This is a genomic window from Actinomadura spongiicola (genome assembly GCF_003432485.1).
Taxonomy (GTDB): Bacteria; Actinomycetota; Actinomycetes; order Streptosporangiales; family Streptosporangiaceae; genus Spirillospora; species Spirillospora spongiicola.
The window spans coordinates 683,186-798,228 of the sequence record NZ_QVNQ01000001.1 but is presented as its reverse complement, the minus strand read 5'-3'; the positions used below and the strand labels follow the sequence as shown (position 1 = coordinate 798,228).

Here is a 115,043-nt window from a genome sequence, read left to right as displayed (position 1 = left end):
ACGCTCGCGCCGCGCCAGGTCACCTACATCCGGCTCGACTACGAGCGGGCGACCGTCGAGGTCGACGGCGTGTACTGGTACGGCAACGACGACTGGCGCTTCACCCCGGCACCCGGCCGTGACGACGCGCCGGAGTGGCGGATCGACGGCGAGTCCGAGGCCACGCACACCGCCCAGATGACCGAGGTCCTGCGTGCGCGGGCGGAGGGGCGTCCGCCGGAGCCGGGCCCCCGGGACGTGCGGCCGACGCTGGAGCTGCTCGCCGCCCTGTACAAGTCCGCGGCGACCGGTCAGACCGTGCGGCGCGGGTCCATCACTCCGGACGACCCCTTCTACAACGGCGTGGCCGCCGGCATGAAGAGCCTCGCCTGAGCCGGGCCGCATCGCTTTCACGACGAATTTCTATAGGCAGGAGCCAAGCGTGACAATCGCTTCTTCGACCGTGAGCCCGGGGTCTCCGGCGGGTGCGCGCACGAGACGCACCGTCCGGATCGCCATGAACGGCGTCACGGGCCGGATGGGACGCAACCAGCACCTCATCCGATCGATCCTCGCCATCCGCGACCAGGGCGGCCTCGCCATCGACGACGGCACGGTGATCTGGCCCGAACCCGTCCTGATCGGACGCGACCCCGCGCGGCTCGGCGCCCTCGCCGAGGAGTTCGGGCTGAAGGAATGGTCAACCGATCTTCAGGACGTCCTCCGCGACCCCGAGGTCGAGATCTACTTCGACGCGCAGCTCACCTCGGTACGCGAACCCGCCGTCCGCGCGGCGATCGCCGCGGGCAAGCACGTGTACGCCGAGAAGCCGCTGACCGGCGACCTCCGGTCGACGCTGGATCTGGCGCGCGCCGCCCGGGACGCCGGGGTCAAGAACGGCATCGTGCAGGACAAGCTGTTTCTTCCCGGGCTGCGGAAACTGCGGCGGCTCGTGGAGAGCGGCTTCTTCGGACGCATCCTGTCCGTGCGCGGCGAGTTCGGATACTGGGTGTTTCCGGGGCCCGACCCCGCGCCGCAGCGCCCTTCCTGGAATTACCGGAGCGCGGACGGCGGCGGAATCATCTCCGACATGTTCTGCCATTGGGAGTACGTGCTCAACGGCCTTTTCGGTGCTCCCCGCGCGGTGTCCGTCCTCGGCGCCACGCACATACCCGAACGTATCGGTGAGGACGGGCGCCCCTACGACGCCGACGCCGAGGACGCGGCGTACGCGACCTTCGAGCTCGACGGCGGCGTCGTGGTCCAGCTGAACTCCTCGTGGTGCGTGCGCGTCCAGCGGGGCGAGGTGTTCGAGCTCCAGGTGGACGGTACGGAGGGCAGCGCGGTCGCCGGGTTGCAGAACTGCCTCGTCCAGCCGGCCGCGACCACACCGAGGTCGACCTGGAACCCCGACCTTCCGGACCCGATCGACCACCGCGCGGGCTGGCAGCCGCTGCCGGCGACCGAGACCTACGACAACGCCTTCAAGGTTCAGTGGGAGCGGTTCCTCCGTCACATCGTCCTGGACGAGCCGTTCCCGTGGGACTTCCTGGCGGCCGCGCGAGGTATCCAGCTCGCCGAACTGGCGGCGCGCTCCTGGCAGGAGCGGCGCTGGGTCACGCTTCCGGAGCTGTCGCTGTGACGGCGGTGGAGACGAGCCTCGTCCTTCCGGCCTCGGACGGGCGGCTGGTGACCCATCGCCTCGGCCGGCCGCGAGAGTTTCCCGTCCCGTCCTCGCCGCCGACGTCGCGTGTCGCGTTCGCCGCGGCGCACGTCGTGGGCGTCCCCGGCGACCGGACCGCGCTCGACTGGGACGCGACGCTCGCGTACCGCCGCCACCTGTGGACGCACGGCTTCCGGGTTGCGGAGGCCATGGACACGGCCCAGCGCGGCGCGGGACTCGACTGGGCGACGACACGCGAACTGATCCGCCGCTCGGTCGCCGAAGCGCACGCGGTCGGCGGCGGCATCGCCTGCGGCGCCGGAACCGACCATCTGCCGCCGGACGCGCCGGTCTCACTGGCCGACGTCCGGGCCGCGTATGAGGAGCAGGGCGCGTTCGTCGAAGGCGAGGGCGCGCAGACGATCGTGATGGCCAGCCGCGCCCTCGCGCGGCAGGCCCGCTCCGCCGACGACTACCGCGAGGTCTACGGGCAGGTTCTTCGCCAACTGACGCACCCGGCGATCCTGCATTGGCTCGGCGAACCGTTCGATCCCGCACTGCGCGGCTACTGGGGCAGTACCGACCTCGACGAAGCAACCGACCTCGTCCTGGAGCTCATCGACGAACACCGGGATCGGATCGACGGGATCAAAATCTCGTTGCTCGACGCCGATCGCGAGGTGGCCCTACGGCGGCGGTTGCCGGAGGGCGTCCGCCTATATACCGGCGACGACTTCAACTACGTCGAACTCATCCGCGGTGACGGCCACGGTCACAGCGACGCGCTGCTCGGCGTGTTCGACGCCATCGCACCTGCCGCCGGTGCGGCGCTCGCCGCTCTCGACGCGGGCGACGTCGCCCGCTACGAGGTCCTGCTGGCACCGACCGTCCCGCTCGCGCGGCACCTGTTCTCCGAGCCGACGTACAACTACAAGACGGGCATCGTGTTCCTCGCGTACCTCAACGGCCATCAGGAGAGCTTCTCGATGGTCGGCGGGCTCGAGACCGCGCGGTCGGCCGTCCACCTCGCCGAGACCGTCGTGCTCGCGGACCGCGCCGGGCTGCTGCACGACCCCGAACAGGCGGCGGCACGCGCGTCCGCCGTCTTCGCCGCCGCGGGGATCACCTGATGCGCCCTCCGGAACCGGCGCGTCTCAGCCTCAACCAGATCACCGTCCCCACCTTGACCCTGCCCGAGGCGGTCGAGGCCTGCGTCCGGCACGGGATCGGCGCCATCGCCCCCTGGCGTGACCGGGTCGCGGAGATCGGCGTCGACCGGGCGGCGCGTCTTCTGCGGGACGCGGGCCTCCGGGTGTCGAGTCTCTGCCGTGGCGGCTTCCTCACCGCGTCCTCGGCCCCGGCGCGCCGCGAGGCGCTCCGGAACAACCGCGCCGCGATCGAGGAGGCCGCCGCGCTCGGCGCCGCCTGCCTGGTCATGGTCTGCGGCCCACCGGAGGGACGCGACCTCGCGCGGGCCCGGGACGACATCGCCCGCGGACTGGAGGCCCTGGTGCCGCACGCGCGGGCGACCGGCGTCCGCCTGGCCGTCGAGCCACTGCACCCGATGATGATCGGCGAACGCTCCGCGATCGTGACGCTCGACGAGGCGACGGAGCTCGCCGAGCGCTTCGACGCCGACACCGTAGGCGTGATCGTGGACGCCTACCACGTCTGGTGGGACCCGAGGCTCGACGCGGCGGTCGACCGCGCGGCCGGGCGCATCGCGGGCTTCCATGTCTCGGACTGGCTCTCACCCACGACGAACCTCCTCGCCGGACGAGGACTGATGGGCGACGGACTGATCGACCTCCACGGCCTCCGCGACCGGGTCGAGCGCGCGGGATACACGGGCCTGATCGAGGTCGAGATCATCAGCGACGAGCACGCGAAGGACGATCCCGACGACCTCATCCGCCGCGTCGTCCAACGCTTCGCCGAGTTCGTGTGATGGCTTCGTCCAACGACTTCGCGGCCGAGACACTTCTCGCCGTTATCGCGCTTCGCACCTGAACAAACCTCATTCTATTAAAGTCGGCGCGGTTGAAGACTGATCATTGACTGTTTTCAACATGGCGGTTACGGTCCCTTTAGTTGGCGTTCAACGAAAGGGAATCCCATGCACGAAAGAATTGCCGGTGTCGTCGTGGCCGCCGCCGCGCTGACCGCGACCGCGGTGTCGGCCGCTCCGGTCGCCGCCGAGACGGGACCCGACCGTGGTCCGGACCCGCCCATCGTCTGGATCGACGAGGTCAGCGGCTCCGGTTGCCCGAAGGACACCGTTGGGGCGAACCTGTCACCCGACAGGGACGCGTTCTCGCTCGTCTACGCCGACTTCAAGGCCCAGGCGGGCGGTTCGTCGCAACCCGCCGACAACCGCAAGAACTGCAAGGTCCTCATGCGAATGGGCGGCCCGCAGGGCTACTCCTACGCCATCAGGAGGGCGGACCACCGAGGTACCGCCCTCCTGGAGAAGGGTGCGACCGGCAGGGTGACGGCCGACTTCGGCACCGAGAACCAGCCGTCAAGCGGGAAGGAGGAGCACACCTTCCGCGGCCCCTTCGACGACAACTGGCAGATCACTCTCACCAGACCGGCGGACCAGCTCGTCTTCACGCCGTGCGGCGCGACCCCCAGGTTCCTGATCAACAATGAGTTGCGGGTCGCCCCGGGGCCGGATCGAACGAAGCCCAGCTTCATCAGCATGGACACCTTCGACGGGTCCATCAAGTCGACCTACCACCTCACCCAGAAGCGCTGCCCGTAGCAGGACGACCCCGACGACCTCATCAGCCGTGCACCCTGGCGCGGGCTCTTCTTCCCGCCGTCCAGCTCAGGAGCGTTTCGAGCACTGCCTGTCCGTGGGCGCGCCCACGGACAGGCATTCCTCACCGAACAGCGAGCCCGCAATCGCTTCTCGTGAACGAAAATAGCTCGTTCCATTAAAGTTCGGCGCGGTTGAAGACTGACCATTGACTGCATTCTGAATGAGAGTTAAGTTCTAGGTTAATTCTCAGTCAGGGCAGGGAAAGCTCATGCGCGAAAGGACCGCCGGTCTCGTCGTGGCCGCCACGGGGACCGGCTGCTCGGACCGCACCGTCGTGGCGAGAGTGGCAGGCGACCGGGAGGCGCCCATGACGGACGTGGCCCCGGGCGAGGCTACTCCTACGCCATCGAGCGGACGGACCGGCGGGTTTTCGCCCACCTGGCACAGGGGGCGATGGGCAACGCGAAGATCAACTTCGCGTTCTAGAACCAGCGGCCCAGCGGGGAGGTCACGGTGTCTTCACGCCCTGCAACGAAGACCCCAGGCTTCTGATCAACAGCCGGTTGCGGGTCGACGTCAAGACGTCGGTTCCGACGAAGACCAGCTTGATTAAGGTGGGCTCCCCCGACGGGTCCACGTGGTCGACCTACCACCTCATCTGGAAGCGCTGCGCCCAGCGCGATGACGAACCCCGCGGGCTCGGCGGGCTCGGCGCGGGTCTCAGAGCTTCAGGAGCCGTGGGTACGGGGCAAGGATCCTGATTTTTCCGGTTCCGAAATCGACGAGGACAGCCCCTCCCGCCTCCACTTCCACGACGCGTCCCAGCCCGTATTTGTCGTGGGTGACCAGGTCCTGGAGCGCGAACTTCACGACGGGCGGGGCGGCGGGCGGCGGCGGGAAAGGGCTGGTGGGGAGGTGCCGCTGCCTGGAGGATCCGGAGTATCTCATTACCGCAGTATGCACCCCTTCCGTCCGGCGGACCATGTGGTACTGTGCGGGTAGTTGCGGTTCCCATAGACATGTGCATGCGCCTGTTGGATCTGACCTCAGGCGCATTTTTTGTTGTTTCGGATCTTCCGGATGGGCCATCGCGGCGTCCTCGGCCGTGCACGGTGTGCGGTCGGGACAGACCAGAAGGAGATGACATGGCCACCGGTACGGTCAAGTGGTTCAACGCGGAGAAGGGCTTCGGCTTCATCGAGCAGGACGGCGGCGGCGCCGACGTCTTCGCCCACTACTCCAACATCGCGGGCCAGGGCTTCCGTGAGCTCCAGGAAGGCCAGAAGGTGTCGTTCGACGTCACCCAGGGCCAGAAGGGCCCGCAGGCGGAGAACATCACCCCCGCCTGAGGCTTCGGCCACGCGGCGGGCGTCCCGTCAGGACCGCCCGCCGCGTTCGCTCAACCGGGTGGCGCGGGTGGCCAGTGCGTCCAGCACGTCGGTGTGTCGCTCGTCGACGCCGACCTCCAGGGTCAGCGCGCCTCCGGTGGCGGTCAGGGTGAAGGTGAAGAACGAGCAGCACCCCGTCTCCCGGACCGCCAACTCGGCGGCTCGCCCGGCCACACGAGGGTCGGGACGCAGCGCCAGGCGCACCCGTCCCCCCTCCGTGTGGACGGCGGTCACCCCCTCGGCGAACAACGCGTCGAACTCGGCCTCCCGTAGCGGCCGCTCGGCGGTCGGCAACGTGCACGCCCGCGGCGCCCACCCATGATCGTCCTGTACCTGCTGAAGTTCCATATTCCGGACGGTAAGCCCGTACCTAGGTACCGGATGCAACCCCGTGTGGTTGACCAGGCGTTCAACGTGCCGTTTCGGACGGCGTAGCAATCCCCGTGCCTGCGAGAGCGTTGCGGCGTCCCGCAGTAATCCGGGTTCACCGCTTCGCGGGCCGAAGGTCGCCCCGCATTCCGGGATCCGGCCGTAGCCGCCGCGCGCCGTCCTCCCCACGAGAATTGCCCCGCCATCCCCGCGCCGGCTTCACAGTTCGATCCCCGCGCAGCGAGGTCAACGATGCGGGAGCAGCCTCACGCGTCAACGGACAGCAAGTCGCGGGTGCGGCTTGTATCGAACGTCTCGCTGCCCATCGCCGTCATTCTCGTGGCGGCTTCTCCGCCCGCGTCCAACGTGCCGCTCGGACGACGTAGACGGTGACGCCAGGGCCGCCGTGCAGGTTCTACACGGACGTCGCCGTGGCCTCCTCAACCGGCACCAGCGCGGCGACCTTGTCGCTGAGGCCACGAATCGTGAGAACGCGCAGGAGCGAGCAAGCCACGCTCATGGCGGTCGGTCGGCCGGTGCCGACCATCGCGATCTTCTTCCCGCTGGTCGTCGGCCGCTACCGCAGGATGAGCGGGTGACGACGCCCTGCTCCGCCGCAGCCGCACGGCAGTGGTCGTCACGCGACGGTGGGCGCTGTCGCGAGCCGCTGTCGACGGCGACGGGTGCGCCGCTGAACGGCCGGGTCGAGGTCGCGGGGCCGGAGCGTTTCCGCCTGGACGAGTTCTTCCGTGACGCCCTGGCCTCCTGGAACGACCCGCGCGAGGTGGTCACCGACCCGCACGCGCCCTACTTCGGCGCGGAAGTGGAGGAGTTCAGCCTGGTGCCCGTCGGCGCCGCCGATACTCGGCACGATCACCTACGGCACCTGGCCTGACCGGGATGCGATTCCGAAATAGCCTTCGGGAAACATTTTGGTTTCGCGGGTGGGATGGTGATCTACCTGCTGTGGGTTGCTGGCGGGTGATTTCGGAGGCTGTTGTGAGCGGGCGGGCCGTAGCCACTCGTGGTGTTCGTGAGGTCGAACGGTTTCGCTGTGACGGGTGGGTGGCAATTTTCGTCGGCTCGCACACCGAAAGGGAGGCGTGGCGCGGCTGGATCAGGTGCAGGTCGGCGTGATTTCGATGTGCGATTCGTAGTGCTGTTGTTACCGCATGAAGGCTTGTCCGGAGAACGTGTACCGGCCTTTAGGTCTGCCATGTGGCCGATTGCGGACGTGGCGGGTGCCTTGCTGCAACGCTCCAAATGATCGATAAATCAAGCGACGGCGATCACGTCGTCGAAGTCGTTCCAAGGAGGATTGCATGAACTTACGGGGGTCTCATCGCCTCGCGGCCGTGACGGGGGCGGCGGTGCTGGTCACCGCCATGAGCGGAGCGGGAATCGCGTCCGCTCGGACCACGGACACCGTCTGCGGTCCGGAGCACAGCCTCGGATCCGTCGTGTACAAGAACTGTAGCGTCGTTCTCGGGTCCTGGGATCCCGAGTACGGCACCATGCCATTCCTGGAGCTGAAGAACCTGGGAATCGCAGAGACCACTGTGACCGTGACACACGAACGCTGGAACTACACCACGAACAGCTGGGAGTACAGCTCGGGCGGCTCGAAGACGATCTTCCCGTTCTTCGAAACCCAGTACTATTCCCTGTCGCACGGCTGGTCGTGCGGTCAGGACGCGAAGGAGCGCGCCCGAATCACAAGCACCGTCGGGACCGGGGACTGGTCGGAAGCGGTCACCACCTCGCCGTGCTGATCGAACGCCGCAACCGTCAATTCTGAACGCGACTCGCGGCGGGGCACGTCCGGTCCGATGTCATGTAGGCGCGGCATCCATGCGCGATGGTCGTGGATTTCGCTGAGTCGGTCGGAATGGGCGTCGCGGGGCGTGCCCGGAATTCGGATGACAGCGCGGTTTGAGCGGCGACGTCCACCTGGCGGGATCGGTGCTGCGGCGAGGCCGGATCCGCACCGAACCCGCCTGGTGGGCGCGTCAGGCGGCGGCCACGACTTCGATTTCCACCAACCAGTCGCTGACGAGTGTCTGCGCGACGATCGCCGTGGTGGGAACGATACGGCCGCCCAGTGCCTTCGTGCGGGCCGCCGCGTTCGCCTCGGCGTAGGCGGCGTCACGCAGGTAGCTGGTGAGCCGGACGATGTTGTCCACGGTCATTCCGGCCGAGGCGAGAATCGTCCGGAGGTTGTTCCAGATGAGGTCGAGTTGTTCGTCGAGGGTGGCTCCGGGTGTTCCGGTGGGGTCGAGTCCCATCGTTCCGGAGACGAAGAGCAGGCGTTGCGCGCCGCGGACCTCCAGGGCGTGCACATAGTCGTCCGTGCTGGCATAGACGCCGTCGGACGGATCATGTGTCACGGTCTCGAAGTTCGAGTTCTGGGTCATGGGGCCAGATCATGCCGGTGCTGATCACACGCCTACAAGCGAGATCTCACGAAAGTCCGGTTGCCCGGAAGCCACCCGGGCGGGCCCCGCCCTGACGGTGCTCCTCCGGCTTCCAAGCGGAGCTCAACCGTGGGATTAGTGCCGGCAGCGCGTTTCCGGGGGCGAGGCCCCGCGGGAACTCCGCTACGGGTGGTGATTCGTCCACCACATGCGGGGCCTTGCCCGCACACCGGCACTCGCAGCGTGGTCGGACTCAGCGCGGCTCGATGGGACGGCCGGTCGAGCGGCTGCGACCGCGCAGTTCCGCTACGACGACGGGGGATTCTCCGGACGTCCGGGTGACGGTCACGTCGTAGAGGCCGCTTCGGCCGCGTCGCGAACGCATCCACGCGTTCGCGACGAGCGTGTCGCCTTGGTGGACCGGTTCCAGGAACGTGATGTCGAATCCCGCCGCCACGGTCACTTCGCCGAAGGAGTTGCAGGCGAGGGCGAACGCCGAGTCGGCCAGGCTCGTCACCAGGCCGCCGTGGCAGATGCCCCAGCCGTTGATCATGACGGGGCGGACGTCCATGGTGACCGTCGCCGTGCCCGGACCGACGTGGACGATCCGCATGCCGAGGGAACGGCTCGCGGCGTCGTCCGCCCACATCCGTTCGGCACTGCGCCGCGCGATCTCTTCGGGCGTCACCATGGGCGGGACCCGTGGTCGCTCTCGCGGTTCAGACGTCCGGTCGTGCCCCTGTCGCGCGGTCCCGCCGGAGACGCGAAGCGCGGGACGGGCGGACGCCGCGGGCCGAGGATCGTCGCGGGGTCTAGGTCATCGGCGGATGTGACGCGCTCGTCCGACACGCGCGTCGCCTTCAGGGCCGGCGTCACACCGGGGCGGAGGAGAGTACGGCGCCGCGGCAGGTCTCGCGGGCGCATGCCCCTCCCACCAACCGGCCGGGACGGGGCGACCAGTCTGGCCGGTTCGTCACCGGGGAGCGGAAAACGGCGAGTCATTCGTCCGCCTCTCAGAGCATCAACGTCCGTCATATCGTTGCCTCTGAGGCCATCTGTGGTCCAGCGGCAGGACGAGTTCAGGAACATGTCCAAGGTTGGGCGGTCACCGACTGCCATTCGTCCAGCAGGACGCGCGCCCGGTCAAGGAGGCAGGACGAGTGGCCGAGTCGTTCCCGTGGGCGACGCGGCGGTGCCGCCCGGATTCCGGATCCGTTCGTGCGGTGGACGGGCCGCGTGTCGTACCCGGCTGGTACATCTCTCGGTATGCGCGTCGAGGAGTTCCTGCAGGTCGTGCTGGGCCTGCCAGAGGTGACCGAACGGGAGGCGTTCTCGGACCACACCGGCTTCCGGGTGCGCGACAAGGGGTTCTGCTACCTGAACGAGGCCGAAGGGATCGTCATGCTGAAGGCGACCCGCGAGGAGCAGGCCGCCCTCGTCGCCGAAGACCCGGACACCTTCTCCCCGTCCTGGGCCGGGGGTCGCTTCGCCTGGGTGGCGATCAAGCTGGCGAACGTCGAACCCGAGGAGCTGACCGAGCTGGTCACCGAAGGGTGGCGGCTCTCAGCCCCCAAACGTCTCGCCGCCTCCCTCGGCTTGTGACCGTTCCGCGTTCCAGCCGCCTCGGCACCTGCGCTGCAATTCAGGACGGTCCACGCGGGACGTCCATGTCCCGGCATGGATCGCCCCGGACTCGCTCGATCCGGCGAAACATCGTCCCGAGAACCAGGAAAGGTTCGGGGACGACCCTAATCGGCGATGGTCGACGATTCCGTTACAGCCCGCGACACACAGTCAGCGACCGGGTCTTCGGGAAACAACCCGAATCGTGGCCGGAAAGAACTATGGTGAGCGACATGATCACCCATCCCGCTCCAGAACTCCTCAGTTACGAGGACGCCGTCGCGCGTCTCGGCGACAGCCTGCGCTTCGAATGGGACTGGCTGTACGACACGATCCCTTTGTTGGACGGAGACGTCGTCGTCGAAGGAGATTTCCTCAAAGCCGTGACGGGGATCGTCGAGCAGGAATTCGACGGCGTCCACATCACCGGAAACCTCACGGTGAACGGGCCGATCGCCCTCTACGAGACCAGGCCCACGCTGTCCGTTCGGGGCACCACTCGCGCCGAGACCCTGGAGGGCGGCGACGCCGAGATCTACATCAACGGCGGCGTCTTCACCTACCTGGTCTACGGCTACTACAACGACGGCGTCCTGGACACCGGCGCGATCGACACCCCCTGGGTGATCAACTCCGACCACGACCTGCGCGTCACCGCGCCCGGCGCCCGCCACATCGACAACTTCCACTTCCGCGGCTACCTCAACGACGCCGACATCGACTTCACCACCGACGAGATCGCCGACGCTTTCGTCCCGGAGGTGGTCTCCCGCGAACGCGACGCGGTCGACGTCCATAAGTTCCTCGAACGGCTCCGCGCGGGACTCCCCGTCCTCAAATAGTCCACCCCGGCCCTGAGTCCATATCTGCGTCCCTCACTGCGATATTCAGCCGCTCCCTTTCGCGCTGACACGAAACCATCGCCGGTAGGCCGTGCCCTTGTCCGGGTACATCAGCACGCTAGTTCTCCTCACGATGAGGAACACCAGCCCTCGAAGTGGCCCGTCACCATCTGTGGTGGTCTGCTGAGCAGCACGGTCGCGCAATACTGAGTCCGGGTTGGCTCACGATGTCAACCGCTCGGACAAGGGAGGCGTCCGCACGCGCGACAGGAGAACGCCTCAGCCATCGACAGGTTGGATGACCTCAAATATCAAAAACGGTCAGCTTGCATCTTGTTCGGAGTGGGGCCGCGATGTGATGATCATCGCGACCAGACCGCGACACTCATGGGCAGGTTCTGATGCTCTCTGTGCCCGGCTCTTACCGGTTCACTCGCCGCATCCGCGCGTTCGTCATGCCGTCGCGATCGTGGCGCTCGGCGCCACGACCGCGCTCGGCGTGCCGTCGGCGGCGGCCGACACCGCGCCACCGGCGGGGGAACCGCCGACCGTGACCGCCGACCCGTTGCCCACCTGGCAGACCAACGGCACGGTCTGGACCGTGAAGGTGGTCGGTGACGCCGTCTATGTCGGCGGCACTTTCACCGCGATCCGTCCACCCGGTACGAGCCCCGGCGATCCGCGGGAGCTGCGCCGCAACAACGTGGCCGCCTTCAACGCCACCACCGGGGAGCCACTCCCCTTCAATCCCGACATTCAGGCTAAGAACGCCAAAGAGGACATCGTTCAGGACCTTGCGGTGACGCCCGATGGCCGCACCCTGTACGTGTCCGGGAAGTTCGCCACGGTCAATGGGCAGTCGCGGCCCCGGATCGCGTCCTTCGCCCTGCCCGGCGGGCAGCTCACGGGGTTGCGGCATGACATCGACGGGTCCGTGGAGACTCTCGCCGTGACCGCGACCACCGTGTACGCGGGAGGCACCTTCACCAGCGTGGACGGCACCGCCCGTCAGCTTCTGGCCGCCTTCGACACCGCTACCGGGGCCCTCACCGGCTGGGCTCCGATCGCCGACGCCCGTGTCATGTCCATGGTCGTCTCGCCTGACGGGTCCCAGGTCGTCATCGGCGGCAAGTTCGACACCCTCAACGGCAGGCCCCCGCACGGCCTGGGCTCCGTCCGCACCGACGCCACCGGCACCAGCGCCCCCTGGGAGACCGGTCTGGAGCGCATCGACGACACCCGCCACTCCTGGGCCACCGACCTCGTCGCCGACGCCGCCACCGACAGCGTCTATGTCAGCGCCGCGGGCACGGGAGCTTTTGACGGACGTATGGCCGTCGACCCGAACGGCGGAGTTCTGCGCTGGATCGACCGGTGCAGGGGTGGCAGCGAGGCCATCGGGCTGCTGGACGGCGTGCTCTACACCGGCTCCCACGCCCACGACTGCTCCAGCCAGCCCGACGGTTTCCCCGAACTGGACGACGACGGCCACCAACGTCTCCTCGCCGAGCCCGCCGTCCCGGACCCGGCGAAGCACGACACCCCGCCGATCCTGCACTGGTTCCCCGACACCAACGCCGCGGCCGATGGCGGCCAGGGCCCGCGCGCCATCGACAACAACAACCGCTACCTGTGGGTCGGCGGCGACTTCACCACCGTGAACCAGCGACCCCAGCAGGGGCTGACCCGCTTCGGGACCCTCGCCGCGGCCGAGGACGTCAACCCGCCCGAACCGATCGCCAAGCCCACGGTCACCAAGCCGGACGGCACCACCGGCACCTTGAGAATCACCTGGCGCCAGACCTGGGACCGCGACAACAGAAACCTGACCTACCAGGTCGTTCGCGACGGAACCACCGTCGTCCACACGCGCAACTCGGCCTCGCGGTTCTGGGATCTGAAGATGCTTGACCACACCGACAGCGGTCTGGCGTCCGGCAGCACCCATACCTACACCATTCGCGCTACCGACCATTTCGGGAACACCGTCCAGTCACCGGCGAGCGAGCCCGTCCGAAGTGATTGACCGCTGGTTCTGGGCTATCGCGCGAGCTTGCTCTCGATCCAGTTGACGCCGAAGCTGACGACGTCGGGCGCCTCGAACAGGTAGCTGGTCGAGGCGCCGACCCGTCCTTGTCGTCCGTGTCCGGCGGCGAGCATGTCGCGGGCGATGGCCTCGAAGGGGTCCTGGCCCTCGGGCACGACCGGGGTGTAGTCGAAGGCGCCGTTCTCGGAGTCGATGTCGTGGAAGCGTCGCCAGACGCGCTCGCCGTCCACGGTGATGGGCTGCTGGTAGTCGACGAACCGCTTTCCCGGCGCTTCGGCCAGGGCCTCCGCGTGGTGCAGAAGCGTCAGGGTGTCGAGCGGCGCGCCCAGCAGGAGGACCCGGCCGCCCTCGGCGGTCAGGCGGGCCAGCGGGCTGCCGGGGCCGTGCGGGTCGTCCCACGGGTGATCGTCCATGAGGAGGTGGGCCGCCGGGCCGAGTGCGGCGAAGCTGACGTCGGGGTGACGACTGCGTACCGCACCCGGCCACCGGCGCAGGGCCTCGGGCAACCGGCCGTTGTTGTGGTCGGCCTCGCTGAGCAGCAGGTCGTACGCGGGGTGCTCGGCACGCACGGCGGCCTGCCACTCTTCGGGCCAGTCGGTGAAGTCGTAGGGCGGGGCGTCGTTCCAGCCGCAGGTGACCATCAACGTGCCCCGCGCGCCGACCACGTCCCGCAGCGCATTGATGATCGTCTGGGGCCCACCGGCGACGTACCCCAGCGCCGACATCGCGGTGTGGAACATGACGATGTCGCCCTCGGCCAACCCCAACTCGCCCAGATCGCGGACGAGCCCGCCGCGGGTGACCGGACCATCGGAGCGCTTGAGAAGGTCTAGCTCATCCATGGTCAAAAGCTACGCACAGCCCCCACGAGCGGCCAAACACCGGCGGTGGCGAACTCACTCGTCGCGCAGGATCGACCTGCCCTCACAAAGCCAGTCCCTCGCCGTATTCTCATCGAGGTAGCCGTACTCGTCGAGGACGTCGGCGACGAACACCTCCTTGGCGCGTTTCGGTGGAAAGCTGATATCGCCGTAGACATTGCCGACGCAGAATGCGTCGATCTTGGCCTCGGGCTTGGCGAAGTAGGCCGAGTAGTGAAGTACTTGGGTGCGGATCACCTCGGCCACGAGGGCGCCTCCGTCGTCGCCGTGGGAGCACATCAGGACGGTGGCGACTTCGAGTGTGCCGCTGATCGTGGCGTTGATGCCGTAGCGGAGTATCGCGGCGTGGGCCCCCACGTCGCCCTGGACGGCCAGGAGGCTGCCGTAGCCGTCGCCGCCCGCGGTGGCGTCGAGCGTCCCGTCGACGATCAGGTCTCCGAGGATCGCGACCCCGTAGTTTTTCCTGTGATCGCCGAACAGTGCGTCGGTGTCGGCGACGTGGACATCGCCCTCGTAGAAGCGGACCTCGTTGAACGAGAAGCCGTGGTCGGGCCATTCCACCTCGGGCATGCGCCGTTGGGCCTCGTCGATCGGGATCTTCTCGTAGGCGTCGATCGCGAGCGGTGGACGGCCGGAACGACCGACGGTGCGCGTCCTCGGCGGGCCGAAGTCCTGACGCGGCGCCCGGTACACCTTGCCGGGGGGGTCGTCGCCGTCGAAGTACAGCGCGCCACAGAACTGGTAGGGCGGTCCTTCCTCGAACCAACCGGCGTACAGGTGGCCATCACCCCAGGGCAGGATGCTGGTGAGGCGGTACGGCGGTTGCGCGGCGGGCAACGGCTGCAAGACGCCGTCGCGGCCGAGCGCTCCGACGTAGCCGTCCTCGCCGACGACCAGGAAGCCGTCCCGCCGCGGATCGTAGATTAGGCATTCCAGATCCAGCGCGGGAACGCCACTGCACGGCTCGGGCGACTGACCTGGCGCTGCCAGGTAGAGCTGGCCCGCGTCACCGGCCACCGCGAAGCCGCCGTCGGGTGCGTAGGCGAGACCGTTCAACCGCGCACGCCCGATGAGTATCGGGTCGGTGGTGCCGTCAGGAAGGCGCCGTATCAGCTTGCGACCGGCGACGAACACCGGTTCGCCGTCGGGAGCGACCACCGCGCGGGCAAGGCGCTTTTTGGTGAATCGCGGCTGCGCTTGTAGTACACGGGTCTGGGGATCGAGCGCGGCGACGAAACCTTTTTCTCCGGTGACCCAGATCAGGTCACCAATCCGGGTCAGGCCGAACAAGCAGCCGCTTTGCTCTGTGTCGACTTCACTGACGACTATGTCCCCACTCGAATACTCGACGATCGCGAGGTAGCCGTGTTCGCCCGCGACGACGGCGATCCGGTCGTCGAGCGGCAGCACCGCACGCAAACCGTTGGCACCGACCGGCCATGCGCGCCAGCCCTCGGCCTCGAACCGCAACACCGAACTCGCGCCGCGACCGCCACCGGCCGCCCAGATCGTCCCGTCGTGACTCGCGAGGACCAAGGGTCCCGGCACGTGACCGAGGAGCGGGTGCCCATCCCGCAAGAACGCATCCATAAATCCCGCAACCTATCCCGTCCATCACTCTCCCGATTGAGAAACTCAAGAATCCAGAGCCGTTACTTCGGACCGAATCGCCATGATCACTCTAGGTCACTCCCGAGATTCTCAAAAGGCTCAACCACAACGAGGCTGAAAAACACCGGAAAACACGACCCCGATCAAATCGGTCACATTCCCGTCGATGCGAACCGGCCGACGTTTCCCGTACACCGCGACGGTCGGCCACCATCCACCGACCCGGACATTGCACCAATCGGTTCAGTGTCGTATGGTGAACCACATGGTTCAGCAAGAGGTCCTTGATCGCACGTTCGCCGCCCTGGCGGACCGGACCCGGCGACAGATCCTCATCCGGCTCGGTCAGGGGCCCGCCACGATCGGCGAGCTGGCCGAACCATTCGGCATGTCGCTCACCGGCATGAAGAAGCACGTGCAGGTCCTGGAAGACGCAGGCCTGGTCACGACCGCGAAGGTCGGCCGATCGCGACAGTGTCGGCTGGGAACCGAACGCCTTGAGGACGCCATGTCGTGGATCAGCTTCTACCAGCGCCTGTGGGAACGTCGCCTCGACGGCCTGGACGCCTACTTCACTCTTAACAACACCGAGAAGGACACCGAGCGATGACGCGAAACGACACCGAGACCCTCCAGCTGCGCACGAGCCGTGTACTGCCCGCGACTCCAGAGGAGGTCTTCGACGCCTACACCGACGCCGAGAAGCAGAAGATCTGGTTCAGCATCCTCGACGAGGAGCCCGGCATCGTCGAGATCGAGGTCGACCTACGCGTCGGAGGACGGCAAACCGCGGTCTGGGGCCCGGACGCCGACAACCTCTTCCGCGAGACACAGACCTTCCTGGAGATCGACCGTCCACACCGCCTGGTCACCGAGTCCGTCGGCAGCACTCCCGATGGCATGACCATGACCACCACCATCGAGATCACCTTCGAGGAACACGAAGGCGGCACCTTGTTCACGGCCGTCCAAAGCGGCTTCCCCACCCCCGAACTCCGCGACTTCTTCACGGACGAGGTCTGGGTCGGAGCCCTAGACCGCATCGAGGCCTACCTGCACCGCCCGGCATAGCACCATGCCGCCGCGCACCAACCACGAACTCCCACCACCGCAGCGGCGATGCACAACCAACAACTCAACCCATGAACGCGGGCGGACCCAAGTCAAAGGTCGTACGAGCCCCGCTTGATCTCGGTCAGCAGGGCTGCCAACGCGTCCCGCTCCAAGGTTAAGAAGCCACCCTCCGGGTTCTTGGAGTCTCGAACGAGACGCTGAGAGTGAAGGACGCCCGCTTCCACGCAGCCGTTAGCGCCTTCGTTGTAGCTGCTCTTGTGGAAAGACGACACGATCAAGGTCAGCACTGATCATCTAGTACTCCTTCGTCTCCATGAGCAGAAACTAGCCACATGCCGCAGTCTGAAGAAAGACGCGGCATGTGGCTACCCGGCAGCAGCCGAAACTAAAGGTCGTACGCGCCCTGCTTGATCTGCGAGATCATCGCCGACCACGCGTCCCGGTCCAGCGTCAGGACGCTGCCCTCCGGATTCTTGGAGTCCCGCACAGCATTCGCATCACCAAGTGACGCTACTTCCACACAGTCCCCACCCGTGCTGCCGCTGTAGGAACTCTTTCGCCACTCACGCCCCATCATCCGCCCAACCTCTCTGGCTGCTCCCAGTCTGTGGCAATCTTCTCAATCATGGCGATCGAGTCCCGAGGACTCAATGCCTGGGCTCGCAGAGAGTCGAACGCCAGCCGATGGGTCTCGACCTCGGGCACCTTGTCCATCAGCAGCGAGCCTGCGCGGTTCTCGACGTAGACGTATTCGGACACGGCAGCGTCTCCCAAGTCGAGGGTAAGCAGTGTGAACGAACCGCATGTCCCAGGGTGCGCCCCGATCGAGAACGGCAGGACCTGCACCTTGATGTTGCGGCGTCGGGCCTGAGTGAGGAGAACACGCAACTGCTCAGCCATGATCTGAGAGCTTCCGACGGCGCGGTGAAGGACGGATTCGTCGAGCACAACCCAATACTGAAGTGGGTCGTCTCCGCTCAGAATCGCCTGTCGAGCGGTGCGGGCCTCGATGCGAGCTTGGATCTCTTCCTCCGATGGGGGACGAGGCTCGACCGACAACACCGCACGGGCGTACTCAGGACTCTGGAGGATGCCCGGCACCCACTCACTGACGTAGGCGTGCATCTCCGTGGCCTCGGCTTCTAGGCCGAGGTAGAACTCGAAACCCGGGTGGAGGACCTCGCCGTAGCGTTGCCACCAGCCGCGTTGCCGGGCGGCCTTCGCCAGTTCGGTCAGTTGGGCGATCTCCTCCGGCGTCGCGCCGTACAGCTCCACGAGGCGTTCGAGGACACGGGCGGGCACAGAACTCTGGCCCGTCTCCATCCGGCTGATGGTCGAGTCCGTCCGGGCGATGTGGCGGGCCGCGTCGTCCGCCGCGACGCCAGCGCGGGTGCGTAGGGCACGGAGCCGGATGCCCAACATGATCCGGCGGACGGTCGGGCTCTCGGGGCGTGGCATCGGGGCACCTCCTTGGTGGTCAGCTGTCATTCTGCACTCCCAAGCTCACCATGCGTGGCCGAATCCGCACACACAGTCTATATCGGTCATTGCATATGAGTTTCTGGAACGGGATTGCATCCTAGTTCTGCGTCAGCCACTATCGAGCCGTCCATACAGCATGTGACGCGATGCATACGCATCGTGATCATCGAGAGAGGCGGCGCGATGGAGGTCAAAGGGGCGTGGGGGCTGGTTAATGGGGGGTTGTGTGCGTGGCAGCTGCCTGGGGGCGAGAGTGGGCCGGGGGTGGCGCGGCGGCTCTTGCAGCAGGTGATGGAGGAGCTGCGGCTGGGGCGGGACGTGATCGAGGACGGGAAGCTCGCCGTGTCCGAGGTGGCGACCAACGCGCTGCGGTACGCCGGTCAGGCGACTCCGCCCGAGCTGTGGATCTGGGCGCGGATCGTCCCGTCGCCGCAGCTCGTCGTGTCCGTGTTCGACGGCGATCGGGCGGCCGTGCCGGTCGCGTCCGACGGTGAGCCGCTGGACGAGTTCGGCAAGGGGCTCCAGCTCGTCCGCGAGGTGACGGCCGACTGGGGCACCGCCCCGACGCGATCTCGCACCGCCGTCCCCACCTGTGGGAAGGCGGTCTGGTTCGCGCTGCCGCTCCCCGAGGACTGGCCGGGCCTGCACTACCGCGTCCATCCGGGGGCGGCCGCGTATCACCTGCTCGGTAACCTCGTCCGGCGCGGGTTCGAGGGGAGGCACAGCCCGGGGCAGAACGGCATGTCCGTTCTCGTCTTCCCCGGCCTCAACGTGTGGGTCCACCGCCGCGACTTCTGCGGGTGGTCCACTCCGCGCTGCTACGTCCGGCGTCCCCTCATCGACCTCCAGGAGACCACCGAACTTCTCGTCCGCCACCTCGACCCCGCCCCGGCTCACACCCCGTGAGTCCGCACCGGCACGAGAAGGCTCTGCGTACCACCTACCGCGTCATGAAGTCGATCACGCTGGCCGAGCAGCTACGCGACCTTCAGGCGTATGGGCGGCAGCGCACCGCCGAACTGGGAATCGAGCCCGCCGACATGCCCGACCGGATCCGAGAGTTGATAGAGCGACGGCCCGACCCCGATGATCGGCAGGGCTTCTAGGTCGTCCTCATCGATCAGGGTAGGGAGTTGGTCTCCTGTTTCCGGTGAGCGGTCACCACGGCGATCTCCCATCATGGCGGATCGGCCAGCATCATCAGCTCGCCACGCTTGCTCGCGCCACTACGTCTTCTGTATTAGGGGACGCGGTCCCAGCCTCTTGGGGGGTGCTGCATTCCTAGTTGTTCGTCGCGGCTGCGGTAGACGATGTAGGGGCGGGTCAGGTAGCCGATGGGGGCGGGGGTGTCCGGCCGGGGGTCTCGCGCAACACCGTCCAGGCCACGGCCGCGTATACCGGCGCTGATCGCGGTACCGCCCATGCCCGCGCCGAACACTCCGACCGCGAACCCGCGGCGTTCCGGCGGGAACCACGCGTTCACGAACGGGACGCCGACCGCGAACGTGGTGCCTCCCACGCCCAGGAAGAAGCCGCCCACTAGTAGTGCGGCCAGCGTGGAGTGACCCCAGAGGCCTAGGTACAGGACGGGGACGATCGTGATCAGGGAGAGGAGCGGGAACATCACGCGTCCGCCGAAACGGTCGGTCAATACCCCGACCGGGATTCGTCCCACCGAGCCCACGCCCAGAAGTTCACGGCGAATCCGACGGTGGCCACCACCAGCATGAGCATGGGCCGGGCGTCGCCTCCGGCCCGGCCGGAGCCCGCCGGACGGGGCGCGCTCTCCTGTCCCGTCTTCGTCACCGTGCCACCGCTTCCGTCGTCGTCCAGAGCCAACCGGCAGCCATGATCGGCTTCCGCAGCGCTAATCCCCGATAGGGACCTTCGTCCCCCCGGCCGGAATCAGTCGTCGCGCTGGAGGTAGGTCAGGATCGCCAGGACCCGGCGGTTCTCCAGGGAGCTGCGGGGGAGGTTCAGCTTGTCGAAGACGTGGCTGACGTGCGTGCTCACGGTGTTCTTGGACACGTGCAGGCGCTCGGCGATGCCCCGGTCGGTGAGGCCCTCCGCCAGTAACCGCAGGACTTCGCGTTCGCTGCCGCTCAGCCCGGACAGCCGCTCGTCGCGGCTGCGGGCCCGCATCAGGTCTCCGACCAGCTCCGGTTCCATGACGGTGCCGCCCCCGGCCAGATGCGTCAGCGCCCGGCTCAACTGGTAAGGCACCATGATCCTTTCCTTGAGGAGGTATCCGGTGCCTTTCTCGCCGCTCGCCAGCAGTCTTTCCGCGCACTCCGGAATAGCGTGTTCTGATAGGACCAGAATTCCGAGGCGGGCGTGGTCGCGGCGCAGGGCGAGGGCGGTTCGTACCCCCTCGTCCTTGAAGTCGGGAGGCATTACCAGATCAAGGACCACCGCGTCCGGACGGAGCGTGGAGACCGCCGGGGCCACCTTGTCGGGATGGTCCAGCATTCCGACCACCTGATGCCCCTCTTCGCTGAGCAACTGGTGCAGCCCCGCGCGGGTGATGAGCTGGTCGTCGACCACGAGCACACGCATGACACATCCCCCTTGACGCCCCCGACGACCGGCCACCGCGCCCCGCCAATCCTAGATCGATCTTCGCGGAAGGCCATCCGGCGGCGGCGAATTCACCATTTATCACTAGGCGCGTTCCAGACAACCGGTGATGTGTGATCAAAGGCGCCGACCGTAGCCTGAACTGTCTCACCGATGGGGAAATTTGGTGCTTGACAGGGGGAGCCGGATATGAGCGGTTGGCGGGTACCCGGATACACCGAGTTGGGGGAACTCGGGGCCGGGGCGCATGGACGGGTCGTGCTGGCCCGCGACGAGGCGGGGACCCTCGTCGCGATCAAGTACGTGGCCACGGAGGAGCGGACGGCGCCGCGCGTGCCGGACGAGCGCGAGGCCCGGATCATGGCGGCGGTGGACCATCCGAACGTCGTCCGCCTGCACGCGCTGGTCCGGGGCACCACGGGCATCGCGCTGGTGATGGACGCCGTCGAGGGCGTCTCGCTGACCCGGCTGCTGCGCCAGCACACCGCCCTGCCCCCGGAGGCCGCGCTCGCCGTCCTCAAGGGTTCCCTGCTGGGGCTGGCCGCCGCGCACGCCGCCGGGGTGGTGCACCGCGACTACAAGCCCGACAACGTCATCGTCGACGACGACGGCGTCAGCAAGCTCATCGACTTCGGGGTGGCGTCGGTCTCCGGGGAGGCGTCGGTCGCGGGCACCGCCGCGTACATGGCGCCGGAGCAGTGCAACGGCGACCCGGCCGGGCCCGCCGCCGACGTCTACGCCGCCACCTGCGTGTTCGTGGAATGCGTCGCGGGTCGCCCGCCCTACCGGGGCGACCAGGACCTGGTGTTGATGGCCCAGCACGTGCACCAACCGGTCCCGGTGGACCTGGTGCCCGCGCCGCTGCGCGGGCTGGTGACGCGCGGAATGGCCAAGGACCCGGGCGAGCGTCCGCCGGGCGCGTCCGAGTTCGTCCATGAGCTGGAGGCGGTGGCCCGGGAGCAGTACGGCGAGGACTGGGAGAGCCGCGGGCTGGTGGTCCTTGGCGCCGCGGCGCTGGCGCTGCGGTCGAGCGGCGCCGGACCCGGCGCCGCGCAGGGCGGCACGAGCATCGCCGACACGACGCTCACCACCGAGGCGGTCGCGGGCCCCGCCGCCGCGGGTTCCATGGCAGCCGCCGGTTCACCTTCCCTGCGGGCCTCCGCGCGGAACGCCGCGATGGACCAGGCCAAGCGGCCGGTCCGATCCAATCTGGCGCTTCTCTGCGTGGGCCTGCTGGTCCTGGTGGCTCTGATCGGGTCGGGTCTGTGGGTCCTACGGGACGACGCGACGTTCGAGAAGGCGGCGGGGCCCAAGCCCCAGCCCACACTGCCCGCGCCCACGCCCGCGCCGTCCACGCCCGCACCCACACCGCCCACACCCACACCGCCCACACCCGTCCCGTCCACGCCCACACCGCCGACACCCGCGCCCTCCACGCCCGTGCCGCCCACGCCGGAGGGGTCCTCGACACCGGGCCCTGGTGAGTCTGATGGGAACGGCGGCTCTCGAACGGTGTCCAAGGGCGGCCCGACGAAGTCCGGGGGCAAAGACCGGGGACGGGAAGAGGGCAGAGCACCGTGCCCGCCTTTCACCCTTCCGTCCCATGACTTTGGTTCCGTGCAGATGGGCCGGACGGTGTCCGAGGACTTCGCCTTCCCCCGGCGAGCGTGCGACGACGTTCAGGCCATGTCCGTCCGGGGAGCCGGGGCCTCCGGGTTCGGGGCGCCGGTGCTCACCTCGTGCCCGCCGCCGGGCGCGGAGTCGCTGTGCCGGTTCCGGGTGACGTTCCGCCCCACCGAACGCGAGGGTTCCTACAGCGCGACCGTCGTGGTGCCCTCGGTGAGCGGCGGGACGGCCGTGACGCTGCGCCTGACCGGCACGGCCGTCCGTCCCGTCGAGCCCTGTCCGCGACGAGACGTGCCCGTTCAGAGTCCAGAGTTCGACGCGACCGAGCCGGGCGAGACGGATTGGAAGGTCGTCACCATCCCTTGGGACTCGTGCTTCGACGCCGACGGGATCCGGTTGTCCGACGGCACGGCCTTCGGGTTCGGTGAAGGCTTCGACTGTCCGACGTCGTCCGGTGCCACCTGCCGTGTGCAGGTGGGCTTCAGCCCGAGGACGCCCGGGACGTTCACCACGACGCTGATCGTCCCCGACAAGACGGGCCGCGCGGCGGTGACGGTGCCCCTGAGCGGCCGGACGATGCGGGCGTGCGCGCGGGAAGTCACCGGAGATGGGTACACGTTCCCCAGGACCAGGGTGGGCGACCGGTCGAAGAGGATCGTCACCGTCCCGTGGGACTGGTGTTACGACGCCGCCACGATGAGGCTAACCGAGACGTCCGCGTTCCGCCTTCTGCGGTCCGAATCCTGCCCTCAGGACGCCTCGTCCTGCCAGGCCCTGGTGGCCTTCGCGCCCACGGAGCCGGGTGAGTACAGCACTACCTTGCAGGTGTTCGACGCCAGGGGCCGACTCGGCGCCACGGTCGAGCTCTCCGGCATCGCCATTGGTGGAGAGACTCCGGGCGGACGGAGCCCGGGCGGCTCCACGGGGTCGCCGAGCGGCGAGCCGGGAGAGCCGCCCTCGGAGCCGAGGGTTCCCGAGTCCGAACCGCAGCCGGAGCCCGAGCCTGAGCCCCAGCCCGAACCGCAGCCGGAACCCGAGCCCGAGCCTGAGCCTGAGCCTGAGGAGCCCTCGTCCGAGGGTGCGGACGAGCCCGATGAGCCGGAAGAGCCGGAGCCGGAGCCGTCGACGGCGCCGTCCGGTGGTGGGCCGACCCATGCCGGGCGACGCCGGGTCCTGCCGAGGAAGTAGCGCCCCACCGAGTCGAGGAGTTTCGATGACGGTACCCCTGAACGCGGACGGGACGTCCGGCCGCACCAGGCCGTTGGGGCCGCAGGACCCGCACTGGTTCGGTGAGTTCCGCACCACCGGTGTCCTCGGTGAGGGCGGCATGGGCCGGGTCTACGCCGGGCGGGCCCGCGACGGGCGGCTGGTCGCGATCAAGGCGATTCGTGCGGAGCTTGCCCGGGACGAGGATTTCCGTGCGCGTTTCCGTCGCGAGGCGGAGTGCGCGATGCGGGTCCCCGCGTTCGCCACGGCGGAGGTGCTGGCCGCCGATCCGGACGCGCCCGTCCCGTATCTGGTCACCGAGTACATCGACGGTCCGACGCTGCATGAGTTGGTGGCGGGCGACGGCCCGCTGTACGGCGCCGAGCTGCACCAGTTGGCGGTCGCGGTGGCCACGGCGTTGAAGGGGGTGCACGGCGCCGGGATCATGCACCGCGACCTCAAGCCCGGGAACGTGCTGCTGTCCCGGTTCGGTCCCCGGGTGATCGACTTCGGGATCGCCCGCACGCCGGACGCCACCCGCATGACCAGCCAGGGTCAGGCCGTGGGCACCCCGTCCTATATGGCGCCCGAGCAGCTTCTCAACAGCCCGGGGCCCAAGTCCGACATCTTCGCCTGGGGCGGGGTGGTCGTGTTCGCGGGCACCGGGCACCGCCCGTTCCGCGGCGACACGCTCCAGCAGATGGTCGGGCAGATCATGGGTGAGGAGCCCGACCTCGGCGGGCTGCCTCCGAACCTGCGCGGCGTGGTGTCCGCGGCGATGCGCAAGGACCCGGACGACCGCCCGACCGCGGCGGAGCTGCTGGAGATGCTGGGCTCGGTGAGCGACACCTCCACCATGCCGCATATGCCGCCGCCAGTGGAGAACGAGGCGACCGTCCCCGGGCCGACGCGGGTTCCGGTCGCCGAGCGGACCACGACCGACGTGCCCACCGCCAAGCTGCCGGGCGGGTTCGGCGGGACGACCGGTTATGTCCCGCCGAAGCCTCGGCGGCGTCGGCGCGGCGTCCGCGTCCTGTGGGCGTTCCTGCTGCCGGTCGCGCTGGCCGGTGCGCTGCTGTTCTGGGCGAACCGTCCCGCCGAGCAGGCCGACCCGGTCGTGACCGCCGTGGACGTCAAGGTCGACGACCCGCGTCCACGCTGCGGGGACGAGGTCACCATCACCGGCACGTTCACCACCGACGGCGCGCCCGGCGAGATCTCCTACCAGTGGTGGCGCAGCGACGAGGACGCCCCCGAACCGCCGCGCCGCCACGGCGTCGAGAAGGACCGCACCCAGGCGACCGTCCGGCTGCTGTGGCGCCTGCACGGCGAGGGGCGCCGCAAGTTCACCGCCACGTTGACCGTTCTCGGTGACCGCCCGCTCCAGGACACCGTCACGTTCGTCTACTCCTGCTCGAAGTGACCCGGCTCCCGCGCGAAGCGTCCCGGGCAGGGGATCACGGCGGTCAGGACGGTGCCCTGGCCGGGGTCTGAGCGCAGGTCGAGGGTGCCGTCCACGGCCGCCACGCGGTCGTGGAGGCCGGCGAGGCCGGAACCGGGGCGGACGGTGGCGCCGCCCGTTCCGTCGTCGGCGACCCGGACGGTCACCTGGCCGTCCGCGAGTCCGGCGGTGATGTCGATGCGTTCGGCTCCGGCGTGGCGTAACGCGTTGGTGAGGGCTTCGCTGACGACGAAGTAGCCGGTGAGGGCGATGGGTTCCGGCAGGTCGGTGAGCGGGCCGTCCATGTGCAGGCGAACCGGGCCGTCGGCGCGCCGGACCAGTTCGCGCAGCACGGCCCGGAGCCCCTCGGTGGTCAGCACGGCCGGGTGGATGCCGCGGGCCAGTTCCCGCAGGGACCGCAGGGCGGCGCGCAGCCGCGTCTCCGCCTCGTCGATCGCCTTGTCGAGGTCGTCGCGGCGTCCGGGCGGGACGGTGCGGACGGCCGCCTGACGCACCCGCGCCAGCTCCATCCCGGCCCAGACCAGTTGTGCCTGCGCGCCGTCGTGCAGGTCGCGTTGCAGGCGGTGGCGGGCGGCGTCCTCGGCCGCGACGATCCGCGCGAGCAGCGCCCGGACCTGGGCGAGGTGGGCGCGCGCCGTCACCTGGAGGCGGGTGTTCTCCAGGACCAGCCGGGTCGCCTCGGTCACGGCCTCCAGCAGCCGCGGCTCCGCGTGCAGCGACGGATGGTGGATCAGCACCGCCACCGGGTCGTCCGGGTCGCCGATCGTGGTGATCGCCGTGGTGGCGTCCCATTCGGGCACCTCTACGGGTGTGCCCTCGGCGCTGACGTATCCGCCGTCCAGGGGGAAGGCGATCCGCAGGCCGGGGTCGTGCAGGGTCGTGGCGAGTTTGGCCTGGAGCCGTCCGGGCGGGAGTTCGGCGATCTCGCGGACGAGGTCGGACACGCGGGCCTCGTCCAGCCGTTCACGTAGGAGACCCAGGAAGAACGCGGCCGGGATGGACGACACCGCCACGAACTGCGCGACCGCGAGCGTGCCGTCGAAGACGGGATGGAAGATCCACGGCAGGAGCGCGCCCTGCACGCTCACCAGCGTGAACAGCGTCGCCGTCACGATCATCGCGAGGGAGGGGAAGGCGAGCATCCGCCGCTCCCGCCATCCGGCCGACCGGTAGCGGCGGACGACCACCGACGCGCCGATGACGACCAGCACCCCTCCGCCCGCCGTCGCGAGGAGGCCGATCGTGTTGCTGAGGGTGGTGTCGTCGATCGGTTTGACGGGGTCGCAGACGTCGCGGCACGGTCCGTCCGGCCGTGGCATGCCCACCAAGGCGAGGACGACGGCGTGGAACGTGCCGTACCAGTAGCCCGCGGCGACCACCCGGCGCCCGGCGTCGTCGCGCAGTCTTCCGGTCGGGTAGGCGAGGAACACGTGCGCGCCGAGCGGGAGTTGGAAGGCGTTCAGCCAGGACGACACCATCACCAGCAGCCGGAGCCACCCCGGGCCGGAGTCGAGCGCGAACGCGGCGGGGGCGGTGCAGGCCAGGAGCAGCCCGAGGAGCAGCATCAGCGTGCCCATGGGCCGCCGTGGACGCACCCGGACGGCTAAGAACCCGGTCAGCAGCCAGGCCGCGACCTGCGCCAGTTCCTTGGTGTAGAACAGCGGACGGAATGTGCCCCAACCGGCGGCCAGCCTGGCGTCCAATGCGATCAACGTGACGCCCGCCAACAGCAGCGCCCAGTGGCGTGGGCGTACGGATTCCGCGCCTCGTTCGTTCATCGCCCACACCCGCACAGCCCTGTTTATGGACAGCCGAATTCCGAGGAAAATCCTTTCCTTGGGCTCGCCGTTATCACGCCCCAGCGTAACAGGATGGGAACGCCGCGTTATGCCGGTCTTTCGGGTTGCCGAAGGCCGGATGCGGCAACCCGAGGAGAAGCGGGGTCAGGGGGCCGGGGCGGCGAAGGTCAGGGCACGGGCCGGGTTGTCGACCATGATCTTGTGAATGGCCTCGTCGGCGACGCCGAGGCGGCGCAGCGCGGGCAGGAAATGGTCGGGGATGTAGCTGAAGCCCTGACCGCCGTACCGTTTGAGCTGGATCTTCTGGCAGACGTCGTGACCGAGCACGATCTGGTCGGCGTATCCGTCCTCGACCAGGTCGGCCAGGCCGCGGGCGGTCTTGTGCTCGCCGAGGAGCACCAGATGCCCCCAGGGGCTGCCCGGCGAGGCCAGGAAGTCGAACTCGATGAAGACGCCACGGGCGAGCACCCGTCGCGCGAAGGGCAGGTCGACCGCCATCAGTCCGGCGTGGCCGAAGACGACGTTGGACGGGTCCACGCCCTCCTCTTCCAGGATGTCGAGGACCACGAACTTCTCCTCGCCGACCCCGCCGACATGGAAGGTGATCGGGGCGCCGGTGATGCGGCCGGCCCGTCCGCTGGCCCGGACGCTCTTGAGTTCGGCGGGCGTCAGCGGGTTCGTCTCCGCGCCGACCTCGCCGATGATCCCGGCGCGGACCCCGGTGCCGTCGGCGCCCTCCACGATGTCGCGGACGATCACGTCGGTGAGGTCGTCGACGGACCGTTCGTCCATGTCGAGCGGGTGGAACGTCGGCGTGTACCAGCCCGCGCCCATCACGACGTTGAGGCCGCTCTCCCGGGACAGCCGCAGCAGCGACGCGGGGTCGCGGCCGATGCCGAGGTTCGTGACCTCGACGACCGTGCCGCCGCCGGTGCGCTGGAACTCGCGGACCTCGGCGAGCATCTCGTCGAAGTCGCCGAGGACGTCGTTGTCGGCGTTGACGGCGCCGTGCCGGGTGCGGGCCAGGTTCGCCAGGGTGAGCGGTTCCGCCGCCTCCGGGGAGTCCTCGCCCGGCCGCAGCGCGTGGGCCGGGCGGCGCAGGTCGACGAACAGGTGCTCGTGCATGAGCGTCGGGCCGAGGGTCGACGGGTCCACCGGCCCGGCGACCGTGAGCACCTGGCCGGAAAGGTCGGGAATGGTCGACGGCGGGGTCATCCGCGGCCCTCCGTGAAGGTCAGCCAGCGGCGCGGGTTCGCCGCCGTGATGGAGTCCAGCAGGGCGTCGTCCGCGCCCGTGAACCGCAGGTAGGGGACGAGCTGTTGGGCGACGAAGCCGTAGCCGCCGCCCCCGAAGGCCTTCAGGTCGATCTTGCGGGAGACGTTGGGCGACAGCAGGATCCGGTCGGCGTGGCCGCGTCCGGCGAGGTCCAGGACGGCGGCGGCGACGTCCTGGTCGTCGATCTCCCGGTAGACGGAGGAGAGCCTGCCCAGGCCGTCGAACTGGACGAAGACGCCCCGGTCGGCGAGGGCCGCGAGGGCGTCGAGGTCGGTCGCGAGGTCGTCGCAGTGCCCGACGGCGATCCGGCCGAGGTCGGCGCCGCGCTCGGCGAACAGGTCGAGGAGCGCGTGCGTGGCGGTCGGCGTCGCGGCACGGTCGATGAGCACCGGGGCGCCGGTGCGCCGGGCGGCGTCCGCGACGGCCGTGGCGACGGCGCGGTCGGCGGGACGGTCGAGGTCGAGCGTCGGGATCTCGCCGATCACTCCTGCGGGGACGCCGTTCACGCCCTCGTGGATCTCACGGACGATCTCGTCGGCGAGGGCCTCGGGCGCCCGGTCCGGGGCGTGACCGCCACAGCCCATGATCACGGTGACCCCGGTCGTCTCGGCGAGGCGGGCCAGCTCGTCCGGGCGGCGCCCCTGGTCGACGCCGGTCACGTCGACGACGGCGCCGCCGCCCTGCGCGGCGAAGTCGGCGAGGTCGGAGCGGACGTCCTCGGCGGACAGGCGGAGGTCGTCCTCGTTCTGGGCGCCCAGGGCGAGCGCGCCCAGCCTGTCGATGGTCACCGGTGCCTTGTCCGCGATGACGGTGGCGGCGCCGTTCATGTCGCTGACCAGGTGCACCGAGGTGACGGTGTGCCCGAGGTCGGGCGGGTCGATCGGCCCGGCGACGGTCACGACCCGTCCGGTCAGGCTGGTCACGATCCGAGATCCTTCCGTTGGGGACGGCGCCCGGGTCCCATCCCCGCACGGGCGACATCGCGTCTCGTCCGGGCACCGTGCCGATCAAGGTATCGGGCCCGGTCATGCCCGCCCTTGTGTCTCACCGCACGCGTGTTGATGTTCCCCGCAAGGCGCCCCGGCCCCGGATCAACGAGACGCGAACGCCGCCCAGCCGTCGGTGCCGGGCTCGGGGAACTGTCCGGCGGGAGCCGGGGACGACAGGGCGAGGATCGCGGCCAGCCCCTCGACCGAGTCGATCACCCGGCGGGCGGCGGCGTCGTTGTACCAGAGGAACGCCAGGTGGCGGACGGCGTGCGCGGCGACCTGCTCGATCCGCGGTCGGCCCGGAGACGGGCTCGCCGGACCGTCGCCATAGGCCAGCCCCCGACCGGTCAGCGGAACGGCCGCGAGGTCCGGTCGCGGGTCGGGGCAGCACGCGTACGTCAGCAGCACCCGCCCGGACGGGTCGTGCCGCCAACTCGTCGAGTGCAGCAGATGCGCGGCGGTGTCATGGGACAGCCCGAGCAGTTCGCGGGCGACCGCGTCAGGATGCCGCCCGTCGTTCAGCTCTCCCGTGAGCACGCGGAAGGCCAAGGCGTCGGTCCCGACCTCCTTCTCCCCTGTGACTCTGAGCGCGAGCACCTCGACCACGACGGCGGCACCACGCTCGACGATCTCTTGCGTCCCCCTGTATTGCGACCCCATTGCAACAGCATGCCATGCGCAGTTCGGATCGCGCGCTGTCCGTCAGGTGGCGTCCGGCTGCCAGTGAGTGCCGTCCGGTGTGTCGCGGACCTCCACTCCGGCGGCCTTCAGTGCGTCCCGGACGACGTCGGCGAGCGAATAGCTGCCCGTGCGGCGCAGTTCGGCGCGGACTCGGATCAACGGCTCGACCGTTGGTGCCAGGGCGTCCCGCGGATCGGCCAGGCCGCGTCCCGCCGTCTGCCCGAGCCGGACGACCAGGGAGCGCATCACGTCCCTGGCCCAGTCGGTGCCGCCCTCGTCCTCCTCGGTGTCCCCGGCCCACTCGGCCACGGCCGCGTCGATGTCGAGCACGGCCCGGACGAGCGCCTCGGCGTCGCCCTCGCGGACACCGGCCTCGAAGCGCCGCTCGCAACCGACGACGGTGTCGCGCAGCGTCGCGGGCGGCGGCACCGCCTCGGTGTCGCCGTCCCGGGGCGGGACGGGCGCCCGCCGCGCCGCCTCGCCGCGGACCATCGCGCGCAGGTCGGTCAGGGCCAGCCTCTCGCCGGACGGGACGACCACGCTCTCCCCCGACCGCCGGACGGTCATGGAGCCCCGGCCGCGCACCTCCACCAGGCCACGGCCCACATCCATCACGGCGGCCGTGTGCTCGTCCAGGCCCAGCACCGCCGCGTCGTCCGGCAGTTCCCGCTCTAGGACCCGCAGCCGCCGCTCCCCCAGGTAGCAGTACCGCGTGTCGTGGGTGCCGCCCTCGGCGTTGTCGTAGTGCGGGATCATCGCGACCTTCAGCCCCAGGCGTCCCAGGACGTCAAGACCCTTCAGCCAGTGCGGGCGCGCGCCCGCCTTGTAGATCTCGTAGACCGGCAGCGCGTACGCGCCGAGCGTGCACGCCGCCGCCGACGCGAACACCAGCGCGGCGCGGCCCGTCCGGACGTGATCGGCCAGCGCGTCCCCCACCGGCCCGCCCCGCCATTGCGTCAGCGCGTACGTGGGGCTTCCGGGGCCCGCGAACAGCCAGTCCGCGCCGCGCACCGCCGCCAGGCCGACGTCGGCGGCGCGCGCCCGCGCACCATCGTGCCGTGGGTCGTCTCCCGCGCCGATCTCGGCTAATCCGCGCAGGCCGGGCGGTACGTCCACGGTCAGCCCGACGCTCCGCTCGAAGTACGCCTGCGCACGCGCCGAGATCTCGGCGACGTTCTCCTGGAAGCCGTACGGCGTGTCCAGCAGCACCGCCGATTTCGGTCGTAGCCGGTCGACCAGTTCCCGGTGCACGCTCACCATCGTCGGGCTGGTCTCACCGGACCCCATCAGCACCAGCACCGGTTTCCGCGTTACGCCGCCCAAGCCGACCCCCATTCTCCGGTCCCGTGTCCCCCGCCTTCTCGCACCTACCAGTGAGGGTCGCATCGCCCCACCCGACCGTCCACGTGTAGAGCGCTATGCGCATGGGTTCTCGTCCGGGGTTCGTGTCGATCCGTGGGCCTCCCGTTCGACCTGTGCATGAAGGGACTCCGGGGAACGGCCCGGACGAGCCAGAAGGATGATGATCATGAGGAGACTGCTCGCCGCGCTGATCGCGGGCGTCGTGGTCTGCGCGTCGGCGGTCGCTCTGCCCGCGCAGGCGGCGGCGCAGGAGCCGCGCGAACACGAGGGCGAAATCAACGGCGCCCGATACCGGGTGGAGGTGCCGAAGCGCTGGAACGGCACGCTGGTGCTCTACAGCCACGGCTACTACCCGGAGGGTTACACCTTCGAGCAGGTGCCGCTCTCCAACAACGACGAGACCCGCGAGTGGCTGCTGGAACACGGCTACGCCCTCGCCGCCTCCGAATACCAGAACAAGGGTGTCGGCTACCTCATCGAGGAAGCGATGCGTGACCAGCTCACGCTGCTCGACTGGTTCAACGCCAAGGTCGGAAAGCCACGGCGGACGGTGTTGAGCGGCCAGTCACTGGGTGGGTCGATCGCGACCCTGCTCGCCGAGCGGTACCCGCGCCGGTTCGACGGCGCGCTGAACCTGTGCGCCGTGTACGACCCGCTGAACACCTTCAACACCGCGCTCGACATCAACTTCGCGGTCAAGACGCTGCTCGCCCCGGGCGAGGACATCGACCTCGTGAACTCCCGCGACCCGAAGGCCGGACGGGCCGCGCTGCACGACGCGATCAACCGGACGCGCGAAACCCGCCAAGGGCAGGCCCGTCTCGCGCTGGCCGCCGCGCTCGGCAACGTGACCGGCTGGTTCCACCCGCACGAGCCCAAGCCGACCGATCCAGCCGAGTGGATCCGGCGGCAGTCCGACTGGGTGCAGTGGGCCAAGGTGGACGGCAACGGCACGGTCGCGTTCGCCGACATCGCCCGGCGGGCCGGTGGCAATCCGCTTTCGAACGTCGGCGTGAACTACACCGGTCAGCTCGCGAGGTCCGGGCAGCGGGCCGCGGTCGAGCGGGCGTACCGGAAGGCGGGTCTTGATCTGCGGGCCGACCTGGCCCGGCTGGCCGCCGCGCCGCGCATCGCGCCCGAGCGGGACGCGCTGCGTTACATGTACCGGTACGGGGTGCCGACCGGCGGCACGCGGGTGCCGATCGTGGGGCTGCACACCACCGGTGACGCCGGGGTGCCGCCGGACCAGGGCCGCTGGTACGCCGAGCAGGTCCGCCGCAACGGCCACCCCGACCGGCTGCGCCAGTTCTACGTTGAGCGCGGCGGGCACTGCTCGTTCAACGCCGCCGAGGAGCTCACCGCCTTCCGCGCGCTGCTGACCAGGATCGACACCGGTCACTGGCCGCGGCACACCGACCCTCGTCGGCTGAACGCCGAGGCGAACCGGTTCGACCCGCGCTTCCACTTGGTGGCGGCGTACGACAAGCCGAAGAAGGCCATGGCGCCCGCCTTCACCCGGTACAGCCCGCCGCTCACGCCGCGTCCGTCCCGGTGACCGCGTCCGGCTCACGTAGAGCGAGGGCCTGAATCGTCCGGGAGAAGTCCGGTGACTGTCCTGGACGGCGGGTCCAGGGGAGGCGAAAACTGAGACCAGCGCATCGCGGCACAGCTTCACTGCTCCGGAGGCCCCCGAACTTCCCCGGCAGTGAGAGAAGGGGCAGCAGCCTGACTGCTGCCCCTTCCCGCCGTGAAATCCGCGAACGCCCTTGCCGGAATTCGGGCGCGATTGATCAAGGTAGACCCGAGTGGTCAGAATGACCGCCGTGGACAACGGCGGCGACTCCGAACGGAACGACGCGCCGGACGTGTGCCCGTATCAGGGGCTCGCGCCGTTCGAGACCGACCGCACCGAGCTGTTCTTCGGACGGGCGCGGGCGACCCGCGACCTTCTGGAACGTCTCGGGACGCGTCTGGAAAGAACCGGGTCCCTGCTGCTGGTCTCCGGAGCGTCGGGCGTCGGGAAGTCGTCGCTGTTGCGGGCCGGGCTGCTGCCCGCCCTGGCGAAGGGCATGTTGCCGGTCGCCGGTTCGCGGCGCTGGCCGCGCCTGCTCGTCACGCCGACCGCCGAGCCGTTGCGCGCCCTGGCCGAATGTTGGACGCGGGCACACGGCGGCCACGCCGAGGCGGTGTGCGCGGATCTGCGGCGCGATCCGGAGCGGGCACTCGAACCGGTGGGACGTTTCGTCCTGGTGGTCGACCAGTTCGAGGAGCTTTTCACGCTGGTGACCGACGAGCGGGAGCGCCAGGCCTATGTGCGCGCGCTGCACGCCCTGGCCGGGGAACCGTGCCACGCGGCCGTCGTCGTCGGCGTGCGGGCGGACTACTGGGACCGCTGCGCCGCCTACCCGCGTTTCGCCGAGGCGATCCAGGACGGCCAGGTCATCGTCGAGCCGATGGCGGAGCCGGATCTGCGGCTGGCCGTCATCGGGCCCGCCGCCGCAGCCGGGTTGGAGATCGAACCGGGGCTGGTGGAGACCGTCCTGGACGAGCTGCGCGCCGAGCGGACCCGCGCGGACCCCTACGACGCGGGCGCGCTGCCGCTGCTCTCGCAGGCGCTCCTCAACACGTGGGAGCGGCGCGAGAACGGCCGGTTGACCCTTCGGGGGTACGAGGAGTCCGGACGGGTCCGCGACGCGGTCCGGCGCACGGCCGACGAGGTCCTCGACCGCCTGCGGCCGGAGGACCGCACGACCGCGCTGCGGCTGTTCCGCCGGATGACGCTGATCACCCCGGGCGGGCGGGTGGTGCGGCGCCGGGTGACGTGGGCCGACGTCCACGCCGCCGCGTCCGCGGACACGCCGGAGGAGCGCCGCCGGGCCGAGGCGCTGCTGTCCGCGTTCGCCGACCAGCGCCTGCTCACCCTGCATGAGGACACCGTGGAGATCGCGCACGACGCGCTCCTCGTCGCGTGGCCGACCCTCGCGCGGTGGCTGGAACCGGACCTGACCGCGCAGGCGGTGTACGACCGGCTCATCGAGGACGCCGCGCAGTGGGCCGAGCATCACCGCGACCCCGCCTACCTGTACCGGGGCGCCCGGCTGCTGGCGGTCGAGGACAGCCGTCCGCGATGGGACCGCGACCCCGACAGCTTCCCGCCGCCCGGCCCCATCGCGGACGGTTTCGTGGCGGCGTCGACGCGGGCGGCGCGGACCGCCGGTCGCCGCCGGGGCGCCGTGGTGGCCGGACTCGCGGCGTTGGCCGCGCTGGCGCTGGTCGCGGCCGTCGTCGCCGTCGACGCGGCGGACGACGCCGAACGGCAGCGCAGGCTGGCGGTCTCGCGGCAGCTCGCGGCGCAGAGCGAGGTCGTCGACGATCCCGTGGTCTCGGCGCTGCTGGCGGTGACGGCCTGGCGGATCGCCCCCACCCCGCAGGCCCGGCACCGGATGCTCGACGCGGCGTCGCGGCCCGGCCGCACGGTCCTTCCCGGGGTGGCGCGGCCCGGCCGGGATGTGGAGGCGGAGTTCAGCCCGGACGGTTCGGTTCTCGCGACCGGGGTGAACGGCGCCGTCCAGTTGTGGGACGCCGCGTCGCGTCGGCGGCTCGGCGCCCTGACCGCCCGGTCGGGGACGGCGCTGTCGTCCTGCGACGCGGGGTTCGATCTGGCCTTCGGCCCGGACGGGAAAACGCTTGCCACGGTGTGCCAGTGGAACGTTCAATTCTGGGACGTGCCCACCCGACGCCCGTCCGGTATGCCGCTCGACGTGCAGGGTTCGGTGAAGGGCGCCGAGACCGTGGAGGCGATCGCGTTCAGCCCGGACGGGACGACCCTCGCGACGTCGAGCCATGACGGGACCACTCAACTGTGGAACGTGGCCGCGCGCCGCAGGATCGGCGAGCCCCTCCGCGGCCCCGGCACGGCGCCGGACGACGCTTCCTCCTGGCCGGTGGCTTTCACCCGGGACGGCGAGCACCTCGTCACCACCGGCGCCGACCACACCGTCCGGTTGTGGAACACCACCACGCGCCGTCAGGTCGGGAAGCCGTTCACCGGGCATACCGGTGTCATCCGCGACGTGTCCGTCAGCCGGAACGGGACGATCCTCGCGACCGCGAGCGCGGACGGGACCGCCCGGCTGTGGGATCTCACCACCCACGCCCAGATCGGCGCGCCCTTCCGGAATCCCGCCGGTGGTTTTCACGGGACGGCGTTCAGCCCGGACGGGACGCGGCTCGCCACCGCCGGCGCCGATGGCTCCACCCGGCTGTGGGACGTCGCCGATCACCGGCCCGTGGGCCCCGCTGTCACCGAGGGGCCGCAGCCCGTCCGGAGGGTGGCGTTCAGTCCGGACGGGCGGACCCTCGCCGCCGCCGATGACAACGGCACGGTCCGGCTTGTCGACCCGGCGACCCACCGGCAGGTCGGTGCCGCGATCCCCGCGACGTCCGACGTCCGGTTCAGCCCGGACGGCAGGACGCTGGCCGCCGCCGGGCGCGGCACGGTCCGGCTCTGGGAGGTGGCCGCCACCCGCCGGAACGGTCGGCCCCTGCGACCGGACGTTATGGCGCCGGGCCGTGTCCCCGCCGTGTACGCGGTGCGGTTCACCCCCGACGGCGGGACGCTCGCGACGGCCACGCTCGGCGGCACCGTACGGCTGTGGAGCACCGCCACCGGCCGCCCGACCGGCCCGCCGGTCTACTCCGGCGGCGAGCGGTGGCAGGTGGAAATCGCCCGGAACGGGGGTCTTCTCGCCGTCCTGCACGGCCGGTCCATTGGGTTCTGGGACGTCAACGCCCGCCGCGAGGTCGGTCCCCGCATCACCCTCCCCGGGCGCACCGACCGCGTGTCGACGGCGGCGTTCAGCCCGGACGGCAAGACCCTCGCGACGGCGGGCAGGGACCGTTCCGTGCGGCTGTTCGACGTGGGCACCCGCCGCCAGATCGGACGCCCGTTGAGCGCCGCCGTCGACGGAGGTTTCCTGGACGATCTGGAGTTCAGCCCGGACGGGACGACCCTGGCCACCACGTCCGGCATGACCGTGCTGCTGTGGGACGTCCAGCGCCAGAGGCAGACGGGAACCGCCCTGGCCGGCCACGCCGGTCTCGTCGACACGGTCGCGTTCAGCCCGGACGGCCGGACGCTCGTCACCGGTTCGGCGGACCGCACCGTCCGGCTGTGGGACCTGGCGACCCGCCGTCAGATCGGACCGCCACTGGCCGGTCACACCGACCGGGTGACGCGGGTGACCTACAGCTCGACGGGCACGGCCGTCGCCAGCGTCGCCCTGGACGGAACGGCGCGCGTATGGAAGGTCGTCGAAACCACCGATCCCGCTTCGACGCTCTGCGCCGGGGCGGGCCGCTCACTGACACGTGCCGAGTGGCAGCGGTTCGTGCCCGGCGAGAAGTACGTGAACGTGTGCGAGTGACCGGCGGGACGGAGCGAAACGGTGTTCATCCGAGGTTTCCGGCGGCGGACGGGGAAACCCACGCCGGAACTGGTCACGTTGTTCCGTTCGATCATCGACGAGGGCCGGGCCGTCCATCCGATCGCGTCCGACTTCCTTGAGCACTTCATGGACGGCGTCGGCGCCGCCCGCACGCTGTCGCCGCGCTGGCTGCGCTCGTTCAAGGCGATCCGGAAGGCCGAACGCCGCAACCAGCGCAGGTTCGAACGGCAGCTCGTGGAAGAGGCGGGGCGGTTGACCGATGGCGCCTCGACATGGCTGCGCGACCATTGGGACGCACGCGTGAACGCCTTCATCGGCACGGAACTGTTCTATGTCAGCAGGATGAGCCTGCTGCGTTCGCGGGGATCGTTCGTCCTGACCCGGTCAGGGACGCGGGTTCGCGTGTCCGGAACGGTACGGCACCATTGGTTCGACCCCTACGACTGGGATCGCGGGCGATGGGTGTACATCCCCCGGCACGGGTTCGTCCCCATCGCGGTCGGCCGTGACCTGGTCGAAGCCGATGAGGCACGCAACTTCCTGATGGAGTCGCGCCACGTGCAGACGCTGGAGGGAGCCTGCGTGGACGGGCAGTGGCCGCGCCGCCGGAACGCGTCGTTCACCTGGTCGTCGGCGAGCACGGGGGACCGATGACCACGGACCGGCCGAACCCGCCCGACCCCACCGAGGCCACCACCGTCGCCGACTTCGTCAAGGCGCTGACACAGCTCAGGCAGTGGGCGGGCGATCCGTCGTTGAGCAGGCTCCGCTCCCTCGGCGGTCAGACCCTGACCCCGGACGGGGACACCGTCGACGCGCTGCCGAAGAGCACGACCTCGCAACTGCTGCGGCAGACCGAGAGGCTGCCGCGCTGGGACTTCGTCAAGGCGTTCGTCACCGCGTGCCTTCGCTACTGCGACCATCCGGCCGAACTGATCCCTGCCGAGGTCCAGCGGTGGCGGACGGCGAGGACCGCCCTGACCGAGCCGGACGTCGCCGCCCCGCCGGAACCGTCCACGTCGGAGAACGCCGGCCGCTCCGAGCCCGACCCGGCCGTAGAACTGCTCGCCCGCCGGGTGGCGCGGGAGGAGGACCGGGCGCGCAAGGGGCTCCTCGGCGGTCACAGCATCGCGCCGCTCTCCTTCGGACCGAGCCCGGTGCCGGTCGACCACGACGACGACTCCGCCCGGGAGATCATCGACGACCTCCGCTCGATCAGCCGGTTCTTCGGCGGGCTCGACCCGCGGCGCCTGCTGGTCGTGGGCGAGTCGGGCGCGGGCAAGACGATGCTCGCGATCGAACTGGTCCTGCAACTCGTCGAGCCGTTCGTGGCCGCCGACGGGCCGCCTCCCGACCGGGCGATGGTGCCGGTGCGGCTCAACGCCGCGCGGTGGACGTCGGGGACGCCGTTCGAGCCGTGGCTCGTCGACCAGATCGTCCAGAACTTCGGCCTCGGGCCCGAGGACGCGACGCGGCTCGTCCGCGACCGCCGGGTCCTGCCCGTGGTGGACGGCCTGGACGAACTCGACCCCGAGCCCGTCACGGGCCCGCCGCGCCGCGCGATCGGGCTGCTGAACGAACTCAACCGGTACAGCGACCTGACGGGACGGCATCCCGGAGCGGTCGTCGTGACGTGCCGCGCCGACCGGCACGCGGAACTGCTGGCGGCCCGCGCCGGGCTCGCGGGCGCCGTCCGGATCCACCTGCACGGCCTGACCGTCGCGCAGATCAGGAGTTACCTCGCCAGCCGCTGGCCGGACGGTCACCCGTGCGGGCCGCACCGCGACGGCGTCGACGCGGCCCTGTCCGGGCCGTCGGCGACGGCCGTCCACCTCGCCCTCGCCACGCCCTGGCGGCTGACGCTGACGGCGACCGCCGTCGAGTCCGGCGCCGACCCGGCGGAACTGCTCCGGGCGGGCGACGACCCGGATCCGCGGGACGGCGCGGCGCGGATCGCCCAGAGGTTGCTCGACTCCTACATCCCGGCGGCGACCGGGCTCACGCCCCGCACCGCCTCCGGCACCCCGTACCGTCCCGACCAGGTGCGGCGGTGGCTGCGGACCCTGGCAGCCCACCTGCGATGGCAGGACGCCGCCGCCACCGGCACGAAACGGCCCCCGCCCGGGTTGACGGCGATCGACATCGTCCCGCACCTGCTGTGGCCGATCGGCGGTCGGCGGCGCGTCCGGGCGCTGCACTGCCTGTGCTGCCTGGTCCTCGCCGTGATCGCCATGCTGGCCTTCTGGACCGGGTCGGCGGTCGACGAACCCGGCGACCTGCGCGACCGGATCAGTCTCGGCGAGGGCGTCACCCTCGGGCTGATGGCCGCGTGGGTGGGCATCGCCACCGGCCTGTCGCTGTCGCAGTGGCCCGCCGCCGCCGGTGGCCGGGCCAACGTGCCCCGTGCCCGACGCGTGGTCGGCGGCCTGTGCGGGGCGCTGGCCGGCGCGTCGGCCGGTGTCCCCGGCGGCCTGGCCGGGTTCGCGCTGACCGGAGGCGAGGTCTTCGGGCCCGGGTTCGCCGTCGCGGCCGGGGCCGCCGGTGGCTCGGTGTTCGGGACGGTCATCGGGGTGACCGCGGCGGGCCGGGGCCCCGAACGCATGACCGTGGCGGAGGCGGTCCGGTCGGAGCCGGTGACGCTGCTCGGCTTCGGGCTGTGCGGCGCGCTCACCGGCCTGCCGCCGCTACGGCTCGCCGACGCCGGTCCGGTGCCGATGGCCCTCGGGGTGGCGGGGGCGTTCCTGCTGGCCTTCGCGCTCGGCGTCGTCTTCCGGATCGCGACCGGCGGCTGGAGCAAGGACGCGGAACTGGCCCACCCGCGCGAGGCCCTGCACCGCAACCCGCTGATCGGGGTGGCCTTCGGGCTCACCGGCGGGGAGGCCGCGTTCCTCGTGTTCGTCATGAACCAGGGCGTCCTCGCGGCGCTCGCGTGCGCGGTGACCGGCGGCGTGGCGTTCGGACTCGCGTTCGGCGCGATCGCCTGGTCCCGGACCATGGTGGGCCTGACCGTCGCCGCCGCGCGGGGCCTGCTGCCGCTGCGGCTGTGGGCGTTCCTCGACTGGGCCTGCGAGGCGCGGCTGCTGCGCGTCAGCGGCGCCACGTACCAGTTCCGGCACCGCGAACTCCAGGACCTGCTGACTCCCCCGGCCGCCCAGGGTCGTCGCGACTGAGCGGACCGGGCGTCCGGCGGGCGTTCCGTTCCGTTCGGTTCCGTCCGACCCGTGGTCGAACAGGCGGAACACGGCTTCGCTGATCGTGATCACCCCACCGGGGGCCGTGGGAGCCATGAGGAGCACGTCAAGTGAAGAGCGGTGAACCGACGTCGACCGCGTCCCGTCCGGCGGAAACGGACGCCGATCCGTCCCTGGGGGCGCTGCTGCGCTGGTGGCGGGAGAGGGCACTCCTGACCCAGGAGCAACTGGCCGACCGGGCCGGGCTCAACGTCCGTACCATCCGCCGACTGGAGAACCAGGAACTACGCAAGCCCCGCGCCACGTCGACGCTGCTGCTGGCGGAGGCGCTCGGCCTGACCGACGAGGAACGGGCGATACTCGCCGTCGCCTCGCGCGGCCCGTCGAGGGTTCCGCCGAAGGGCTGCGGACGCCGTGACCTGCCCGTGGCGCGGAACGTTCCGGGGCGGCCGTCCGCCGGCGCGGAACTGCCCACGGAATGGGGGCGTGTGCTGGCTGGCCTGACGCGGAACGGGGAGGCACGCCAGCGCGCGGCCATCTCCATCGAGGGCATGGCCGGAGTCGGCAAGACGGCGCTGGCCGTGCACGCCGCCCATCGGCTCGCGCCACGGTTCCCGGACGGGCAGCTGTTCGTGGACCTGCGCGGCCACTCCCGGAAGTCGGCCCCGGTCGACCCGGGCGCGGTGCTCACGCGGCTGCTGGGTGCGCTCGGCGTTCCCGAGGCCCGCGTTCCCCGGCACGTGGACGACCGGGCCGCGCTGTACCGGGACGTCCTCGCCTACCGCCGGGTTCTGATCGTCCTGGACGACGCGGCCGGGGAGGAGCAGGTCCGCCCGCTGCTGCCCGGCGGCGGGAACTCCCAGGCGATCGTCACCGGTCGGCGCCGCATCTCCGGCCTGGACCACGTTTGGACCGTGCCGCTGAACGTCCTACCGGTGTACGACGCCGTCACCCTGTTCACCTGCACGGCCGGGGCGGACCGGATCGGAGACGCGCCTGCGGACGTGCTGACGGCCATCGTCGAACGGTGCGGGCTGCTGCCGCTCGCCGTCCGCGTCGCCGCCCTGCGCCTCCGGACGCATTCCACCTGGACCACGCGCCATCTGCTGGACCGGTTGAACACGGACGGGCCGACCGGGTTCCAGGCCGGTGGGGAGAGCGTCGCCGCGGCCCTGGACCTGTCGTATCTGCGGCTCCCCGCCGACCAGCGGCGCGCGTACAGGGTGCTGGGGTCGCAGACGTCCGGTGATTTCGGTATCGCCGCGGCCACCACTCTGTTGGAGGCGCCCACGGCGCGGGCGCGGTGGCTGCTGGACCGGCTCATGGACGCCCACCTGCTGATGGAACCGGTGCCGTTCCGCTACCGCTTCCATGTTCTGGTTCGCGAGCACGCGTCCGCCGTGGCCCGGCGGTATCCCACGGACAGCGTGTTCGCGAACCCTCCTGACTAAGCGTTCCCCCCGGTCGGGAGGCCGTTCGCTCAGGTCACGCGAGTACCGGTGACACGGGTGCCGTCCGTGCCCAGGTCACGGTCCCCGGTCACACGGGTGCCATCGGTACTCAAATCACGGTCACCGTTGGTGGCGGCCCAGTCCCGGGACTGGGTGCCGTCCCCGGTGACGCGGGTGCCCTGGTCCGCCATCGCGGGGGCCGCGGCCAAGGTCAACGAAAGAGCGCCCACGGTGATGCCCGTGGCGATACGTACGATCTTCATCGCGCATTTCCTCCGGTCGTCGGTCGACTGCGGCGCCGGACAGCCTCAACAGGGGAATTCGATGACCGCCCGGCACCGCTCTGAAGTCTCCGCCCGCGTCCAGGCGCGGAGAAGGTCGGCCACAGGGCATTGAGCGGACGTAATGGACTTGTCTCGCCGAAGGCGCGGTGCTGGGCGGAGCTCACCCGGGCGGAGTTCGCGCTCAGGGTCATATCGAAGGGGACCTTCGTCCCTGACGCTCCGTGCCGCCACCATGTCAGGCTGGCAGGATGAAGCTGGACCAGAGCGGCTTGGAGATCTTGAGCAGGGACGAGTGCCGTGCCCTTCTCGGCCGCGCCACGATCGGACGGATCGTCTTCACCCACCAGGCGCTTCCGGCCGTCCAGCCGGTCAACTATCTCCTCAGCCGGGGCGATCTGGTGGTGCGGACGTCCCGGACGTCGAGACTCGCGACCGCCGCCGCCGACACCGTCGTCGCCTTCGAGATCGACGAAATCGACACCGCGGCCCGGACCGGCTGGTCGGTGGTCGTCGTCGGCCAGGCCCGCCGCGCCACCGACCCCCGGGAGATCGCCGCGCTGGAGGTCCTGCCCCTCGACAGTTGGGCGCCGGGCACGCGCGACACCTACATCGTCATCCACCCGGAACTCGTCACGGGCCGCCGGCTGGGCAACGCCCGCGGCTCAGACGCCACCCCCTGAGCCGACGGCCGCGGCGAGCGCCTCGGCTGCACGGGTGGCTCCGCCACGCCCGGTGCGGTGTTCATCCGTGCCCTCTCGTCGGCGTCAGCGGCGGTGTTCGCGCAGCTCCGCCGCCAGTTCGGAGGAGAACTGCTCGGCGTCCGACAGCCGGGCGCGGATCTTCGCGCAGCGCTCCTCGACCAGCGAGCGGTAGACGGCGAGGCGTTTCACGAGGTCGGCGCGGGCGGCCTCACCGGTGTCGGCGGACCGGAGCCCGTCCAGAACGGACAGCAGGTCGCGCATCTCCTCCAACGTGAAGTCCAACGGCTTCATCCGCTTGATGACCAGCAGGCGCGCCACGTCGTCGTCGGTGTAGAGGCGGAAGCCGCCCTGGGAGCGCGCGGTGGGGAGGGCGAGGCCGACCTCCTCGTAGTGGCGGATGGTGCGCAGGCTCAGGCCGGTCCGGTCCGCGACCTCGCCGATCTGCATGTGCCCGCCGCCCATCGGCTCCCTTTCGATCCGCTCGTTCGTCCAGCTTGCCATTTCCGGTCACGGGGCGCGGTGGGGCCGGTCCGGTCACCGGTGCGCGGTGCGCGCGACGTACACGGTGTTGGACGCGGTGCCGCCCTGGAAGGGGTTGGGGAACTCGACGACATGCGCGATGACCTCGTCGAACACGTCACCGAGCACGTCCGTGAAGTCGTCGTCGGGCGGCTCGTTCGACCAGAGCGCGAAGGCGCCGCCGGGGTGGAGTCGCGCGGCGACGCGGCCCAGCGGCCCCGACCGGTAGAACGAGGAGTGGCGCGGGTCGAGGAGGTGGCGCGGCGAATGGTCGATGTCGACGAGGATCGCGTGGAAGCGGGCCTCCTCCTCAGGGTCCGGCCCTTCGGAGGACGAGGCCATGGCGAAGAAGTCGCCCTGCGTCAACCGGCAGCGCTCGTCGGTCGTCAACCGCTCGCCGAGCGGCACGAGCTGCGACCGGTGCCATTCGATGACCTCGGCGATCGCCTCCACCACGACCAGCGAGCGGACGCGGGTGTCGTCCAGCACGGCGTCGGCGGTGTAACCGAGCCCGAGCCCGCCGACCATGACGTCGAGGGCCTCGCCGTGCGCGGCGGCCAGACCGAGCCGGGCGAGCTCGATCTCTCCCGCCGTCCACAGGCTCGACATCAGGAACTCGTCATCGAGTTTGATCTCGTAGACTTCGACGTCCACGACCGGGTCATGGCGCCGCCGCAGGCTGACGGCGCCCAGGGGCGTCGGACACCAGTCGAGTTCTTCGTAGCGTGCGCGCATGGGGTCCGATCCTCATTCTTCGACGGCGGACATCGATGATGGATACGCGGCTCGGCCCCCTGCGCCTCGGCACGCGAAAAATACCCTCCCGTAAGGGAAGAGTTCTTCGATCGCTGACGATCGCGGGTCTTGACGGCGGGGGACGCCCCGGCCGGGCGATGATCCGGCGGGGGGAAGCTACTCTAACGTGAGGTTAGGAAGGAGGCGCCGTGAGCGCCGGGACGGGCACCCCGCAGGACGTCGCCGAACAGGCGGCACGGCGCCGGACGTTCGCGGTGATCAGCCACCCCGACGCGGGCAAGTCCACGCTGACCGAGGCGCTGGCGCTGCACGCGGCGGCGATCGAGGTCGCCGGAGCGGTGCACGGCAAGGCCGGGCGCGGCGGCGTCCGGTCCGACTGGATGGAGATGGAACGCGCACGCGGCATCTCCATCACCTCCTCGGTGCTGCGGTTCGAGTTCGACGGCGCGCTGCTGAATCTCCTCGACACCCCCGGCCACGCCGACTTCTCCGAGGACACCTACCGGGTCCTGGCCGCCGTCGACGCGGCGATCATGCTGCTGGACTCGGCCAAGGGCCTGGAGGCGCAGACCCTCAAACTCTTCGACGTGTGCCGCCACCGCCGCGTCCCCGTCATCACGTTCGTCAACAAGTGGGACCGGCCCGGCCGCGAACCCCTGGAACTGCTGGACGAGATCGAGCAGCGCATCGGCCTGCGTCCGGCCCCGCTCACCTGGCCGGTCGGGACCGCCGGCGACTTCCGCGGCCTCATCGACCGCGCCGACCGCTCCTACACCCGGTTCCGCCGCACGCCCGGCGGCGCCACCCGCGCGATCGCCGAACGGGTCCCGGCCGACCGGGCCGCCGCCGAGGAGGGCGACGCGTGGCGGAACGCGGTGGAGGAGCTGGCGCTGCTGGACGAGATCGGCGCGACCCTCGACCCGGACGACTACGCCGCCGGGATCTGCACCCCGGTGCTGTTCGGCGCGGCCCTGCCGAACTTCGGGGTGTCCGCGCTGCTGGAGACGGTGTGCCGGCTGGCGCCGTCGCCGTCGGCGCGCGTGGACGCCGACGGCCGGGAACGTCCGGTGACGGCGCCGTTCTCCGGGCAGGTGTTCAAGGTGCAGGCGGGCATGGACCGGGCGCACCGCGACCGGCTCGCCTTCATCCGGATCTGCTCGGGCCGCTTCGAACGCGGCATGTCGCTCGTTCACGCGCCGACCGGACGTCCGCTGGCCACCAAGTACGCGCAGACGGTCTTCGGACGTGACCGCTCCACCCTCGACACCGCCTACCCCGGCGACGTGATCGGGCTGCCGAACGCCACCGGCCTGACCGTGGGCGACACCCTCTACGCGAGGACGCCGGTGACGTTCCCGCCGATCCCGGCGTTCGCCCCGGAGCACTTCATGGTCGCGCGGGTCACCGACAACGGCCGCGCCAAGCAGTTCCGCCGCGGCATCGACCAGCTCGACAGCGAGGGGGTCGTGCAGGTGCTGCGCAGCGACCTGCGCGGCGACCAGGCGCCCGTGCTCGCCGCGGTCGGGCCGTTGCAGTTCGACGTGTTCGCCGCCCGGATGGCGGACGAGTTCAACGCCCCGGTCACCCTGAACCGGCTCGACTACTCGACCGCGCGCATCACCGACAAGGAGTCCGCCGACACCCTCAACGGGCGTCGCGGCGTCGAGGTGCTGACCCGGTCCCTGGACGGCGCGCTCGTCGCGGTGTTCGTCGACAAGTGGCGGCTGCGGGCCGTCGAGCGCGAGCACCCCGGCGTCACCCTCACCCCGATGCTCGCGGCGGGCGACTCGGACTGACGCGGGTCCGCGTTTCCTAAGGTGATCGGCATGACGGTACTGCGCTCCATCGCCCTGTTCGTGCTGGCGGCGTGCGCCGAGATCGGTGGCGCCTGGCTGGTGTGGCAGGGCGTTCGCGAGCACCGCGGCCTTGTCTGGGTCGGTGCGGGTGTGGTGGCGTTGGGCCTCTACGGGTTCGTCGCGACGCTTCAGCCCGACGCCCATTTCGGCCGCATCCTCGCGGCCTACGGCGGTGTTTTCGTCGCCGGGTCGTTGGCCTGGGGAATGGTCGCGGACGGTTTCCGTCCCGACCGGTGGGACGTCATCGGCGCCCTGGTCTGCCTGGTCGGAGTCGCCGTCATCATGTACGCCCCACGCGGCTGAACCGACCCCGCCTCCCCTCACCAACCTCCGATGACTTCGGGCCAATAGGCGCCGTCCTCGGCGGCGGGAGGATCAACGTATCTCACATATTCCACGAAGGCATCGAGACGGTCGAACAGTTCGTGCGCGCAGGCGACCTCGAATGGATCGGCCGTGGCCGTGGGCAGTTTCCGCAGCGCCTCGGCGGCCCTCTCGAACCGCCAGCACAGGTCCACGAAGAGCGAGACGGACGAGTTGGCGAGGGACACCGGCATTAACGGGAAGTCGGGATTGTGTTGTCGGAGAATTTCAAGAACGCCTGGACTGTGCGTCCAGAACTCCGGGTCGTCCAGCGGAAGCTCGACCGGGCCCGGCACCAGGTACACGACGCCCGTGTCCGCCTCCGCGACGACCTGGGCGCCGCTGCGGAACCTCAGCAACCCGTAGAGGTGTCGACCTGGAAACTCGGGCCTGCCGGGAACGGCGTCCCGGAAATCGACCTCGGTGAGCCCATCGTCCATGGTCGGCAGCCCCCAGGTGAGCAGCGCGTCGCGGTCGGCCCGCGGTAACCGCCACCGGCGGACCCGGCCCGGGTCGACGCCCGCCCGTCCTTTCGCGGAGACGAGGTCGACCAGCGGCGCCGCCAGCACCCGCTCGAATTCCCGGAGCGTCGCCGCGACCTCGGCATCCGCCATGATGTCGATGTCCTCGTCCATCGCGCCTCCATGGGCGAGCTCCGTAGCGACTTTCACCGCGGCCACGCCCCGGACGCACAGGCGGTGGGCAGGCACATTTCGTCCTGTTCCCCGATCAAGCGCGGAGTCTAGCAATGCGGCCCGCCACGTTCGCGCCTTTCCGGCGACAAGGCGAGCGGGAGTCGCCCGTCCCACTTCGGCCGCAAAGGGGCGCGCTGGAGTTCGGGCACGACTTTGCCCTGGACCCCCCTTTAGTTTCGATGGACGACCCGGCCGTCGACGACCGTCAGCAGCACGGGCACGTCGGGAAGGTCGTCGGGCGGCGTGGCGAGCGGGTCCCCGCCGAACACGGTGAGGTCGGCCCGGTAGCCCTCGCGGACGCGCCCCGCGAACCGTTCCTCGCCCGCCCCGTACGCGGCCCACGCCGTATATCCGGCGAGTGCCTGTGCCGGGGTGAGCGCCTGCTCCGCACCCACCGGGGCCCGATGCCGCCGACCGGCCGGACGACGCAGCACCGCGCCCGCCATGACGACGCGCGGGTCGTAGGTGGCCAGGGGCCAGTCGGAGCCGAGGGCGACACGGCCCCCGGCGCGGACGATGTCGGCGCAGCGAAAACCGTCCCGGCAGCGGCCCGGCCCCAGGCGCCGCGACCAGTTGTCGGTGTGATCGGGCAGCGTCCAGTCGAGGTGGGTGGGCTGCATGGACGCGACGACGTCGAGGGCCGCGAAGCGGGTGATGTCGGCTTCGGCGAGGATCTCGGCGTGTTCGATCCGGTGGCGACCCCGGTCCGGTGTCCCCGCGCGCCGGTAGGCGTCGAGGGCGTGGGTGACGGCCCGGTCGCCGATGGCGTGGGTGAAGCAGGGCAGGCCCAGTTCGACCACGCGGCGGACGGCGGCGTCGTACCGCTCGGGGTCGTCCCACACCGGGTGGGTGCCCTCCCCGCAACAGTCGGGCCGGTGCAGCCAGGCGGAGCCGCCGTCGACGGTGCCGTCAAGAAAGAACTTCACCGCGCCGACCCGCCACCGGCGGCCCCGCTCCTCGCGCAGGTCACGGACGGTGTCGAGGGTGTCGTCGAGGCCGCCGGGCAGGGCCCAGGGGGCGAGCAGGACCCTGACCGGCAGCCGGTCCTCGCTGTCGAGCGCGCCGAGCACCCGCGGAGTGCCGGGCCACAGGTCGGGGACGTGGACGCCGGTGATGCCCGCCGCGGCCTGGGCCCGCAGGAGCCGGGCCAGGTCGCGTGCGAGATCGGCGGTGCCGGGCGGCGGAACCGCGCCGTAGCCGTGCAGCACGGCGGACAGCTCGTGGAGGTGGCCCGTGGGAACGCCGTGGTCGTCCACCACGATCTCGGCCCGGTCACCGAAGTCGATCGGGCCGGTGATCCCGGCCCGCCGCAGCCCCTCGCCGCTCATCAGGGCGTTGTGGGCGTCGGCGAACCACAGGAAGGCGGGCCGTCCGGCGACGGCGTCGTCGATCAGCCGTCGGTGCAGGGCGTGCGGTGGGACGGCGCCGTACTCGACCCCCGTGACGATCATCCAGGCGTCCGGGGGGAGCCGCTTCCCGGCCCGGCGGAGCAGGTCGAGCAGCCCGGCCGTCGTGGTGACGCCGGCGGCGTCGACGCCCCGGCCGGCGGCCACCCCCATCAGCGGGTGCTGATGGGAGTCGACCAGTCCGGGCGTGACGGCCAGCCCGCGACCGTCGACGACCTCCGTGCGCGGCCCGATGTGCGGACGGACGTCGAGGGCGTCACCGACCGCGACGATCAGGCCTTCGCGCACGGCCAGCGCGCCGGCGACCGGCCGGGCCGGGTCCAGGGTGTGGACGGTGGCGTCGCGGACGACGAGATCGGCCACGGTCACTGCGCCGCCTCCGCCGGACGGGTGGCGAAGGCGCTGCCGGTGCGGACCCTGTCCTGGGGACGGGCGATGACCAGGTACAGCAGGCCGAGGATCAGCACCCCGGCCGACACCAGCGGGGCGGCCCAGATCTGGTACCACGGTGCCCCGGGCGGCGCCAGCACGGTACGCGGCCAGGTGATGTTGACGAACTGGAAGCCCAGCCAGACGACGGCGAGCGCGTTGATGACGGTTCCGGCGGTGCCCAGCCTGATGTGCCCGGCGGGCGTCCACGTCCCACGCACCCGGCTGACCAGCGCGGCGAGCGCGACCAGGAAGAACACCATGTACAGCCCGGCGGTGCCGAAGGTGATGAGGCTGCCGATGGCGGAGCTGTCGAGGGCGAGCAGCAGACCGGCCCAGCCGACGAGGGTCACGGCGATCGTCCCGCCGATCGGCGCGTGCCTCCGGTTGACGGAGCTGAGGAAGCGCGCGGCGGGGAGGACCCCGTCCCGGGCGACGGAGTACACGGCGCGGGCGCTGGCGCCCTGCGCGGCGAGCCCGCAGGCGAGGAACGCGACGATCACGACGCAGAGGAACGGCTTGGCCGACCAGTCGCCGAACGAGGTGAGGACCGCCGTCGTCACGGGATCGACGTCCTTGCCCGCCACCACCGCGGCGGGGTCCGGGTGGGCGAGGACGGTCGCGAACGCGTTGAGGATCACCAGCCCGCCGACGCTGAGCAGCGCCCACCAGATGGCGCGGGGGACGTGGCGCGCCGCGTTCCTGGTCTCCTCCGACGACATCGTGGTGGCGTCGAAGCCGATGAACGCCCATCCCCCGACGGCGAGCGCCGCCAGCATCGCCGCGAACACCGACCCGCCCGAGAGGGCCTCCGCGCCCATGGTGTCGGTGAGCAGCGACCAGGGCTGGGTCCGGAACGCCAGCAGCAGCGCCACGCCGACGCCCACCGACGCGAGCGCCTCGGCGGCGATGCCGACGTTCAGGACGCGGCGCAGCACGTCGATGCCGGACGAGTTCACCACCGAGCACACCAGGATGAACGCGGCGGCGACCGCGACCTGGAGGCGCGGGGACGGCGTGATCTCGAACAGGCCGAGGATCCACGGCGTGGACAGGTAGGCGATCGTGGTGTTCGCGGCGAGGTAGCCGCACAGCGACACCCACCCGGTCAGCCAGGCGTAGGACGGACCGATCAGCCTGCGGGTCCACTGGTAGGGGCCGCCCGCGATGGGGAACTGGGACGCCAGTTCGGAGTAGACGGTCAGCAGCAGGCACTGGCCGAGCAGGCAGACGGGCAGCGTCCACACCCAGGCGGGACCCGCCACGACCGTTCCGACCACGGCCACCGCGTACAGGCCCACCACCGGTGAGATCGTCGCGAAGCCCATGGCGACGGAGCCGAACACGCCGAGCCTCCGGCTGAGCCGCTGCTCGTACCCGAGTTCCCGCAGGCGTGCGTCGTCGTCGGCCGTGCCCTCCCCGGCGGGGATGGAGCCGGGAGACTGATTCTCGATCATGGCACGTCCTCCGTACTGTCTCGCGCGCTGTCTCGCTTACCGCTTGCGCGTGCCGTGGGCCGGACGGTGCTGCACCGGCGGGCCAGTGCGGCGACAGTAGGTGACGCTCCCTGACCTGGTCGATCTACGCGGTGTCGAAAATTTCGCTGTGATGATGGACACTGTGTCCATGCCGTTCACGGTGGAGGATCTGCTCGCCGTCCGGGAGCTGCACCTGTCCCTGGTCGCGGGAGCGGGCGGGCGGCACCGGGTGATCGAGGCGGCCCATGTGTCGGAACTGCTGCGGCCGGGCGAGTGGTTGCAGGGCGGCGAGCTGCTCATGACGATGGGCCTGGTGCTTCCGGTCGACCGTGACTCCTGCCGGGCGTTCGTCCGGGACGTGGTGGACGGCGGCGCCAGCGCCCTGGCGCTGGGGCTCGGCCACGGTCAGCCGCACCGGCGGCCGCCCGCGACGCTGGTCGAGGCGGCGGAGGAGGCGGGCCTGCCACTGCTCACGGTACCCGACCAGGTGCCGTTCATCGCCGTCACGAAGGCCGTCTTCGCGGCGCGGGCCACGGCGGAGCGGCGGGCGCTGGAGCACACCGCGGACGTGCAGCGCAGGCTGACCGTGGCCGCCGCGTCGGGCAGCGGTCTCGACGGCGTCCTCAAGGTGTGGCTGGACGCGACCGGACGGGCCGCCGTCGTGACCGACGCCCTGGGCCGGCGGCTGGCCGCCGTGGGCGCCGACCCGGAGCGGCTGCTGGACGCGTCCCGCACCGTCCTCGAAGAGATCACCGAGCGGGGGCTGCGGGGGAGCGCGGTCGTGGACGCGGCGGGCGGCCTCACTGTGGGCGTGCAGCCGATCGGCGCCCGGCGGCTGCGCGGCCATGTCCTGCTGGCCTCCTCGTCCGGGTCGGGTCCGGCGGAGGCACGGCACCGGCTGATCGACGCGGCGCTGGTCTCCCTGCTGACACTGGAGCTGGAGCGCCGGCACCTGGCGCGGGAGCCGCACCGGCGGGCGCGGACGGCGGCGATGGGCAGGCTGACGGCGGGCGGGATGTCCGCCGAGCAGGCGGAGCGGCTGCTCGCCACGCTGGACGTGTCGACCGGGAGGCTGCGCGGTCTGGCCGTCCGGGCCGCGCCCGGCGAGGCGGAGGATCTCGCGGCCGATCTGTCGCTCGCGTTGCCGGGCGGTCTCGTCCGGTTCGACGGCGACGTCGTCGAGGCGCTGGTGGTCGACGAGGTCGAGGTGGCCGGGGTGCTGGGACGTTTCGCGTCCGGCCGCCCGGCGGGCATCGGGTCGGCTCTCGGTCCGGGCACCGCCGCGGTCACGCTGCGGCAGGCGCGTTCGCTGCTCGGCGCGAGCGCGCGGCTCGGCCGTCCCGCCGAGGCCACGGAGCACGGCGTCGGGCGCCTGCTGCTCACGCTCGGTCCGCCGGACGTGCTGGCCGCGTTCGCCGACGCCACGCTCGCCCCGATCGACGCGGCCGACCCGCGCGGCGACATCCTCGCCACGCTGCGGGTGTGGCTGGACGCCAACGGGGTGTGGGACACGGCGGCGGAGCGGCTCGGCGTGCACAGGCACACGGTGCGCAACCGGATCGACCGGGTGGAGAAGCTCACCGGGAAGGCGATCGCCTCGGCGGCGGCGCGCCACGAGCTCTGGCTCGCACTGGAGGCCCGGGACGCCCTTGCGCACACCGCGCCTTACCGCCGCTAGCTGTACACGACGTCCACCTCTCACCACCCAGTTTGGACATATCAGCGATAGACCGGCCGGTTACCGCGACATAGCGTGAGTCGTCATGAACCAACCGCAAGTCGATGTTGTCGTCGTCGGTGCCGGATTCGCTGGGCTGACGGCCGCACGTGATCTCGGGGCGGCGGGCAGGCGGGTGCGCGTGCTGGAGGCGCGCGACCGGATCGGCGGCCGCACCTGGTACCGGACGGATCTGCTCGGCGGCTGCGGGCTGGAGATGGGCGGGACGTGGATCGTTCCACAACAGACCTTCGTGTCCGCCGAGGCGCGGCGCTACGGGATCGCGATCAGCGACAGCGAGCTGCCAAGCCGGATGACCTGGTCCGACCGGGGCACCGTGCTGGACTCCCTGCTGCCCGTCCCGCCCGCCGAACTGGAGCGGCTGGAGCACGCGGTCCGCGCGCTGCTCGCCGCGGGCGCCCGCCTCGACGTGAACCGCCCGCTGTCCGGTCAGGGGCTCGCCGATCTCGACGTTTCGATCCGGCGGTGGGCGGACGACGCCGGTCTGGAGGGCAACGCCCGCGAGCTGCTGATCTCCTGGTTCTGCGGCTGCGGGAACGCCTCGTCCGACACCGGGTCCGCCCTGGACGTGCTGCGCTGGCTGGCCGCGATGGACAACTCCCTCTGGGGCATGGTCAAGGCCAGCGTGCTCGGCCAGACCTTCGACGACGGAACCGTCTCCCTGGCCCGCGCGCTCGCCGACGACGGCGGGGCCGACATCCGGCTGTCCTGCCCGGTGCGGTCCGTGCGCCAGGAAGCCGATCATGTGGTCGTCACCTCTGCGGGTGGCGCGGTCACGGCGCGGCGGGTTTTGATCACGGTGCCGCTCGGCGTCCTCCAGGACATCGACTTCGCGCCCGCGCTCGCCCCCGAGAAGCTCGCGATCTCCAAGGAGAATCACGCCGGGCAGGGACAGAAGGTGTGGGCGGTGGCCCGCAACGTCCCCGAGGACCTCAGCGGCTACGGCTGGGGCACGGTCTTCGACTACGTCGGGGCGATGCGCACCCTCCCCGAAGGGGTGCTGCTGGTGTGCTTCGCCCCCGGGCACGACCACGTGAACGGCAATGACCCGCAGGCGGTGCAGCGGGCCGTCCGGGAGTACGCGCCGGACGCCGAGGTCGTCGCGACGGCCACGCACGACTGGGTGCACGACCCCTGGTCACGCGGCACCTGGACCACGTTCAGGGCCGGGCAGATCACCAGGTACGAGGCCCACCTGGCCGTGCCGGAAGGGCTCGTCCACTTCGCCGGGGCGCACACCGCGCACCGCTGGCCCGGCTTCATCGACGGCGCGATCGACAGCGGCCGCCGCGCCGCGGCGGAACTGCTGGAGGCCCTGTGACCGGCCCCGTGACCGGCCCCGTGACCGGCTCCGGCACGCCGCCGCCGGTCGGCCCGGTCGACGCGACGCGGATCCCCCGCTACGCGGGTGACGCCACGTTCGCGCGGCTGCCGCGGTTCGACGACGTGCCCGACGCCGAGGTGCTGGTCTGGGGCGTCCCGTTCGACACCGGGGTCAGCTACCGTCCGGGCGCCCGGTTCGGGCCCGGTCATGTCCGGCAGAGCTCCCGGCTGCTGCGCCCCTACCATCCCGCGCTGGACGTCGAGCCGTTCGCGGTGAGCCAGGTCGCCGACGCGGGCGACGCCGGAATCAACCCGTTCGACCTGAGCGCCGCGATCACGGCCGTCGAGGACGCCGCCCGTGACCTGTCGGGCACCCGCCGCCGCCTGATCACCATCGGCGGGGACCACACCATCGCGCTGCCGCTGCTGCGCGTCCAGCACGAACGCCACGGCCCCATCGCGGTGCTGCACTTCGACGCGCACCTCGACACCTGGGACACCTACTTCGGCGCCCCGTACACGCACGGCACGCCGTTCCGCCGCGCCAGCGAAGAGGGCCTGATCGACCTGTCCCACTCCACGCACGTCGGCATTCGCGGGCCGCTGTACTCGCGGCTGGACCTGGACGAGAGCGAGAAGCTCGGCTTCACCGCCGTGCACGCCCGCGACCTCGTCCGGCAGCCGATCGACACCGTCATCGACCGCGTCCGCGGCCGGCTGGGCGACCGCCCGGTGTACGTGTCGGTCGACATCGACGTGCTCGACCCCGCGCACGCGCCCGGCACCGGTACACCGGAGGCGGGCGGACTCTCCAGCCGTGAGCTGCTCGAAATCCTGCGCGGCCTGGACGGCCTGAACCTCGTCGGCGCGGACGTCGTCGAGGTCGCCCCCGCCTACGACCACGCCGAGATCACGGGAATCGCGGCGGCGCACATCACCTACGACCTGCTGGCCCTCCTCCAAGGATCGCACCGATGACCACTCTCACCACCGTGCACAACGTCATCGGCGGGCAGCTCCGTCCCGCCGCCGACGGACGCGTCACCGAACTGATCGACCCCAGCACAGGCGAGGTGTTCGGCAGCGCGCCGCTGTCCAGCGAATCCGACGTCGGCGACGCCTACACCGCCGCCGTGAACGCGTTCGACGGCTGGCGCGACACACCGCCCGGCCACCGCCAGCGGGCGCTGCTGCACTGCGCCGACCTGCTGGAGCGGCGGGCCGACGAGTTCGTGGCCGCCGAGTGCCGCAACACCGGCAAGCCGATCGCCGCCACCCGCGTCGAGGAGGTGTTCGTGGCGGCCGACTGCCTGCGCTTCTTCGCCGGAGCCGCCCGCCTGCTCCCCGGCATCGCCGCCTCCGAGTACACCCCGGGGCACACGTCCTACGTGCGGCGCGAACCGGTCGGTGTCATCGGTCAGGTCGTCCCGTGGAACTATCCGCTGCTGATGGCCGTGTGGAAGATCGCGCCCGCCCTCGCGGCGGGGAACACCGTGGTGCTCAAGCCCGGCGACACCACCCCCGTCACCGCCGCGATGTTCGGGGAACTCGCCGCGGAGGCCGTTCCGCCGGGCGTCCTCAACATCGTCTGCGGCGACCGCGACACCGGCCGCGCGGTCGTCGCGCACCCCACCGCGGCGATGGTGTCGATCACCGGTTCGACGCGGGCGGGCGTCGAGGTCGCCCGCGCCGCCGCGGACCGCCTCGCCCGCACCCACCTGGAACTCGGCGGCAACGCCCCCGCCGTCGTGTTCGCCGACGCCGATCTCTGCGAAGCGGTCGACGGCGTCGTCGGCGCCGGGTTCTACAACGCGGGGCAGGACTGCACGGCCGTGGCGCGCGTGCTCGTCCAGCGGGACGTCCACGAGGAGTTCACCGCGCGCCTGCTGGAACGCGTCGCCACCGTCCGCACCGGGCCGCCGTCCGACCACGACGCCGCCTACGGCCCGCTGAACAACTCCGACCAGTTCGCCCGCGTGCTCCGGACGCTGGACGACCTGCCCGCGCACGCCACCGTCGCCGCCGGTGGACACCGAGTCGGCGAACGCGGCTACTTCCTGGCGCCCACCGTCATCACGGGGGTGGCGCAGGACGACGCCGTGGTGCGCCAGGAGAACTTCGCGCCGCTGCTGACCGTGCAGCCGTTCACCGACGAGGACGAGGCGCTCCGGTCGGCGTGCGACGTCGACCACGCCCTTGCCTCAAGCGTCTGGACCGCCGACCACGGCCGCGCGATGCGCATGGCGGCCCGGCTCGACTTCGGCTGCGTGTGGATCAACGACCACATGGTGCTGGTCGCGGAGATGCCGCATGGCGGCTTCAAGCACTCCGGCTACGGCAAGGATCTCTCGCACTACGGGCTGGAGGACTACACGCGCGTCAAGCACGTCATGCACAAGCACGGCCGCCCGTCCGGCGGGGTTCAGGGTTTGCGGCCGACCGCGCAGTAGAAGTCCATGTCCCGGTCGGCGTAGAGCGTTCCGGGGTCGGGACGCCACTTCGGCAGCGGCACGAGCCCGGGCTCAAGCAATTCCAGGTGCTCGAAGAAGCGTTTCAGTCCCTCGGCGCTGCGCATGACGATCGGGGTGGCGCCGCTGTCGTTCCATTTCCGGGCGACCTCGTCCATCGCCTCGGTGTTGGTGTGGTTGCTGGGGCAGGCGATCGCCAGATGGGTGCCGGACGGGAACGGCTCCAGAATCCGGTTCACGATCGTGTACGCCTCGTCGGTGACGCTGAACTCCAGAATGCCGAGCAACGTCACCAGGACCGGGCGGGAGAAGTCCAGCGTGCGGGCCGCCTCGGCCAGGATCGTGTCGGGGTCGTGGAGGTTGGCGTCGACGAAGTCGGTGGCGCCCTCGGGCGAACTGGCCAGCAACGCCCGCGCGTGCGCCAGCACCACGGGATCGTTGTCGACGTACACGACCCGGCTCTCGGGCGCGAGGCGCTGCGCGACCTGGTGGGTGTTGTCCCTGGTGGGGATGCCGGTGCCGATGTCGAGGAACTGCCGTACGCCCGCCTCGGTGATGACGTGGCGGACCACTCTGCCGAGGAATTCGCGGTCGGCGCGCGCCCACAGCACCACCTCGGGGATGGTCTCCTCCAACTGGTCGCCGACCTCGACGTCGGAGGGGTAATGGTCCTTGCCGCCGAGCCAGTAGTCCCACACCCGGGCCGGGTGCGCCACGCTGGTGTCGATCGAGATCTCCGGCTCCTGGCCGGAGACGTGCGCGTCGCCGGTCACGGCTTCGCCTCCCACGCGTCTCGGAAGTTCAGGCCATGATTCTCTCCGGAGCGTCGGAAATCTGCAATCAGTTCATCGGCGACGTAGAAAGTTGACACCGGCCGTTTCCGGACGTTAACGCACCTCGTCGAGCAGCGTCATCAGCCGTTCCTCCGTGGCGGCCGGAGGAAGCGCGTTGACCGACATCCGGTCCAAATGGCGCTTGTAGACGGCCAGGTCGGCGTCCTTGTCCAGGTAGAGCGCGCTGGTGAGCTGCTCCATGTACACCACGTCCGGCAGGCTCGGCTCGGCGAACCTCAGCATCGTGAACGGCCCGGCCATCGCCGCCAGCGCGCCACGGGACGGCGGCACGATCTGGAGGGTGACGTCCGTGCCGCGGATCGCGTCGAGCAGGGCGGCGAGCTGCGCGCGCATGATCGCCGGGTCGCCGAGGGGACGGCGCAGCGCCGCCTCGTCCACCAGCGCCCAGAGCTGCGGCGGCGTCCCGCGGCGCAGGATCCGCTGCCGCCGCGTCAGCACGTTCACCCTGCGCTCGATCTCCGTCTCGGACGCCATGGGACGGTCGAGCCCGACCGCGGCGCGGGCGTAGTCGGCGGTCTGGAGCAGTTCGGGGACGAACCGCGTCTCATGGACGCGCAGCGCCGACGCCGCCTCCTCCAACCCGATGTAGACCTCGAACCACGGCGGCAGGATGTCGCTGTAGCGCTGCCACCAGCCGGGCCGGTTCGCCCGCTCGGCCAGGCTCAGCAGCGGCTCGCGCTCGTCCTCCGCGAGCACGCCGTACAGGGTGAGCAGGTCGGCGACGTCGCGCTTCTTGAACCCGACCCGGCCGAGCTCCAACCGGCTGATCTTGGAGGCGGAGGCGCGGATGGCGTCTCCGGCGTCCTTGGGCGTGATGCCTCTGGCCTCGCGCAGCCGCCGGAGCTGGCCGCCGAGCAGGATGCGCAGGACCGTGGGGCCGCTGTCGGCGAGATCGTGCACGCGGCGTCCCGGCGCCGGGATGCCCTCAGGTTGAACTGCGTCCACATCCACCCTCGCCGACCACCCTCACCATCCGTGTGCCACCGTGCGGCACGACCCGACTCCGGTCTGTGATGCACACAGTAGTACCGGTCCGGCGCGAAGAGGGCGACTTCGGCTGGCAAGCAGAAGCTGACACGTGATAGTTTTTGTTTTCACATGGATGATGTCGTTTACACCGATCTGACGAGCGGTACGGGCGACGAGCTGGTGCGGGCGCTGTCGGCCCTGGCCAGCCCGCACCGGCTGCGGATCCTGGCCGCCCTCGGCGAGGGCCGCAGATACGTGAGCGAGCTCGCCCGCCAGGTCGGGATCAGCCGACCGCTGCTGCGGGTCCACCTGAACAGGTTGGAGACCGCCGGGCTGGTGCGCGGCTCCCTGGAGGTCTCGGAGGACGGCAAGGCGATGCGGTATTTCGAGGTGGTGCCGTTCGTGCTGAACCTGAACCTGGAACAGGTCGAGGCATCGGTGCGGACGCTCACCCTCAAGAGCGTGGGCGGCGACGAAGTCGACAAGACCGGCGACAAGACCGGCGACACGGACGGCAACACGGACGGTAGAAGGAGCGACTGATGGAGGACGACGCCTGGGGCATCCTCATTGGAGCCGTGCTGTTCATCGTGATCGGCGCGGTCGCGATCGTACTGATCTGGCAGGTGTTCGCGACCTGGCGCGCCAAGGTGCAGCTCGCCCGCGAGGACGCGTACCGCAAGCTCGCCGAGCGATCCCTCAGGACCGAGATGGAGACGCGTGAGGATCTGCTGCGGATCAGCGAGAACCTCGCCGATCTACAGAAGCGGATGACGTCCATCGAGAGGGTGATGCGGGAGATCGACTGAACGCCCGTCCCCTCGAAAAGAAGGGCGGGCCGTCGGGCGGCCACCCGACGGCCCGATCCGGAAGCACTCCCGCACGCGACCGTTCTCGGTCCTTCGCGGCCCGGCGTTGGACGGCACATCCACGCCGCCGGGCCCGGACGGACCGTGCCGCCGCGTGCGTTCACGGTACGTACTCCCAGGAAGGAAAGCATTTCATGCTTCCCGACGCCACGCGAAGCGGGCCGCGCCGCGCGCTCGACCGCGTCGCCGCACTGCCCGCCGGACGCCGCGCCAAATGGTTGGTCGTCCTGGCCTGGATCGGCATCCTCTTCGCCGCCGCCCCGCTCGCCGGAAAGGTCGGGGACGTCGAGGACAACGAGACGTTCAACCTCGCCCGGGGCGCCGAGACGTCCGAGCACCACGAGTTGCGCAAGCGGTTCAGCTCCGAGGAGCCGATTCCCGCCGTGGTCGTCTATGTCCGCGACGACGGCATCACCGCCGACGACCGGGCCAAGGTCGACCGGGACCGCAACGCCCTGGCGGCCCACTCCGCCGACCGGCGCGCTCCGGGCGTCCGTCCGTCGTCCGACGGGCGGGCCCTCATGACGACCGTCGCCGTCCCGCTGACCGAGGACGGTTTCACCGACAAGGTCAAGGAGATCCGGGATCTGGCGCACGCGGGCGCCCCCGCCGGGCTCCAGGTGAAGGTGGCCGGACCGGCCGGGCAGGCCGCCGACGAGGTCGAGGTGTTCAGCGACCTGGACGCCAAGCTGATGCTCGCGACCGTCGCGGTCGTCACGGTCCTGCTGCTGCTCACCTACCGCAGCCCGGTCATCTGGCTCCTGCCGCTGATCAGCGTCGCGCTGGCGAGCCAGGTGGCCAACGCGTTCATCTACCTGCTGGGCAAGCACGCCGACATGCCGGTGGACGGCATGGGCGCCGGAATCCTGACCGTGCTGGTGTTCGGCGTCGGAACCGACTACGCCCTGCTCCTCATCGCCCGCTACCGGGAGGAGTTGCACTCGACCGTCGACCGGCACGAGGCGATGGCCGCCGCGCTGCGCCGGTCCCGGGGCGCGATCGTCGCCTCCGCGGCCACCGTCGTCGCGGGACTGCTGTGCCTGCTCGCCGCCGACATCAACTCCAGCCGCGGGCTCGGCGGCGTCGGCGCCGTCGGTGTGCTGTGCGGCCTCGCCGCCATGATCACTCTGCTGCCCGCACTGCTGGTGATCTTCGGTCGATGGATCTTCTGGCCGTTCGTCCCCCGGCCCGGCGAACCGGCCAAGCAGGGACGTCTCTGGGCGGGCGTGGCCGCGTCGATCGCCGCGCGCCCGCGCACCATCTGGCTCGCCACCGCCGTCGTGCTCGTCGGTCTCGGTCTGATCGCGGGCGCCATGCGGATCGGCCCGTCGCAGGAGGAGATGTTCCGTACCGTGCCCGAGTCGGTCGCCGGTCAGCGGCTGGTGGCCGCGCACTACCCGGCGGGCTCGTCGGCACCCGCGGACGTCATCGCCGCCGCGCCCAAGGCGTCTCAGGTGACGGACGCGGCCCGGTCGACTCCCGGGGTGGTCGCCGTCCAGGAGTCCGGCCGTTCCCAGGACGGTCAGCTGGTGCAGATGACGGTGACGCTGCGGGACGCCGCCGACAGCGACGCCGCCGAACGCACCGTGGAACGGCTGCGCGACGCCGTGCACAACGTCGACGGGGCGGGCGCCGTGGTCGGCGGGCCCACCGCGGAGGCGCTGGACGGCTCCGACGGGGCGTCCCGGGACCGGCTCCTGGTGATCCCGCTGGTGCTGCTGGTGGTGTTGACGATCCTCATCCTGCTACTGCGCGCGGTCGCCGCTCCGGTGCTGCTGCTGGGGACCATCGTGCTGTCGTACTTCGCCGCGCTCGGCGCCGCGTGGCTGCTGCTGAAGGGGCCGCTCGGGGTGGAGGCGCTCGACAACTCCACGCCCCTGCTGGGGTTCATCTTCCTGGTGGCGCTCGGAATCGACTACAACATCTTCCTCATGCACCGGGTGCGCCAGGAGACGGTCGCGTCCGGCCACCGGACGGGCGTGCTGCGCGGTCTCACCACGACCGGCGGCGTCATCACCAGCGCCGGACTGGTGCTCGCCGCCACGTTCTCGGTGCTGATGAACCTGCCGATCACCTTCATGGCCGGGCTCGGCGCGCTGGTCGCGGTCGGGGTGCTGCTCGACACGTTCGTCGTCCGGTCGCTGCTGGTCCCCGCCCTGGCGCTGGACGTCGGGCGCCGCATCTGGTGGCCGGGACACCTGGCCCGGCCCCGCCGCGTCGCCACCCCCGGTGACCTGGGGCAGGGCAGGGCGCCACGGGACGAGACGACCCCGGCGCCCCGGTACTGACTGGGGCGGGAACGGCGTCCACGGGTGGCGGGTCCTCCGACCGGCCTCCCGTGGGCGCCGTCCTTCGCTACTTACGGAGTGCCACGTCGTACGCGGCGCAGCCGATCAGTTCGAGGGACACCTGGAGCCGCTCCAGGCTGATGTTCTGGACGATCCTGTCCTCGGGGGTGTGGTAGAACGGTTCGAGCTGGCTGGGCGCCTCGTTGCCGCGCCAGCTGAAGTTCCCGGCCGCGACGCCGCGCTCGTGGAAGGACTCGTGGTCGCTGGAACCCCGGGCGGTGGGGCCCTGAACCTGGTCGACATAGCCGAGCCGGGTCGCGGCGGCCTTCACCGCAGCCGTGGTGGTGTTGTCGGCGCCGTCCACCGACAGCAGCCAGTACGTCTCCGCGGGCGGGTGGCTGGTGGCGACCATGTCGTTCTGGAAGCAGCCGGTGATCTTCTTCAGGCCCGCCTCGTCGAGCTGCTTCACGTAGTACTTGGAGCCGATCAGGCCGTACTCTTCCGATCCCCACAGACAGATGCGGATGTTCTGCCTGGTGTGCAGTCTTTGCAGGACGCGGGCCAGCTCCAGACAGAGCACGGTTCCGCTGCCGTCGTCGTTGGCGCCGGGCGAGCCGGGCACGCTGTCGTAGTGGGCGCTGATGATGACGGTCTTGGCGTCGGGGTTCCGCAGGGACGACTTCCGCTCGGCCAGAACGTTGTAGGAGGTCAGCTCCGCGTAATGGGTGACCTCGAAGGACAGTCGCTTGGCGCCCGCGCGGATCCGTTCGCCGTGGTATCCGGCGAGGCCCAGCACGGGGATCGTGACGTTCTCCGTCAGGGTCGGGGTGAACGTGGCGGGCTTGCGCTCGGGGTAGGCGACCGAGCGTCCGTTGATGAGCAGCGCCGCCTTGGCACCCGCGGCCTGGGCGGCCTTGGCCTGGTCGGTCTCCTTGCCGACGATGCGGTCGAACACGACCAGCTTGCCGCGTGCGCCGTCCGGGACCTTGACGACCTCGCCGACGTCCAGCACGTCGCCCTTGACGGTGCCGGTGGCGCCCTGCGGTGAGGCGCTGCACTGCCAGAGCCGCTCGCCCTTGGCGCGGATCTCCGCCAGGTACTTGTCGGCGACCGGGAAGGGCTGGAGCTCGACGTCGTAGCCGTAGCGGCGAAGCTGCCCGGCGATGTACTTGGCGGCGCGGTGTTCGGACTCGGTCCCGGAGATGCGCCAGCCGATCTCGTCGCTGAGCACCTTCAGATGCCGCAGCGCCCGGCGGGCGTCGACCCGGCAGACGACGGCCTTGTCACCCGTGCTGAGGGTGGGCGGCCGCAGTGCGCCGGGACGCTGCCGGGTCGTGGCGGCGGCACTACCGGGTAGCAGCGCGACGGTCGCGAACCCGGTGAAGGCCGCGACCCCGGCCAGCAGGTCACGGCGGTTGACCTCGGTCATTGACGTCTCCTCGGGGAGATAGGGGTGCCGTCCCCCGGTCATCGGCATGGATCTCGGGGCCGTGCACGGAAGGCGGCACCGCGAGGAACTGGTCCCCCGTTTCCCGGTGAATCTACGAAAACACCACAACTCGGACAAGAATGGCCAGATGCTCCGCAACAGAAACGTGATCAAGATCGTTGCTTTTTGATCAGTGACGGCCGGGGCGTCAACACATCCCCCCGCCCCTTTCCCCGGTCCGCGACGATCATGCGCCATCCCTTGATGGGCGACGCTCTCTCTACTGGTTCCCCAGCTCAGACCCTTGGAACGCTCCTTTTTCAAGGCGCGATCTCGCGGCGGAATGATCAAGGTCGGTCAGCGGGCGGTTCACCTCACCGGCCACCGTCCACCCTCATGCCGATTGAATGTTCTAGCGCTTTCGACGGGACGAGCATCGATCATGTGAGCGCGTTCCCGGTCCGAACGCCGGCGGGGTGGTCGACGCGAACGTCCACCGGGAGGTCGACGGGGACGAGGCGGACACGCGCCCTCGGCTCGGGCGGGCCGCTCGCCGTCACCGCGACCGCCCCCGCCCGGCGCTGTGGCGCTGACCTGGGGCGTTGATGATTTTGTCGGGGTTTGCCATCCATTGGCGTTCGGAGTAGCTTGTCGCCCACCAAGGCGCTCGCCAGGCGCTTTGCCCCGCAGTGTCCGTTGGACACGATCGCCCCACCGGCACCGTCGGGTGGGGTGGCGGCGCGCCCCACGCGCCGTCTCAGGCGTCCTGCCGTCCGGATCTCCTCCGAGACCCGGCCGTCCGCCCGGCCATGCGCACGCGACGAGGCGTGCGGGCGCTGAGCGAAGCCAGGACGCGTTCACCGCGCACGACCCCGGGACGGGGCGTGCCCACAACATCCGCGCCGCTCTTTCGCACACGGGACACAGGGTTCCGTGACGGGCCGCCGTGCCCAGAGGATCGCAGCGGCAACGCCGAGTCCGCCATCACGCGCGGAGCCGGGGACCCATACCTCGCACCGGGGTGAATCGGCCTGCCCCCAGGCCGTAGGGCGACTTCCACGCCCGAACCCGTCAGCTAACCCGGTAGGCGCCTGGAAGCAAGGAGACTCCTTGAACGGCAAGCACATCAAGAACCGTCTTTCCCGCAACCCCCGCGCGGCCGCCATCGGCGCCTTCGTCGGCCTCGCCCTGTGCGGCACGGTCACGGGCGGCGTGGTCCTGGCCGACTCCGGCTCCCCTTCGGAATCCCGCTCCACCGTCCGCTCCGGCGACGCCGCCGCGGCCGCGGAACTCCTTCCCCCCGCCAAGAAGGACAGGTCGTCGGAGGGACGGGCGGCCGACAGCCGCGAGCGCTCCGACCGGCCCTCCCGGAAGACCCGGAAGCCCGCCGAGGCGCCCACCGAGAAGCGGTCCGACGAGCAGGACGCCCGCGACAAGGTGATCGAGCGGGCCAAGACCTGGAACCCGGGCACCGACGACCGGGTGCGCTACAGCCAGACCAGGACCTACAAGGGCTACCGCACCGACTGCTCCGGCTACGTGGCGATGGCGCTGGGGCTGTCCGGACCGGGCCCGAACACGGTCGGGTTCACGTCGTCGAGGCTCACCGAACGCATCAAGATGTCTGAGCTGAAGAAGGGTGACCTCGTCATGGACGCGCAGGGCACCAACACCACCCGGCACGTCGTCATCTTCGAGAAGTGGGCCAACAAGGCCCACACCGCCTACTGGGCCTACGAGCAGCGCGGCCGGTACGGCACCGACTACCGCACGCGCGACTACGGCCTGTCCTCGGGCAGCGAGTACAAGGCGTACCGCCCGAAGAACCTCTGACGAGCCGACGCGCCGAGCCCCCGCGCCGAGCCCCCTACCGGGCCAATGCACGGGCCACAGGCTGGGCCGCGAACTGAGCGACGCCCGGCCGGGGATGTCCCCGGCCGGGCGTTCCCATGTGCATGTCCGAAATCACCTGCGCTACGTGAGCGGGTGACGACCAATTCGGCCTAAACGCGTTCATGGGCGTCGTTCTCACGACGCCCATGAACACTCGACCTCATTGTTCGAGCACGTGCTGCATTGTGCTCTGGAACGGAGGTCCGACTAGCAACGTTTCCAGGTCAGGTGGTAGACCGCGTTGGCGTTTGAGGCCTCCATCGCGATGAAACTGGCCTTGTCGCTGTCGCCCTTGGTGACCCGCAGCTGCGAGTTGATGTTCAGGTTGCGTTCCTTGTCACACGGCGCGTACTCGCGCTTGGCGGGGTCGGTCCGGTCACGGAACCGCCAGGCGCCGTGGTACGGGCCGTCCAGCTCGTGGCTGACCGTCTGCCCGCCGGAGCTGCCCTGGAAGTAGTAGAGCGTGCTCTGCAGGGCGGTGGCCCCGGGCTCCACGTGCGCGAAGCCGCGGGACACGACGCCGATGACCGCGTACGTGTAGCCCTTCGGGGCGTCGACGTGCACGTTGATCTGGCAGTTCTTCCGGAACTCGGTGGGCGGCGCGTCCCCACCGGCCCAGGCCACGTACTTCTGGTACGTGACAGTGAACGCGGCGTTGTCGTTCGTGGGGGTCACCTTCGTGGTGCCGGCGGGGCAGCCTGAACCGTTGATGGTCTCCACTTTGAGGTTGACGTCCCGCGGCGGCGGCGCCGCGTCGGGCACCGGCTCGAACTCGGGAGCTTCGTCGGAGGCGGCGACAGAGCCGGCCCTAACCGTGTCGGCGCCGTTGGTGCCGACGTAGGCAACCGTCGCCACGGTGGGCACGAGCACGGCCGCACCCAGCGCGATTCCCAGTCGTTTGGCGTTCATCATGGATCGGGTCTCTCAGGGGGTTGTGGGGCCCCGGCGCCTTTGTCATGGCCCGTGTCTCGTCGGCCGTTCCGGCGGATTTACGGAGACAATGGCGGGGTCGGGGCCGAATGACGATCCTCTCGGTCCGGAGAATCTGCGGAGAGGCTATTCCCGACTCCGCTGAGTCGTCAACACCCTGGTATTGCCCCTTATTCACAATTAACTCTGGTTTTGAATCGCTCTTTAAGGACGCAACCGACTTGATTTCGGTCAGGCGATCTGTGTGGTAGCGGACAGGCCGGGGTTGACCTGGCCGGATCCGGTCCGGAACCTCTTGACCGCCCGGGTCGTCGAACAGTCAACACGCCGCGCAGCGCGTCCACCCCGCACACCCCGCACATGTCCACGGCCGCCGTGATCGGACGGGCGGTCTCCGACACAACGGGAGTTTCAGGGGGAATTCGCAGATGCCCGTGACCAGGGTGTACAACGTCGTGGCGCGGCACGTGCCGATCGTCTACGACGCGTACGGGGACCACGACCGCAACGGAATGATCTTCACGCTGGCCGAGCACGAGACGGCCCTGAACGAAGTCGAAAGCACCTTCCCACGACCGTTCCCCGACCCGGTGAAGCAGCCGGAACTGTTACCCGAGCCACACCCGCTGGTCCGCCCGCTCGTCCTGCGCGCCCGCGTCGGTGAACGGCTCGTCATCCGCTTCCGCAACAGGCTGCGGCAGCGGGCCGGAATCCATGCCCAGGGCGTCGGATATCGGGTGAAGGCCGCCGACGGGGGCGCGGTCGGCCAGAACCCGGACTCGGCCGTCCGGCCGGGCGGCGCCGTCACCTACGAGTGGGACGCCACCGAGGAGGGCGTGTTCTTCCTCGGCGACCTCGCCGATCTCCGCGGCGGCGAGGACGGTTCGCAGGCGCACGGCCTGTTCGGCGCGCTGATCGTCGAACCCGAGGGCGCCACCTGGACCGATCCGGTCACCGGCGAACCGCTGCTGGACGGTCTCCACGCCGACGTGCACGTCCCGGGACAGCCCAGCTTTCGCGAGTACACGCTGTTCATGCAGGACGAGTCGCCCAACGACAACCCCGTCCTTCCACCGCACCCGCGCTACGAGTGCGACCGGCCCCGGCCCCACACGCACTCCCCGGCCGCGACCGGCGAAGGTGATCTTCCGCGCGCCGCGTAGACTTGTGCCAGTCGCTGTGTTAGGCCGTTCGCGTCTGTGAGGGTAGGTACGGTGCCATGACCGCGTCCGAGACCCCGACGACCGCCGAGGAACTGCGGGGGGTCGGCCTGCGGGTGACGGCGGCGCGTGTCGCGCTGCTGGAGACCGTCCGGGACGGCGACCACCTCGGGGTCGAGGCGCTGGCGTCCGGGGTGCGCGACCGTGTCGGGCACATCTCCCTCCAGGCCGTGTACGAGGCCCTGCACGCGCTCACGGCGGCGGGGCTCGTGCGCCGCATCGAACTCGCCGGGAGTCCCGCCCGGTTCGAGGGACGCGTCGGCGACAACCACCACCACCTGGTGTGCCGGAACTGCGGGGCGGTCAAGGACGTCGACTGCGTCGTGGGCCATCCGCCCTGCCTCGACCCCGTGGACGAGGCCGGATACCTGATCGACGAGGCGGAGGTCACCTTCTGGGGCCTGTGCCCGGAGTGCCGCCCGGCGTCCACCTGATCCGGTGAACCCCGGACGGCACCCCCGAACCACGCCGGAGATCAGGAGAGGTCGAACCGGTCCAGGTTCATGACCTTGTCCCATGCGGCGACGAAGTCCGCGACGAACTTCGCGTGCCCGTCGTCGCTGGCGTACACCTCGGCGAGCGCGCGCAGTTCGGCGTGCGAGCCGAAGACCAGGTCGACGCGGCTGCCCGTCCACTTGACCGTGCCGTCGGCGGCGCGGCCCTCGAAGGACTCGGCGTCCTCCGACGTCGGCTCCCACGTGGTGTCCAGGTCGAGCAGGTTCACGAAGAAGTCGTTGGTCAGCGTCCCGGGGGTGTCGGTGAAGACACCGAGCCGCGTCCCCTTGTGGTTGGCGCCGAGGACCCGCAGACCGCCGACGAGGGCCGTCATCTCGGGCGGGCTCAGCGTGAGCAGGTTCGCCCGGTCGAGCAGCAGGTACTCGGCGGGCAGCGGGTTGCCCTTCCCGAGGTAGTTGCGGAACCCGTCCGCGGTCGGCTCCATCGCCTCGAACGACTCGACGTCGGTCTGCTCCTGCGTCGCGTCGGTGCGTCCCGGCGTGAAGGGCACCTCGATCGTGTGCCCCGCTGCTCGGGCGGCCCGCTCGATGGCGGCGCATCCGCCGAGGACGATCAGGTCGGCGAGGGAGACCCGCTTGCCGCCGGTCTGCTCGGCGTTGAACGCCTCCTGGACGCCCTCCAGCGCGCGCAGCACCGTCGCCAGTTCGTCGGGGTCGTTGACCTCCCAGCTGCTCTGCGGCTGGAGCCGGATCCGCGCGCCGTTGGCGCCGCCGCGCTTGTCCCCGCCGCGGAACGTCGACGCCGACGCCCACGCCGTGGCGACGAGCTGGGACACCGACGGCCCGGACGCGAGGATGCGTTCCTTGAGGTCGGCGATGTCGGCCGGCCCGACGAGCTCGTGGTCCACCTCCGGGACGGGGTCCTGCCAGATCAGCGTCTCGGCCGGGACCTCCGGGCCGAGGTAGCGCACCTTCGGGCCCATGTCGCGGTGCGTCAGTTTGAACCAGGCGCGGGCGAAGGCGTCCGCGAACTCGTCCGGGTTCTCCAGGAAGCGGCGCGAGATCGGCTCGTAGATCGGGTCGAACCGGAGCGACAGGTCGGTCGTCAGCATGGTCGGGTGGGTCCGCTTGGACGGGTCGTGCGCGTCCGGAACGGTGTCCGCGCCCGCACCGTCCTTCGGCCGCCACTGGTGCGCGCCCGCGGGGCTCTTGAACAGCTCCCACTCGTAGCGGAACAGCGTCTCGAAGAAGGTGTTGTCCCACGTCGTCGGGGTGGGCGTCCAGATGCCCTCCAGGCCGCTGGTGATCGCGTCCGGGCCCACACCGGTGCCGTGGGAGCTCTTCCAGCCGAGACCCTGCTGCTCCAGCGGGGCGGCCTCGGGCTCGGGGCCGACCCTGTCGGCGGGGCCCGCGCCGTGCGTCTTGCCGAAGGTGTGACCACCGGCGATCAGCGCGACGGTCTCCTCGTCGTTCATCGCCATGCGGCGGAACGTCTCGCGGATGTCGCGGGCCGCGGCGATCGGGTCCGGGTTGCCGTTCGGGCCCTCCGGGTTGACGTAGATGAGGCCCATCTGGACGGCGCCGAGCGGACGTTCGAGGTCACGGTCGCCGGAGTAGCGTTCGTCGCCGAGCCAGGTGGTCTCCGGGCCCCAGTAGACGTCCTCGTCGGCCTGCCAGGCGTCCTCGCGACCACCGGCGAAGCCGAACGTCCTGAAGCCCATCGACTCCAGGGCGACGTTGCCGGTGAGGATCAGCAGGTCGGCCCAGGAGATCTTCTGGCCGTACTTCTTCTTCACGGGCCACAGCAGGCGGCGGGCCTTGTCGAGGCTCGCGTTGTCGGGCCAGCTGTTGAGGGGCGCGAAGCGCTGCTGGCCGGACCCGGCGCCGCCCCGGCCGTCATGGACGCGGTACGTGCCCGCGCTGTGCCACGCCATCCGGATCATGAACGGGCCGTAGTGGCCGAAGTCGGCGGGCCAGAAGTCCTTCGAGTCCGTCAGGACCTCGGCGATGTCCCGCTTCACGGCGGCGAGGTCGAGGGACTCGAACTCCTTGGCGTAGTCGAAGTCCTCCCCGAGCGGGTTCGCCACCGCGGGGTGCTTGGCGAGGATCTTCAGGTCGAGCCGGTTCGGCCACCAGCCCCGGTTGCCGCCGCCCTGCGTGGGATGCGGGGCGCGCGTGTGCGCGACCGGGCATCCGCCCGCGCTCTCGGCGTTCGTGTCGTATACGGGGTGTTCCTTGCTCTCTGACATGTCGGTTCCTCCCAGGGCTGCGCGGGGTGGATCAGGAGTTCTCATTTGTGGAGCAGCCGGGGCACAGGCCCCAGTAGACGACCTCGGCCTCGTCGATCGTGAAGCCGCGGTCGTCGGACGCGGTCAGACAGGGGGCCTCACCCACGGCGCAGTCGGCGTCGGCGATGGACCCGCACGACCGGCATACGACGTGGTGATGGTTGTCCCCCACGCGCGACTCGTAACGCGCCACGAAACCCGCCGGCTGGATCTTCCGGACCAGGCCCGCCGCCGTCAGCGTGCGCAACGAGTCGTACACGGCCTGGTGGGAGACCTTCGGAAGATCCTCGCGTACCGCTCCGATGATGGACTCGGTGTCGGCGTGCGGATGCGCGCGCACCGCTTCGAGCACCGCGAGTCGCGGACGGGTCACCCGGAGGGCGGCCCCGCGGAGCATCTGCCGGAAGTCGGCGGCCGTGGACACGTCGCCCAGGCTGTCTCATTTTCTGGAACGAGTCAAGATAAGGAACGACTCTTGCTCAGGCGCAGCCCTCGAACTGTGGGACGGTCGTGGCGACGGCGAAGTCCACCGCCCCGAACCAGGTGGTGAGCAGCGTCTCGGCGACCCCGTTCTGGTACATCTCGGTCAGATACCTGTTGACGGCCAGGCAGCCCTTCAGATCGCCCTTCTTCAGGCCGACCCCGTACTTCTCGTTGGTGAACGGCGCGTTGACCATCGTGGTGCCGGAGCCCTCCGCGATGGAGAAGCCCGCGAGGATCAGGTCATCGGTGGAGACCGCGTCCAGGCTGCCCTTCCGGAGGCCGGTGACGCACTCGCTGTAGGACTCCGCCCACACCTGCTTCGCGGCCACCCCGCGCTCCACCCTCACCCGCTGCCACGACTCCGATCCCCTCACCCGGCAGAGCCGCCTGCCCTTCAGATCGCTCACGTTCCTGATCGACGTGTCACCGGTGCGGACGAGGATGTCCTGGTGCGCCACGTAGTAGGGGCCGCCGAAGGTGACCCGCTCCTTGCGCCGCGGGGTGATCGAGTAGGTGGCCAGCACCAGGTCGACGTCGCCGCGCTTGAGGGCCTCGTCCCGGGTGTCGGAGGTGACCGCGACGAACCTGATGTGCTTCGCGTCGAACCCGAGACGGCCCGCGAGGTAGGTGGCGACGTCGATGTCGAAGCCCTCGTACGTCCCGTCCGGTTTCCGCAGGCCCACGCGCGGCTGGTCGGTCTTCACCCCGATCGTCAGCCGGTCCTTGTCGAGGATCGACGCCGTGGCCGCGTCGCCGGTGGCCCGGTACGCGACCAGGCCCGCGCCGGCGACGAGGACGGCCGCGATCACGACCACGGCGTGGCGGAGTCCGCGCACGGTCTGCTCCCTTCCTGGTGTCTTGTCAGCGGTACTCGGCGAGCCGGGGCCACACGCCGGCCACGACCAGCGCGGCGATGGCCAGGCCCGACACGGGCAGCAGCCACGGCCACGGCCGCAGCGCCCGCTCCCCGCTCCGTACCGTGTGGTCCACGACGAGCTGGCGGCGGTCGACGAGCGCGCCGAGCCCCGCGTCGTGCTCCCGGAAAGTGGGGTGCGGCAGGTAACGCCACCGCGGGTCCATGTGCGCCTCGGCCGCGGTCTGCCGATCGCCGCCCCTGGCGAGGGTGCGGACATGCCGGTCGTGCTCCTGGTAGTCGCGGAACCGCGCCACCAACGAGTCGACGGACTCACGTCGCCCGCGCGCCGCGGCCTCCGCCGCGGCCACGCCGTAGAGCCCCTTGAAGGTCACCTGCTGCCCGTCGGCTCCGTAGCGGCCGACCCGGTCGTTCAACATGGTGTAGTAGGACTCCAGGTTGGTGGCCTGGCGGATGTAGAGGATCGTCTGCGACTTCTCGAAGTAGGTCTGGTCGTACCGGTCGGCGTCGGCGGGGTCGAGGAGGGCGCGGGTGCGGTCGGCGTCGAGGCTCTTGCCGATCGCCCGCGTCCGCGACAGCCGCAGGACCGGGTCGAACCCGTCGTCCTTGGCCATGCGCAGGTAGTCCGCCTCGGTCGCCAGCAGGGACGCGGCCGACACGGTGACGACGGTCGTCACGAGGGCGGCGCCGACCAGGAACAGGCTGATGATCCGCCGGAAGCGCCTGGCGATGTAGACCTGAAGGAGACCCAGCGTCACCAGCACGGTCAGTCCGAGCGCCAGCACCCAGGCCCGGCCCGACCGCACGTTGGACAGCGGGTCGCCGTAGGACTCCTCCACGGCCGCCGCGCCGTCCAGCATGAGGTTGTTGGCCTTCGGCAACAGGTCCTCGGTCATGATCCTGGTCGCCGCCCGGTACTCCTTCACCGCGGCCGGCGGGAGGCCGCCGAAGGTGTGCGGCGTCTCGGCGCTCCGCTCCATCGCCGCCTGCACGCGCTGGTCGTACTGGGACAGCCCGTCCAGCACGGACTGGACGGTCCGCAGCCCCACCGGGTCGTCCTGGGCGAGCCGCGCGGCCTGGAGCACGGCGCGCTGGGCGTCCTCGCGGCGGATGTCGTAGAAGTAGCGCGGCAGGCTCCGGGTGCACGCCTCCTCGACCTGCTCGGTGTCGCAGAGCCAGCCCTCCTCCCCGCCGGTCAGGAGCACGTTGGTCACCTGGGCGTCCATGTCGCTGAGCGCTAGGTAGACGTCGTTGGTGGCCACGACCATCGGGCCCTCGTTGTGGCCGATGGCGCGCAGGGCGGCCCGCGCGTCCCACACGGCGGCGCCGGTGACGGAGAACAGCGCCACCACGGCCAGCAGGACCAGGGCCGTAACCCCCTGGACGCGTCGCGGGACGGTACGGAACCGGAGCAGTCGCCGGAGCACGCTCACTCCGCATCCCCGCCTTCACCGTCGGTGGCCGGTGGCCGATGGGCCGACTCGCTCGACTCGGTGTCGAGGGCGATGATGTCGGCGGGGTCGACGTCCTCCCGCGGCCGGACCTCGCCGGTCTTCGGGGCGACGACCTCGTCGAGGCGTTTGGACGTCCCCGTGGCGCCGGTCCGCTCGGCCAGTTCACGCGCCCGGGTGAGTTCGCGTCCGGCGACCTCGTCATCGCCCCTGCGGAACGCGTCCACTCCCTGGCTGAGGGAGTCGGCGAGTTCGTCCTGCCTGGAGTAGTGCTCGACGGACGGGTGTTGGCCGGTGGAGCGGGCCTTGTCGTCCGTCCATTCGGCGAGGATCAGGCCCTCGGCCAGGGACTCGTCCGCCGCGCCACCGGAGCCAGGCAGCACCAGCGACACCCGCGCGGCCTGCATCCGCTGGTACGGCTTGCCGACGGGCACCGTGACGCACAGGTGGTAGTCGCGGTTCTCCGTGCCCCAGATGCCGGTCGGGTAGTCGCCCGTCGCGGGGCCTCCGCCGTCACCGGCGCCGTCCATGATCGGACCTCTCTCGACGCGCTTGCCGGTGAGGTCGCGCCGCACGGGATACACCTGTTTAAGGAACCGCAGCGACACCTTGTCGGGCGTCCAGACCCGCAGCGCCACATCGGCGACCGCCTTCCCCATGGCCCGTCCGATCATCTCCTTGAAGTCGGTCGTGAGGTCACGCGGATCGGCCACCAGCCCGAAGCCGCCCAGCAACCGCGTCGCCACCTGCCGCAGCTCGGCGGGCTCCCAGTCGGCGCCGACGCCCCGGCAGTCGCAGACGAAACGTCCGGCGCAGCGGGCCAGAGCGGCGTCGAGCTCCTCCCTGGTCTCGTGCTCGTTGCGGCCGTCGGTCAGCAGGACGGCGTGCCGGATCCCGTGCCGGGAGTCGTCGAACAGGGCGTTCGCCAGCGTCAACCACCGGCCGATGCGGGTGCCGCCCGCGGCCGTCAGGCCCGAGATCGCCTCCTTGGCGGCGGCCTTTCCGCGTTCGGACGCGCGGGCCAGCAGCTCGTCGCGGGGATACACCATCGTGGCCTCCCGGGACCCGGCGACGACGGCGAAGTCGACGTCCTCGCGCAGCGCCTCCACCGCCGCCTTGGCGGCCTGCCGGGCGGCCTCCAGCCGTTCGCCCGCCATGGACGCCGAGGTGTCGACGATGATGACCTCCGCCGCCGAGGTGGACCGCGCCGTGACCGCCGGATCGCTGCGGGCCTCGACCCGCACGATCGCGTGGACCTGGGTGCCGTCCACCGCGAGATACGGGTTCTGGTGGATCTGGACGGCGAAGTCGGGGCGGTCGCTCATCGGTCACCTTCCTGGGGGGTCGTGGTGTCCTGGAACCGGGGTCAGGGGCCGAGTAACGTCCTCGGCCGCACGGCGTTGGCCTTGTCCACCAGCGCGTGCCTCGCGTCGTCGTCCTCGGCGGCCTTGGCGAGCGCGCGATAGTTCTGTTCGAGTTCCCGCCGCAGCGCGTTCCGGGTCAGGGGCGCGCCGATCAGCAGCGTGTCCGGATGCTCCTCTCCTCGGGCCTCCGCCCAGGCCAGCGCGGCCTCCAGCAGTTCGACGACGAGCCTGCGGCGCCGCTCGCCGTCGACCCGCGCGTGGTCGAGCCGTTTCGCGGCGTCCCGCAGGTCCTCCAGACGCAGTTGGCGGGAGGGACGGCCGCGGAGCGTCGCCGCCATCGCCGCCAGCTGCGCGGCACCGTAGTGGCTGGACAGCGACGGCACGCCATCGAGAGCGTCGACCGCGCCGCCGCGGTCGGCCATGGCCAGCCGGACGCGCGCCAGCCCGAACGCCGCGCTGAGATAGCCGCGGTCGGTCCGCCAGACGCTCTCGTACCGGCGGGCCGCCTCCGGCAGGTCACCCGAGCCCTCGCAGCAGAACGCCAGCGCCAGCTTCGGCGCCGCCTCGCCGGGCATCCGGTCGTAGAGCTCGTCGAACAGGGCCTCCGCCGCGGCGTACTCGCCCGCGACCAGGGCGCTGACCCCCGCGTACCAACGGATCCGCCAGTCGCCGTCCGGGTCGTGGCGCTCGTCCCCGCCGGGCTCGGTCGGCCGGGGCTGCGGGGGCGGCTCGATGAGTTCGGCGAGCAACCCGTCGGCCTCGGACCGGCGGCCGAGGTCCAGGTGGGCCTGGACCAGGACGAGCTTCTCCTCCGTCCGCAGGCCGGAGGCTCGTTCGCCCGCCCGTCCGGTCAGCGCCTCGACGATCTCCTCGGGCTCCAGCGCCGCCAACTCCACCAGCTCGGGATTCGGGTCCAGCTCGTCGATCGCCGGGATCGGCAGCGCCGCCGCGGCCTCGGCCGGGCCGAGCGTGCCGAGCGCGGGCCCGGTGCGCGGGGACGTGACGATCTCGGTTCCGGCGGCGATCCGTTCCCGGCCGAACAACCGGGACGGCACCGGCCACGGATCGGCGTTGCGGGGAACCGACATGACCTCCCGCAGGACGCCGAAGAGCTGCTCCGCCATCTCCGCCGCGCCGCCGAACCTCCGCGCCGGATCCGGGTGGGTGGCGCGGCGTAACAACCGGTCGTAGGAGTCGAACCGCTTCAGCACCGGCACCTCGTCACGGGCGGGCAGGGTGTGCTCGAACTCGCCCGTGTAGTCGAAGTCGAAGCTGAGCACCGCCATGGTTCGGCCCACGGTATAGAGGTCGGAGCCGATCGACGGGTTGTGCGCGGGCAGTTCCGGCGCCCCGAAACCCTGCGTGCCGTAGATCGGCGCGTTCGGGCGCCGTCCGTCCATCCGCCAGGCGGCGCCCAGGTCGATGAGCGTGATCCGCTGCTCGCACTGCATGACGTTGGCGGGCTTGAGGTCGCAGTAGAGGATGCGACGGGCGTGCAGGTAGTTCAGCGCCCACAACATCTCGATCCCGTAGGCGATGACATGGTCGAGGGGGAGCACGGCCTCCGAGCCCTCGTCACGGCGGCGGTCGTCCAGCAACTCCTGTAACGAGCGCCCGCCGACGTACTCCATGACGATGTAGCGCTGCGCGCCCTCCGCCCCGGCCGGATGCCGGACGAAGTTGTGGATCTTGACGATGTTGGGGTGGCTCACCGAGGCGAGCGCCGCCCGTTCCGACTCGGGCACGTCGGCCGCGTCCGCGCGGGTGTCGAGCAGGCCCTTCAGGACCACCCAGTGACCGACGTTGTTGTCGTGCGCGATGTAGATGCGCCCCTGCCCGCCGTGGGCCAGGCAGCCCTGCACCTCGTACTGGCCGCCGACCATCTCGCCGGGGCGGAGCGGCGGGACGGACTCGTCCCCGGCCGTCACCGGCAGGGTGGCCCGCTCGGGGTCGCGGTACGGAACGGGCGGCACCCCGGCCATCTCCAGCAGACCGTAGGGCGTGAGCCGCCTGGACGGGGCGTGCACGCCGCGCCCCGGGCCGGGCGCCGACGGCCCGGGCCAGGGCATCGTGGGCGGCGCCCCCGGAACCCGCGGCGGCGGAGCCATCCCGCAGTAGTCGCAGAACCCGGACCGGACGGCCCCCTTGCCACAGTGCGGGCACACGTCGACGCGGCGGCTATCCATCCTGGATCTCCTGGATATAGCGCAGCACCGCCGACTCGGCCGCGTCGAGATCGCACGGAGCGGTCCACAGCAGTTCGTGGGCCGACCGGTACAGGCCGTCGAGCCGCGCGTCCTCGGCGCGTCCCAGGTTCCGCGCCATGACCTGAAGCGATCCCAGGCGGCCACGGAGTTCCTCGCGCACGTCCAGGGGCCCCTGGACGTCGGCGAGCGCGGCCCCGGCCTGCTCCAGCGCGGTGGCGGCGGCCCGCTCCAGCTCCGCCGCGCCCGCGAGGAGCCTGGCCCACCGGTGACGTTCCCGGGGTTCGTCGATCTCGGTGAGGCGGTCACGAAGTTCCCCAAGTCCCACGTCGGGCACTTCGGGCACCGGAGACGAGACCTTCTGGACGGTCGCGTCCCGGACGTCCTTGGCCTTGCGGAGCGTCGTGTCGACGGACGCGAGCGCCGCCCGGACCCGGCCCAACGCGTCCTGGTACCTGCGGCCCGCCTCGTCCTGCTCGGAGAACGTGCAGATCCACGCCTCGACGTGCGGGTCCTTCACGGTGACGCGCACCTTGCGGTCGGCGGACGAGTCGAACACGCGACGCGACCGGATGACGTCCTGGTGGAACTGGTCCGACGCGATGAACGCCAGGTCACCGGACGCGTCGTGCAGTGTCCGTTTCAGGACGGGGGCGTCCAGCAGGCGGAACGCCTCGTTCAGCGCCGTGCCGACGACCCCCCTGGGATCGTGGTGGACGTATCCGGCGTGCAGCGCGACGCGGAGCCGGACACGGGTCGCGGGGCTCGCGGCCTGGTTGTAGCGGGCCAGTTCGCTGGCCAGGTGGAACGGCAGCGGCTCGACCAGCCGGGACTGCGGCCCCTCGGTCGGGACGAGGAAGAACGCCCCGTCGCCGCGGTCTTCGTGGTAGCGGTCGTTCGCGTCGATCCCGGCCCAGGTGAAGGCCCGTTCCAGCACGTCGTACAGGCCCCTGCGCATGTCCGCGCGCTGCGCGTCGTTGCGTCCCGGACGGCAGAAACTCTCGATGTCGACGCAAATGATCGCCCGGTGGACCCTCTTGTGCGAGTGCGAGGCAGAGCTCATGGACGAAACTCCATGGCGCGGGCGTCGGGTCGGCGGACGCCCCGCCCTCGGGGTGCGTCCTGACGAGGTCACCGCACATGGTATACACGCGGTGGCCACGTAGAGTGTGTACTTTGGCCGGTACGGTGCAGGTATGCTCGCCGAACCCGCCCCGGCCCTGAGCGATCTCCTGCTCGGCGCGACCGTGGTGGCGCTGGCCGTCCGGCTCCACCGCGTCCCGGCGGTCCATCGGCACTGGCGGGCGTCGTTCTGGTGGGCGGGGATCGCGGCCCTGGCCGGATTCGTCCACCACGGCTTCGTGAAGTACGCCGACCGGTGGGACGGGCCGAGCTGGGCGATCATCAGCGGCATGGTCGTCGTCGCGGTCTCCTACCTGCTGGCGGCCACCGTCGCCGAGGTACTCGGTCCCCGGCACCACCGAACGTTCTGGCTCCTCCGCTCCCTCGGCCTCCTCGCCTACGCCGGCCTCGCGGTCACCGGCCACGCCGGCGTCACGGCACTTCTGGCCTGCGAAAGCCTGACGATGGTCAGCATCCTGGCCCTGTGGGGGTGGGCCGCCCGGCGCCGCCATCCGCTGGCCGGACCGGTGATCATCGCCTTGGCCGCCAGCGGCGCCGCGGCCGGGACCAAGGCGCTCGACCCGGCCGTCACCGGCCACATCGGCCTCGACCCGACCTCCGTCTACCACCTCGCCCAGATCGCGGGCATGGTCCTGCTGTACCTGGCCATCAACACCCCACGCCACCCAAACCCAGAACCCCACCCCGCCCCCGGCTGACCCCGGCCCGAAGCTTCAGCGCAAGGCGACGGCCGGTACCACCGCACTCGGCCCAGCCGTCACCGGCCATCTCAGACTCGACTCGACCTCCGTCTAGCACCTCGCCCAAATCGTGGGGCGTAGTGCTGCTGTACCTGGCGGTCGGCGCGTCACAGCGCCCTGCGCCGCCCCCGTTCGGGCTTCAGCGGAGGGCGGCTACGAGGGCGTCGCTGTGCGAGCACCAGACCTGGCGGGCCTCCGCGAAGCCCTGTTCCCGCAGGGCGTCCACGTGCCAGCGGGTGGTGGTCGGCCGGTCGGCGGGGTGCCCGCCCTTCGGGCCGCGCGGGTCGCCGAGGAGTTCGAACCGGCGGCGGACGGGTTCGGCGAGAACGGGGTCGTCGGCGACCTTCGTCCACCAATCCGCCCAGCCCAGCACGCCCGCGGCCTGCTCGCGTTCCTGGCGGGCGGTGTGGAACGCCTCCGCGGCCGCGTTGAGGCGGGGCGTGGACTCGTCGGTCATGTGGTCGGCGTTCAGGAAGACGCCGCCGTCCCTCAGCACGCCCCGGATGCGGCCGTACAGCTCGCGGAGCGGCTCGGTGTCCAGCCAGTGCAGGGCGGTGGCCGTGACGACGGCGTCGTACGGACGGTGCGGCAGCGCGTCCGTCCAGGACGGGTCGGTCAGGTCGGCGGTGACCAGCTCCACCCGGTCGTCGCCGGCGAAATGGCCGCGGGCGATGGTGAGCAGCGCCGGGTCGATGTCGACGCCGGTGGATCGGGCGCCGGGCAGGCGCTTCAGCAGCCGGTCGGTGATGCTGCCCGTCCCGCACGCGAGGTCGAGGACGTTCGGTTCCGGTCCGGTGAGCGCCTCGACCGTGTCGAGCATGACGCGGAAGCGCTCCTCGCGGTCGGGGATGTACCACTCCTGCATGCGGTCCCAGTGGTCCTGCCATGCCTGCCAGGTGGCCGTTTCCGTCACGGTTGCTCCTCCACGAACGTCACACTCGGCGCAAATACCGCGCAATTGCAACTATATTGCAAGAACTCGTCCAAGCTTCGGCAAGCCCCCCGCGCAGCGCCACCGCCCCCGAGGCCCACCGCCCGTACGGTCCCGACGGGAGGGGGACTCGTGCTGAACAGAACGTGGAAGACCACCCTGGTGACGTGCGCGACGGTCGTCGCCGCCACTGCCGTACCGGCCGCGTCCGGCGCGGCCTCGGAGCGCTGGGTCCTGCTGGACCACGAGGGTTTCGACCGCCCGCTGAAGGTCGACGCCGCCCCGTGGCGCCTCGACCCGCAGGGGCGCGACAGCCCGTGGCACGTCGACCCGTTCGACGACGACGGCGAGGCCTGGACGAAGATCAGCGGGCCGCTGTTCGCGCGGCAGCTCGATACCCTCAACATCTTCCGCAAGCGCGTCAGATTCGGTCATGACGGCTGGCTGACCGCCGAGATCGCCGCCGTCGACAAGAACCGCGACGGGCGTCCCGACTCCCGGCCCGGCCTGTCGACCGCGTCCCTGCCCGGCGGCCAGAAGGCCGCGCGGATCTCCGAGCCGAGCTGGGACGCCGGGGTCCTCATCCGGCCCACGCGCCCGCTCCCGCCGCGCTACCGCGTGGAGATGACGTTGCGCGGCATCGACTTCGGCGGCAAGCGCGGCGGCACCTTCCATTACGACGGCAAGCACAACGGCTACGCCCCCGGGGCCTGCAAGACCCGGTATCCATGGACGTTCCAGGGCGCGCTGCCCGGCAAGTCGCGCTGCGAGTATCCCGACGTGACGCGGGAGAACGGGTTCTACTACCTGACGATCCTCGACTACGCGACTCCCGCCCCGCACGGCAATCCCGGCATCCACTACCGGCGCAAGGTCATCATGGACGGCTACTACGCCGACGACGCCCGCTGGACGAACGCCGGAACCTGCAACCCGAGGACCCGCCAGATCTACCGGACGTTCGACGGCACCTTCAACGGGATCAACGCGCTGTTCGTCCGCGGCGACAAGTTCCGCGAGAAGTCCAACAATAACATCAGCAACGAGTACTACATCAAAACGGCCTGCGGAAACGTCTCCATGGACAAGCCGTACGGGCCGGGCGGCAAGTTCCAGCAGCATCTCACCAGCGCCGAGATACGCCCGGAACTGCTGCCGAGGTCCTCCTACCGCTTCGCCATAGAACGCGACCGCACCGGCTACACACTCGAAATGAGCGGCCCGTTCCTGCACACCGGGCAGACGACGCTGCGCGTCCACCACGATTTCGTTGAGGACGGCCGTCCGATCTGGCACTACAACCAGACTCCGGGCGAGTACGACGGCCGGTTCGACCGCCGACTCAAGCACATCGGGCCCGCCGGGACGTACACGACCGAACACACCTGGCCCAAGGGCTCGGCCTACCCCGACTCCTTCATCATCGGCGACCCGCACCTGAACTACTACGAGGGCTCCGCGTACGTCGACGACATCCGCCTGTACGTCCCGCGAAACGACTAGGAAGCGCGATCGGCACGCACATGGGGGGTGGCCATGTGCGTGCCGATCGACCACGTCACGCCTCCGTCAGCAGGTCAGATTGCCGCCGGTGGGGACGCCGAGAATCTCGGTGAACTTCTTGTAGTTGTTCACCCGGCTCTGTACCTGGCCGGGGTTTCCGCCCTTGCATTCCAGGGCGCCGTTGATGCTGCGGATCGTCTCGCCGAATCCGCGGCCGTTGACCATCGCGTCGTGCGGGGTCATGGTGCCCGGGCCGTTCTGCGTCATCCAGTACCAGAGGGCGCTCTTCCACGACACCGCCGCGTCCCGTTCCACGAGCCACGGATTGTTCAGCAGATCGATGCCGAGGGCGTCGCCCGCCGCCTTGTAGTTGAAGTTCCAGCTCAACTGGATGGGCCCGCGGCCGTAGTAGGCGGCCTGCCCGGCGGGGCACCCATAGGGTTGGCTCCGGTCGCAGTAATGCGGATAGTTGTTCTGGTTCTGCTCCACGATGTGGACGAGCCCGCCGGTCTCATGGCTGACGTTGGCCAGGAACGCGGCCGCCTCCTGCTTCTTGACCGTGTCGGTGCCGGTGTTGGCGAACGCGGGGAAGGACGCCATGGCCGCGGTCAGGCCGGAGTACGTGTAGAAGGAATTGCGGCTCGGGAACATCTGGTCGAACTGCGCCTCGGTCACCACGAAGGCGCGGGTCTCGCGCGGGCCGGGCGGTCCACCGCAGTCACCGCCGTGCACGGCGGCGGAGTTCTCCGCCGTCACGCATTCGGTGGACGCGGCCGCCGCCGACGACGGCAGGATGGCCGACAGCGCCCCCGCCGCGATCAGCGCGGCGCCGAGCAGCGTCAGGTTGCGTTGCACCTCATCACTTCCTTGGGAGCATTCGTGCGGTGCGGCCCACCGCACGGTGCGGGACGAGCCGGCCATCCACCGATTCCCGGAGCCGTCGACGACTCCGGGGGAGGTCACCGCACGTTCACGTCGAGGCAGGCGTAGAAGGCGTTGCCCGTGTCGGCGATGTTCCAGACGGCCAGCACCGTCTGCCGGCCGCTGAAGCCGGCGAGGCTGACCGGGTGGCTGATGGTCGAGGGCGGCTGCTGGTTGTTGCCGCTGACGCTCGCGATCTTCCGGCCGCCGATGAAGTACTCGTAGTTCGTCGTGCGGTGCCGGGCGGTGAACGTCCAGGTGACGTTCATGCTCTGACCGACGTCGGTGACCTTCCAGCCCTTGCTGTTGTCGTCGAGGTCGCGGAAGCGGCTGCCGCCACTACAGGTGCGGCCTCCCTTCGGGGCCTCGACGCTCTGCGGCTCGTACTTGACTGCTCCGCACTGGACGAGTCCCTTGGCGCACTGCGCCTGACGGCTCATCGGCGCCGAGATGTAGCCGTGAGCGAAAGCGGAGGTCGCCGGAATGACGGCGACGACGGGAGCGATTCCCACGCCCGCCGCCACGGCGGCGAGCTTACGGCTTGCGTTCTTCATGCGGGGGGTCCTTGTGTTGTGGGGTGGTCGTTTGTCGAGCCTGGCGGCTTCGGGCCGGGGAGATTACCGCACGTGTCCGGCGGTGCGGCCCGTCATGGGCAGATGGAGGTGAGCGGGGCATGCGAACTCCATCTGATAGGAAACTTTCCTATCGGGTAGCTGAACGTTAACGCTCTGTCCGATTGCGGGCAAGAGTTAGGCCGCAATCGCCGATCGCCCCCACTGACCGGCGCAGGTAGTGACCCGCACCACCTCGACCGGTCCAACGAATTCGTCAGCTTCCCCCAAGTCGACGCTCGACATTTGGCAGCACCTGCCGAACCGGCGCCGGAAAAACCCTCGTGAACTGCAACGATTCCCCGAAGGACCATCCCGTTCTCGACCTCCGCGCCCCGCCTTTCTTTTGTGCGTCCCCGGCGGAATCTCAATCTTTCCGCCCACCGACGGGCGGACCGCCGAGCGACCCGCTGCCGGGCTGGACTGACGGTCCGGAGTGCGTTCACCCCACCCCGGCATGTGTGGGGGTATGGTCTGAAATGTATGGTTTGTAGTGAACCGTCTGGGGTGGGAGGGCGCATGGGGAGGCAGCCGTTGAGCTGTCCGTTCTTCTTCGCGGTGGGGCTGAGGCCCGTCGCGGAGGAGGCGGAGGTGCGGGCGCTCGTCGACTTCTACGACACCGTCCATCTCGCGGAGGTCGTCCGTCTCAACGAGGGGTTCGTCAGCGCGGCGCGGTACGAGCTGACCGAGCCCCTCGACGATGACTCCGTCCCCTCCCTGCTGGCCGTCTACGGGATCGGGAGCGAGGACGCCGCGCGCCGGTTCCTCGATCGGCAGGGAGAGCGGCGGCCCGTGTACACGCCCGGACCGCCGTTGTTCTACAGCGCCCCGGTGGTGTGGCGGATGGTCTGGGAGAGCGCCGGGTCGACCGGCGTGGACGACCTGATGCCCGGCAAGATGGCCATGATCGGAATGGATCCGGCCGCGGACGCCACCGAAGCCGAGATCGCGGAGTTCGACGACTTCTATACGCGCACCCACCTCCCCGAGATCGTCTCGGGGCTCGGGTACGACCGGGGCACCCGGTTCCTGCTCTGGCACGAGTTCACGCATCCCGAGCCCGGCTGTCCCCGGTACAACGCGGTGTACGAGGCCGAGGACCCGAACCCGCGGCCGCCGGGCGTCCCGCCGCTCTCGTCCGGGCCACGGGCCTGGGAGGAGCGCCAGGTCAGGTGGCGGGTGAAGTACCGGCGGGCCGCCTGAGCGGGCGGCTCTTCCAGGCAGGGGGAGACATGTCATCGGTGACGATCCAGGTCGGCCGGACGCGGGTGTCGCATGTCAGCGACGGCGTGGCACGCGGGCCGCGCAAGTACTGGTTCACGGGTGTGGATCCGGCGGAGTGGATGCCCGCCGTGGGTGTCTCCGAGCCTGACGCGCCGTTCACCGTGACGTTCGGCGGGTTCGTCGTCACGGGCGACGGCCACGTCACCGTGGTCGACGCGGGCTATGGGCACCGCGCGCACGAGGTCCCCGGGCTCGCGGACGCCGGTGGGATGCCCGCGGCGATGGCCGCGCTCGGCATCGAACCGGAGGACGTCGACCAGGTCGTCATGACCCATCTGCATTCCGATCATTGCGGCTGGTTGACCAAGGACGACGAGGGCACCCTCACCTTCCCGAACGCGACCGTGCTCATCAACGAGCGCGAGGTCGCCTACTGGACGAGCGACGAGGTCGACGCCATCGCGTTCAACCGCGGTGTGGCCGGTGAGGTTCGGCCGCGCCTTCGCGCCGTGCAGGACGCCGGGCGGCTGCACACCTTCGACGGCGAACTTCGCCTGTCCGACGCGATGACCGTCCTGCCGACGCACGGGCACACCCCCGGCCACGTGTCGGTGCTGGTCGCGGACGGTGACGAGGCCGCGATCCTGGCCGGTGACGTCCTGCACCATCCCGCGCACGTGGACCATCCGTGCTGGCTCCCGTCCGTCGAGTACGAGCCCTCGGAGTCGACGCGCAGCCGGCAGCGGCTCGCCGCTCTCGCGGCCGATCGCAAGGCGAAGATCCTCGCGCCGCACTTCCCCCTCCCCACCATCGTCAACGTGGACCGCGCCCCGGACGGTCACGTGCGGAGCACCCTTAATCACGACGTGGAGGACGCGACATGACCGACCCGCGCATCAGCCCAGTTGCCGTGGACGCCTACCACCGGCTCGAACGCGAGCTGTTCGGTGACGAGGCGCTCACCGGCACCGCTCACGTGTCCCGCACGTGGGCGCACAGCCCCGGGCTGACGAAGGCGCAACGCCCGCTACAGAACTACCTGCTCGGTCAGTCACCGCTTCCCGCACGCGACCGCGAGCTGGCCATTCTCCGCGTCGCCTGGCTGAGCCAGTGCGAGTACGCCTTCGGTCAGCACGTCCGGATGGGCGGGGCCGCCGGTCTGACCCCGGAGGAGATCGAGCGCGTCCCGCAGGGCCCGGCCGCCGAGGGCTGGACGGAGTTCCAGTCGACGCTTCTCCGGGCGGTCGACGAGCTGCACGCCCACGGCCGCCTGACCGAGCCGATCTGGACGGCCCTGGCCAAGACGTACGATGAGGCCCAGCTTCTGGACCTCATCGCCGTCATCGGCCGTTACTGGACCGTCGCCGCGATGCTCAACACGGTCAACGTCCAGCCGGAACCCGGCCTGCCGACCTTCCCGCCGACCCGGTAGGGGTCAGCCGACGTCGATCGCGAGGGTCTTGACCTGGCTGAACTCGTCGAGGACCCAGCGGCCGCCGAGCCGGCCCCGGCCGGACCGGCGGCCGGCCGCGCCGCCGAACGGCATGCTGTACTCCCAGAAGTTGGAGGTGTCGTTGACCACCACCAACCCGCAGTCGATGCGCTCGCCGACCGTGAACGCCTTTCCGAGGTCCGTCGTGAACAGCGCCCCGACGAGCCCGAAGTCACCGCTGTTCGCGGCGGCGATCATGTCCTCCTCGTCGTCGAAGACCGACAGCGAGGCGACCGGGCCGAACGTCTCCTCGCTGAAGAGGGCGGCGTCACGGCCGACGGAGGTGACGACGGTGGGCGGGAAGTAGAAGCCGTCCCGGTCCTGGATGCGCCGGCCGCCGGTCACGACGTTCGCGCCGCGCTCCTGCGCGTCCTCGATCAGCCGGTCGTAGCGGGCGATGCCGGACTCCAGGTGGACGGGCCCCATCGTGACGTCGGGGTCCAGCGGGGAACCCACGACCGTGTCCGCGGCTCGTTCCGCCAGTAGCCGGGTGAGTTCGTCCGCGCAGGACGCGGCCACCAGCACCTTGCCCGCCGCGCTGCACACCTGACCGGCGTTCCAGAACGCCGCGTTCGAGATGGCCGCCGCGGCGACCTCCAGATCGGCGTCGCCGAGGACGACCATCGGCGAGTTTCCACCCAGCTCCAGCAGGAGCTTCTTGTCCCACGCGGCCTTGGCGATCGACTGCCCGGTGCCGCTGCCGCCGGTGAAGCCGACCGCGACGATTCCGGGGTGCGTCACCAGATGGCTCGCGACCTCGACCTCCCGCGTGATGACCAGTTGCAGCAGTTCCTGCGGGAAGTCCGCCGCGAGGAGGATCTCCCGGAACTTCGCCGCCACGACGGCCGTGGTGGGGGCGGGCTTCCACACGACGGCGTTGCCGGACGCGAGCGCCGGGCCGATGTACTCGACCGGGATGTTCACCGGGAAGTTCCACGGGGTGATGACCGCCCACACGCCCAGTCCCTCGCGGCGGACGATCACACGCTTGTTCGCGTCCTGCACGTGCGGCACCTCACCGCCGTGGCCGAGGAGGGTCTCCGCGGCCATCTCCAGCCCGCGGACCGCGAACAGGATCTCCCCCAGGGCCTCGGCGAGCGGCTTGCCGTGTTCGGTGGACAGCACCTCGGCGAGTTCCTCGTGCGAGGCGTGCAGCGCCCGCGCCGCCGAGCGGCACCATTCGGCGCGGGTGGCGGGACGAGCCCCGCGGGTCTTCTGGAAGGCCGCCGCGGCGCTGGCGACGGCGGCGTCCACGTCGTCGACCGACGCCGCCGCCAGATCGGTGAACGGCCGCCCCTCGGCGGGGTTGGTCGCCGGGTAGTGGGTGTCGGTCTCGCGCCACGATCCGTCGATCCAGGACGCGAAGAGGTCGGCGCCCGAAGGCGTGGTGACTGTCATGGTGATCCTTTCCTCGGCGCCTTCATGGTCGGGAACTCGGTTCGGCGGGCAGGGCGGCGTCCATCTCGATCAGGCCCGCGAGCACCGCCTCCTGGTCCTGCCCGAGGTCAGGTGCCGGGGCCGGGTCCGGGGGCGCGTAGCCGCGCATCGTGAACGGGAACCCCTTGCGGCGGGAGCCCCCGTCGCCCAGGAAGACCCGCCGCTCCCGGAACCGCGGTTCGCGTCCGCGTTCGGCCGCCGAGAACACCGGCGCGTTGGCCACTCCCGCCCCGGTCAGCGCGTGGACGCACTCCGCCCGGGGACGGGCGCGGGTCCACGCCTCGACCAGTTCGTCCACGAGGGCCTCGTGCTCCCACCACCACTGCTCGGATCTGCCCGTCAGCACCGCGGGCGCGATGAGGCCCGCGAGCGCGTCCCGGTCGGCCTGGCGGTGGCACGCGATCGCGACCCACTGACCGTCGCCCGCGCACGGGTAGACGTCGTGGGGGGTGGCGCCGGGACGCCGGTTGCCGGTGGGTTCGGGGACCACACCCGTCGCCGCGTGCTCGGCGATCCGGTCGGCGAGAGTCCAGGTGATGAGCTCGCGCTGCGAGACGTCCAGGTGGACACCGCGAACACCGCGCTCCAGGCAGTAGGCGACGAGCGCGGCGCCGAAGAGGGACGCCGCCTGGTCGGGGTAGTTCACCTCGCCGGACGACCACATGGGACCACCATCGGCGTATCCCGTCACGGACGCCAGCCCCGACAGGAGATCGAGCGTCGACCCGTACGATCTGCGACCCGCCTCCGGGCCTTCCTGCCCCTGGCTGGACAGGGAGAGGTAGACCAGCCGCGGGTTGACGGCGCGCAGGGTCTCGAAGTCGGCCCCGAGCCGCCTGGTCACCCCGACGGTGAAGTTCTCGATCACGACGTCCGCCCGCGCGGCGAGCCGGTGCAGCGTCTCGCGATCGACCTCGGTCTTGAGCTCCAGCACCACGCCCAGCTTGCCCGCGTTGTTGGACTCGAACATGGGCGAGACGTCCAGCCCGTTCGTTCCCGGGGCCTGGCCCGCCACCGGCCACTGCCGGAACGGGTCCGGGTGGCTCGCCGACTCCACCTTGATCACCGTGGCGCCGTAGTCGGCGAGCAGCCGTCCGGTGGCCGCGCCCGCCGTGATCGTCCCGAGGTCCAGGACGGTTATGCCGGCGAGCGGCGCCTCCAGGCCGTTCGGGGGTGGCGGCGCTTGACGTGCGGTCCAGTCAAGGTCGGCGTCGCCCAGCGTCGGGGGTGGTCCGGAGCGCCAGGGCAGTCCCGTGGCGCGGGCCGGGGGGCCGACCGGCGCGGTCGTTCTCCCGTCCTGTCGCGGTTCGCGGAAGAAGCCGCGCGATTGGTACTGCCCGTCGCCGCGCAGGTCTTGGAGGTCGGCGCAGAAGCCTACGGCGAGCCCGAGCGCCTGCGCGCGCTCGTAGACCGCCCGCTTCGGCAGGTCCGCCGCCCACCGCTCGATCACCGGCCACCACTGCTCCGGATCGCGGGACGACTCCGGCACCGACCCGTTGACCAGCTCGATCAACAGATCCCACTGGTCGGGGTGGAAGATGACGCCGACCCAGCCGTCCGCCGCGCGGACGATCCGCCACTGCCCCGCCGTGGCGCCCGTGCGCGTCGGAGCGGTACCGGCGACGGCGGTCTCGATGTCGCTCTTCCAGTCGATGTACGCCGCGATGTCGCACAGGGCGACGTCGACCACGTCGCCTCCGCCGCCGAGCGCGCGGCGGCGGAGCGCGAGCATGGCGCCGAGCAGGCCCGCGAAGGCGCCGGCGTGCGCGGCCTGTTCCCCGCCGAGGCTCAGCGGGGCGCGGTCCGGCTCGCCGATCATCGCGGCGAGGCCCCCGTGGCACTCGGCGAGCAGGCTGTCGCCGGGATGGTCGGAACGCGGGTCGTCGAGGCCCGCCGCGGTGATGCTCACCGCGACGAGGCCCGGCCAGGCGTCACGAATCCCCGCCGCGGTCAGCCCGACGGTCCGTGCCCGGGTGGGGCCGAGGTCGGTGAGCAGGACATCGGCACGTTCCAACAAATGGTTCAGCGTCGCCCGGCCGTCCGCCGTGTCGAGGTCGGCGACCACGCTGCGCTTGTCCGCGTCGAGGCTGGCGAACGTGAGGCCGACGCCGTGCCCGTCCAGCGGTGGCCGCGTTCGCGACGCGTCCCCGCCGGGCGGCTCGCACAGGATCACCTCGTGTCCGAGGCCCGCCAGGAGCCGGCCACAGACCTTCGTGGCGACGCCGCCGGACAGCTCGACGACCCGCAGCGCACCCGGGTCGCCGGCCCGCTCCTCGTCTGGGGGTTCCATCGGCTAGCGCGCCGTCTCGGTGGCGCCCGGTTCGGTGCGCTCCCAGTCGAAGCCGCCCTCGGGACGGGGCCAGTTCAGCACCGTCGCCGCCGTCCGGCCGAGGATCCAGACCTTGTCCTCCTCGCTGAGGAAGTCGAGCGTGTACCGGACGTGGTCGAGGTTCTCCCGCCAGGTCGCCCCGCGCACCCGCGTCGTGTCCGACGCCCACATGAGCCGCTGCGGCCCGTACGCGTCGTAGACGCGGCGCAGCGTCGGGGTCAGCGACGGGTACGGGTACGGCTCGGACGTGTAGTCGGGGATCGCGGAGAACTTCATGTAGACGTTCGGGTACTTCACCAGCGGGAAGATGTCGTCGATGTACGCCCACAGGTCCTGGGTGTCCGGATCACCGATGATCAGACCCATATGGTCGACGATCAGCTTGAGGTCGGGGTGCCGTTCCGCGATCGCGGCGACCTTGCGGACCTCGGGGCCGTAGATCAGCAGCATCAGCGGGATGCCGAGCCGTTCGGCGGCCTCCCAGAACCACGGGAACGTGTCGACGTCGATCCAGTCGCGGCCGCGGAAGTCCGGGTAGCTCATCCGGATGCCGCGCATGTAGGGGTTGTCGAACCAGCGCTCGATGCGCTCCCGGTCCGGGTCCCACAGGTTGAACCTGCCCATCACCCCGAAGCGGCCGGGATGCTCGGCGGCCCAGCCGAGCGCCGGGGTGTTGTCGTCCCCCGCCCAGATGGCCGGGACGATCGCCACGGCGTCGATGCCGAGCGCGTCCATCCTCGGCAGGATCTGCTTCGGCGTGGACTCCGGCTTCCCGTTGTAGGACTCGCCGATGTCCGGCCAGGGCCGGTCCGGAGTGTTGGGCAGGAACATGTGGATCTGGGTGTCGAGGATGTACATGCCTTCCCCTTCATCAAGGTTGCCGAGCGGACGCTCCGGCCGGGGACGTCTCCCGTGGAATGAACGAGATGTGCCGGTACCAGAGCCGCCACGGCGTCGTCTTCCTTGGCCAGGAGGCGGGGCCCGGGGTCCAGGTGCCCGCCTTCAGCATGCGCATGGTCGTGGAAATGTCCTCGTCGGTGGCGCCCGGCTGCTCGTAGACGACGAGGAAGCGCGGGCAGCGAGGCTCCGGGTATTCGAGGGTCCGCCGCAGTTTGTACCGGGTCCCCCGGCTGAAGCCGCCGATGGACACCGCTTCGGGCATGTGGACCCTGGTGTAGAACTCGTCGAACTCGTCCAGGTCGTCACCGATGTCCGGGGGCGGTTCGATCCCGATGATGTAGACCGCGCCCGGGGTGGTCGTCGCGGGCGCGCTCTCCGCGACCTTCTCGTAGACCACCCGCCAACGGTGGGTGAGCAGGTCCGGCCACAGCGGCGGGTCGTTGGAGTAGCGCGGAAGGGTGCCCTCGGGGGCGGTGGTCCCGGCGAGGTACTGTTCCACCGCCTCCTCGCTCTCGACCTCGTAGGCCGCCAGGTACGACGCGCCGAAGTCACCGCGTTCGTCCGGCAACTGGAGGGCGTAGCGGTGCGCGGCCGTGAAGCCCGGATACCTCGCGAGGACCTCGGGAACGTGGGTCTCGTCGTAGAACCGGTTGAACCGGGCGAGGTCCGCCGGGTCCGAGCTGCCGAAGTCGAGCGCGATCCAGTACAGGAACCTGTTCGAGAACGGCAGCTCCGCGCTGGTGGGACGGGTCATGCGGCGGGCTCCGGGCTTTCGACGGCGAACTTGAGGATCGTCCGGTCGCTGAAGCCCGGCTGGAACACCGCGCGGACGGGCATGTCGAAGACGAGTTCGTCCGGCGGGTCCACGAGCGTGCTGATGACGGGCGGCCCCTCGTCGAGCTTGATGTAGGCCACCAGGTACGGCCTGACCCCGTCGAAGACGCTGAGATACCGCTGGTGCATCCGGAGCCAGGACCACAACCGGCCCTTCCCGCTGACCGCGCTCCAGGTGAAGGAGCCGGACAGACAGCGCGGACACACCTCGCTGTCCGGGAAGCGGTACTCGCCGCACTCGTCGCAGCACTGCAACCGCAGTTCGTGCGCGGCCAGGCCGTCCCAGTACGGCCGGTTCTCCGGGGTGATCTCCGGCAGGAGTTTCTCGTACTCGTCGGCGATGCTCTGGACGTTCATCAGGCGGCCGCCTCGTCGGTTGTCAGGATGTGTGAGGTGACGATCGGCGACGCGCACATGTACTGCACCGTCGCGCATCCGGGCACCTGCCTGGCGCCGGCCTCGCCGCGTAGCTGGCGCACCGCCTCGACGTGGTGCGCCCAGCCCTGCATGTAGCTCTCGCTGGTGTGCCCGCCCGCCGTGTTCATCGGGCGCGCGCCGTCGTAGTGGATCTTCTTCTCGTCCACCCAGCGCCACGCCTCGCCGCGCGGCGCGTGGTTGAAGCCTTCGAGGGTGAACAGGATGGTGGGCGTGAAGTTGTCGTAGATCTGCAAGCAGTCGACCTCCTCCGGCGCGATTCCGGTCTGCCGGTAGAGCCGGCTCGCCACGTCCTGGCAGGCGGAGTAGAAGAAGTCCTCCGCGGTGTAGTAGTTGGTGACGTGCGCCATGCCCGCCGTCCCGGCGACCCGGACCGGTGGCTTGCGCAGCGACCGGGCGCGCTCCATCGAGGTGACGATGAAGGCGACGGCACCGTCGTTGATGAGGCAGTAGTCGAGGAGCCGCAGCGGTTCGGCGATGAACCGCGACCGCATGTAGTCCTCGCGGGTGAACTCCTCCTGGAACACCGCGACCGGGTTGAGCGCGGCATGGCGGCGGTTGTTGACCGCCAGTGGAGCCAGCGCGTCCTCGCTCGCCCCGTACATCCCCCGGTAACGCTGGTACATCAGGGCGACGTAGGCGCCCGGGGAGGTCATGCCGTACATTTCGTCGTAGGCGGCGGTCGGGCCGCCGCCGTCGCCGCCGTACGTCACCTTCGCCGACCGTCCGTTGTTGCCGTAGACGCAGGCGACCACGTCGACGGTGCCGCTCGCGATCAGCGCGACGGCCTCCTGGAGGGCGAGGCCGCTCATGCGGCCCGTCCCTTCGAGGTCGTGGACGAAGCGCGGGTTCTGGAGGCCGACCACGGTGGCCAGCCGGTCGTACTGGACACGGGAGCAGATCAGGCCGTCGATCTCGTTCTTGTCGATTCCGCAGTCCTCGATCGCGTCCCGGAGGGCACCGGCCGCGAGGGCGTAGGCGTCCCGGGGACGTTCCGTCTTGGCGTAGAGGGCACGGAAGTCCGACTGCCCTACGCCAACGATCGCGATCTCAGCTGACTCGTGCTGCATGCGTCTCTCCGGTCGGTTGGCCCTTGGTCGCCGCTCCGCGTTCGGGCACGATCGTTCGGGCACGATCGGTTCGGGGTTCGGCGCCGCCCGGTCAGGCCGGGTACGCGACGAACCGACGCCCGCCCGGAGCGGTCATGCTCCCGAGGCTCGTTCTTCTTCCAGCTTCGCGACGGCCGCGAGCGCCGACTCCTTGGCGGCCTCCACGTGGTACCGGGCGAGTTGCGCGGCGCGGACGGCGTCCCGGTCGGTGATCGCCGCGACGAGGTCGCGGTACTCCTGGTCGGATCGCTCCCGGCGGCCGGGAATGCTCAGCGACAGCCTGCGCAGCGCGTGGATGCGCGCGTGCAGCGGCGCGAGGGTGGACGCCAGCAGGGCGTTTCGCGCCCCGGCCAGCAACAGCTCGTCGAAGTGGTAGATCGAGGCGAGCTGGTCGTCGTCGCTCTTGCCCGTGCGCGTGAGCTTCACGAGCTCCAGGACCTCGCTGTCCGTGGCGCGCTGGACGAAGAGCGACACGGCCTCCGACTCCAGCGCCGCGCGCACCTCGTAGAGCTGCCGGACGTCGTCGCTGCTGAGCACCGCGACCCGCACGCCCTTCTTGCCCGACGTCTCGACGAGGCCGAGGGCCTGAAGGTGGAGGACCGCCTCGCGGATCGAGGTCCGGCTCACGCCGGTGAGCTCCATCAGCTCGCGTTCGGTTAGCCGCCGTCCCGGTGCCAGCGTGCCTTCGAGGATGGCCTGTTTGACCCTGCGCACGACGAGCTGCGGCACGGTCTCCGCGGGGCGGTCGATCCGCAGGTCCGGTCCGGTCTCAGTCATGCTGTCTCCTCGATTTTGTATGACGTAAGATAGTCATACACGAATCCCACGGTCAACCTCCACCGGATGTGTCCGAACCGTAGCCGAACGGCTAAGCTGCTGGTCAAGGGCCGGTTCATCGCCTTCTCGACGGACCATCTCGGTTCTGGATATTGACTCGGCATAGTACGTCTGCTTTCGTACGTCATACAAACTAGCCAAACTTGGTCGGACGGGACGACCTTCTGTCCACAGTTCGCGGAGCACGGCAGCCACGGACACCCACCGACCTTGTTCCGGGCAAGAGCTCCCATCCCACCCGTACCAGCGTCTTTCTAAGGAGGAAGGATGTTGAGTCGATCGGTAGGCAAGGGACAGAGGAGACATCTCCGGATGCTCGCGCCCGTGGTGACCTCCGCCTTGGTCATCAGCCTTGCGGCCGCATGTTCATCGGGCTCGTCGGAGAAGAAGGGGGCCTCGACCGGCGGAACGCTCCGCGTGGGCGTGGTCGCCAGCACGATCTCCACCCTCGACGCCTACGCCAACCTTCGATCCCAGGACTTCTACGTCCGCAACGCCACGATGTTCGAGCCGCTCGCCCACCGGAAGAAGGACGGCGGCTACGAGTGGGCGCTCGCCACCGGCATCACCCACAACGACGACAACACCGAGTGGACCGTCAAGCTCCGTCCGAACGTCAAGTTCCACGACGGGAGCACGTTCGGCGCGGACGACGTCATCGCGGTGTTCCAGCGCGTCCTGGACAAGAAGAACGCGCTGATCGAGCGCAACTACATCGACTTCATGGACCCCAAGGGGATATCGAAGGTCGATGACCTCACGGTGAAGTTCAAGCTGCCCAAGCCGTACGGGCCGTTCGAGTTCGCCGTCACCAACAGCAACATCATCTTCTACAAGAAGGACTCCAAGCCCGAGCAGGCGATGGGAACGGGCCCGTTCCAGCTCGTCTCGTTCAGCCCCGGGCGGGAGACGCTCGTCAAGAGGTTCGACGGCTACTGGGGCGAGAAGCCCAAGGTCGACCAGGTCAAGATCATCAGCTTCAAGACCGCGGAGGCCTCGACCAACGCGCTGATCGGCCGCCAGATCGACGCCAGCTCCAACATCCTGCAGACCTCGCTCCGCACGATCGAGAAGACCCCCGGTCTGAAGATCATGAAGAGCGATGTGAACCTGAAGGTCTCCATCGGCATGCGCGCCGACACCGAGCCCTTCAAGGACGTGCGCGTCCGCCAGGCGATGCGGCTGATCATGAACCGTAAGCTGGCGCTCTCCAACGCCTTCGACGGCCTCGGTGAGCTGGCCAACGACCACTCGGGCTTCAACCGCTGTCTGCCGGCCGTCCCGCAGCGTGAGCAGAACCTGGAGGAGGCGAAGAAGCTGCTCGCGGACGCGGGCAAGTCGAACCTCAGCATCAACCTGGAGACCGCGGCGAACAAGCCCGGCATGCTCCAGCTCGTGCAGATCCTGGCCGAGGAGGCCAAGAAGATCGGCGTGACCATCAAGGTGCAGAAGATGGAGCTCGGCGCCTACCTGGAGAAGTGGGGCGAGCGGGTGTTCTACACCGGTTACGACACGCGTCCCTACCTGGAGGGCGTGCCCGAGATCATCAGCAACGACGCGGTGCTCAACCACACGCACTGGAACGACGCGGAGTTCAAGTCGCTGGCCGCGAAGCTGTACGCGACCTCCGACCCGCAGGAACAGTGCGAGATCGAGAAGCAGATGAAGAAGATCGAGTACGAGCGGGGCGCGAGCATCCTCACCGCGACGAACCCCACGGTGAGCGTGTACTCCTCGAAGGTGAACGGCCTCATCCCCGAGTTCCCCTCGGGGAACCTGTACGACTTCCGCAAGGTCACCATCGACCAATGAGCAGGTAAGGCGGTGTCACCAGAACCGGAGCTCGCCTCCTCCGACATCGAGATCGCGAGGAGGCGGCTCCACGTTCCACCGGCACGGCGTCATGGCTGGGGAGTGTCCGCTCAGGACCCTCCGAGCCGTAAGGCGTGCTGGGCGTCGCTCAGACCGGACGGAATCGAGCCGACACCCCCAGCCAAGACGACGACCGGACACGTTGAACGGGATTGCTGCAATGGCTATTGAGACGACGACGACCGACGGCGCGGTCAAGGCCGCCCCGACCCCGGACCGCTCGCGGCGGACCGCCCTCGCGTGGCTGATCGCCCGGCGTGCGCTGATGGGCCTGGTGACCTTGTGGTGCATCTCCGTCATCGTCTTCGTGGCGACGCAGACGATGCCGGGCGATGTCGCGAAGATCATCCTCGGGCCCTCGGCGACCGCCGACCAGGTGGCCCAGCTGAACAAGAACCTCGGGCTCGACCAGCCGCTGTTCAGCCAGTACTGGGACTGGCTGCGCAACGTCCTCACCGGCAACATGGGCAACTCGCTGGTCAGCGGCCAGCCCGTGTCCGAGCTTCTCTCGGAGCGGATCTTCAACTCCGCGACGCTGACCGTGATGGCGATGGTCCTCATCCTTCCGCTGTCCCTGCTGGTCGGCCTGCTCGCGGCCGTCTTTCGGGACAAGCTCTTGGACCGGTCCTACCTGGGTGTCTCGCTCATCGTGACGGCGACGCCCGACTTCGTCCTCGGCAGCCTCGTGGTCGCCCTGTTCGGCACGGTCGTCTTCAAGGTGCTGCCCCCGGTCTCGCTGATCCCGCCGGGTGACGCGCCCTGGCAGCATCCGCAGGAGCTCGTGATGCCGCTGGCCGTCATGGTGCTCGTCGGGGTCACCTACCTCTCGCGGCTCGTGCGCGTCTCCTTCATCGACGTGATGGAGAGCGAGTACGTCCAGCTCGCGATGCTGAAGGGCCTGTCGATGCGGCGGATCCTGTTCCGGCACGCGCTGCCGAACGCGCTCGCGCCCAGCATCCCGGCGGCGAGCATCATGGCCGCCTACACCATCGCGGGCTCGGTCGTCATCGAGTACCTGTTCGCGTATCCAGGCATCGGCTCGGCGCTCGTGGACGCCGTCGCCGGCCACGACCTGCCGATGATCCAGGCCATCATCATGCTGATGGCGGCCGCGTTCTTCTGCTTCAACCAACTCGCCGACGTGCTCGGAACCCTGAACAAGTCCCGCTGACCAAAGAAGGAGCGTGCGGCCATGATCCGAACGCGACCCACGGAGCAGGGTGTTCAGGCTCCACCCCAGAACCTCACCCGCCGCGTCCTGACCTCGAAGCAGACCCGGCTCGGGTTGATCATGTTGGTCACGATGATCCTCTTCGCGATCATCGGTCCCTTTCTCACACCGCACTCGCCGACCGCGGTCATCGCGAAGCCGTACGCCTCGCCCGGTGACGGCCTGCTGCTCGGCGCCGACTCGCTGGGCCGGGACATCGTCTCCCGCATCCTCAGCGGCGGCATCAACCTGACGTGGATGGGCATCGCCGCCACCGCCGGCGGCGTGATCCTCGGAACCGCCATCGGGCTGGTCGCGGCCTTCGCGGGCGGGATCGTCGACACGCTGCTGATGCGGGTCGTGGACGTCCTGCTGACCTTCCCGACGATCATCATGGCGATCCTGTTCATCTCGATGGTCGGACCGAGCCGGTGGATCCTGGTGGTCCTCGTGGCGATCGGTCTCACCCCCGGCATGGCGCGTGTCATGCGCGGCGCGGCCCGTCCGGTGATGCGCCGCGAACACGTCATGTGGGCGCGGACGATCGGGCTGTCGTCCCGCCACATCCTCATGCGGGAGGTGCTGCCGAGCGTGACCTCCCCGCTCATGGTCGAGATCGGGCTCCGGCTCATGTGGTCGGTCGTCGGCCTCGCCTCCCTGAGCTTCCTCGGGTTCGGCGTCCAGCCGCCCGACGCGGACTGGGGCCTCATGGTCAGCGAGAACAAGGACGGTCTCGCCATCCAGCCGCTCGCCGTCCTCATTCCCGCCGCCTGCGTCGCCCTGTTCACGATCGGCGGCAACCTTTTCGCCGAGGGCGCCGCACGCGTGATCGGCCGCACCGAAGGGGCTCGTTCATGAAGGCGGTCGAAGTCACCGGCCTCACCGTGGCGCTCGACGACGGCAGTGTCATCGTCGACGATGTGTCGTTCAGTCTGGAGAGCGGCCAGGTCATGGGCCTGGTCGGCGAGTCGGGCTCGGGCAAGAGCACGGTCGGGCTCGCGCTGCTCGGCTTCGCCAAGAAGGGCGCGAACATCGTCGGCGGCAAGGTCGTGGTGGGCGATGTCGACCTGCTCTCGCTCGCGCCGAACGACCTGCGCGAGGCGCGCAAGAAGCTGATCGGCTTCGTGCCCCAGGACCCGGCGACGGCGCTGAACCCGGCGATGCGGATCGGCACCCAGCTGACCGAGGGACTGATCGGCGACAAGAAGGAGAACCTGCCGCGAATCCGCGAGGTCCTCGAAACCGTCGGCCTGCCCTCGGACGACGCGTTCCTGCGCCGTCACCCCCAGGAGTTGTCGGGCGGCCAGCAGCAGCGCGTGGCGATCGCCATGGCCGTGGCGAAGAAGCCGAAACTGATCGTCTTCGACGAGCCGACGACCGGTCTGGACGTCTCCACCCAGGCGAGGGTCCTGGAGATGGTCGCCCAGCTCTGCGCGGACAACGGCATGGCCGCCGTCTTCGTCTCGCACGACCTCGCCGTCGTCGGGACGGTCGGCGACCTGGTGACCGTGATGTACGCCGGGAAGATTCTGGAGACGGGGACGCACGAGGAGGTGTTGCAGTCCGCCGCGCACCCCTACTCCATCGCGCTGCTCGACTCGGTGCCGTCGACGCGCCAGCGGTTGGCGCTCGTCGCCATTCCCGGCCGGGCGCCCGCGCCGGGGACCAAGTTCGACGGTTGCGTGTTCGCGGACCGCTGCGGGTTCGTCGAGGACCGGTGCCGCGAGGCCCCGCCCCCGATGGTCGCCACGTCCGCGGGCGGTGAGGCGCGCTGTATCCGCGTCGACCACGTGCGGAAGAACCGGACGGGCCAGGTCAAGGAGCCCCTGCGACTCGTCGAGGGCAGGGAGGAGAAGACGTCCGTCCTCAGCGTGCGGAATCTGAACGCCTCCTACGGGCGGTCGCAGGTCCTGTACGACATCTCCTTCGACGTCGCTCCCGGCGAGTGCGTGGGGGTCGTGGGCGAGTCGGGCAGCGGCAAGACGACCATGTCCCGCTGCCTGATCGGGCTCCACGAGGACCAGACCGGCGGGTTCGAGATGAACGGCGAGCCGCTTCCCCCGCGGCTGCGTGACCGGTCCAAGGCGATCAAGCAGCAGATGCAGTACGTCTTCCAGAACCCCTACGGTTCCCTGAACCCCCGCGAGACCATCGCGACCGCGGTGATGGTGCCGCTGCGGCACTTCTACGGGGACCGGGGCAAGGCCGCCCGCACCAAGGCGCAGGAGGCCCTGGAGCGGGTGGAGATCCCGTGGCGGCTCGCGGACCGCTACCCGGCCGAGCTGTCGGGCGGTCAGCGCCAGCGGGTGGCGATCGCCCGCGCCCTCGCCTGCAACCCTTCGCTGCTGATCTGCGACGAGGTCACCTCGGGACTGGACGTCTCCGTCCAGGCCTCCGTGGTCGAGCTGCTCCGGTCGCTCCAGGACGACGGCCTGAGCATGATCTTCATTACGCACAACCTCGCCGTCGTGCGCAGCATCGGTGACCGTGTCGTCGTGCTGAGCCAGGGCCGCGTCGTGGAGTCGGGTGCGGTCGAGTCGGTCCTCAACGGCCCGCAACACCCCTACACCCGCGGTCTCCTCGCCGACACCCTCGACGTCGACCGGCCCGACTCCGAGACGAGCGACCTCACCGGCTGACCCGGGACGGCGCGTTCAGCCGCGGTTGGCGATGCGCCAGTGCCGGGACCGTTCGGACTGCCGGCTGATGCGCGCGAACGTCCCGCCGCCGCGCAGCAGTTCCGCGGGGGTGCCGGACTCGGCGACCCGGCCGGCGTCGAGCGAGACCACGTGGTCGGCGGCGGCGAGGGTGGCGGGACGGTGCGCGATCACGATGATCGTGCGGTCCGGGTCGGCGCCGAGGTTGGCGATGGCCCGGGTGATCGCGGCCTCGTTCTCGGGGTCGAGCGCGGAGGCGGCCTCGTCGACGAGCACGACGCGCGCCCGTTTGAGCATCGCGCGGGCGATCGCGACGCGCTGGCGTTCACCGCCGGACAGCTGGGCCCCGCCCTCGCCGACGCGGGTGTCCCAGCCGGCGGGGAGGCGTTCGATCACCTCGTCGAGCCGGGCCGCGCGGGCGACGTCGTGGAGTTCGTCCCACGTCGCGTCCGGGCGGGCGAGGCGCAGGTTGTTCTCGATGGTGTCGTCGAACAGGTAGACGTCCTGGAAGACGATGGCGATCTCATCGAGGAGCACTTCCGGGTCGAGTTCGCGGACGTCGACGCCGCCGACGCGCACCGTGCCCGCGTCCACGTCGAAGAACCGGGCGATGAGCCGGGTCACCGTCGTCTTCCCGGAGCCGGACGGTCCGACCAGCGCGGTGGTGGTGCCCGCCCGGCAGCGGACCGACACGTCCCGCAACGCGGGCGCCTCACCGCCGGGGTAGGTGAACGTGACGCCGGAGAGTTCGATGTCGGGCCCGCCGATTCCGGACACGGGCTCGGTCGGGACGGGCAGCGCGGGAGTGGCCAGGATCTCCTCGATACGGGTGATCTTGTTGGTCATGGCGCGCAGGGCGCCGACGAGGTCGATGAGGTTGCCGAGCGGCTGGAGGAAACGGGCGGCCAGCACGAGCAGGGCGATCGCCTCGGCGACCTCGACGTGTTCGCCGAGCAGGAGCCCGGCGACCAGGGCGAGCACGGCGACGAACCCGCCCGCGATCACACCGGTGTAGACGAAGAACGGGCGGCGTGCGCGTGCCATGCCCTTCCGGTAGGTCGCGCGGTGCTCGTCCAGCGCGGCGCGCATCCGGGGTGTGCCGTCGGCGTGACCGGCGGCGCGCAGGACGGGCTGGGCCTGCCCGAGTTCGATCGCGCGACCGGCGATGTCGGCCGACGCGCGCTCCAACTCGATCTCGGCCTCGGCGGTGACCCGCGCGGCCCGCCGCAGCGTCCAGGAGGCGGCCAGCGCGATCGCGCACAGCAGCAGCGCCACCCGCCATTCGACGGCGAACGTGACGGCCACGACGGTGGCGGGCAGCAGCGTCGAGGTGATGATCGGGTTGCCGATCACCACGGCGAGGTGCGCGGCGTCGCCCACGTCGGCGGTCACTCCCCGCGCGAGACGCGCCTTGTTGTTCGCGGTGAACCAGCCGAGCGGCAGTGTGCTCACGTGGCGCATCAGCCGTTTCCGGAGCTGAGCGGCGAGCCTGCCGCCCGCCGCGTACCCCACGGGGTCGGCGATGACGCTCAGTGACCCGTAGACGGCCGCGCCGATCGTGCCGAGCACGAGCCACGGCGTCGCCTCGGCGATGTCGGGTTCGGGTCGGACGACGGCGTGCAGGATCGGGACGAGCAGGCCGAGCAACAGTCCTTGCAGAACGGCCTGTGCCGCGGTGAGCGACCACAGCCGGGCCAGCAGCCGGGGGTCGGGCCACAGCCGGTAGAGCCTGCGGATCATGCGAGTACCCCTTCCTGCGCGGCCCACATCCGGGCGTACAGGCCGTCGCGGGCGAGCAGTTCGTCATGGGCGCCCCGCTCGACCAGCCGGCCGCGGTCGAGGACGAGGATCTGGTCGGCTCCGGCGATCGTGTGCAGCCGGTGGGCGATCACGATCACGGTCTTGCCGGTCGCCAGGGTGGCCAGGGCGTCCTGGACGGCCGCCTCGCTGTCGGGGTCGAGCGCCGCGGTCGCCTCGTCCAGGACGACGATCGGCGCCCCGGACAGGATCGCCCGCGCGATCGTCAACCGCTGCCGCTCACCACCGGACAGTCGGCCGCCGCCCGCGTCGAGCAGCGTGTCGTATCCGTCCGGCAGCCGCTCGATCACGTCGTGGACGTGCGCGGCTTCGGCGGCGCGGCGGACGGCCGCGTCGTCGGCGCCGGGGCGGCCGATGCGGATGTTCTCCGCCACGCTGTCGCGCAGCAACGCGACGTCCTGGAACACGAGCGACATCGACCTCAACAGTTCCGCCGACGGGATCGAGCGCACGTCGACACCGCCGATGCGGATCGAACCGCTCGTCACGTCGTAGAAGCGCGGCAGCAGGCTCGCGAGCGTCGTCTTTCCGGCTCCGGACGGTCCCACGATCGCGGTCACCCGGCCCATCGGGCAGACGGCGCTGACGTCCTCGACCGCGCGGGTCTTCCCGTCGTAGGTGAACGAGACGTGGTCGAGCTCGACGTCGTGACGGGCCGGTACCTGTGGGCGGTCGGGCTCGGGAAGCGGCGGACGGGAGAGCAATCGTTCGATGTTGGCCGCGCCCATCCGTCCCTTGCGCACTCCCTGGGCGGCGGACACTGCCGGGAGTACCGAGGCCGGGAGCCCGACCGCGACCACCAGGAACGCCACCAGGCCCGCCACGGTGAGCGACCCGTGGGCGATGAAGACCGACCCGGCGGCGGTCACGGCGGTGAGGACCGCCATCTCCGAGCCGAGCAGCCGCGTCATCGCCGAGCTGTACCGCACCTCGGAGACCCACGCCGCGAACGCCTCGGCGTACTCGTCCACGGCGTCGTCGAAGCGGCGCATGACCTGGCCGCCGGTTCCGAACGCCTTGACCACCTGGATGCCGTCCGCGTACTCGACGCTTGCGGCGCTGATCCGTCCCTCGGCGGTGATGAGCCGGTTCACATGGGCCGTCATGGACCGCATCGAGACGCGGTAGGAGATCCCCATCAGGCCCAAGACCGCCAGCACGACCAGCGCCATGGGGACGTCCACGAAGAACAGGTAGCCCGCCGCGACGGCCATCACCGTGACCGCGCCGGTCAGCTGCCCCAGGGCGTGGGCGATGACCTCGTGCATCTCCTCCAGGTCGCCCGTCATCGCCCGCTTGACCCGGCCGGAGCCCACGGATCGGAACCAGCCCAACGGCAGGGCGCCGAGGTGGCGCACGATCCGCGTACGCAAGGAGTGCAGGATCGCCGCGTCCGCGTAGTGCCCCACCCGGGACGACTGGACCAGCAGCACCAGCCACAGGGCGGCACCGGCGGCGCCGACGCCGACCCAGGTCCAGACCGCGGCGGCCGACCCCGCCGGATCGTCGAGCATGATCCGCGCTATCTCGGCGGCGGCGATGTAGGGCACGATCCCCGCCGCCGCCGACAGCGCCGACAGGGTGCCGCACACGATCAGATACGGCCTGATGGGGGCGAAGAGCCGTGCCAGCGCCCCGGGTTTCGCGAGCCCGGCCGACTGTTCGGGGTCCGCGTCCGTTGTCGTGCTCACGTCTGGGGCTCCTCCCGTGGACTGCCACCGCGACTAAGGCATGCCTAACCTCGCTTCATCTTGATTCTTCAAGGCGACTTGATGTCAACTGGCCAATGTGAACGATCGACTCGGCGTCTCGATAGGGCGGGCCGCGGCGCTTTTCGACCTGGCTCCGTCCACGTTGCGATGGTGGGAGGCGCAACGGGTGCTTCCCGAGCCGCCACGCGTCAACGGGCGGCGTGTCTACACCGAGACCGAGTTGCGTCGCATCGGTCTCGCCTACCTGTGCTGCGTCACCGGAGCGATGTCCCTCGAACAGACGGCTGTGGTGACGTCCGACTCCAGCTCCAACGAACGCTGGCGAAGCACCGTGAAGCGGCACACCGAACTGATCGAGGAGCGGATCGAAAAGCTGCGGACCACCCGCGAGTACCTGCTGGTCCTGCTGGAGTGCCCGGACGACGACATCGTCGCCGAGTGCCCGCACCTCGATGGCGAGTTGACGCGGCATACCCCGCGCGGTTCCGTCCCGGCACAGGACCTTGTGGCGGCGGCGCGGTCAACACCGCGCCGCCGCCCGGCCCGCGAAGGGCGTGACGAAAAGGAATCGACGCGTGACGAAAAGCCGGAGCCTCAAAGCCGCTGTGCCGTCTGCGCGGAACCGCTGACCCAGCCGTCCCGGGGCCGACGCCGCCGATTCTGCTCCCGCGCATGCCGGCAGCGGCACTACCGAGCCCGATCAACGAGCGGTCACCGGGGCGACGGTGAGGCGCCGTTCGTTTCGAGGGGCGGGCCGTAGATCTGGGCGCCCAGGGACTGGCCGCCGTCCGCCGTCAGGGTGGTGCCGGTGATGTAGGCGGCTCGGTCGCTGAGGAGAAGGCCGATGAGGTCGCCGACCTCGGCGGCGCCGGCGAAACGGCGTAGCGGGACGGACGCCAGGACCCGGTCACGGTCCTCCTGTTCCGCCCACAACGCGCTGCCCGCTCCCTCCGTTTCGGTGGGGCCGGGCGCGACGCAGTTCAGGCGGATGTCGTACCGGGCCCATTCGACGGCGAGCGTGCGGGTCATGGCCACGACGCCCGCCTTGGCGGCGGCGCTGTGGACGGTGCCGGGGTGGCCCGTCCAGGCGTAGGTGGCGATCACGCTGACGATCGAGCCGGGGCGGTTCGTCTCGATCATGCGGCGGGCCACCGCGGAGGTGCAGTTCCACGTCCCGTTGAGGACGATGTCGACCACGGCCCGCCACCCGTTCGGCGACAGCTTCTCCGCCGGGGTGACGAAATTGCCCGCCGCGTTGTTGACCAGGCCGTCTATCCGGCCGAAGCGGTCCATGGCGGCGTCGACGGCCGCCTCGACGGCGGCGGGATCGCGGACGTCGGCGGTGTGCGCCAGGGCGTCGCCGCCCTGGCGCCTCACCTCGTCCGCGATCTTCTTCAGGGGTTCCTCGCGGCGTCCGATCACGGTCACCGAAGCACCGAGCGCGGCCAGATGGAGGGCGGTGGCCGCGCCTATGCCGGTACCGCCTCCGGTGACGAGATAGGCGCGGTCTGCCAGTGATTCCACTGCTCGTTCTCCTCGGTGCGTTCGGGGGGTGCCTCAGGACTTCGCGAATTCCTGGAACCGCTTCAGGACGGCGTCACGGTTCGACCCCCACCATTCGCTGTCCTGGAGGAACTGCACCTCCACGTTCTGCGGGTGCGAGGGCAGCGTCTTCGCGAACTCCTTGTCCATCAGGTCGAGGGCCTTGGCGTTCGACGGGCCGTTCGGGTACTTGCTCCAGACGCTCGCCTGGATGTCGGGCCGGACGGAGAACTCCATCAGCTTGAAGGCGTTCTCCTTGTTCGGCGCGTCCTTGACGACCGACCAGGCGGCGAGCTGGAACATGCCGCCGTTCCAGGTGAATTCGAGCGGTGCGCCGCCCTTCTTCAGCGCGCCGATGCGGCCGGAGAAGATGCTGGTCGCGCCGACCTGCTTGCTGACGAGCATCTGACCGGGCTGGGCACCGGACGTCCACCACTGCGGGACGTTCGACTTCAGCTTGTCGAAGCTGCGGAACGCGCGGTCCACGTCGATCGGGTACACGGCCTTCATGTCGACGCCGTCGGCGAGGACGGCGAACTCCATGTCGGGCGGGACGCCGTTGTCGGCGCCGCGCAGCGAGCGGCGGCCGGGGAATTTCTCGGTGTCCCAGAAGTCGGCCCAGCTCTCCATCTTCTTTCCGGCGCCGACGACCGATGTGTTCCAGGCCATGACGATGGAGAACAGGTAGTACGTGAGCCAGTTCTTGTCCACGTACGCCGGGTCGATTCCGGGAATGTTGAGCAGCCTGTCGGGCAGTGGCTCGAAGTACTTGCGGCCGATGGGCAGGACCGTGCTGGGGCCACCGGCGATGAGGTCCCATTCGATGTTGCCGGTCTCGACCATCGCCTTGATCTTGGCGGGGGTCGGCGGGCCGGCCACCACGACCTCGATCCCGGTCTCCTTGCTGAACGGCTCGAAGATGTACTTCTTCTCCGCCTCGACGAGCGCGCCGCCCCAGTCGGCGACGACGACCTTCTTGCTGCCGCCGCCCTTGTCGTCGGAGCCGCCGCAGGCGCCGAGCACCGGCGCGGCGGCGAGGCCGCCCGCGAGCAGGACGCCGCCGCGCAGCACGTCACGGCGCGAGGGCGAGTAACTCTGTGATCTTCCGGGGATCTTCATGGAATCGTCCTTTGCTGGGGGATGGCGCGGAACTCAGGGACGGTGACCTGGTCGAAGGGTTATTCAGCGGAACATGCCTCGTTTGAGCAGGTTGCGGGCGATGATGATGCGTTGAATTTCGGAGGTGCCTTCCCATATCCGTTCGATGCGGGCGTTACGGTACGCGCGTTCCACGTAGGTCTCGTTCATGTAGCCGGTGCCGCCGAAGATTTGGAGGACCCGGTCGGCGACCCGGCCGAGGGCCTCGCTGGCGAACAGCTTCGCCGTCGCCGCCTTCGCGTGAATGATCTTGGGCGCGGCGCCCTGGTCGACGGACCAGGCCGCCTCGTAGGTCATCAGCCGGGACGCGTGCAGGTCGGTGGCGCAGTCGGCGAGCATGAACTGGATCGCCTGGTAGTCGGCGATGGGACGGCCGAACTGGACGCGCTGCTTCGCCCACTCCACGCCGTCGTCGATGAGCCGGGCCATGGGGCCGAGGCAGCGGGCGGCCGTCATGATCCGGCCGCTGCTCAGCGCGCCGTGCCCGAGGCTGAAGCCGCGACCGGGCTCCCCGAGCACGTTCCCCTCCGGGACGGCGCAGTCGTCGAACACGAGTTCCGCCTGGCGGTAGCCGCGATGCCCCATCGTCTTGTGGAGTTGCCCGACGCTGAACCCGGGCGTGCCCTTCTCGACCAGGAACGCGGTGATGCGGTCCTGTTCGCGGTCGGGGTGGGTCAGCGCGAAGACGATGGCGAAGTCGGCGGTGTCGCCGTGGCTGATGAACCGTTTACGGCCGTTGATGACCCAGGAGCCGTCACGCAGTTCGGCGCGGGTTCGGATGTTCGCGGCGTCCGATCCCGTGTCGGGTTCGGTCAGCGCGAAACACCATTGGACGTCGCCGCGCACGCACGGGATCAGGAACCGTTCGCGCTGCTCGTCGTTGCAGGCGAGCAGGACGCTCGGTGTCGTGGGCACGACCTCGGCGAGGCCGCCGAGCGCGCGGAACAGTTCCTCGGTGACCAGGACCTGGCTGAGCACGTCCATGCCGGCGCCGCCGACTTCCTCGGGCATGCCCATCGAGTTCAGCCCGATGGCGCGGGCCCGTTCCCGGATGCGCCGTTCGACCTCTTCGGGGAGGCCGTCGTGCTCCTCCACGTAGTCCTCGTGCGGGATCAGTTCGGTCTCGGTGAACCTGCGGACCGTTTCGCGGAACTCCACGAGATGGTCGGGAATCGCGAAGTCCATCAGTTCGGCCGTCCTTTCGGGTTCGCGGCGCGGACGACCAGGGCGTCGAGCGCGAGGCACCCGTCCGGTCGGCACAGCAGCGGGTTGACGTCGATTTCGGCGATCCGGGGGAAGTCGGCGAGCAGCCGTCCGACCCGGATCGCGGTGTCGGCGAGCGCGTCCATGTCGCCGGGCGGGGCTCCGCGCAGGCCGCCGAGCAGCGCGCCGACCTTGAGCCGGTCGAGCGCGGCGCGGACGTCCGCGCCGCCGAACGGCCAGAGCAGGGCGGCGGCGTCGCCGAGCAGTTCGGTGAGGACGCCGCCCGCGCCGATGACGACCAGCGACCCGGCGACATCGTTGCGCCCGCCGACGATCAGCTCGACGCCCGGCTCCGCCATCCGTTCCACGAGCAGCGGATACGCGGCCCCGGTACGGCTCCGGACGCGGGCCACGGCGTCGCGCAGCGCTTGTTCGTCGGCCAGTCCGACCTCTACTCCGCCGATGTCGGACTTGTGGGCGATCTCCGGCGTGTGGACCTTGCACACCACCGGGTAGCCGATCCGGGCGGCGATCGCGGCGGCGGCTTCCGCGTCGGCCGCCACGTCACCGGGCGGCGACGCGATCCCGTAGAGCTTCAGCAGCCGCTTCGCGTCGGCCTCGGGCAGCGTCCCGTCGTGGGCGTCGAGAAGCTCGGACGCGCGCCGCCGAACGTCGGCATCCGTGCTGGACGCGTCGTCGGCGCTCGCGGGCGGACGCGGCGTGCCCGCGAGCGCGACGGCGCGCAGGGCCGGACGCGTCCCGGCGAGCAGCACGATTCCGTGCCGCGCGGCCAGGTCGGTGAGCCCCGGAGCGAGGTCGGTGGCCATCGTCATCATCACGACCGGCACGTCCAGCTCGGCGGCGGCCTCGCCCGCGCCGCTGATCATCTCGGTCCAGCCGATCTCGTCCAGCGGGTCGGAGTGCGCGGGGGCGTCGCCGGAGAAGACGACGACGTCGACGTTCGGGCACTCGCCCATCGCGCGGGTCGCGGCGCGGTACACGTCCTGGTCGCCCCACGCGTTCGCGCCGAGGTCGAGCGGGTTGTGCACCGCCATGTACGGCGGCAGCACATCGGCCAGCGCCGACTCGGCGGCGTCGTCGAGCGCGGCGAGCGGAACGCCGGTGTCCTCGGCTAGGTCGGCGATCAGCCCGCACTCCCCGCCGGAACTGGCGAACACCCCGACGACGCTGCCGCGTGGCCGGCGCGGCGCGGCGAGCAGCGTACAGAGCGCGATCATCTCGTCGAGGTCGTGGACGCGGTGCACACCGGTCTGCCGGAACAGCGCGTCGTAGGCGGCGTCCCGTCCGGCGAGCGTGCCGGTGTGCGCGATCGCCGCGGCCTCGCCGACCGCGGACCGGCCCATCTTCAGCGCGATGACGGACACGTCCAGCGCCGCGGCCCGTTCCGCCAGCGCCCGGAACCGGCCCGTGTCGGCCAGGCCCTCCATGACGAGGCAGACGACCTTCACGGCGGGGTCGGTGAGGAAGTACTCCAGGCAATCGGACAGGTCGAGAACGGCCTGGTTCCCCGCCGACACCCCGTACGCCACCGCCGGGAGCCGCCCGGACAGCATCGTCGTCAACGCCATGTTGCCGCTCTGCGCAGCGATCGCCACCGTGCCGTCGGCGCCCGCGTGCACGTACGGCATTTCGATGCCCCACAGCGCGGCGCGTCCCCGGTAGCTGGCGAGACCCAGGCAGTTCGGGCCGATCAGCGGCAGCCGTCCCTCGGTCGCGGCGACGAGATCGTCCTGGCGGCGGCGTCCTTCCTCGTCCCGTTCGGCGAACCCGGCGCCGTACACGACCATGCCGCCCACGCCGAGCCGGGTCGCCTCCGCCGCGAGCGCCGGAACGCCCGGCGCCGGGATGGCGGCGGCCACCGCGTCCGGCACCTCCGGCAGGTCGCTCAGCGACGGGTAGGCCGCCACACCGTCCACCTCCGTGTGGGACGGGTGGACGGCGTACAGGCGGCCGGTGAACCCGACGGCGCGCGTGTTCCGCAGCGTCCGCAGCCCGTACCCGCCCTTCGGGGACGCGCCGACGACGGCGACGCTGGCGGGCCGGAACAGCCGGTCGAGGCGGTGACCGGTCGTCTCCCGCGCGGACGTGGCCCGGGTGGTCATCAGCGCCCCACGAAGACGGGACGGCGCTTCTCGATCGCGGCGGCGAGACCCTCGGCCTTGTCCTCGGTGTGCACGCAGAGCAGCGCGCCACGGTGCTCGTTGCGCAGCGCCTCCTCGATCCCGAGCGTGTGGCCCGCCCGGATGTTCCGCTTCGCCTCCCCGATCGCCACGGTCGGACCGGCCGCGAAGATCCGCGCCTGTTCCAGCGCGCGATCCATCAGTTTCTCCGGCGGGACGACGTCGCTGACGACGCCGATGCGCAGCGCCTCGTCCGCGTCGATGATCCGGCCGGTGTAGATGAGTTCGGCGGCGCGGGTCTCGCCGACGATCCGGGGCAGCAGGTACGAACCTCCGGCGTCCGGGCAGATGCCGCGCTGGGTGTAGACCTGGCCGAACCGGGCGGCCGTCGACGCGAACCGCATGTCGGCGGTGAGCGCGATGTCGAAGCCCGACCCGGCGGCGACGCCGTTCACGGCCGCGATGACCGGCTTCGGCAGCCAGTAGAGCCGCGCGATCGTGCGGTGCATCTTCACGGCCCACGACTCCTCGGCCGCGTCCGCCTTCGCCGCCCACTCCTTGACGTCCGCGCCGGAGCAGAAGCCGCGCCCCGCGCCGGTGATCACCACGGCCCGGACGGACGGTTCCTTCCCCGCATACGCGAGGACGCGGTCCAGCTCGTCGATGTCGGTGTTGGCGATCGCGTTGAGGCGTTCCGGCCGGTTCAGGGTGAGCACGCCGACGTCGCCGTCCATGTGCCAGGTACAGCACGTGAGTGCCGTCAGATCCATTGCGTCCCTTCCCGTACGAAATCCATGCATGACGAACAGAGGTCGTGGCGGGAGGCGTTCCGGTCGCGGCGGTCCGGCGGTCAGGTCACGTGGGCGAGGAACCGGCAGTCGCCCGGCGCCCAGCTGAGCCAGTGCGCCGAGCCGGTGTCGTAGTCGGCCCGCCGCGCGGACGGCACCACCACCTGAAGCTCGGCGCCCTCCGCCGTCCGCAGATGCACCTCGATCTGTGGGCCGAGGTAGACGTGGGCGGCGACGGTACAGCTCACCGCGTTGCGTTCGGCGGCGTCCGGCTTGTCGGAGCCGATCCGGAACCGTTCCGGACGGATCATGAACTCGCCGGTGGGGTCCGCCGAGCAGTCGTTGTCCTTGTCGACCAGGACGCGCCCGGCCATGCCCTCCACTTCCACGACGGTGTACCGGCCGTCGTCGTCCACCCGCCGGGCGGGCAGGCAGATCGACTGGCCGAGGAACTTGGCGACGAACGAGTTGACGGGCTCCTCGTAGAGTTCGTCCGGCGGCGCGGTCTGCTGGAGGACGCCACGGTGCATGACGCCGATCCGGTCGGACAGCGCGAGCGCCTCGTCCTGGTCGTGGGTGACGTACAGGACGGTCGCGCCGATCCGCTGCTGAAGGTTCTTCAGCTCCAGCCGCATGTGGTCGCGCAGGTTCCGGTCGAGGGCGCCGAGCGGTTCGTCCATCAGCAGGACGCTCGGGTCGAACACGAACGCGCGGGCGAGCGCGACGCGCTGTTGCTGGCCGCCGGAGAGTTGCCGGGGGTAGCGGTCGCGGAACTCGGTGAGCTGCGTCATCTTCAGCACGCGGTCGATCTCGCGCGCCGCGTCGTCCTTCTTCATCCGCCGCATCCGCAGCGGGAACGCGATGTTCTGCGCCACGGTCATGTGCGGGAACAGCGCGTAATTCTGGAAGACCAGGCCGATGTTGCGCTTCTCCGGTACCTCGTCGGTGACGGCGCGTCCGGCCAGGTACACCTCACCGGCGGTCGCCGACTCCAGGCCCGCGAGGATGCGCAGGTTGGTCGTCTTGCCGGAGCCGCTCGGCCCGAGCAGGGTGACGAACTCGCCCTTGGCGATCGCGAGGTTGAAGTCGTGGACGGCGGGCGAGTCCCCGTACCACTTGTGGATCCCGTCGAAGACCACCTGGTCGGTGGTCGTGGACGCGGTCGTCGGCTTGGTCATCGGCGCGGTCATCGGCGCTCCCGCCGTTCACGAAGAATCTTGATCAGCTCGGACAGGAGGAACAGCCCCACGCAGACGACGATGAGGATCGTGCCGGCGACGGCGAGCGTGGGCGTGAGGTCGTTGCGGACGCTGTCCCACAGCATGCGCGGGAGCGTGACGGAGCCGCTGCCCCCGACGAACAGGATGATCACGGCTTCGTCGAAGGCGATCACGAACGCGAACAGCGCGCCCGCCGAGATCGCGGAGGTCAGCGAGGGAAGGGTGATCCGCAGCAGGGTGCGGGTCATGCCGGCGCCGAGCGTCCGGGCGGCGTTCTCCAGTTCGGGGTCGAACTGCTGGAGCGCGTTCGACACCGCGACGAGGACGTACGGGATGCCCATCACCGAGTACGCCACCGAGATGAGCTGCCAGTGCCCGATCACCTTCAGGTCGGCGAACGTGAAGTAGTAGCTCATCGCCAGCACGATGATCGGGATCAGCAGCGGGGAGTAGAGCAACGCGAAGACGAAGCCCTTCCCCCGGGCGTTGCTGCGGGCCAGGCCCCAGGCGGCGACGGTTCCGACGACGGTCGCGATCAGCGCGGCCAGGGCCGCGATCCGCGCGCTGAGCAGCGTCGCGTCGACCCATGCGGAGTCGGCGAAGAACTTGCGGTAGTGCGTCAGCGACCAGCCTTCCAGGGGGAAGGACAGGTAGTCGACGCTGTTGAACGACTCCAGGACGACGATCACGATCGGTGTCACGAGGTAGCCGAGCACGAGCGTCACCACGACGCGCAGGCCCCAGCGCAGCACCCGTTCCAGCGGTGTCGAGGGAGAGCGCCGGTCGCGGCGCCGTCCCGGGGGCCGCGCGGGCCTGGTCTCGCCGCCGTCGCGCGCCGTGGGCGCGGTCATGGTGCTCACAGCGCCACCAGGCCCTTCACCTTGGTCAACCGCCGCACGATCATGGTGAGCGTGGTGGCGATCACCAGCAGCAGCGTGGCCAGCGCCGCGGCCATCCCCCAGTCGAAGTTCACCTGGACGGCCTGCGCGATCACCACGGCGATCGTGCTCTGCTTCGGCCCGCCGACCAGCGCGGGCGTCACATAGAAGCCGAGCGCGATGACGAAGACGAGCATGCCGCTGCTGACGATCGCGGGCACCGCCAGCGGCAGGTACACGTGGGCGAAGGCGCGCAGCGGGCCGGCGCCGAGCGAGCGGGCGGCGGGCGGCAGCGAGGAGTCGATCTGGTCGAGCGTTCCCTTGATGATGAGAATCGGGAACGGCAGCAGAATATGTGTCATCGCTATGACCACAGCGCTTTCGCTGTACAGCATTCCCTGCGCGTCTCCGGTCACCGGTTCGAGTATTGAGGTCACCAGTCCGTTGTCACCCAACAGGACGATCCAGGAGAACGACCGTACCAGGATGCTCGTCCAGAACGGGATGATCACGAGAAGTACCAGGAAACGGGCCTTGCGTTTCGATGTCCGCGACAGGAAATACGCCACCGGAAAGCCGAGGACGACGGTGAGCAGTGCCACCTCCGCCGACAACCGGACGGTGATGACGAGGACGTCCCAGATCGCGTCATCGGTGAACGCGCGCCGGAAGTTCCCGAATCCGGGTTTCGGCTCGGTGACGCTTTTCAGCAGCATCGCGCCCACCGGATAGGCGTAGACGATCGCCATGAAGGCGACCGGCAGTCCGAGCGCCATCGTGACGAAGTCGGGCCTTCTCGTCCGCCTTCTCGGCGCCGGCCTGCTCCGGACGTCGCCGGCCGGCGGCAGGCTCGTCGCGGAGGTACGTGCCGTCACGCTCCACCATCCCTCCGTTGCCGTATGACGACACAGTCAACGTTTACGGGCTGACATATGTCATGAGGTCAGGGTCACAAAAGTCGCTGAGGGGGCCTGTGCGCGAGACACAGTCCCGAGCCCGGCCGAACCCACCGGGGGCGATCGCCGTTCCGGACAACAGGCCGTTGACGTGGGATGAAATAGCGTGATACATCTCCACAACCCGGGCCGGAACGGGTGACGCAGATCTCTCTGGTCCGGGCCTGGGGAGGTGACCATGGCACCATCCGACACGTCCGCCGCCATCGCCGAACCACTGGCGACCGTGGCCCGGAACCTCGAATCGGCCTCGACGGCGCTCGCGAACGAGTTCGTCCGGAAATTCGTCTCGGCGGCCGATACCGGAGCCGTCGACCGCCAGGCGCCCGTGGAGGCGTTCGAGATGGCGGTGAACGTCATCGGCCTGTGCGCGGCGGGGCTCGCCGACGGCGGCCGGGTCGGCGAACTGTCGTCGGCGCGCGGCTCGCGCGTCGCGCTCCAGGGCCGGTCGGTGGTGGAGGCCGTCGAGTGGCTCCGCCTGCTGGAACGCGTCGTCACCGACCACGTCCTGGCGAACGCCGACGAGGATGGGAACGGCATCGGACTGGACGACGTCCGCGCCGTGCTGGGGCGTCTCGCCGAGCTGTTCGACGTGCTGTGCACCCGCGAGCTGGAGGCGTTCACCAGCACCTACAACGAGCTGGCGGGCTGGCAGGCGCGGGTCAGCACCGACCTGCTGAGCTGCCTGATCTCGGGCGCCGCCGTCGACGCCAGCACGGTGAACGACCAGGCCAGGACCCTCAACATCAATCCGCACCAGCCGTTCCGCGCGGTCGCCGCCTACCACGATCCGGCGCCGACGGCGCAGCAGTGGGCGCGGGTCCGCCGCCGGATCATGGAGGTGCTGTGGCGGCACGACCCGCGCCGCGAGATCCTGCTCAGGGAGCGGCGCGGCGTGCTGCTCGCGCTGGTGCCGGTGGACCGCGCCGGGCCGGGCGTCGTCCCGCTGCTCGCCGAGATGCTGGACGGCGAACCGGGACGGTCGCTGTTCGTGTCGGCGGGCGAGCCGGGGGCGTCGCTGGCGGCGGCCGGGCACAGTTGCCGGCAGGCGCTGTCGGCGTTGGAGATCAGCATCTACCGCGACCAGCGCGGCCAGGTCACCCAGTGCACAGACGTGATCCTGGAGGTGCTGCTGGCGCACAACCGGTGGGTGTCGAACCGGCTCATCGAGACCCGCATCGGGCAGCTCGTCGAGAAGCCGCATCTGCTCGACACGCTCCGGGTGTACATCAACTGCGATATGGCGTTGCAGCGGACGGCGGAGGAACTCCTCGTCCATCCGAACACGGTGGCCTACCGTTTGCGGCAGATCGCCACGCTCACCGGACGTGATATGCGCCGCATCATCGACATCGGTGATCTCAATGTCGCGTTGATGGCGTACGACGCGATCCAGATGCGGCGCGACCGGGAAGAGGCCAGGACTGATCTGCGGGCACGCTTGTTCGCGTGACCGAGTGCCGTCATGTGTCGGGCCCATAATGACCGCCGGTTTTCTTTGGTGGCACGACCTCAACAGGTTTTCGGCGACTGATTCTAGGCTTCGACTCACCGAACACTTGTGAGCGGAGCGACATGGACCATCGTGCGGACACCTACATCGACGGGAAGTGGGTCGAGAACAACGGCGATGACGTCATCGCCGTCATCGACCCCTCGACCGGGCAGTGCGTCGCCACGGTGCGCGAGTCGGCGACCGAGGACATGGACCGGGCGGTCGAGGCCGCGACGCGGGCGCGTCCCGTCCTGCGCGCGATGCCGCCGGAGGAGCGGGCCGCGCTGCTGGGACGCGTCGCCGACGGGTTGGAGGCGCGGCTCGACGAGCTCGCCGAGCTGATCTCCAGCGAGATGGGGATGCCCCGCAAGCACTGCGGGAACTACCAGGTGCGGACCGCGATCGGAACGTTCCGCAACACCGCCCGCGCGGTCGCCGACGTGGACTTCGTCGCGCCGCTCGCCGGGACCGCGCCGTCCGGCCGCTCCACCGTGCTCCGCGAACCGGTCGGCGTGGTCGCCGCGATGACGCCGTGGAACTTCCCGCTGCTCCAGACCGCCGCGAAGATCGGCCCGGCGATCGCGGCGGGCTGCCCGGTGCTGCTCAAGCCCAGCGAGGTCGCGCCGCTGGACGCGTTCGTCCTGGCGGAGGCGTTCGACGCGGCGGGCGCGCCGCCCGGGGCGTTCAACATGCTGTTCGGGAACGGTCTGCACGTCGGCGAGTACCTGGCCCGGCATCCCGGCACCGCGATGGTGTCGCTGACCGGTTCGACCCGCGCGGGCCGCCGGGTCGCCGAGGTCGCCGCCGCGTCGATCAAACGGGTGACGCTGGAGCTCGGCGGCAAGTCCGCGGCGGTGGTGCTGCCGGACGGCGACCTCGCGGGGGCCGTCGAACGCGTCGTCCGGTCCGTGATGATCAACACCGGGCAGACGTGCACGGCGCTGACCAGGCTGCTCGTGCCGTTCCAGTCGCTGCCGGACGCGGAGGAGCTGATCGCGGCGGCGATGGCGGCGTACCGGGTCGGCCCGTCCAGCGACCCGGACGCCGACGTCGGCCCCCTCGCCAGCTGGAACCAGCAGCACCGGGTGACCGAGCACGTCGAGCGCGCGCTCGTCGACGGCGCCCGGACGATCTGGTCGTATCCGGACGCGGAGCTGCCGAGGGACGGCTACTTCCTGTCCCCCACCGCGTTCGCGGTCAGCGACCCGCGTATCGCGCTCGCGCAGCAGGAGGTCTTCGGCCCGGTGCTCGCGGTGATCCCGTACGTGGAGGAGGACGAGGCGCTGTCGATCGCCAACGGCACCCCGTACGGGCTCGCGGGCGCGGTCTGGTCGGCCGACGAGGAACGCGCGCTGCGGTTCGCGGAGCGGATGGAGGCGGGCAGCATCGAGATCAACGGCGCCCCCTTCAACGGGCTCGCTCCGTTCGGCGGCTACAAGCAGTCCGGTTACGGCCGCGAGCTGGGCGCGTACGGGATCGCCCAGTTCACGGAGCTGAAGGCGATCCAGCGGCACGCCGCAGACCCGGCGGTTGCGCGATGAGCGATCGCACGGGCGGTGACCTGGTCGTCGAGGCGTTGCGGGCGCTCGGCGTGGAGATGCTGTTCGGTGTCGCGAGCGTCCACAACCTGCCGATCTTGGACGCGGTGCGCCGCGACGGCGGTATCGAGGTCGTGAACGTCCGGCACGAGCAGGCGGCGGTGCACGCCGCCGACGGCTACGCCCGCGTCACCGGACGGCTCGGCGTGGCGCTCGCCTCCACCGGCCCCGGCACGGCGAACACGATGGGCGGCCTGTTCGAGGCGCAGTTCTCCGGTTCCCGGGTGCTGCTCATCACCGGCCAGATCGAGTCCCGTTTCCTCGGCCGCGCCAAGGGCTACCTGCACGAGGCGGAGCAGCAGCTCGCGATGCTGCGCACCCTGACCCGCGAGGCGTGGTCGGTGCGCCGCGCCGAGGACATCGCGGAGACCGTCGTCGCGGCGGGCCGCGCCACGGGCCGCGGCTGGCCGCAGCCGACCGCCGTGGAGATCCCGGTGGACCTCCAGTACGCGACGGTCTCCGCCGAAGTGACGGTCCCCGAACCCGCCCCGGCGCCGCGTGCGCTGCCGCCCGAGGATCGGGTGCGCGCGGCGGCCGACCTACTGGCGGACGCGCGCCGTCCGCTGATCTGGTCCGGCGGCGGTGTGCTCAGCGCGGGCGCGTGGCCGGAGCTGCGCCACCTGGTCGAACGGTTGGAGATTCCCGTGGTCACCTCGGTGCAGGGACGCGGCGTCCTGCCCGAGGACCATCCGCTGTGCCTGGGGCCGCTGGCCACGATGCCGCCGCTGCGGGAGGTCGTCGAGGACGCCGACGTGGTCCTGGCCGTGGGCGCCCGCTTCCAGATGTACACGACCGACGCGTGGCGGCTGCGGCTCACGGATCGGCTGATCCACGCCGACGCCGACGCGAGCGTGTTCGGCCGCACGTACCCGCCCGCCGTCGCGCTGCACGGCGACGCCCGTGAAACGCTCCGCGCGTTGGACGAGCACGTCGCGACCACCTCCGCCACCGAAGACTGGGGCGTGACGACCCGCAAGGCCGCGGCGGAGGCGCGTGAGAACGCCCTGGAGACGCTCGGCCCCGACCATCGGGCGCTCGTGGCGGCGATCCGCCGGGCGCTGCCGCGCGCCGGGGTGATCGTCCGCGACTCGACCGTCCCCGCGTACGCGTGGGGGGACCGGCTGCTGCCGATCCTGGAGCCGCGCACATCGCTGCATCCGGCGGGCGCCGCGATCGGCCCCGGGCTGCCGCTCGCGATCGGCGCCGCGCTCGGCAGTAGGGAACGGACCGTGGTGATCCACGGGGACGGCGGCATCATGCTGTCGATCGGTGAGCTGTCGACGCTCGCGCAGGCGGGTGCGCCGGTCACGGTCTGCGTGTTCAACGACCGCGGGTACGGGGTGCTGCGCGACGTCCAGCACGCCACGTTCGACGGTGCCCGCAACGACGTCGACCTGCACACGCCCGACTTCGTGGCGCTGGCCGCGGCGATGGGCGTGCCCGGCGAGAAGGTGTCCGACGTCGCGGGATTCGACCGGGCGTTCGCGCGGTCGGTGGAGCGGGAGCCGGGCCCGTACCTGATCGAAATCGATCTGACGGCGCTGGCGCCGATGAAGCGC

Annotated in this window: 102 protein-coding genes, 1 pseudogene and 1 riboswitch (2 of these 104 running past the window's edge); of the genes and pseudogenes, 49 read left to right on the top strand and 54 right to left on the bottom strand. The window is 70.4% G+C overall.

Annotated elements, in window-relative coordinates; translation table 11 throughout:
* The 6 genes and pseudogenes from D0T12_RS03765 to D0T12_RS37315 all read left to right on the top strand — a co-directional run.
* Positions 1-372: the 3' portion of a Gfo/Idh/MocA family protein gene (locus D0T12_RS03765; RefSeq protein WP_117397806.1), read on the top strand. It extends 702 nt beyond the left edge of the window; 372 of the gene's 1,074 nt are visible here — the last part of the coding sequence; its start codon lies beyond the left edge, outside the window; it ends in the stop codon at positions 370-372.
* A 124-nt stretch (positions 373-496) separates the two neighbouring features.
* A complete protein-coding gene (locus D0T12_RS03760; RefSeq protein WP_117397805.1) occupies positions 497-1,621 on the top strand; it encodes a Gfo/Idh/MocA family protein in 1,125 nt (374 codons plus the stop codon).
* Positions 1,618-2,772 (top strand): dihydrodipicolinate synthase family protein, encoded by a 1,155-nt coding sequence (locus D0T12_RS03755; RefSeq protein ID WP_233525831.1) that lies wholly within the window; start codon positions 1,618-1,620, stop codon positions 2,770-2,772. Before D0T12_RS03760 ends, D0T12_RS03755 begins: the two co-directional genes overlap by 4 nt.
* On the top strand, positions 2,772-3,590 hold the full coding sequence (locus D0T12_RS03750) for a sugar phosphate isomerase/epimerase family protein (protein WP_117397804.1): 819 nt from the start codon (positions 2,772-2,774) through the stop codon (positions 3,588-3,590). Before D0T12_RS03755 ends, D0T12_RS03750 begins: the two co-directional genes overlap by 1 nt.
* Before the next feature lie 168 nt (positions 3,591-3,758).
* On the top strand, positions 3,759-4,406 hold the full coding sequence (locus D0T12_RS03745; protein ID WP_117397803.1) for a DUF4360 domain-containing protein: 648 nt from the start codon (positions 3,759-3,761) through the stop codon (positions 4,404-4,406).
* Between the two features lie 518 nt (positions 4,407-4,924).
* Positions 4,925-5,167: pseudogene (locus D0T12_RS37315) on the top strand (DUF4360 domain-containing protein); the annotation flags it as partial.
* Here the strand turns inward: D0T12_RS37315 and D0T12_RS03735 are convergent.
* Positions 5,127-5,354, bottom strand: coding sequence for a hypothetical protein (locus D0T12_RS03735; protein ID WP_117397801.1), 228 nt, complete (start codon positions 5,352-5,354; stop codon positions 5,127-5,129). The pseudogene D0T12_RS37315 and the gene D0T12_RS03735 sit on opposite strands and share 41 nt — an antisense overlap.
* A gap of 197 nt (positions 5,355-5,551) precedes the next feature.
* Between D0T12_RS03735 and D0T12_RS03730 the strand changes: the two genes are divergently transcribed.
* Entirely contained in the window at positions 5,552-5,755 is a 204-nt protein-coding gene (locus D0T12_RS03730) for a cold-shock protein (RefSeq protein WP_117397800.1), read from the top strand.
* Positions 5,756-5,782: 27 nt separating this feature from the next.
* On the opposite strand, the gene D0T12_RS03725 is transcribed toward D0T12_RS03730, so the two are convergent.
* Positions 5,783-6,142 carry a hypothetical protein gene (locus D0T12_RS03725; RefSeq protein ID WP_117397799.1) on the bottom strand — a complete coding sequence of 120 codons (360 nt, stop codon included), beginning with the start codon at positions 6,140-6,142 and terminating at the stop codon, positions 5,783-5,785.
* Between the two features lie 616 nt (positions 6,143-6,758).
* On the opposite strand from D0T12_RS03725, the gene D0T12_RS03720 reads away from it, so the two are divergent.
* Positions 6,759-7,058, top strand: coding sequence for a hypothetical protein (locus D0T12_RS03720; RefSeq protein WP_199487263.1), 300 nt, complete (start codon positions 6,759-6,761; stop codon positions 7,056-7,058).
* 460 nt (positions 7,059-7,518) lie between these two features.
* Positions 7,519-7,935: a hypothetical protein gene (locus D0T12_RS03715; protein ID WP_117397798.1), complete on the top strand. Its 417-nt coding sequence runs from the start codon at positions 7,519-7,521 to the stop codon at positions 7,933-7,935.
* A gap of 237 nt (positions 7,936-8,172) precedes the next feature.
* On the opposite strand, the gene D0T12_RS03710 is transcribed toward D0T12_RS03715, so the two are convergent.
* Both D0T12_RS03710 and paaI read right to left on the bottom strand, forming a co-directional pair.
* On the bottom strand, positions 8,173-8,577 hold the full coding sequence (locus tag D0T12_RS03710) for a RidA family protein (protein WP_117397797.1): 405 nt from the start codon (positions 8,575-8,577) through the stop codon (positions 8,173-8,175).
* Positions 8,578-8,830: 253 nt separating this feature from the next.
* Positions 8,831-9,268 carry a hydroxyphenylacetyl-CoA thioesterase PaaI gene (gene paaI, locus D0T12_RS03705; RefSeq protein WP_117397796.1) on the bottom strand — a complete coding sequence of 146 codons (438 nt, stop codon included), beginning with the start codon at positions 9,266-9,268 and terminating at the stop codon, positions 8,831-8,833.
* Positions 9,269-9,843: 575 nt separating this feature from the next.
* On the opposite strand from paaI, the gene D0T12_RS03700 reads away from it, so the two are divergent.
* The 3 genes from D0T12_RS03700 (at position 9,844) to D0T12_RS03690 (ending at position 13,068) form a co-directional block, all read left to right on the top strand.
* Positions 9,844-10,179 (top strand): MmcQ/YjbR family DNA-binding protein, encoded by a 336-nt coding sequence (locus D0T12_RS03700; protein WP_117397795.1) that lies wholly within the window; start codon positions 9,844-9,846, stop codon positions 10,177-10,179.
* Positions 10,180-10,433: 254 nt separating this feature from the next.
* On the top strand, positions 10,434-11,042 hold the full coding sequence (locus D0T12_RS03695; protein WP_147339365.1) for a hypothetical protein: 609 nt from the start codon (positions 10,434-10,436) through the stop codon (positions 11,040-11,042).
* Between the two features lie 469 nt (positions 11,043-11,511).
* Entirely contained in the window at positions 11,512-13,068 is a 1,557-nt protein-coding gene (locus D0T12_RS03690) for a hypothetical protein (RefSeq protein WP_117397793.1), read from the top strand.
* Positions 13,069-13,082: 14 nt separating this feature from the next.
* Here the strand turns inward: D0T12_RS03690 and aac(3) are convergent, their stop codons facing one another.
* Both aac(3) and D0T12_RS35230 read right to left on the bottom strand, forming a co-directional pair.
* Complete coding sequence (gene aac(3), locus D0T12_RS03685) at positions 13,083-13,931, bottom strand: aminoglycoside 3-N-acetyltransferase (protein WP_117397792.1); 849 nt, start codon at positions 13,929-13,931, stop codon at positions 13,083-13,085.
* A gap of 54 nt (positions 13,932-13,985) precedes the next feature.
* On the bottom strand, positions 13,986-15,560 hold the full coding sequence (locus tag D0T12_RS35230; protein ID WP_158581395.1) for a WD40 repeat domain-containing protein: 1,575 nt from the start codon (positions 15,558-15,560) through the stop codon (positions 13,986-13,988).
* Positions 15,561-15,846: 286 nt separating this feature from the next.
* On the opposite strand from D0T12_RS35230, the gene D0T12_RS03675 reads away from it, so the two are divergent.
* Together D0T12_RS03675 and D0T12_RS03670 are read left to right on the top strand one after the other, a co-directional pair.
* A complete protein-coding gene (locus D0T12_RS03675) occupies positions 15,847-16,191 on the top strand; it encodes an ArsR/SmtB family transcription factor (RefSeq protein ID WP_117398035.1) in 345 nt (114 codons plus the stop codon).
* Complete coding sequence (locus D0T12_RS03670; protein WP_117397791.1) at positions 16,188-16,652, top strand: SRPBCC family protein; 465 nt, start codon at positions 16,188-16,190, stop codon at positions 16,650-16,652. Before D0T12_RS03675 ends, D0T12_RS03670 begins: the two co-directional genes overlap by 4 nt.
* Before the next feature lie 92 nt (positions 16,653-16,744).
* Here the strand turns inward: D0T12_RS03670 and D0T12_RS03665 are convergent, their stop codons facing one another.
* The 3 genes from D0T12_RS03665 to D0T12_RS03655 all read right to left on the bottom strand — a co-directional run bounded on the left by D0T12_RS03665 (position 16,745) and on the right by D0T12_RS03655 (position 18,113).
* Positions 16,745-16,942, bottom strand: coding sequence for a DUF397 domain-containing protein (locus tag D0T12_RS03665; protein ID WP_117397790.1), 198 nt, complete (start codon positions 16,940-16,942; stop codon positions 16,745-16,747).
* Positions 16,943-17,040: 98 nt separating this feature from the next.
* A complete protein-coding gene (locus D0T12_RS03660) occupies positions 17,041-17,229 on the bottom strand; it encodes a DUF397 domain-containing protein (protein ID WP_325050733.1) in 189 nt (62 codons plus the stop codon).
* Entirely contained in the window at positions 17,229-18,113 is an 885-nt protein-coding gene (locus D0T12_RS03655; RefSeq protein WP_158581394.1) for a helix-turn-helix domain-containing protein, read from the bottom strand. The genes D0T12_RS03660 and D0T12_RS03655 overlap by 1 nt, the downstream gene beginning before the upstream one ends.
* A 288-nt stretch (positions 18,114-18,401) precedes the next feature.
* Between D0T12_RS03655 and D0T12_RS03650 the strand changes: the two genes are divergently transcribed.
* Complete coding sequence (locus D0T12_RS03650) at positions 18,402-19,043, top strand: ATP-binding protein (protein WP_117397787.1); 642 nt, start codon at positions 18,402-18,404, stop codon at positions 19,041-19,043.
* Positions 19,044-19,087: 44 nt separating this feature from the next.
* A complete protein-coding gene (locus tag D0T12_RS35225; protein WP_158581393.1) occupies positions 19,088-19,243 on the top strand; it encodes a hypothetical protein in 156 nt (51 codons plus the stop codon).
* 134 nt (positions 19,244-19,377) lie between these two features.
* Here D0T12_RS35225 and D0T12_RS37310 read toward each other — a convergent pair whose 3' ends face one another.
* The 3 genes from D0T12_RS37310 to D0T12_RS03640 form a co-directional block, all read right to left on the bottom strand.
* Positions 19,378-19,788 carry an MFS transporter gene (locus D0T12_RS37310; protein ID WP_407642031.1) on the bottom strand — a complete coding sequence of 137 codons (411 nt, stop codon included), beginning with the start codon at positions 19,786-19,788 and terminating at the stop codon, positions 19,378-19,380.
* The gene (locus D0T12_RS37305; protein WP_407642030.1) at positions 19,785-19,943 is read right to left on the bottom strand and encodes a hypothetical protein; all 159 of its coding nucleotides are present in this window, start codon (positions 19,941-19,943) and stop codon (positions 19,785-19,787) included. The genes D0T12_RS37310 and D0T12_RS37305 overlap by 4 nt, the downstream gene beginning before the upstream one ends.
* 99 nt (positions 19,944-20,042) lie before the next feature.
* Positions 20,043-20,693, bottom strand: coding sequence for a LuxR C-terminal-related transcriptional regulator (locus D0T12_RS03640; protein WP_117397786.1), 651 nt, complete (start codon positions 20,691-20,693; stop codon positions 20,043-20,045).
* 210 nt (positions 20,694-20,903) lie between these two features.
* Here D0T12_RS03640 and D0T12_RS03635 point away from each other — a divergent pair, with 210 nt between their 5' ends.
* Positions 20,904-23,528: a serine/threonine-protein kinase gene (locus tag D0T12_RS03635; RefSeq protein ID WP_117397785.1), complete on the top strand. Its 2,625-nt coding sequence runs from the start codon at positions 20,904-20,906 to the stop codon at positions 23,526-23,528.
* Between the two features lie 25 nt (positions 23,529-23,553).
* Positions 23,554-24,969: a serine/threonine-protein kinase gene (locus D0T12_RS03630; RefSeq protein WP_158581392.1), complete on the top strand. Its 1,416-nt coding sequence runs from the start codon at positions 23,554-23,556 to the stop codon at positions 24,967-24,969.
* On the opposite strand, the gene D0T12_RS03625 is transcribed toward D0T12_RS03630, so the two are convergent.
* The 5 genes from D0T12_RS03625 to D0T12_RS03605 all read right to left on the bottom strand — a co-directional run bounded on the left by D0T12_RS03625 (position 24,951) and on the right by D0T12_RS03605 (position 31,051).
* Positions 24,951-26,786: a sensor histidine kinase gene (locus D0T12_RS03625; protein WP_147339364.1), complete on the bottom strand. Its 1,836-nt coding sequence runs from the start codon at positions 26,784-26,786 to the stop codon at positions 24,951-24,953. The genes D0T12_RS03630 and D0T12_RS03625 overlap by 19 nt on opposite strands.
* Positions 26,787-26,951: 165 nt before the next feature.
* Positions 26,952-28,022 carry a phosphotriesterase family protein gene (locus D0T12_RS03620; RefSeq protein WP_117397782.1) on the bottom strand — a complete coding sequence of 357 codons (1,071 nt, stop codon included), beginning with the start codon at positions 28,020-28,022 and terminating at the stop codon, positions 26,952-26,954.
* Complete coding sequence (locus tag D0T12_RS03615; protein WP_158581391.1) at positions 28,019-29,005, bottom strand: phosphotriesterase family protein; 987 nt, start codon at positions 29,003-29,005, stop codon at positions 28,019-28,021. Before D0T12_RS03615 ends, D0T12_RS03620 begins: the two co-directional genes overlap by 4 nt.
* Positions 29,006-29,173: 168 nt before the next feature.
* On the bottom strand, positions 29,174-29,731 hold the full coding sequence (locus D0T12_RS03610; protein WP_117397780.1) for a hypothetical protein: 558 nt from the start codon (positions 29,729-29,731) through the stop codon (positions 29,174-29,176).
* 42 nt (positions 29,732-29,773) lie between these two features.
* Complete coding sequence (locus D0T12_RS03605) at positions 29,774-31,051, bottom strand: CysS/YqeB C-terminal domain-containing protein (RefSeq protein WP_117397779.1); 1,278 nt, start codon at positions 31,049-31,051, stop codon at positions 29,774-29,776.
* A 229-nt stretch (positions 31,052-31,280) separates the two neighbouring features.
* Here D0T12_RS03605 and D0T12_RS03600 point away from each other — a divergent pair, with 229 nt between their 5' ends.
* The 5 genes from D0T12_RS03600 (at position 31,281) to D0T12_RS03580 (ending at position 41,203) form a co-directional block, all read left to right on the top strand.
* A complete protein-coding gene (locus tag D0T12_RS03600) occupies positions 31,281-32,669 on the top strand; it encodes an alpha/beta hydrolase family protein (protein WP_199487262.1) in 1,389 nt (462 codons plus the stop codon).
* Positions 32,670-32,928: 259 nt separating this feature from the next.
* On the top strand, positions 32,929-36,540 hold the full coding sequence (locus D0T12_RS03595; protein WP_117397777.1) for an nSTAND1 domain-containing NTPase: 3,612 nt from the start codon (positions 32,929-32,931) through the stop codon (positions 36,538-36,540).
* 21 nt (positions 36,541-36,561) lie between these two features.
* Positions 36,562-37,215 (top strand): hypothetical protein, encoded by a 654-nt coding sequence (locus tag D0T12_RS03590; protein WP_117397776.1) that lies wholly within the window; start codon positions 36,562-36,564, stop codon positions 37,213-37,215.
* Positions 37,212-39,731: an NACHT domain-containing protein gene (locus D0T12_RS03585; protein ID WP_147339362.1), complete on the top strand. Its 2,520-nt coding sequence runs from the start codon at positions 37,212-37,214 to the stop codon at positions 39,729-39,731. The genes D0T12_RS03590 and D0T12_RS03585 overlap by 4 nt, the downstream gene beginning before the upstream one ends.
* A 131-nt stretch (positions 39,732-39,862) precedes the next feature.
* On the top strand, positions 39,863-41,203 hold the full coding sequence (locus D0T12_RS03580; RefSeq protein ID WP_117397774.1) for a helix-turn-helix domain-containing protein: 1,341 nt from the start codon (positions 39,863-39,865) through the stop codon (positions 41,201-41,203).
* Positions 41,204-41,232: 29 nt separating this feature from the next.
* Here D0T12_RS03580 and D0T12_RS03575 read toward each other — a convergent pair whose 3' ends face one another.
* Complete coding sequence (locus D0T12_RS03575; protein WP_117397773.1) at positions 41,233-41,466, bottom strand: hypothetical protein; 234 nt, start codon at positions 41,464-41,466, stop codon at positions 41,233-41,235.
* Between the two features lie 269 nt (positions 41,467-41,735).
* Here D0T12_RS03575 and D0T12_RS03570 point away from each other — a divergent pair, with 269 nt between their 5' ends.
* Complete coding sequence (locus tag D0T12_RS03570) at positions 41,736-42,167, top strand: pyridoxamine 5'-phosphate oxidase family protein (RefSeq protein WP_117397772.1); 432 nt, start codon at positions 41,736-41,738, stop codon at positions 42,165-42,167.
* An 84-nt stretch (positions 42,168-42,251) separates the two neighbouring features.
* On the opposite strand, the gene D0T12_RS03565 is transcribed toward D0T12_RS03570, so the two are convergent.
* A complete protein-coding gene (locus D0T12_RS03565) occupies positions 42,252-42,650 on the bottom strand; it encodes a MerR family transcriptional regulator (protein WP_117397771.1) in 399 nt (132 codons plus the stop codon).
* Between the two features lie 72 nt (positions 42,651-42,722).
* Positions 42,723-43,442: a spermidine synthase family protein gene (locus tag D0T12_RS03560; protein ID WP_117397770.1), complete on the bottom strand. Its 720-nt coding sequence runs from the start codon at positions 43,440-43,442 to the stop codon at positions 42,723-42,725.
* Positions 43,443-43,651: 209 nt separating this feature from the next.
* On the opposite strand from D0T12_RS03560, the gene D0T12_RS03555 reads away from it, so the two are divergent.
* Positions 43,652-45,259, top strand: a complete 1,608-nt coding sequence (locus tag D0T12_RS03555) for a peptide chain release factor 3 (protein ID WP_117397769.1) — start codon at positions 43,652-43,654, stop codon at positions 45,257-45,259.
* Between the two features lie 30 nt (positions 45,260-45,289).
* On the top strand, positions 45,290-45,622 hold the full coding sequence (locus D0T12_RS03550; protein ID WP_117398034.1) for a YnfA family protein: 333 nt from the start codon (positions 45,290-45,292) through the stop codon (positions 45,620-45,622).
* A gap of 17 nt (positions 45,623-45,639) precedes the next feature.
* Here the strand turns inward: D0T12_RS03550 and D0T12_RS03545 are convergent, their stop codons facing one another.
* The 3 genes from D0T12_RS03545 to D0T12_RS03535 all read right to left on the bottom strand — a co-directional run bounded on the left by D0T12_RS03545 (position 45,640) and on the right by D0T12_RS03535 (position 49,669).
* Positions 45,640-46,317 (bottom strand): SUKH-4 family immunity protein, encoded by a 678-nt coding sequence (locus D0T12_RS03545; protein WP_117397768.1) that lies wholly within the window; start codon positions 46,315-46,317, stop codon positions 45,640-45,642.
* A 230-nt stretch (positions 46,318-46,547) separates the two neighbouring features.
* Positions 46,548-48,152: an amidohydrolase gene (locus tag D0T12_RS03540; RefSeq protein WP_117397767.1), complete on the bottom strand. Its 1,605-nt coding sequence runs from the start codon at positions 48,150-48,152 to the stop codon at positions 46,548-46,550.
* On the bottom strand, positions 48,149-49,669 hold the full coding sequence (locus tag D0T12_RS03535; RefSeq protein ID WP_117397766.1) for an APC family permease: 1,521 nt from the start codon (positions 49,667-49,669) through the stop codon (positions 48,149-48,151). Before D0T12_RS03535 ends, D0T12_RS03540 begins: the two co-directional genes overlap by 4 nt.
* A gap of 169 nt (positions 49,670-49,838) precedes the next feature.
* Between D0T12_RS03535 and D0T12_RS03530 the strand changes: the two genes are divergently transcribed.
* The 4 genes from D0T12_RS03530 (at position 49,839) to D0T12_RS03515 (ending at position 55,201) form a co-directional block, all read left to right on the top strand.
* Positions 49,839-51,368, top strand: a complete 1,530-nt coding sequence (locus D0T12_RS03530) for a PucR family transcriptional regulator (RefSeq protein ID WP_117397765.1) — start codon at positions 49,839-49,841, stop codon at positions 51,366-51,368.
* Between the two features lie 85 nt (positions 51,369-51,453).
* The gene (locus D0T12_RS03525; protein ID WP_117397764.1) at positions 51,454-52,749 is read left to right on the top strand and encodes a flavin monoamine oxidase family protein; all 1,296 of its coding nucleotides are present in this window, start codon (positions 51,454-51,456) and stop codon (positions 52,747-52,749) included.
* Positions 52,746-53,729, top strand: a complete 984-nt coding sequence (gene speB, locus D0T12_RS03520) for an agmatinase (protein WP_233525830.1) — start codon at positions 52,746-52,748, stop codon at positions 53,727-53,729. The genes D0T12_RS03525 and speB overlap by 4 nt, the downstream gene beginning before the upstream one ends.
* Positions 53,726-55,201 carry an aminobutyraldehyde dehydrogenase gene (locus D0T12_RS03515; RefSeq protein WP_117397763.1) on the top strand — a complete coding sequence of 492 codons (1,476 nt, stop codon included), beginning with the start codon at positions 53,726-53,728 and terminating at the stop codon, positions 55,199-55,201. The genes speB and D0T12_RS03515 overlap by 4 nt, the downstream gene beginning before the upstream one ends.
* Here D0T12_RS03515 and D0T12_RS03510 read toward each other — a convergent pair.
* Both D0T12_RS03510 and D0T12_RS03505 read right to left on the bottom strand, forming a co-directional pair.
* Positions 55,174-55,992 carry an SAM-dependent methyltransferase gene (locus D0T12_RS03510; protein ID WP_117398032.1) on the bottom strand — a complete coding sequence of 273 codons (819 nt, stop codon included), beginning with the start codon at positions 55,990-55,992 and terminating at the stop codon, positions 55,174-55,176. The genes D0T12_RS03515 and D0T12_RS03510 overlap by 28 nt on opposite strands.
* A gap of 114 nt (positions 55,993-56,106) precedes the next feature.
* Positions 56,107-57,018, bottom strand: a complete 912-nt coding sequence (locus D0T12_RS03505; protein ID WP_325050732.1) for a helix-turn-helix domain-containing protein — start codon at positions 57,016-57,018, stop codon at positions 56,107-56,109.
* 153 nt (positions 57,019-57,171) lie between these two features.
* Here D0T12_RS03505 and D0T12_RS03500 point away from each other — a divergent pair, with 153 nt between their 5' ends.
* The 3 genes from D0T12_RS03500 (at position 57,172) to D0T12_RS03490 (ending at position 60,199) form a co-directional block, all read left to right on the top strand.
* Positions 57,172-57,585, top strand: coding sequence for an ArsR/SmtB family transcription factor (locus tag D0T12_RS03500; RefSeq protein WP_117397761.1), 414 nt, complete (start codon positions 57,172-57,174; stop codon positions 57,583-57,585).
* The gene (locus tag D0T12_RS03495; RefSeq protein ID WP_117397760.1) at positions 57,585-57,851 is read left to right on the top strand and encodes a hypothetical protein; all 267 of its coding nucleotides are present in this window, start codon (positions 57,585-57,587) and stop codon (positions 57,849-57,851) included. The genes D0T12_RS03500 and D0T12_RS03495 overlap by 1 nt, the downstream gene beginning before the upstream one ends.
* 194 nt (positions 57,852-58,045) lie before the next feature.
* Positions 58,046-60,199, top strand: coding sequence for an MMPL family transporter (locus D0T12_RS03490; protein ID WP_117397759.1), 2,154 nt, complete (start codon positions 58,046-58,048; stop codon positions 60,197-60,199).
* 67 nt (positions 60,200-60,266) lie between these two features.
* Here the strand turns inward: D0T12_RS03490 and D0T12_RS03485 are convergent, their stop codons facing one another.
* Positions 60,267-61,628: a M20/M25/M40 family metallo-hydrolase gene (locus D0T12_RS03485; RefSeq protein ID WP_117397758.1), complete on the bottom strand. Its 1,362-nt coding sequence runs from the start codon at positions 61,626-61,628 to the stop codon at positions 60,267-60,269.
* 960 nt (positions 61,629-62,588) lie between these two features.
* Positions 62,589-62,733, top strand: a riboswitch (cyclic di-AMP (ydaO/yuaA leader).
* Positions 62,734-62,738: 5 nt separating this feature from the next.
* Between D0T12_RS03485 and D0T12_RS03480 the strand changes: the two genes are divergently transcribed.
* Positions 62,739-63,461 carry an NlpC/P60 family protein gene (locus D0T12_RS03480; protein ID WP_117397757.1) on the top strand — a complete coding sequence of 241 codons (723 nt, stop codon included), beginning with the start codon at positions 62,739-62,741 and terminating at the stop codon, positions 63,459-63,461.
* Positions 63,462-63,728: 267 nt separating this feature from the next.
* Here D0T12_RS03480 and D0T12_RS03475 read toward each other — a convergent pair whose 3' ends face one another.
* The gene (locus tag D0T12_RS03475; protein ID WP_199487261.1) at positions 63,729-64,391 is read right to left on the bottom strand and encodes a DUF4360 domain-containing protein; all 663 of its coding nucleotides are present in this window, start codon (positions 64,389-64,391) and stop codon (positions 63,729-63,731) included.
* A gap of 488 nt (positions 64,392-64,879) precedes the next feature.
* Here D0T12_RS03475 and D0T12_RS03470 point away from each other — a divergent pair, with 488 nt between their 5' ends.
* On the top strand, positions 64,880-65,614 hold the full coding sequence (locus D0T12_RS03470; RefSeq protein ID WP_117397756.1) for a multicopper oxidase domain-containing protein: 735 nt from the start codon (positions 64,880-64,882) through the stop codon (positions 65,612-65,614).
* Positions 65,615-65,670: 56 nt separating this feature from the next.
* Positions 65,671-66,105, top strand: coding sequence for a Fur family transcriptional regulator (locus D0T12_RS03465; RefSeq protein ID WP_117397755.1), 435 nt, complete (start codon positions 65,671-65,673; stop codon positions 66,103-66,105).
* 41 nt (positions 66,106-66,146) lie between these two features.
* On the opposite strand, the gene katG is transcribed toward D0T12_RS03465, so the two are convergent.
* From katG to D0T12_RS03435, 7 genes are all read right to left on the bottom strand, one after another.
* Positions 66,147-68,375: a catalase/peroxidase HPI gene (gene katG / locus D0T12_RS03460; RefSeq protein ID WP_117397754.1), complete on the bottom strand. Its 2,229-nt coding sequence runs from the start codon at positions 68,373-68,375 to the stop codon at positions 66,147-66,149.
* Positions 68,376-68,406: 31 nt separating this feature from the next.
* Positions 68,407-68,811, bottom strand: coding sequence for a Fur family transcriptional regulator (locus D0T12_RS03455; protein ID WP_117398030.1), 405 nt, complete (start codon positions 68,809-68,811; stop codon positions 68,407-68,409).
* Positions 68,812-68,893: 82 nt separating this feature from the next.
* Complete coding sequence (locus tag D0T12_RS03450) at positions 68,894-69,733, bottom strand: glutamate ABC transporter substrate-binding protein (protein ID WP_233525829.1); 840 nt, start codon at positions 69,731-69,733, stop codon at positions 68,894-68,896.
* Positions 69,734-69,758: 25 nt separating this feature from the next.
* Positions 69,759-71,204 (bottom strand): hypothetical protein, encoded by a 1,446-nt coding sequence (locus tag D0T12_RS36345; protein WP_233525828.1) that lies wholly within the window; start codon positions 71,202-71,204, stop codon positions 69,759-69,761.
* Positions 71,201-72,547, bottom strand: a complete 1,347-nt coding sequence (locus D0T12_RS03445) for a vWA domain-containing protein (RefSeq protein ID WP_117397752.1) — start codon at positions 72,545-72,547, stop codon at positions 71,201-71,203. The genes D0T12_RS36345 and D0T12_RS03445 overlap by 4 nt, the downstream gene beginning before the upstream one ends.
* 41 nt (positions 72,548-72,588) lie before the next feature.
* Positions 72,589-74,772, bottom strand: coding sequence for a serine/threonine protein kinase (locus D0T12_RS03440; protein WP_117397751.1), 2,184 nt, complete (start codon positions 74,770-74,772; stop codon positions 72,589-72,591).
* Positions 74,765-75,853, bottom strand: a complete 1,089-nt coding sequence (locus D0T12_RS03435) for a hypothetical protein (RefSeq protein ID WP_117397750.1) — start codon at positions 75,851-75,853, stop codon at positions 74,765-74,767. The genes D0T12_RS03440 and D0T12_RS03435 overlap by 8 nt, the downstream gene beginning before the upstream one ends.
* Positions 75,854-75,986: 133 nt before the next feature.
* On the opposite strand from D0T12_RS03435, the gene D0T12_RS03430 reads away from it, so the two are divergent.
* Positions 75,987-76,631 carry a DUF6962 family protein gene (locus D0T12_RS03430; protein WP_117397749.1) on the top strand — a complete coding sequence of 215 codons (645 nt, stop codon included), beginning with the start codon at positions 75,987-75,989 and terminating at the stop codon, positions 76,629-76,631.
* Between the two features lie 181 nt (positions 76,632-76,812).
* Here D0T12_RS03430 and D0T12_RS03425 read toward each other — a convergent pair whose 3' ends face one another.
* The gene (locus D0T12_RS03425) at positions 76,813-77,586 is read right to left on the bottom strand and encodes a class I SAM-dependent methyltransferase (RefSeq protein WP_199487260.1); all 774 of its coding nucleotides are present in this window, start codon (positions 77,584-77,586) and stop codon (positions 76,813-76,815) included.
* A gap of 150 nt (positions 77,587-77,736) precedes the next feature.
* Between D0T12_RS03425 and D0T12_RS03420 the strand changes: the two genes are divergently transcribed.
* Positions 77,737-79,107 carry a hypothetical protein gene (locus D0T12_RS03420; protein WP_117397748.1) on the top strand — a complete coding sequence of 457 codons (1,371 nt, stop codon included), beginning with the start codon at positions 77,737-77,739 and terminating at the stop codon, positions 79,105-79,107.
* A gap of 66 nt (positions 79,108-79,173) precedes the next feature.
* Here D0T12_RS03420 and D0T12_RS03415 read toward each other — a convergent pair whose 3' ends face one another.
* Together D0T12_RS03415 and D0T12_RS03410 are read right to left on the bottom strand one after the other, a co-directional pair.
* A complete protein-coding gene (locus tag D0T12_RS03415) occupies positions 79,174-79,962 on the bottom strand; it encodes a chitinase (protein WP_233525827.1) in 789 nt (262 codons plus the stop codon).
* Positions 79,963-80,066: 104 nt separating this feature from the next.
* Positions 80,067-80,582, bottom strand: a complete 516-nt coding sequence (locus tag D0T12_RS03410) for a lytic polysaccharide monooxygenase auxiliary activity family 9 protein (protein ID WP_117397747.1) — start codon at positions 80,580-80,582, stop codon at positions 80,067-80,069.
* Between the two features lie 576 nt (positions 80,583-81,158).
* Between D0T12_RS03410 and D0T12_RS03405 the strand changes: the two genes are divergently transcribed.
* The 3 genes from D0T12_RS03405 to D0T12_RS03395 are packed head-to-tail and all read left to right on the top strand — an operon-like array spanning position 81,159 to position 83,295.
* Positions 81,159-81,842 (top strand): hypothetical protein, encoded by a 684-nt coding sequence (locus tag D0T12_RS03405; protein WP_147339361.1) that lies wholly within the window; start codon positions 81,159-81,161, stop codon positions 81,840-81,842.
* Positions 81,843-81,871: 29 nt separating this feature from the next.
* A complete protein-coding gene (locus tag D0T12_RS03400; RefSeq protein ID WP_117397745.1) occupies positions 81,872-82,747 on the top strand; it encodes an MBL fold metallo-hydrolase in 876 nt (291 codons plus the stop codon).
* Positions 82,744-83,295 (top strand): carboxymuconolactone decarboxylase family protein, encoded by a 552-nt coding sequence (locus D0T12_RS03395; RefSeq protein WP_117397744.1) that lies wholly within the window; start codon positions 82,744-82,746, stop codon positions 83,293-83,295. Before D0T12_RS03400 ends, D0T12_RS03395 begins: the two co-directional genes overlap by 4 nt.
* A 3-nt stretch (positions 83,296-83,298) precedes the next feature.
* On the opposite strand, the gene D0T12_RS03390 is transcribed toward D0T12_RS03395, so the two are convergent.
* The 7 genes from D0T12_RS03390 to D0T12_RS03360 all read right to left on the bottom strand — a co-directional run bounded on the left by D0T12_RS03390 (position 83,299) and on the right by D0T12_RS03360 (position 91,176).
* On the bottom strand, positions 83,299-84,753 hold the full coding sequence (locus tag D0T12_RS03390; protein WP_117397743.1) for an aldehyde dehydrogenase family protein: 1,455 nt from the start codon (positions 84,751-84,753) through the stop codon (positions 83,299-83,301).
* Between the two features lie 22 nt (positions 84,754-84,775).
* A complete protein-coding gene (locus D0T12_RS03385) occupies positions 84,776-87,082 on the bottom strand; it encodes a CaiB/BaiF CoA-transferase family protein (protein ID WP_117397742.1) in 2,307 nt (768 codons plus the stop codon).
* A gap of 3 nt (positions 87,083-87,085) precedes the next feature.
* A complete protein-coding gene (locus D0T12_RS03380; RefSeq protein WP_117397741.1) occupies positions 87,086-87,979 on the bottom strand; it encodes an amidohydrolase family protein in 894 nt (297 codons plus the stop codon).
* Positions 87,980-87,992: 13 nt separating this feature from the next.
* Positions 87,993-88,775, bottom strand: a complete 783-nt coding sequence (locus D0T12_RS03375) for a DUF4286 family protein (protein WP_117397740.1) — start codon at positions 88,773-88,775, stop codon at positions 87,993-87,995.
* A complete protein-coding gene (locus D0T12_RS03370; protein WP_158581390.1) occupies positions 88,772-89,212 on the bottom strand; it encodes a Zn-ribbon domain-containing OB-fold protein in 441 nt (146 codons plus the stop codon). The genes D0T12_RS03375 and D0T12_RS03370 overlap by 4 nt, the downstream gene beginning before the upstream one ends.
* Entirely contained in the window at positions 89,212-90,360 is a 1,149-nt protein-coding gene (locus D0T12_RS03365; RefSeq protein WP_117397738.1) for a thiolase family protein, read from the bottom strand. Before D0T12_RS03365 ends, D0T12_RS03370 begins: the two co-directional genes overlap by 1 nt.
* A 132-nt stretch (positions 90,361-90,492) precedes the next feature.
* On the bottom strand, positions 90,493-91,176 hold the full coding sequence (locus D0T12_RS03360) for a GntR family transcriptional regulator (protein WP_117397737.1): 684 nt from the start codon (positions 91,174-91,176) through the stop codon (positions 90,493-90,495).
* 477 nt (positions 91,177-91,653) lie between these two features.
* Here D0T12_RS03360 and D0T12_RS03355 point away from each other — a divergent pair, with 477 nt between their 5' ends.
* From D0T12_RS03355 to D0T12_RS03340, 4 genes are all read left to right on the top strand, one after another.
* On the top strand, positions 91,654-93,048 hold the full coding sequence (locus D0T12_RS03355) for an ABC transporter substrate-binding protein (protein WP_158581389.1): 1,395 nt from the start codon (positions 91,654-91,656) through the stop codon (positions 93,046-93,048).
* Between the two features lie 220 nt (positions 93,049-93,268).
* The gene (locus D0T12_RS03350; RefSeq protein ID WP_117397735.1) at positions 93,269-94,279 is read left to right on the top strand and encodes an ABC transporter permease; all 1,011 of its coding nucleotides are present in this window, start codon (positions 93,269-93,271) and stop codon (positions 94,277-94,279) included.
* Between the two features lie 21 nt (positions 94,280-94,300).
* Positions 94,301-95,176: an ABC transporter permease gene (locus D0T12_RS03345; RefSeq protein ID WP_117397734.1), complete on the top strand. Its 876-nt coding sequence runs from the start codon at positions 94,301-94,303 to the stop codon at positions 95,174-95,176.
* Positions 95,173-96,957, top strand: a complete 1,785-nt coding sequence (locus D0T12_RS03340; protein WP_117397733.1) for an ABC transporter ATP-binding protein — start codon at positions 95,173-95,175, stop codon at positions 96,955-96,957. The genes D0T12_RS03345 and D0T12_RS03340 overlap by 4 nt, the downstream gene beginning before the upstream one ends.
* Positions 96,958-96,972: 15 nt before the next feature.
* Here the strand turns inward: D0T12_RS03340 and D0T12_RS03335 are convergent, their stop codons facing one another.
* Together D0T12_RS03335 and D0T12_RS03330 are read right to left on the bottom strand one after the other, a co-directional pair.
* Complete coding sequence (locus tag D0T12_RS03335; RefSeq protein WP_117397732.1) at positions 96,973-98,715, bottom strand: ABC transporter ATP-binding protein; 1,743 nt, start codon at positions 98,713-98,715, stop codon at positions 96,973-96,975.
* Entirely contained in the window at positions 98,712-100,484 is a 1,773-nt protein-coding gene (locus D0T12_RS03330) for an ABC transporter ATP-binding protein (RefSeq protein ID WP_117397731.1), read from the bottom strand. The genes D0T12_RS03335 and D0T12_RS03330 overlap by 4 nt, the downstream gene beginning before the upstream one ends.
* A gap of 97 nt (positions 100,485-100,581) precedes the next feature.
* Between D0T12_RS03330 and D0T12_RS03325 the strand changes: the two genes are divergently transcribed.
* Positions 100,582-101,265, top strand: a complete 684-nt coding sequence (locus D0T12_RS03325; protein WP_117397730.1) for a MerR family transcriptional regulator — start codon at positions 100,582-100,584, stop codon at positions 101,263-101,265.
* On the opposite strand, the gene D0T12_RS03320 is transcribed toward D0T12_RS03325, so the two are convergent.
* From D0T12_RS03320 to D0T12_RS03285, 8 genes are all read right to left on the bottom strand, one after another.
* Entirely contained in the window at positions 101,217-102,029 is an 813-nt protein-coding gene (locus D0T12_RS03320) for an SDR family oxidoreductase (RefSeq protein WP_117397729.1), read from the bottom strand. The two genes, D0T12_RS03325 and D0T12_RS03320, sit on opposite strands and share 49 nt — an antisense overlap.
* Positions 102,030-102,062: 33 nt before the next feature.
* Positions 102,063-103,166 (bottom strand): ABC transporter substrate-binding protein, encoded by a 1,104-nt coding sequence (locus D0T12_RS03315; protein WP_117397728.1) that lies wholly within the window; start codon positions 103,164-103,166, stop codon positions 102,063-102,065.
* 63 nt (positions 103,167-103,229) lie between these two features.
* On the bottom strand, positions 103,230-104,390 hold the full coding sequence (locus D0T12_RS03310; protein ID WP_117397727.1) for an acyl-CoA dehydrogenase family protein: 1,161 nt from the start codon (positions 104,388-104,390) through the stop codon (positions 103,230-103,232).
* Entirely contained in the window at positions 104,390-106,531 is a 2,142-nt protein-coding gene (locus tag D0T12_RS03305) for an acetate--CoA ligase family protein (protein WP_117397726.1), read from the bottom strand. Before D0T12_RS03305 ends, D0T12_RS03310 begins: the two co-directional genes overlap by 1 nt.
* A complete protein-coding gene (locus D0T12_RS03300; protein WP_158581388.1) occupies positions 106,531-107,319 on the bottom strand; it encodes an enoyl-CoA hydratase/isomerase family protein in 789 nt (262 codons plus the stop codon). Before D0T12_RS03300 ends, D0T12_RS03305 begins: the two co-directional genes overlap by 1 nt.
* Positions 107,320-107,399: 80 nt before the next feature.
* On the bottom strand, positions 107,400-108,527 hold the full coding sequence (locus D0T12_RS03295; RefSeq protein ID WP_158581387.1) for an ABC transporter ATP-binding protein: 1,128 nt from the start codon (positions 108,525-108,527) through the stop codon (positions 107,400-107,402).
* The gene (locus tag D0T12_RS03290) at positions 108,524-109,408 is read right to left on the bottom strand and encodes an ABC transporter permease (protein ID WP_233525844.1); all 885 of its coding nucleotides are present in this window, start codon (positions 109,406-109,408) and stop codon (positions 108,524-108,526) included. Before D0T12_RS03290 ends, D0T12_RS03295 begins: the two co-directional genes overlap by 4 nt.
* Positions 109,409-109,413: 5 nt before the next feature.
* Positions 109,414-110,310 carry an ABC transporter permease gene (locus D0T12_RS03285; RefSeq protein WP_147339360.1) on the bottom strand — a complete coding sequence of 299 codons (897 nt, stop codon included), beginning with the start codon at positions 110,308-110,310 and terminating at the stop codon, positions 109,414-109,416.
* Positions 110,311-110,569: 259 nt separating this feature from the next.
* Here D0T12_RS03285 and D0T12_RS03280 point away from each other — a divergent pair, with 259 nt between their 5' ends.
* From D0T12_RS03280 to D0T12_RS03270, 3 genes are all read left to right on the top strand, one after another.
* A complete protein-coding gene (locus D0T12_RS03280) occupies positions 110,570-111,844 on the top strand; it encodes a PucR family transcriptional regulator (RefSeq protein WP_117397722.1) in 1,275 nt (424 codons plus the stop codon).
* A gap of 122 nt (positions 111,845-111,966) precedes the next feature.
* Positions 111,967-113,427 carry an aldehyde dehydrogenase family protein gene (locus D0T12_RS03275; RefSeq protein ID WP_117397721.1) on the top strand — a complete coding sequence of 487 codons (1,461 nt, stop codon included), beginning with the start codon at positions 111,967-111,969 and terminating at the stop codon, positions 113,425-113,427.
* Positions 113,424-115,043 carry the 5' portion of a thiamine pyrophosphate-binding protein gene (locus D0T12_RS03270; protein WP_117397720.1) on the top strand. 30 nt of this gene lie beyond the right edge of the window, so 1,620 of the gene's 1,650 nt are visible here — the first part of the coding sequence; the start codon lies at positions 113,424-113,426; its stop codon lies beyond the right edge, outside the window. Before D0T12_RS03275 ends, D0T12_RS03270 begins: the two co-directional genes overlap by 4 nt.

Bases quoted from the DNA above. Each gene is read 5' to 3' on its own strand.
- D0T12_RS03675 (WP_117398035.1), top strand. From the start codon at position 15,847: ATGGTTCAGCAAGAGGTCCTTGATCGCACGTTCGCCGCCCTGGCGGAC.
- D0T12_RS03275 (WP_117397721.1), top strand. From the start codon at position 111,967: ATGGACCATCGTGCGGACACCTACATCGACGGGAAGTGGGTCGAGAAC.
- D0T12_RS03380 (WP_117397741.1), bottom strand. From the start codon at position 87,979: ATGTACATCCTCGACACCCAGATCCACATGTTCCTGCCCAACACTCCG.
- D0T12_RS03375 (WP_117397740.1), bottom strand. From the start codon at position 88,775: ATGACCCGTCCCACCAGCGCGGAGCTGCCGTTCTCGAACAGGTTCCTG.
- D0T12_RS03365 (WP_117397738.1), bottom strand. From the start codon at position 90,360: ATGCAGCACGAGTCAGCTGAGATCGCGATCGTTGGCGTAGGGCAGTCG.
- D0T12_RS03610 (WP_117397780.1), bottom strand. From the start codon at position 29,731: ATGGGGTCGCAATACAGGGGGACGCAAGAGATCGTCGAGCGTGGTGCC.
- D0T12_RS03350 (WP_117397735.1), top strand. From the start codon at position 93,269: ATGGCTATTGAGACGACGACGACCGACGGCGCGGTCAAGGCCGCCCCG.
- D0T12_RS03335 (WP_117397732.1), bottom strand. From the start codon at position 98,715: ATGATCCGCAGGCTCTACCGGCTGTGGCCCGACCCCCGGCTGCTGGCC.
- D0T12_RS03640 (WP_117397786.1), bottom strand. From the start codon at position 20,693: ATGCGTGTGCTCGTGGTCGACGACCAGCTCATCACCCGCGCGGGGCTG.
- D0T12_RS03585 (WP_147339362.1), top strand. From the start codon at position 37,212: ATGACCACGGACCGGCCGAACCCGCCCGACCCCACCGAGGCCACCACC.
- D0T12_RS03670 (WP_117397791.1), top strand. From the start codon at position 16,188: ATGACGCGAAACGACACCGAGACCCTCCAGCTGCGCACGAGCCGTGTA.
- D0T12_RS03430 (WP_117397749.1), top strand. From the start codon at position 75,987: ATGCTCGCCGAACCCGCCCCGGCCCTGAGCGATCTCCTGCTCGGCGCG.
- D0T12_RS03410 (WP_117397747.1), bottom strand. From the start codon at position 80,582: ATGAAGAACGCAAGCCGTAAGCTCGCCGCCGTGGCGGCGGGCGTGGGA.
- D0T12_RS03495 (WP_117397760.1), top strand. From the start codon at position 57,585: ATGGAGGACGACGCCTGGGGCATCCTCATTGGAGCCGTGCTGTTCATC.
- D0T12_RS03470 (WP_117397756.1), top strand. From the start codon at position 64,880: ATGCCCGTGACCAGGGTGTACAACGTCGTGGCGCGGCACGTGCCGATC.
- D0T12_RS03305 (WP_117397726.1), bottom strand. From the start codon at position 106,531: ATGACCACCCGGGCCACGTCCGCGCGGGAGACGACCGGTCACCGCCTC.
- D0T12_RS03700 (WP_117397795.1), top strand. From the start codon at position 9,844: ATGCGCGTCGAGGAGTTCCTGCAGGTCGTGCTGGGCCTGCCAGAGGTG.
- D0T12_RS03295 (WP_158581387.1), bottom strand. From the start codon at position 108,527: ATGACCGCGCCGATGACCAAGCCGACGACCGCGTCCACGACCACCGAC.
- D0T12_RS03635 (WP_117397785.1), top strand. From the start codon at position 20,904: ATGAGCGGTTGGCGGGTACCCGGATACACCGAGTTGGGGGAACTCGGG.
- D0T12_RS03695 (WP_147339365.1), top strand. From the start codon at position 10,434: ATGATCACCCATCCCGCTCCAGAACTCCTCAGTTACGAGGACGCCGTC.
- D0T12_RS03515 (WP_117397763.1), top strand. From the start codon at position 53,726: ATGACCACTCTCACCACCGTGCACAACGTCATCGGCGGGCAGCTCCGT.
- D0T12_RS03280 (WP_117397722.1), top strand. From the start codon at position 110,570: ATGGCACCATCCGACACGTCCGCCGCCATCGCCGAACCACTGGCGACC.
- D0T12_RS03655 (WP_158581394.1), bottom strand. From the start codon at position 18,113: ATGCCACGCCCCGAGAGCCCGACCGTCCGCCGGATCATGTTGGGCATC.
- D0T12_RS03600 (WP_199487262.1), top strand. From the start codon at position 31,281: ATGAGGAGACTGCTCGCCGCGCTGATCGCGGGCGTCGTGGTCTGCGCG.
- D0T12_RS03735 (WP_117397801.1), bottom strand. From the start codon at position 5,354: ATGAGATACTCCGGATCCTCCAGGCAGCGGCACCTCCCCACCAGCCCT.
- D0T12_RS03565 (WP_117397771.1), bottom strand. From the start codon at position 42,650: ATGGGCGGCGGGCACATGCAGATCGGCGAGGTCGCGGACCGGACCGGC.
- D0T12_RS03385 (WP_117397742.1), bottom strand. From the start codon at position 87,082: ATGGAACCCCCAGACGAGGAGCGGGCCGGCGACCCGGGTGCGCTGCGG.
- D0T12_RS03530 (WP_117397765.1), top strand. From the start codon at position 49,839: ATGCCGTTCACGGTGGAGGATCTGCTCGCCGTCCGGGAGCTGCACCTG.
- D0T12_RS03290 (WP_233525844.1), bottom strand. From the start codon at position 109,408: ATGACCGCGCCCACGGCGCGCGACGGCGGCGAGACCAGGCCCGCGCGG.
- D0T12_RS03360 (WP_117397737.1), bottom strand. From the start codon at position 91,176: ATGACTGAGACCGGACCGGACCTGCGGATCGACCGCCCCGCGGAGACC.
- D0T12_RS03465 (WP_117397755.1), top strand. From the start codon at position 65,671: ATGACCGCGTCCGAGACCCCGACGACCGCCGAGGAACTGCGGGGGGTC.
- D0T12_RS03550 (WP_117398034.1), top strand. From the start codon at position 45,290: ATGACGGTACTGCGCTCCATCGCCCTGTTCGTGCTGGCGGCGTGCGCC.
- D0T12_RS03370 (WP_158581390.1), bottom strand. From the start codon at position 89,212: ATGAACGTCCAGAGCATCGCCGACGAGTACGAGAAACTCCTGCCGGAG.
- D0T12_RS03620 (WP_117397782.1), bottom strand. From the start codon at position 28,022: ATGACCCCGCCGTCGACCATTCCCGACCTTTCCGGCCAGGTGCTCACG.
- D0T12_RS03500 (WP_117397761.1), top strand. From the start codon at position 57,172: ATGGATGATGTCGTTTACACCGATCTGACGAGCGGTACGGGCGACGAG.
- D0T12_RS03310 (WP_117397727.1), bottom strand. From the start codon at position 104,390: ATGGACTTCGCGATTCCCGACCATCTCGTGGAGTTCCGCGAAACGGTC.
- katG (WP_117397754.1), bottom strand. From the start codon at position 68,375: ATGTCAGAGAGCAAGGAACACCCCGTATACGACACGAACGCCGAGAGC.
- D0T12_RS03435 (WP_117397750.1), bottom strand. From the start codon at position 75,853: ATGAGCTCTGCCTCGCACTCGCACAAGAGGGTCCACCGGGCGATCATT.
- D0T12_RS03405 (WP_147339361.1), top strand. From the start codon at position 81,159: ATGGGGAGGCAGCCGTTGAGCTGTCCGTTCTTCTTCGCGGTGGGGCTG.
- D0T12_RS03745 (WP_117397803.1), top strand. From the start codon at position 3,759: ATGCACGAAAGAATTGCCGGTGTCGTCGTGGCCGCCGCCGCGCTGACC.
- D0T12_RS03545 (WP_117397768.1), bottom strand. From the start codon at position 46,317: ATGGACGAGGACATCGACATCATGGCGGATGCCGAGGTCGCGGCGACG.
- D0T12_RS03570 (WP_117397772.1), top strand. From the start codon at position 41,736: ATGAAGCTGGACCAGAGCGGCTTGGAGATCTTGAGCAGGGACGAGTGC.
- D0T12_RS03660 (WP_325050733.1), bottom strand. From the start codon at position 17,229: ATGGGGCGTGAGTGGCGAAAGAGTTCCTACAGCGGCAGCACGGGTGGG.
- D0T12_RS35230 (WP_158581395.1), bottom strand. From the start codon at position 15,560: ATGGATGCGTTCTTGCGGGATGGGCACCCGCTCCTCGGTCACGTGCCG.
- D0T12_RS03630 (WP_158581392.1), top strand. From the start codon at position 23,554: ATGACGGTACCCCTGAACGCGGACGGGACGTCCGGCCGCACCAGGCCG.
- D0T12_RS03390 (WP_117397743.1), bottom strand. From the start codon at position 84,753: ATGACAGTCACCACGCCTTCGGGCGCCGACCTCTTCGCGTCCTGGATC.
- D0T12_RS03730 (WP_117397800.1), top strand. From the start codon at position 5,552: ATGGCCACCGGTACGGTCAAGTGGTTCAACGCGGAGAAGGGCTTCGGC.
- D0T12_RS03760 (WP_117397805.1), top strand. From the start codon at position 497: ATGAACGGCGTCACGGGCCGGATGGGACGCAACCAGCACCTCATCCGA.
- D0T12_RS03300 (WP_158581388.1), bottom strand. From the start codon at position 107,319: ATGGATCTGACGGCACTCACGTGCTGTACCTGGCACATGGACGGCGAC.
- D0T12_RS03455 (WP_117398030.1), bottom strand. From the start codon at position 68,811: ATGCTCCGCGGGGCCGCCCTCCGGGTGACCCGTCCGCGACTCGCGGTG.
- D0T12_RS03340 (WP_117397733.1), top strand. From the start codon at position 95,173: ATGAAGGCGGTCGAAGTCACCGGCCTCACCGTGGCGCTCGACGACGGC.
- D0T12_RS03575 (WP_117397773.1), bottom strand. From the start codon at position 41,466: ATGAAGATCGTACGTATCGCCACGGGCATCACCGTGGGCGCTCTTTCG.
- D0T12_RS03315 (WP_117397728.1), bottom strand. From the start codon at position 103,166: ATGAAGATCCCCGGAAGATCACAGAGTTACTCGCCCTCGCGCCGTGAC.
- D0T12_RS03595 (WP_117397777.1), top strand. From the start codon at position 32,929: ATGACCGCCGTGGACAACGGCGGCGACTCCGAACGGAACGACGCGCCG.
- D0T12_RS03525 (WP_117397764.1), top strand. From the start codon at position 51,454: ATGAACCAACCGCAAGTCGATGTTGTCGTCGTCGGTGCCGGATTCGCT.
- D0T12_RS03535 (WP_117397766.1), bottom strand. From the start codon at position 49,669: ATGATCGAGAATCAGTCTCCCGGCTCCATCCCCGCCGGGGAGGGCACG.
- D0T12_RS03490 (WP_117397759.1), top strand. From the start codon at position 58,046: ATGCTTCCCGACGCCACGCGAAGCGGGCCGCGCCGCGCGCTCGACCGC.
- D0T12_RS03445 (WP_117397752.1), bottom strand. From the start codon at position 72,547: ATGAGCGACCGCCCCGACTTCGCCGTCCAGATCCACCAGAACCCGTAT.
- D0T12_RS03440 (WP_117397751.1), bottom strand. From the start codon at position 74,772: ATGGATAGCCGCCGCGTCGACGTGTGCCCGCACTGTGGCAAGGGGGCC.
- D0T12_RS03750 (WP_117397804.1), top strand. From the start codon at position 2,772: ATGCGCCCTCCGGAACCGGCGCGTCTCAGCCTCAACCAGATCACCGTC.
- D0T12_RS03345 (WP_117397734.1), top strand. From the start codon at position 94,301: ATGATCCGAACGCGACCCACGGAGCAGGGTGTTCAGGCTCCACCCCAG.
- D0T12_RS03400 (WP_117397745.1), top strand. From the start codon at position 81,872: ATGTCATCGGTGACGATCCAGGTCGGCCGGACGCGGGTGTCGCATGTC.
- D0T12_RS03710 (WP_117397797.1), bottom strand. From the start codon at position 8,577: ATGACCCAGAACTCGAACTTCGAGACCGTGACACATGATCCGTCCGAC.
- D0T12_RS03395 (WP_117397744.1), top strand. From the start codon at position 82,744: ATGACCGACCCGCGCATCAGCCCAGTTGCCGTGGACGCCTACCACCGG.
- D0T12_RS35225 (WP_158581393.1), top strand. From the start codon at position 19,088: ATGAAGTCGATCACGCTGGCCGAGCAGCTACGCGACCTTCAGGCGTAT.
- D0T12_RS03560 (WP_117397770.1), bottom strand. From the start codon at position 43,442: ATGCGCGCACGCTACGAAGAACTCGACTGGTGTCCGACGCCCCTGGGC.
- D0T12_RS03725 (WP_117397799.1), bottom strand. From the start codon at position 6,142: ATGGAACTTCAGCAGGTACAGGACGATCATGGGTGGGCGCCGCGGGCG.
- D0T12_RS03485 (WP_117397758.1), bottom strand. From the start codon at position 61,628: ATGACCGAGGTCAACCGCCGTGACCTGCTGGCCGGGGTCGCGGCCTTC.
- D0T12_RS03625 (WP_147339364.1), bottom strand. From the start codon at position 26,786: ATGAACGAACGAGGCGCGGAATCCGTACGCCCACGCCACTGGGCGCTG.
- paaI (WP_117397796.1), bottom strand. From the start codon at position 9,268: ATGGTGACGCCCGAAGAGATCGCGCGGCGCAGTGCCGAACGGATGTGG.